Annotated in this window: 106 protein-coding genes and 1 tRNA gene (2 of these 107 cut by a window edge); 44 read left to right on the forward strand and 63 right to left on the reverse strand. The window is 62.8% G+C overall.

The window, feature by feature from the left end; translation table 11 throughout:
* The 7 genes from AC4PTT_RS05230 to AC4PTT_RS05260 all read left to right on the forward strand — a co-directional run.
* Nucleotides 1–842 carry the 3' portion of a branched-chain amino acid ABC transporter permease gene (locus AC4PTT_RS05230; RefSeq protein WP_113152971.1) on the forward strand. It extends 235 nt beyond the left edge of the window, so the window shows 842 of its 1,077 coding nt (coding positions 236–1,077); its start codon lies off the left edge, out of view; it ends in the stop codon at nt 840–842.
* Nucleotides 843–914: 72 nt separating this feature from the next.
* Nucleotides 915–2,234, forward strand: a complete 1,320-nt coding sequence (locus AC4PTT_RS05235) for an ABC transporter substrate-binding protein (protein ID WP_492162231.1) — start codon at nt 915–917, stop codon at nt 2,232–2,234.
* Between the two features lie 71 nt (nt 2,235–2,305).
* A complete protein-coding gene (locus tag AC4PTT_RS05240; RefSeq protein ID WP_206544209.1) occupies nt 2,306–3,145 on the forward strand; it encodes an ABC transporter ATP-binding protein in 840 nt (279 codons plus the stop codon).
* A 219-nt stretch (nt 3,146–3,364) separates the two neighbouring features.
* Nucleotides 3,365–3,592, forward strand: a complete 228-nt coding sequence (locus AC4PTT_RS05245; protein ID WP_113156012.1) for an aa3-type cytochrome c oxidase subunit IV — start codon at nt 3,365–3,367, stop codon at nt 3,590–3,592.
* Nucleotides 3,593–3,672: 80 nt separating this feature from the next.
* The gene (locus AC4PTT_RS05250) at nt 3,673–4,980 is read left to right on the forward strand and encodes a Re/Si-specific NAD(P)(+) transhydrogenase subunit alpha (RefSeq protein ID WP_492162232.1); all 1,308 of its coding nucleotides are present in this window, start codon (nt 3,673–3,675) and stop codon (nt 4,978–4,980) included.
* Nucleotides 4,980–5,405 carry a proton-translocating transhydrogenase family protein gene (locus AC4PTT_RS05255; protein WP_113152968.1) on the forward strand — a complete coding sequence of 142 codons (426 nt, stop codon included), beginning with the start codon at nt 4,980–4,982 and terminating at the stop codon, nt 5,403–5,405. The genes AC4PTT_RS05250 and AC4PTT_RS05255 overlap by 1 nt, the downstream gene beginning before the upstream one ends.
* A gap of 1 nt (nt 5,406) precedes the next feature.
* A complete protein-coding gene (locus AC4PTT_RS05260) occupies nt 5,407–6,804 on the forward strand; it encodes an NAD(P)(+) transhydrogenase (Re/Si-specific) subunit beta (RefSeq protein WP_113152967.1) in 1,398 nt (465 codons plus the stop codon).
* 157 nt (nt 6,805–6,961) lie between these two features.
* Here the strand turns inward: AC4PTT_RS05260 and AC4PTT_RS05265 are convergent, their stop codons facing one another.
* From AC4PTT_RS05265 to rpsU, 3 genes are all read right to left on the reverse strand, one after another.
* Nucleotides 6,962–7,447, reverse strand: coding sequence for a DUF992 domain-containing protein (locus AC4PTT_RS05265; RefSeq protein ID WP_113152966.1), 486 nt, complete (start codon nt 7,445–7,447; stop codon nt 6,962–6,964).
* Nucleotides 7,448–7,587: 140 nt separating this feature from the next.
* The gene (locus AC4PTT_RS05270; protein ID WP_162742200.1) at nt 7,588–8,418 is read right to left on the reverse strand and encodes a tetratricopeptide repeat protein; all 831 of its coding nucleotides are present in this window, start codon (nt 8,416–8,418) and stop codon (nt 7,588–7,590) included.
* Between the two features lie 236 nt (nt 8,419–8,654).
* Nucleotides 8,655–8,882 (reverse strand): 30S ribosomal protein S21, encoded by a 228-nt coding sequence (gene rpsU, locus AC4PTT_RS05275; RefSeq protein WP_007008828.1) that lies wholly within the window; start codon nt 8,880–8,882, stop codon nt 8,655–8,657.
* Nucleotides 8,883–9,131: 249 nt separating this feature from the next.
* On the opposite strand from rpsU, the gene AC4PTT_RS05280 reads away from it, so the two are divergent.
* The 6 genes from AC4PTT_RS05280 to AC4PTT_RS05305 all read left to right on the forward strand — a co-directional run bounded on the left by AC4PTT_RS05280 (nt 9,132) and on the right by AC4PTT_RS05305 (nt 15,905).
* Nucleotides 9,132–10,217 (forward strand): hypothetical protein, encoded by a 1,086-nt coding sequence (locus tag AC4PTT_RS05280; RefSeq protein ID WP_492162233.1) that lies wholly within the window; start codon nt 9,132–9,134, stop codon nt 10,215–10,217.
* A 146-nt stretch (nt 10,218–10,363) separates the two neighbouring features.
* Nucleotides 10,364–11,617, forward strand: a complete 1,254-nt coding sequence (locus AC4PTT_RS05285) for a sarcosine oxidase subunit beta (protein WP_492162234.1) — start codon at nt 10,364–10,366, stop codon at nt 11,615–11,617.
* Nucleotides 11,618–11,733: 116 nt separating this feature from the next.
* The gene (locus tag AC4PTT_RS05290) at nt 11,734–12,027 is read left to right on the forward strand and encodes a sarcosine oxidase subunit delta (protein ID WP_206553738.1); all 294 of its coding nucleotides are present in this window, start codon (nt 11,734–11,736) and stop codon (nt 12,025–12,027) included.
* Nucleotides 12,027–15,011, forward strand: coding sequence for a sarcosine oxidase subunit alpha (locus tag AC4PTT_RS05295; RefSeq protein ID WP_492162235.1), 2,985 nt, complete (start codon nt 12,027–12,029; stop codon nt 15,009–15,011). The genes AC4PTT_RS05290 and AC4PTT_RS05295 overlap by 1 nt, the downstream gene beginning before the upstream one ends.
* The gene (locus AC4PTT_RS05300; protein WP_206544204.1) at nt 15,004–15,546 is read left to right on the forward strand and encodes a sarcosine oxidase subunit gamma; all 543 of its coding nucleotides are present in this window, start codon (nt 15,004–15,006) and stop codon (nt 15,544–15,546) included. The genes AC4PTT_RS05295 and AC4PTT_RS05300 overlap by 8 nt, the downstream gene beginning before the upstream one ends.
* Before the next feature lie 62 nt (nt 15,547–15,608).
* Nucleotides 15,609–15,905, forward strand: coding sequence for a hypothetical protein (locus tag AC4PTT_RS05305; RefSeq protein ID WP_206544203.1), 297 nt, complete (start codon nt 15,609–15,611; stop codon nt 15,903–15,905).
* On the opposite strand, the gene AC4PTT_RS05310 is transcribed toward AC4PTT_RS05305, so the two are convergent.
* Both AC4PTT_RS05310 and AC4PTT_RS05315 read right to left on the reverse strand, forming a co-directional pair.
* Nucleotides 15,902–17,323, reverse strand: coding sequence for an MFS transporter (locus AC4PTT_RS05310; protein ID WP_492162236.1), 1,422 nt, complete (start codon nt 17,321–17,323; stop codon nt 15,902–15,904). The two genes, AC4PTT_RS05305 and AC4PTT_RS05310, sit on opposite strands and share 4 nt — an antisense overlap.
* Nucleotides 17,324–17,377: 54 nt before the next feature.
* Complete coding sequence (locus AC4PTT_RS05315) at nt 17,378–18,049, reverse strand: helix-turn-helix transcriptional regulator (RefSeq protein ID WP_492162237.1); 672 nt, start codon at nt 18,047–18,049, stop codon at nt 17,378–17,380.
* A gap of 140 nt (nt 18,050–18,189) precedes the next feature.
* Here AC4PTT_RS05315 and AC4PTT_RS05320 point away from each other — a divergent pair, with 140 nt between their 5' ends.
* Nucleotides 18,190–19,200, forward strand: a complete 1,011-nt coding sequence (locus AC4PTT_RS05320) for a DUF2156 domain-containing protein (protein WP_206547821.1) — start codon at nt 18,190–18,192, stop codon at nt 19,198–19,200.
* A gap of 279 nt (nt 19,201–19,479) precedes the next feature.
* On the forward strand, nt 19,480–21,486 hold the full coding sequence (locus tag AC4PTT_RS05325) for a BCCT family transporter (protein ID WP_206544199.1): 2,007 nt from the start codon (nt 19,480–19,482) through the stop codon (nt 21,484–21,486).
* Between the two features lie 142 nt (nt 21,487–21,628).
* On the opposite strand, the gene AC4PTT_RS05330 is transcribed toward AC4PTT_RS05325, so the two are convergent.
* From AC4PTT_RS05330 to kynU, 5 genes are all read right to left on the reverse strand, one after another.
* Nucleotides 21,629–22,336: a class I SAM-dependent methyltransferase gene (locus AC4PTT_RS05330; RefSeq protein ID WP_492162238.1), complete on the reverse strand. Its 708-nt coding sequence runs from the start codon at nt 22,334–22,336 to the stop codon at nt 21,629–21,631.
* A gap of 213 nt (nt 22,337–22,549) precedes the next feature.
* Nucleotides 22,550–23,032 carry a MaoC family dehydratase gene (locus AC4PTT_RS05335; protein WP_113152956.1) on the reverse strand — a complete coding sequence of 161 codons (483 nt, stop codon included), beginning with the start codon at nt 23,030–23,032 and terminating at the stop codon, nt 22,550–22,552.
* A gap of 129 nt (nt 23,033–23,161) precedes the next feature.
* Nucleotides 23,162–26,287: an efflux RND transporter permease subunit gene (locus AC4PTT_RS05340; protein WP_206994789.1), complete on the reverse strand. Its 3,126-nt coding sequence runs from the start codon at nt 26,285–26,287 to the stop codon at nt 23,162–23,164.
* Nucleotides 26,284–27,450, reverse strand: a complete 1,167-nt coding sequence (locus tag AC4PTT_RS05345) for an efflux RND transporter periplasmic adaptor subunit (RefSeq protein WP_492162239.1) — start codon at nt 27,448–27,450, stop codon at nt 26,284–26,286. Before AC4PTT_RS05345 ends, AC4PTT_RS05340 begins: the two co-directional genes overlap by 4 nt.
* A 168-nt stretch (nt 27,451–27,618) precedes the next feature.
* A complete protein-coding gene (kynU, locus tag AC4PTT_RS05350; protein WP_492162587.1) occupies nt 27,619–28,839 on the reverse strand; it encodes a kynureninase in 1,221 nt (406 codons plus the stop codon).
* Between the two features lie 107 nt (nt 28,840–28,946).
* Between kynU and AC4PTT_RS05355 the strand changes: the two genes are divergently transcribed.
* Complete coding sequence (locus AC4PTT_RS05355) at nt 28,947–29,669, forward strand: GntR family transcriptional regulator (RefSeq protein WP_222473988.1); 723 nt, start codon at nt 28,947–28,949, stop codon at nt 29,667–29,669.
* 121 nt (nt 29,670–29,790) lie between these two features.
* Here the strand turns inward: AC4PTT_RS05355 and AC4PTT_RS05360 are convergent.
* Nucleotides 29,791–29,865 (reverse strand) — tRNA-Val (locus tag AC4PTT_RS05360).
* A 118-nt stretch (nt 29,866–29,983) separates the two neighbouring features.
* Complete coding sequence (gene cpdR / locus AC4PTT_RS05365; RefSeq protein WP_007008549.1) at nt 29,984–30,346, reverse strand: cell cycle two-component system response regulator CpdR; 363 nt, start codon at nt 30,344–30,346, stop codon at nt 29,984–29,986.
* Between the two features lie 213 nt (nt 30,347–30,559).
* On the opposite strand from cpdR, the gene AC4PTT_RS05370 reads away from it, so the two are divergent.
* Nucleotides 30,560–31,450 (forward strand): N-formylglutamate amidohydrolase, encoded by an 891-nt coding sequence (locus AC4PTT_RS05370; protein ID WP_492162240.1) that lies wholly within the window; start codon nt 30,560–30,562, stop codon nt 31,448–31,450.
* 268 nt (nt 31,451–31,718) lie between these two features.
* Nucleotides 31,719–32,489 carry a histidinol-phosphatase gene (gene hisN / locus AC4PTT_RS05375; protein ID WP_492162241.1) on the forward strand — a complete coding sequence of 257 codons (771 nt, stop codon included), beginning with the start codon at nt 31,719–31,721 and terminating at the stop codon, nt 32,487–32,489.
* A 30-nt stretch (nt 32,490–32,519) separates the two neighbouring features.
* Here the strand turns inward: hisN and AC4PTT_RS05380 are convergent, their stop codons facing one another.
* Nucleotides 32,520–33,479: an alpha/beta hydrolase gene (locus AC4PTT_RS05380; protein ID WP_492162242.1), complete on the reverse strand. Its 960-nt coding sequence runs from the start codon at nt 33,477–33,479 to the stop codon at nt 32,520–32,522.
* A gap of 434 nt (nt 33,480–33,913) precedes the next feature.
* On the opposite strand from AC4PTT_RS05380, the gene AC4PTT_RS05385 reads away from it, so the two are divergent.
* Nucleotides 33,914–34,372: an Hsp20 family protein gene (locus tag AC4PTT_RS05385; protein ID WP_113152940.1), complete on the forward strand. Its 459-nt coding sequence runs from the start codon at nt 33,914–33,916 to the stop codon at nt 34,370–34,372.
* A gap of 92 nt (nt 34,373–34,464) precedes the next feature.
* Here the strand turns inward: AC4PTT_RS05385 and AC4PTT_RS05390 are convergent, their stop codons facing one another.
* The 5 genes from AC4PTT_RS05390 to AC4PTT_RS05410 all read right to left on the reverse strand — a co-directional run bounded on the left by AC4PTT_RS05390 (nt 34,465) and on the right by AC4PTT_RS05410 (nt 38,355).
* The gene (locus AC4PTT_RS05390) at nt 34,465–35,013 is read right to left on the reverse strand and encodes a DoxX family protein (RefSeq protein ID WP_283799909.1); all 549 of its coding nucleotides are present in this window, start codon (nt 35,011–35,013) and stop codon (nt 34,465–34,467) included.
* A 14-nt stretch (nt 35,014–35,027) separates the two neighbouring features.
* Nucleotides 35,028–35,852, reverse strand: a complete 825-nt coding sequence (locus tag AC4PTT_RS05395) for an HvfC/BufC family peptide modification chaperone (RefSeq protein WP_492162243.1) — start codon at nt 35,850–35,852, stop codon at nt 35,028–35,030.
* Nucleotides 35,836–36,780, reverse strand: a complete 945-nt coding sequence (gene bufB, locus AC4PTT_RS05400; RefSeq protein WP_492162244.1) for an MNIO family bufferin maturase — start codon at nt 36,778–36,780, stop codon at nt 35,836–35,838. Before bufB ends, AC4PTT_RS05395 begins: the two co-directional genes overlap by 17 nt.
* Before the next feature lie 48 nt (nt 36,781–36,828).
* Nucleotides 36,829–37,134, reverse strand: coding sequence for a BufA1 family periplasmic bufferin-type metallophore (locus tag AC4PTT_RS05405; protein ID WP_113152937.1), 306 nt, complete (start codon nt 37,132–37,134; stop codon nt 36,829–36,831).
* Between the two features lie 168 nt (nt 37,135–37,302).
* Nucleotides 37,303–38,355 (reverse strand): threonine aldolase family protein, encoded by a 1,053-nt coding sequence (locus AC4PTT_RS05410; protein ID WP_492162245.1) that lies wholly within the window; start codon nt 38,353–38,355, stop codon nt 37,303–37,305.
* A gap of 541 nt (nt 38,356–38,896) precedes the next feature.
* Between AC4PTT_RS05410 and gltB the strand changes: the two genes are divergently transcribed.
* The 3 genes from gltB to AC4PTT_RS05425 all read left to right on the forward strand — a co-directional run bounded on the left by gltB (nt 38,897) and on the right by AC4PTT_RS05425 (nt 45,822).
* A complete protein-coding gene (gene gltB / locus AC4PTT_RS05415; protein WP_113152935.1) occupies nt 38,897–43,630 on the forward strand; it encodes a glutamate synthase large subunit in 4,734 nt (1,577 codons plus the stop codon).
* 26 nt (nt 43,631–43,656) lie between these two features.
* Nucleotides 43,657–44,247 (forward strand): glutathione S-transferase family protein, encoded by a 591-nt coding sequence (locus AC4PTT_RS05420; protein ID WP_492162246.1) that lies wholly within the window; start codon nt 43,657–43,659, stop codon nt 44,245–44,247.
* A gap of 120 nt (nt 44,248–44,367) precedes the next feature.
* Nucleotides 44,368–45,822: a glutamate synthase subunit beta gene (locus AC4PTT_RS05425; RefSeq protein WP_492162247.1), complete on the forward strand. Its 1,455-nt coding sequence runs from the start codon at nt 44,368–44,370 to the stop codon at nt 45,820–45,822.
* Nucleotides 45,823–46,125: 303 nt separating this feature from the next.
* Here AC4PTT_RS05425 and AC4PTT_RS05430 read toward each other — a convergent pair whose 3' ends face one another.
* Both AC4PTT_RS05430 and AC4PTT_RS05435 read right to left on the reverse strand, forming a co-directional pair.
* Entirely contained in the window at nt 46,126–47,370 is a 1,245-nt protein-coding gene (locus AC4PTT_RS05430; protein ID WP_492162248.1) for an SGNH/GDSL hydrolase family protein, read from the reverse strand.
* A gap of 36 nt (nt 47,371–47,406) precedes the next feature.
* The gene (locus tag AC4PTT_RS05435) at nt 47,407–48,633 is read right to left on the reverse strand and encodes a lytic murein transglycosylase (protein WP_113152931.1); all 1,227 of its coding nucleotides are present in this window, start codon (nt 48,631–48,633) and stop codon (nt 47,407–47,409) included.
* A gap of 198 nt (nt 48,634–48,831) precedes the next feature.
* On the opposite strand from AC4PTT_RS05435, the gene galU reads away from it, so the two are divergent.
* Entirely contained in the window at nt 48,832–49,704 is an 873-nt protein-coding gene (galU, locus tag AC4PTT_RS05440) for a UTP--glucose-1-phosphate uridylyltransferase GalU (RefSeq protein WP_492162249.1), read from the forward strand.
* 111 nt (nt 49,705–49,815) lie between these two features.
* Here the strand turns inward: galU and AC4PTT_RS05445 are convergent, their stop codons facing one another.
* Entirely contained in the window at nt 49,816–51,423 is a 1,608-nt protein-coding gene (locus tag AC4PTT_RS05445; protein ID WP_492162250.1) for an outer membrane beta-barrel protein, read from the reverse strand.
* A gap of 194 nt (nt 51,424–51,617) precedes the next feature.
* Here AC4PTT_RS05445 and AC4PTT_RS05450 point away from each other — a divergent pair, with 194 nt between their 5' ends.
* Complete coding sequence (locus AC4PTT_RS05450) at nt 51,618–52,595, forward strand: KpsF/GutQ family sugar-phosphate isomerase (RefSeq protein WP_222474019.1); 978 nt, start codon at nt 51,618–51,620, stop codon at nt 52,593–52,595.
* 264 nt (nt 52,596–52,859) lie between these two features.
* Entirely contained in the window at nt 52,860–53,489 is a 630-nt protein-coding gene (locus tag AC4PTT_RS05455) for a LysE family translocator (protein WP_206547811.1), read from the forward strand.
* A 102-nt stretch (nt 53,490–53,591) separates the two neighbouring features.
* Here the strand turns inward: AC4PTT_RS05455 and AC4PTT_RS05460 are convergent, their stop codons facing one another.
* The 4 genes from AC4PTT_RS05460 to AC4PTT_RS05475 all read right to left on the reverse strand — a co-directional run bounded on the left by AC4PTT_RS05460 (nt 53,592) and on the right by AC4PTT_RS05475 (nt 58,660).
* A complete protein-coding gene (locus tag AC4PTT_RS05460) occupies nt 53,592–54,053 on the reverse strand; it encodes an NfeD family protein (protein ID WP_206544182.1) in 462 nt (153 codons plus the stop codon).
* A 4-nt stretch (nt 54,054–54,057) separates the two neighbouring features.
* Complete coding sequence (locus tag AC4PTT_RS05465) at nt 54,058–55,017, reverse strand: SPFH domain-containing protein (RefSeq protein ID WP_113152925.1); 960 nt, start codon at nt 55,015–55,017, stop codon at nt 54,058–54,060.
* Nucleotides 55,018–55,218: 201 nt separating this feature from the next.
* On the reverse strand, nt 55,219–56,283 hold the full coding sequence (gene hemH / locus AC4PTT_RS05470; RefSeq protein ID WP_492162251.1) for a ferrochelatase: 1,065 nt from the start codon (nt 56,281–56,283) through the stop codon (nt 55,219–55,221).
* A 127-nt stretch (nt 56,284–56,410) separates the two neighbouring features.
* Nucleotides 56,411–58,660, reverse strand: coding sequence for a 5'-nucleotidase C-terminal domain-containing protein (locus tag AC4PTT_RS05475; RefSeq protein WP_492162588.1), 2,250 nt, complete (start codon nt 58,658–58,660; stop codon nt 56,411–56,413).
* Nucleotides 58,661–58,877: 217 nt separating this feature from the next.
* On the opposite strand from AC4PTT_RS05475, the gene AC4PTT_RS05480 reads away from it, so the two are divergent.
* Complete coding sequence (locus AC4PTT_RS05480) at nt 58,878–59,387, forward strand: OsmC family protein (RefSeq protein WP_206547810.1); 510 nt, start codon at nt 58,878–58,880, stop codon at nt 59,385–59,387.
* Here the strand turns inward: AC4PTT_RS05480 and modC are convergent.
* The 5 genes from modC to AC4PTT_RS05505 form a co-directional block, all read right to left on the reverse strand.
* Nucleotides 59,362–60,483 carry a molybdenum ABC transporter ATP-binding protein gene (gene modC / locus AC4PTT_RS05485; RefSeq protein ID WP_297564389.1) on the reverse strand — a complete coding sequence of 374 codons (1,122 nt, stop codon included), beginning with the start codon at nt 60,481–60,483 and terminating at the stop codon, nt 59,362–59,364. The two genes, AC4PTT_RS05480 and modC, sit on opposite strands and share 26 nt — an antisense overlap.
* Nucleotides 60,480–61,163, reverse strand: a complete 684-nt coding sequence (gene modB / locus AC4PTT_RS05490) for a molybdate ABC transporter permease subunit (RefSeq protein WP_206547808.1) — start codon at nt 61,161–61,163, stop codon at nt 60,480–60,482. The genes modC and modB overlap by 4 nt, the downstream gene beginning before the upstream one ends.
* Before the next feature lie 9 nt (nt 61,164–61,172).
* Complete coding sequence (modA, locus tag AC4PTT_RS05495) at nt 61,173–61,910, reverse strand: molybdate ABC transporter substrate-binding protein (RefSeq protein ID WP_317088834.1); 738 nt, start codon at nt 61,908–61,910, stop codon at nt 61,173–61,175.
* A 597-nt stretch (nt 61,911–62,507) separates the two neighbouring features.
* Nucleotides 62,508–63,203 carry a tellurite resistance TerB family protein gene (locus AC4PTT_RS05500; RefSeq protein ID WP_297564973.1) on the reverse strand — a complete coding sequence of 232 codons (696 nt, stop codon included), beginning with the start codon at nt 63,201–63,203 and terminating at the stop codon, nt 62,508–62,510.
* 119 nt (nt 63,204–63,322) lie between these two features.
* Complete coding sequence (locus tag AC4PTT_RS05505) at nt 63,323–64,093, reverse strand: HD domain-containing protein (protein WP_492162252.1); 771 nt, start codon at nt 64,091–64,093, stop codon at nt 63,323–63,325.
* 74 nt (nt 64,094–64,167) lie between these two features.
* Between AC4PTT_RS05505 and AC4PTT_RS05510 the strand changes: the two genes are divergently transcribed.
* Together AC4PTT_RS05510 and AC4PTT_RS05515 are read left to right on the forward strand one after the other, a co-directional pair.
* The gene (locus AC4PTT_RS05510; RefSeq protein WP_297561759.1) at nt 64,168–64,752 is read left to right on the forward strand and encodes a TetR/AcrR family transcriptional regulator; all 585 of its coding nucleotides are present in this window, start codon (nt 64,168–64,170) and stop codon (nt 64,750–64,752) included.
* A gap of 26 nt (nt 64,753–64,778) precedes the next feature.
* Nucleotides 64,779–64,952, forward strand: a complete 174-nt coding sequence (locus tag AC4PTT_RS05515; RefSeq protein WP_224873633.1) for a hypothetical protein — start codon at nt 64,779–64,781, stop codon at nt 64,950–64,952.
* Nucleotides 64,953–65,045: 93 nt separating this feature from the next.
* On the opposite strand, the gene trhO is transcribed toward AC4PTT_RS05515, so the two are convergent.
* Complete coding sequence (gene trhO / locus AC4PTT_RS05520; RefSeq protein ID WP_206553715.1) at nt 65,046–65,996, reverse strand: oxygen-dependent tRNA uridine(34) hydroxylase TrhO; 951 nt, start codon at nt 65,994–65,996, stop codon at nt 65,046–65,048.
* Nucleotides 65,997–66,150: 154 nt separating this feature from the next.
* On the opposite strand from trhO, the gene AC4PTT_RS05525 reads away from it, so the two are divergent.
* Nucleotides 66,151–67,047 (forward strand): N-acetylmuramidase domain-containing protein, encoded by an 897-nt coding sequence (locus tag AC4PTT_RS05525; protein WP_492162253.1) that lies wholly within the window; start codon nt 66,151–66,153, stop codon nt 67,045–67,047.
* A gap of 131 nt (nt 67,048–67,178) precedes the next feature.
* Entirely contained in the window at nt 67,179–67,817 is a 639-nt protein-coding gene (locus AC4PTT_RS05530) for a 2-dehydro-3-deoxy-phosphogluconate aldolase (protein ID WP_206544334.1), read from the forward strand.
* A gap of 76 nt (nt 67,818–67,893) precedes the next feature.
* Here the strand turns inward: AC4PTT_RS05530 and mepK are convergent, their stop codons facing one another.
* Both mepK and AC4PTT_RS05540 read right to left on the reverse strand, forming a co-directional pair.
* Entirely contained in the window at nt 67,894–69,615 is a 1,722-nt protein-coding gene (gene mepK / locus AC4PTT_RS05535; protein ID WP_206544172.1) for a peptidoglycan L,D-endopeptidase MepK, read from the reverse strand.
* Between the two features lie 280 nt (nt 69,616–69,895).
* Nucleotides 69,896–71,410, reverse strand: a complete 1,515-nt coding sequence (locus tag AC4PTT_RS05540) for a sigma-54-dependent transcriptional regulator (RefSeq protein WP_492162254.1) — start codon at nt 71,408–71,410, stop codon at nt 69,896–69,898.
* 158 nt (nt 71,411–71,568) lie between these two features.
* Between AC4PTT_RS05540 and AC4PTT_RS05545 the strand changes: the two genes are divergently transcribed.
* The 12 genes from AC4PTT_RS05545 (at nt 71,569) to AC4PTT_RS05600 (ending at nt 83,944) form a co-directional block, all read left to right on the forward strand.
* The gene (locus AC4PTT_RS05545; RefSeq protein ID WP_492162255.1) at nt 71,569–73,428 is read left to right on the forward strand and encodes a M3 family oligoendopeptidase; all 1,860 of its coding nucleotides are present in this window, start codon (nt 71,569–71,571) and stop codon (nt 73,426–73,428) included.
* A 19-nt stretch (nt 73,429–73,447) separates the two neighbouring features.
* Nucleotides 73,448–74,602: an aminodeoxychorismate synthase component I gene (locus tag AC4PTT_RS05550; protein ID WP_492162256.1), complete on the forward strand. Its 1,155-nt coding sequence runs from the start codon at nt 73,448–73,450 to the stop codon at nt 74,600–74,602.
* 43 nt (nt 74,603–74,645) lie between these two features.
* The gene (locus AC4PTT_RS05555; protein ID WP_206544169.1) at nt 74,646–74,930 is read left to right on the forward strand and encodes a YciI family protein; all 285 of its coding nucleotides are present in this window, start codon (nt 74,646–74,648) and stop codon (nt 74,928–74,930) included.
* Nucleotides 74,931–75,024: 94 nt separating this feature from the next.
* Nucleotides 75,025–76,470, forward strand: a complete 1,446-nt coding sequence (locus tag AC4PTT_RS05560; RefSeq protein ID WP_492162257.1) for a homospermidine synthase — start codon at nt 75,025–75,027, stop codon at nt 76,468–76,470.
* A 143-nt stretch (nt 76,471–76,613) separates the two neighbouring features.
* Nucleotides 76,614–76,997 carry an Omp10 family outer membrane lipoprotein gene (locus AC4PTT_RS05565; protein WP_113152910.1) on the forward strand — a complete coding sequence of 128 codons (384 nt, stop codon included), beginning with the start codon at nt 76,614–76,616 and terminating at the stop codon, nt 76,995–76,997.
* 31 nt (nt 76,998–77,028) lie between these two features.
* Nucleotides 77,029–77,709, forward strand: coding sequence for a zinc metallopeptidase (locus tag AC4PTT_RS05570; protein WP_492162258.1), 681 nt, complete (start codon nt 77,029–77,031; stop codon nt 77,707–77,709).
* A 28-nt stretch (nt 77,710–77,737) separates the two neighbouring features.
* Entirely contained in the window at nt 77,738–78,991 is a 1,254-nt protein-coding gene (locus tag AC4PTT_RS05575; RefSeq protein WP_492162259.1) for a phenylacetate--CoA ligase family protein, read from the forward strand.
* 244 nt (nt 78,992–79,235) lie between these two features.
* Entirely contained in the window at nt 79,236–80,231 is a 996-nt protein-coding gene (locus AC4PTT_RS05580) for a DctP family TRAP transporter solute-binding subunit (RefSeq protein WP_492162260.1), read from the forward strand.
* A gap of 101 nt (nt 80,232–80,332) precedes the next feature.
* Nucleotides 80,333–81,028, forward strand: coding sequence for a TRAP transporter small permease (locus tag AC4PTT_RS05585; protein ID WP_492162261.1), 696 nt, complete (start codon nt 80,333–80,335; stop codon nt 81,026–81,028).
* A 5-nt stretch (nt 81,029–81,033) separates the two neighbouring features.
* Nucleotides 81,034–82,653: a TRAP transporter large permease gene (locus tag AC4PTT_RS05590; protein WP_206544164.1), complete on the forward strand. Its 1,620-nt coding sequence runs from the start codon at nt 81,034–81,036 to the stop codon at nt 82,651–82,653.
* 272 nt (nt 82,654–82,925) lie between these two features.
* Nucleotides 82,926–83,600 carry a GNAT family N-acetyltransferase gene (locus tag AC4PTT_RS05595; RefSeq protein WP_206994813.1) on the forward strand — a complete coding sequence of 225 codons (675 nt, stop codon included), beginning with the start codon at nt 82,926–82,928 and terminating at the stop codon, nt 83,598–83,600.
* A 140-nt stretch (nt 83,601–83,740) separates the two neighbouring features.
* The gene (locus AC4PTT_RS05600; RefSeq protein ID WP_113155996.1) at nt 83,741–83,944 is read left to right on the forward strand and encodes a hypothetical protein; all 204 of its coding nucleotides are present in this window, start codon (nt 83,741–83,743) and stop codon (nt 83,942–83,944) included.
* Between the two features lie 30 nt (nt 83,945–83,974).
* On the opposite strand, the gene AC4PTT_RS05605 is transcribed toward AC4PTT_RS05600, so the two are convergent.
* The 4 genes from AC4PTT_RS05605 to AC4PTT_RS05620 form a co-directional block, all read right to left on the reverse strand.
* Nucleotides 83,975–85,135: a nickel/cobalt transporter gene (locus AC4PTT_RS05605; RefSeq protein WP_492162262.1), complete on the reverse strand. Its 1,161-nt coding sequence runs from the start codon at nt 85,133–85,135 to the stop codon at nt 83,975–83,977.
* A 3-nt stretch (nt 85,136–85,138) separates the two neighbouring features.
* Complete coding sequence (locus AC4PTT_RS05610) at nt 85,139–85,783, reverse strand: DUF1007 family protein (protein WP_492162263.1); 645 nt, start codon at nt 85,781–85,783, stop codon at nt 85,139–85,141.
* 89 nt (nt 85,784–85,872) lie between these two features.
* On the reverse strand, nt 85,873–86,775 hold the full coding sequence (locus AC4PTT_RS05615; RefSeq protein ID WP_113152903.1) for a LysR family transcriptional regulator: 903 nt from the start codon (nt 86,773–86,775) through the stop codon (nt 85,873–85,875).
* Between the two features lie 11 nt (nt 86,776–86,786).
* Complete coding sequence (locus AC4PTT_RS05620) at nt 86,787–87,974, reverse strand: amidase (protein ID WP_492162264.1); 1,188 nt, start codon at nt 87,972–87,974, stop codon at nt 86,787–86,789.
* A gap of 543 nt (nt 87,975–88,517) precedes the next feature.
* On the opposite strand from AC4PTT_RS05620, the gene odc2 reads away from it, so the two are divergent.
* A complete protein-coding gene (gene odc2 / locus AC4PTT_RS05625) occupies nt 88,518–89,651 on the forward strand; it encodes an ornithine/lysine decarboxylase (RefSeq protein WP_113152901.1) in 1,134 nt (377 codons plus the stop codon).
* A gap of 121 nt (nt 89,652–89,772) precedes the next feature.
* Complete coding sequence (locus AC4PTT_RS05630) at nt 89,773–90,354, forward strand: GNAT family N-acetyltransferase (RefSeq protein WP_492162265.1); 582 nt, start codon at nt 89,773–89,775, stop codon at nt 90,352–90,354.
* A gap of 136 nt (nt 90,355–90,490) precedes the next feature.
* On the opposite strand, the gene AC4PTT_RS05635 is transcribed toward AC4PTT_RS05630, so the two are convergent.
* The 26 genes from AC4PTT_RS05635 to AC4PTT_RS05760 all read right to left on the reverse strand — a co-directional run.
* Nucleotides 90,491–90,772 (reverse strand): SCP2 sterol-binding domain-containing protein, encoded by a 282-nt coding sequence (locus tag AC4PTT_RS05635; RefSeq protein ID WP_113152899.1) that lies wholly within the window; start codon nt 90,770–90,772, stop codon nt 90,491–90,493.
* 125 nt (nt 90,773–90,897) lie between these two features.
* A complete protein-coding gene (locus tag AC4PTT_RS05640; protein ID WP_113152898.1) occupies nt 90,898–91,431 on the reverse strand; it encodes a MarR family winged helix-turn-helix transcriptional regulator in 534 nt (177 codons plus the stop codon).
* A gap of 455 nt (nt 91,432–91,886) precedes the next feature.
* On the reverse strand, nt 91,887–92,405 hold the full coding sequence (locus AC4PTT_RS05645; RefSeq protein ID WP_206544157.1) for a hypothetical protein: 519 nt from the start codon (nt 92,403–92,405) through the stop codon (nt 91,887–91,889).
* Nucleotides 92,402–92,815, reverse strand: a complete 414-nt coding sequence (locus AC4PTT_RS05650; RefSeq protein ID WP_204360837.1) for a hypothetical protein — start codon at nt 92,813–92,815, stop codon at nt 92,402–92,404. Before AC4PTT_RS05650 ends, AC4PTT_RS05645 begins: the two co-directional genes overlap by 4 nt.
* A gap of 22 nt (nt 92,816–92,837) precedes the next feature.
* Complete coding sequence (locus AC4PTT_RS05655; RefSeq protein ID WP_222473995.1) at nt 92,838–93,383, reverse strand: rod-binding protein; 546 nt, start codon at nt 93,381–93,383, stop codon at nt 92,838–92,840.
* Between the two features lie 60 nt (nt 93,384–93,443).
* Nucleotides 93,444–93,833, reverse strand: a complete 390-nt coding sequence (locus AC4PTT_RS05660; RefSeq protein WP_492162266.1) for a hypothetical protein — start codon at nt 93,831–93,833, stop codon at nt 93,444–93,446.
* A 2-nt stretch (nt 93,834–93,835) separates the two neighbouring features.
* The gene (fliR, locus tag AC4PTT_RS05665; RefSeq protein WP_113152894.1) at nt 93,836–94,582 is read right to left on the reverse strand and encodes a flagellar biosynthetic protein FliR; all 747 of its coding nucleotides are present in this window, start codon (nt 94,580–94,582) and stop codon (nt 93,836–93,838) included.
* 72 nt (nt 94,583–94,654) lie between these two features.
* On the reverse strand, nt 94,655–96,742 hold the full coding sequence (gene flhA, locus AC4PTT_RS05670) for a flagellar biosynthesis protein FlhA (RefSeq protein WP_113152893.1): 2,088 nt from the start codon (nt 96,740–96,742) through the stop codon (nt 94,655–94,657).
* A 114-nt stretch (nt 96,743–96,856) separates the two neighbouring features.
* On the reverse strand, nt 96,857–97,123 hold the full coding sequence (gene fliQ, locus AC4PTT_RS05675; RefSeq protein ID WP_007008607.1) for a flagellar biosynthesis protein FliQ: 267 nt from the start codon (nt 97,121–97,123) through the stop codon (nt 96,857–96,859).
* Between the two features lie 3 nt (nt 97,124–97,126).
* Complete coding sequence (flgD, locus tag AC4PTT_RS05680; RefSeq protein ID WP_206544156.1) at nt 97,127–97,531, reverse strand: flagellar hook assembly protein FlgD; 405 nt, start codon at nt 97,529–97,531, stop codon at nt 97,127–97,129.
* A 3-nt stretch (nt 97,532–97,534) separates the two neighbouring features.
* Nucleotides 97,535–97,972, reverse strand: coding sequence for a flagellar biosynthesis repressor FlbT (gene flbT / locus AC4PTT_RS05685; protein ID WP_113152891.1), 438 nt, complete (start codon nt 97,970–97,972; stop codon nt 97,535–97,537).
* Entirely contained in the window at nt 97,969–98,319 is a 351-nt protein-coding gene (flaF, locus tag AC4PTT_RS05690) for a flagellar biosynthesis regulator FlaF (RefSeq protein WP_113152890.1), read from the reverse strand. The genes flbT and flaF overlap by 4 nt, the downstream gene beginning before the upstream one ends.
* Before the next feature lie 32 nt (nt 98,320–98,351).
* Nucleotides 98,352–99,401, reverse strand: a complete 1,050-nt coding sequence (locus AC4PTT_RS05695; RefSeq protein WP_412032979.1) for a flagellar hook-associated family protein — start codon at nt 99,399–99,401, stop codon at nt 98,352–98,354.
* 11 nt (nt 99,402–99,412) lie between these two features.
* Nucleotides 99,413–100,873 (reverse strand): flagellar hook-associated protein FlgK, encoded by a 1,461-nt coding sequence (flgK, locus tag AC4PTT_RS05700; RefSeq protein WP_475082550.1) that lies wholly within the window; start codon nt 100,871–100,873, stop codon nt 99,413–99,415.
* A 37-nt stretch (nt 100,874–100,910) separates the two neighbouring features.
* On the reverse strand, nt 100,911–102,167 hold the full coding sequence (locus AC4PTT_RS05705; RefSeq protein WP_206544152.1) for a flagellar hook protein FlgE: 1,257 nt from the start codon (nt 102,165–102,167) through the stop codon (nt 100,911–100,913).
* A 99-nt stretch (nt 102,168–102,266) separates the two neighbouring features.
* The gene (locus AC4PTT_RS05710) at nt 102,267–102,941 is read right to left on the reverse strand and encodes a response regulator transcription factor (RefSeq protein ID WP_113152886.1); all 675 of its coding nucleotides are present in this window, start codon (nt 102,939–102,941) and stop codon (nt 102,267–102,269) included.
* Between the two features lie 139 nt (nt 102,942–103,080).
* A complete protein-coding gene (locus tag AC4PTT_RS05715) occupies nt 103,081–103,635 on the reverse strand; it encodes a transglycosylase SLT domain-containing protein (RefSeq protein ID WP_113152885.1) in 555 nt (184 codons plus the stop codon).
* Nucleotides 103,607–104,908 (reverse strand): flagellar hook-length control protein FliK, encoded by a 1,302-nt coding sequence (fliK, locus tag AC4PTT_RS05720; protein ID WP_492162267.1) that lies wholly within the window; start codon nt 104,906–104,908, stop codon nt 103,607–103,609. The genes AC4PTT_RS05715 and fliK overlap by 29 nt, the downstream gene beginning before the upstream one ends.
* Complete coding sequence (locus AC4PTT_RS05725) at nt 104,905–106,248, reverse strand: chemotaxis protein (protein ID WP_492162268.1); 1,344 nt, start codon at nt 106,246–106,248, stop codon at nt 104,905–104,907. Before AC4PTT_RS05725 ends, fliK begins: the two co-directional genes overlap by 4 nt.
* Nucleotides 106,245–107,579: a MotB family protein gene (locus tag AC4PTT_RS05730; RefSeq protein WP_492162269.1), complete on the reverse strand. Its 1,335-nt coding sequence runs from the start codon at nt 107,577–107,579 to the stop codon at nt 106,245–106,247. The genes AC4PTT_RS05725 and AC4PTT_RS05730 overlap by 4 nt, the downstream gene beginning before the upstream one ends.
* Nucleotides 107,576–108,232, reverse strand: coding sequence for a FliH/SctL family protein (locus AC4PTT_RS05735; protein WP_206544148.1), 657 nt, complete (start codon nt 108,230–108,232; stop codon nt 107,576–107,578). The genes AC4PTT_RS05730 and AC4PTT_RS05735 overlap by 4 nt, the downstream gene beginning before the upstream one ends.
* A complete protein-coding gene (gene fliF, locus AC4PTT_RS05740; protein WP_113152880.1) occupies nt 108,232–109,872 on the reverse strand; it encodes a flagellar basal-body MS-ring/collar protein FliF in 1,641 nt (546 codons plus the stop codon). Before fliF ends, AC4PTT_RS05735 begins: the two co-directional genes overlap by 1 nt.
* Nucleotides 109,873–109,991: 119 nt before the next feature.
* Nucleotides 109,992–110,861 carry a flagellin N-terminal helical domain-containing protein gene (locus tag AC4PTT_RS05745; RefSeq protein ID WP_113152879.1) on the reverse strand — a complete coding sequence of 290 codons (870 nt, stop codon included), beginning with the start codon at nt 110,859–110,861 and terminating at the stop codon, nt 109,992–109,994.
* Nucleotides 110,862–111,065: 204 nt separating this feature from the next.
* Entirely contained in the window at nt 111,066–111,935 is an 870-nt protein-coding gene (locus AC4PTT_RS05750; RefSeq protein ID WP_475082578.1) for a flagellin N-terminal helical domain-containing protein, read from the reverse strand.
* A gap of 238 nt (nt 111,936–112,173) precedes the next feature.
* The gene (gene fliP, locus AC4PTT_RS05755; RefSeq protein WP_113152877.1) at nt 112,174–112,911 is read right to left on the reverse strand and encodes a flagellar type III secretion system pore protein FliP; all 738 of its coding nucleotides are present in this window, start codon (nt 112,909–112,911) and stop codon (nt 112,174–112,176) included.
* A protein-coding gene (locus tag AC4PTT_RS05760; protein WP_492162270.1) for a flagellar basal body-associated FliL family protein crosses the window boundary here: on the reverse strand, nt 112,908–113,016 show its end. 392 nt of this gene lie beyond the right edge of the window; the window shows 109 of its 501 coding nt (coding positions 393–501); the start codon falls outside the window, past its right edge; it ends in the stop codon at nt 112,908–112,910. Before AC4PTT_RS05760 ends, fliP begins: the two co-directional genes overlap by 4 nt.

Consider the following 113,016-nt stretch of genomic DNA (forward strand, 5'->3'; position numbering starts at 1 on the left):
GCACCGGCGCATTCATGGGCGTGGGCGCCTATGCCTGCTACAAGCTCGTCTCAATCTTTCCGGAGATGAACATCGTCGTGGCGATCGCGCTGTCGGGCTTCTTCTCGGCGGCCATTGGCGTGCTGTTCGGCCTGCCATCGCTGCGCATCAAGGGCTTCTATCTGGCCATCGCCACGCTGGCGGCGCAGTTCTTCCTTGTCTGGCTGTTTCAGAAATGGGCCTGGCTCTACAATTACAATGCCTCCGGCGCGATCCAGGTGCCCAATATCGATCTGTTCGGCATCACGGTCGCGGGGCCGCGCGCCACGGCCATGGCGCAGTATTATTTCGTTCTGTGTGTGGTCTGTGCGATCACCTTCTTCGCCATCAACATCACGCGCGGCCGTATCGGGCGCATGTGGAAGGCGGTGCGCGACATGGACATCGCCGCCGAGCTCGTGGGCATCAACCTGATGCGCACCAAACTGATGGCCTTCTTCGTGTCGTCCTATGTGGTGGGCATTGCCGGGGCGCTGTTCGTGTTCCTGTGGCGCGGCGCGGCGGAAGCGAACCTGTTCGACATTCCGCTCTCGTTCCGTGTGCTGTTCATCGCCATCATTGGCGGGCTTGGCTCGATCCTCGGCAATTTCCTCGGCGCGATCCTGATCGTGGCGCTGCCGGTCATCATCAGCAGCGTGCCGGGGGCCTTCGGCATCCCGGTCGATTCCGCCATGGTCGAGCACCTGAACATCATGATCATCGGCGCGCTCATCATCGCCTTCCTGATCATCGAACCGCACGGTCTGGCGCGTTTCTGGGCCATGATCCGCGAAAAGTTCATTCTTTGGCCCTTCCCGCATTAGGCGGGCAGGGGGCATCAAACGGGGATTGTTCGCCCCTTCCTTTTGAAGAACGGAACAAGTGGAGGAGACAGTATGAAGAGAATGCTCAAAACTGCGATCCTGTCGTCGGCGCTCATGATGGGCGTTGACATTGCCGGGCCTGCCATGGCGCAGGACGATAGCATCTACATTCCGAACCTGGCCTACCGCACAGGCCCGTTTGCGGCCACCGGCACGCCGCTGATGAACGGTCAGCGCGATTACATCACCCTGCTCAACGAACGTGATGGCGGGCTGAACGGCGTCAAACTCGAATATGACGAGTGCGAGACCGGCTACAACACCGAAAAGGGCGTCGAATGCTACGAGAAGACCAAGGCGCGGGCCGTGGTCACGCAGCCCTGGTCCACGGGCATTACGCTTCAGGTTCTGCCGAAATCGAATGTCGACAAGATCCCGATTCTGGCTCCCGGCTATGGCTTCTCGCCGATGGCCGACGGCAAGGTGTTCCAGTGGGCCTACAATCCGCCATCGTCCTACTGGGATGGCGCGTCGATGATCCTGAAGAACATTTCCGACGGCAATCTCGACAGTCTCAAGGACAAGAAGATTGCCTTCCTGCACCTCGATCACCCCTTCGGCAAGGAGCCCATTCCGCTGCTTGAAGTGCTGGCCGAGAAGCATGGCTTCGAACTGGTGCCGATCCCGGTCGGTCTGACCGAGATGCAGAACCAGTCGGCGCAGTGGCTGCAGATCCGCCGTGAGCGTCCGGATTTCGTGGTCATGTGGGGCTGGGGCGCGATGAACGCCGGCGCCATCACCGAAGCCGTGAAGACGAAATATCCGATGGATCAGTTCGTCGGCGTCTGGTGGTCCGGCCATGATGGCGACCTGAAACTGGTTGGCGAACAGGGCAAGGGTTATCGCTCCATCTCGTGGAGTGTGCCGAATTCCGAAGCGCCGCTGATGGCCGACATCAAGAAACATGTCGTCGATGCCGGCAAGTCGCAGATCAACCAGTCCGAGGGTGAGTTCGACTCCGTGTTCTATCAGCGCGGTCTGATGATCTCCGTGATCCTGGTCGAAGGCATCAAGGCCGCTCAGGAAGAGTTCGACGTGCGCACGCCGAGCCCGGAGCAGCTGCGCTGGGGGCTGGAGAACATCAATCTGGATGAAGCCCGCCTGAAAGAGCTGGGCGCGGATGGCATGCTCGTGCCCTTCAGCACCTCCTGCTCCAACCACACGGGCCATGGCGGCGGCTGGATGCTGCAGTGGGACGGCGCAAAGTTCGTCAAGGCGTCCGACCTCCTGACGCCCGACCGCGCCGAGATCGAGCCGCTCGAGCTTGAAAGGGCCAAGGAGTATGCCGAGGCGAATGCGCCCTGGCCGGTCAATGAAGAGTGCAAGATGTAGCACCTTCTGCCGCCGCTCCCCTTCAATGCCCCGACGGGGAGCGGCGATCCGCTCAAACAGGACATGCAAGCATGACGACCACAGCGCCAGCATCACCGGCAGAAGCCGCAGAGCAGATCCTTGAAGTCAACAATATCGAGGTGATCTACGATCACGTCATTCTGGTTTTGAAGGGCGTTTCGCTCTCGGTGCCGCGCGGCGGCATCACGGCCCTTCTGGGGGCCAATGGCGCCGGCAAGACCACGACGCTGAAGGCGATCTCCAACCTGCTCCACGCAGAGCGTGGCGAGGTGACCAAGGGGTCCATCCTGTTCGGTGGCGATGAGGTGCAGAACCTCTCGCCCAATGATCTGGTGCGCCGGGGCTGCATTCAGGTCATGGAAGGGCGGCACTGTTTCGGCCATCTCTCGGTCGAGGACAATCTCCTGACCGGCGCTTTCACCCGTCGCGACGGGCAGGCCGCGATCCGCGAGGACCTCGAACTCGTCTACACTTATTTCCCGCGCCTCAGGGAGCGGCGCAACTCGCAGGCCGGTTACACATCGGGCGGCGAGCAACAGATGACGGCGATTGGCCGGGCGCTGATGTCGCGCCCGAAGATGATCCTGCTTGACGAACCCTCCATGGGGCTCGCGCCGCAGCTGGTCGAAGAGATTTTCGAGATCGTCAAACAGCTCAATGAAGAGCAGGGCGTGTCGTTCCTGCTGGCCGAGCAGAACACCAATGTGGCGCTGCGCTATGCAAAATACGGTTACATTCTGGAATCGGGACGCGTGGTGCTGGATGGCGAGGCCAAGGCCCTGCGCGAAAACGAAGACGTGAAGGAATTCTACCTTGGCGTCGGCGGCGAGGGACGGCGCTCCTTCCGCAATGTGAAGCACTACAAGCGGCGCAAGCGCTGGCTTTCCTGACGCCCGGGCTGGCTTTTCTCATCTGGCAGTGAGATTGCGCGCCTCCATTGCGGCGGTGTGCCGACGATTTGTTCCAAAAAGCGTACCGATTGGGCCAAAACGGTTCTCCCAAACCGTTTGAAAGCGCATCTGGCTGTTTATCGGGCAAACCTCCCATTGCCCTTGCGCCATCTTTTCGCTATCTCCCAAGACCAATTCTATTCCGATGGGGTTTTTGTGATGGCAGAGAATATGCCGGCCGGACCGGCCGAAACGGGCGCAGAAATGGACTACGCCGAGCACGAGAAGACCTACAATCTCTTCCTGGCCGTCATCAAATATTCAAGCCTGGTGATCGTCGCCATTCTGGTGGCCATGGCTTTTGGTTTCTTCACCCCTGCTGGCTTTTTCTCCAGCACCGTTCTCTTCATCCTCATCACTGCGCTGGGTGTCTGGCTGCTGCCCTGAAGCAGTCATCCGCTACAACAAACGGGGCTGCCGCCGCAGCTCCGTGACCGGGAGGACGGTCCAACCGAAAGGATATGACGGTGGGACAAAGCATATTTGTGCCTAAAGAAGTTGACGTTACGGAAGGTCGCGTTGCGGTCTCTCCCGAAACGGTCAAACGGCTTGCTGGACTGGGTTTCGACATTGTCGTCGAGAAGAACGCAGGCGAGCAGTCGCGTATTGTCGATAGTGAATTTGAAAAAGCCGGAGCGAAAATCGGCAAGGCATCCGATGCCTCGAAAGCCGATGTCGTTCTGAAGCTGCGGCGTCCGACGCCGGCCGAAGTCAAAACCTACAAAAAAGGCGCGCTGGTTCTCGCCAGCATGGACCCTTACGGCAATGAGGGCGACGTTGCGGCCATGGCTGCTGCGGGCGTCACCGCCTTTGCCATGGAGTTCATGCCACGCATCACGCGCGCCCAGTCCATGGACGTCCTGTCCTCGCAGGCCAACCTTGCCGGTTACCGCGCGGTGATCGACGCAGCCGCCGAGTATGATCGTGCGCTGCCGATGATGATGACCGCCGCCGGCACCGTTCCGGCTGCCAAGGTGTTCGTCATGGGTGCTGGTGTTGCCGGCCTTCAGGCCATCGCAACCGCGCGCCGTCTGGGCGCTGTCGTCACCGCCACCGACGTTCGTGCGGCTGCGGGCGAGCAGGTCCAGTCGCTCGGCGCGAAGTTCATCATGACCGAGGCGCTGAAGGATGCTTCCGGCGATGGCGGTTATGCCCGCGAGCTGACGGATGAAGAGAAGAAGGCCCAGGCCGAACTCGTCGCCGAACACATCGCCAAGCAGGACATCGTCATCACCACGGCGCTCATTCCGGGCCGGCCCGCGCCGCGCCTCGTCAGCACCGACATGGTCAAGTCCATGAAGCCGGGCTCCATCATCGTCGATCTGGCGGTCGAGCGTGGCGGCAATGTGGAAGGCGCGAAGGCGGGTGAGGTCGTCACCACCGCCAATGGCGTGAAGATCGTCGGCCACCTCAACGTGCCGGGCCGTGTGGCCGCTTCCGCCTCGCTGCTCTACGCGAAGAACCTCTACACCTTCCTTGAGACCATGGTCGACAAGGAGAAGAAGGAGCTCGCCGTCGACATGGAAGACGAGCTGGTGAAGGCCACCATGCTCACCCATGACGGCAAGGTGGTTCATCCCAATTTCGTCGACACCGTAAAGCCGGTGGCCAAGGCGGCCGCGCCCAGGAAGGCGCCGGCCCGCAAGCCCGCAGCCAAGGCTGCAGCAGGCGCGGCGACGAAGAAAACAGCGGCCCAGAAAACGGCAGCAAAGCCTGCTGGCGCGTCCAGCGCTGCCGACAAGCCTGCCGCAGCCAAATCGGGGGGAGAATCCTGATGGAACCAACCGCACTAGAAAAGGCGCTCGACCAGCTCGACAGCGCCGGGGCGAGCGTTCGCGCCGCCGTTGAAAGCATGCAGTCGGCCGAAGTCGCCGATGCAGCCAGCGCACTCGCGCATGCCGCATCCGGCGGGGCGATCGACCCGTTCGTCTTCCGCTTCGCGATCTTCGTGCTGGCGATTTTCGTCGGCTATTACGTTGTCTGGTCGGTGACGCCGGCGCTGCACACGCCGCTGATGTCGGTCACCAACGCGATCTCCTCGGTGATCGTGGTCGGCGCGCTGCTCGCCGTGGGCATCTCCGCTTCCGGGCTTGCCACGGGCTTTGGTTTCATCGCGCTCATCCTGGCGTCGGTGAACATCTTCGGTGGCTTCCTCGTGACCAGCCGCATGCTGGCCATGTACAAGAAGAAGGACAAGTGACGTGAGCGCCAATCTTGCCTCCTTCCTCTACCTCGTTTCCGGCATTCTCTTCATCCTCGCGCTGAGGGGCCTGTCGCATCCCACCACCAGCCGTCAGGGCAATGTCTACGGCATGGTCGGCATGGCCATCGCCATCGGCACCACGCTGCTCTACGCAACGCCCTCCTTCGGCGGGTTCGTGCTCATCGTGCTCGGCCTCGCCATCGGCGGCGGCATCGGCGCGGTGATTGCAAAGCGCATCGCCATGACCGCGATGCCGCAGCTCGTGGCCGCCTTCCACTCGCTGGTCGGTCTGGCCGCCGTGATGGTTGCCGCCGCGGCGCTCTATGCGCCGGAAAGCTTCGGCATCGGCACGCTGGGCGCGATCCACGCGCAGGCGCTGGTCGAGATGTCGCTGGGCGTTGCCATTGGCGCGATCACCTTCACCGGCTCCATCATCGCCTTCCTGAAGCTCGATGGCCGCATGTCCGGCAAGCCGATCCTCCTGCCCATGCGCCATGTGGTGAATGCAGGTCTGGCAATCGCGCTGGTCGTTCTGATCGTGCTGCTCGTCACCACGCAGAGCACCTCGATCTTCTGGCTGATCGTGATCGCCTCGCTCGTGCTCGGTGTGCTCATCATCATCCCGATCGGCGGCGCAGACATGCCGGTCGTCGTGTCCATGCTCAACTCCTATTCGGGTTGGGCCGCAGCCGGCATCGGCTTCACGCTCGGCAACCTCGCGCTCATCATCACCGGCGCGCTGGTTGGCTCTTCCGGCGCGATCCTGTCCTACATCATGTGCAAGGGCATGAACCGCTCCTTCATCTCGGTCATTCTCGGCGGCTTCGGCGGCGAGACGGCAGCGGCTGCAGACGATGGCATCGAGCGCACGGTCAAGCAGGGTTCGGCAGACGATGCCGCCTACCTGATGGCCAATGCGCAGAAGGTCATCATCGTGCCCGGTTACGGCATGGCCGTCGCCCAGGCGCAGCATGCGCTGCGTGAGCTGGCCGACAAGCTGAAGGAAGCCGGTGTCGAGGTGAAATACGCCATTCACCCGGTTGCAGGCCGCATGCCCGGTCACATGAACGTTCTGCTCGCAGAGGCCCAGGTGCCTTATGACGAGGTGTTCGAGCTCGAAGACATCAACTCCGAGTTCGCTCAGGCAGACGTTGCCTATGTCATCGGCGCGAACGACGTGACCAACCCGGCCGCGCGTGACGACAAGACCTCGCCGATCTACGGCATGCCGATCCTCGATGTGGACAAGGCGCGCACCTGTCTCTTCGTCAAGCGCTCGCTCGGCTCCGGCTATGCCGGCATCGACAACACGCTGTTCTACAAGGACGGCACGATGATGCTGCTGGGCGACGCCAAGAAGATGACCGAAGACATCGTCAAGGCGATGGATCACTAGAGCAATTCCAGGAAAAGTGGGAACCGGTTTCCCGCCCGGAAATGCGCAAAGACAATGAATGAGTGCAGTTCCAGGAAAAGTGGAAGCGCTCTGGACAAAAGAAAGCCCGGCTTGAAGCCGGGCTTTTTTTATTGGTGCCGGGTGGGGCCGGGAGGTCTCACTCGGCAGCAGAGGTCGAACGCAGCTGGAACTCGCTGACGCCAAGGGCGACGTTGAGCCCGGTCTTGCCCTCAAGGCTCACCGGCTGCAGCATCAGGCTCTCGCTTTCCTTGGTGACAAGGATGTTTGCACCCGCACCCAGGCCTGCTGCGATCTCCGCGCTCACGCCGGCATAGTCGCCCTCAAGCGCGCCCGGCGCATAGGCGTCCGCCGTCGGGGCCAGAACCAGCCACTGCATCTGCGTGGCGTCCTTCACGCCCACATCGATGCCGAACTTGTTCACCACGCCCACATAGGTCTCCGGCGGGCGCTCGTCGCCAGCGGGCTCGAAGGTGCAGGCCAGTTCCTGGGAAGAGGCGATCACAACCCCCGCGCCGCCTTCGATCACGCAGTCCAGAACGCCGACCTCGACGCGCTCCTGCGCAAAGGCAGGCGCTGCGGCTGCGGCGGTCAGGGCGGAAGCGAGAATGATTGCTTTTTTCATCACTGGAACTCCTTTTTCGTCCGGCCTCACAACCCGTCACGAAAGAGAAGGTTCCAGATTAAATTTGGTGACCATACGTCAACGGCCCGCGCGATGGCGGGCCGTTGAAAGAAGATCAGCAGTCTGCGAGTGGGTGAGAATCAGGCGCGGGTGCGCGCCAGACCATCGCGTGCGGGAATGTAGTCCGGATCGAGCTGAAGGGCGCGCGAATAGGACTTGGCAGCCTTCGCCCTGTCGCCGCGTTTCTCATAGACGAGCGCCTGGTTTGCCCAGCTCTCCGCCACGTCCTTGTCGAGGCGAATGGCCGTGTTGAAGTCGGAGAATGCGTTCTCGTCGTCGCCTTGGGCGAGGTAGGAGAGGCCGCGGCCATTGTAACCATAGGGCTGATCTGGCGCGAGCGAGATCGCCTTGGCGAAATCCTCGATGGCGAACGGATGCTGGCCCGTAGCCTGATAGAGAAGGCCGCGACGGTAATAGGCGCGCGGGTCCGTCGTATCGAGCTGGATCGCACGCTCCAGATCCGCCAGCGCATCCGTGCTGCGGCCGGCCAGGCGATAGATTTCCGCGCGGCCGATATAGGCGGTGTCGTAATTGGGATCGAGCGAGATCGCCTGATTATAGTCCGCCAGCGCCTGCTGGTCGTTGCCCATATAGCGGTGGATCAGCGCGCGATTGGCATAGGCGTTTGGCGAGCGCGGATTAAGCGAGATCGCCTTGTCGAAATCCTTCAGCGCCTCCTGATAGCGCCCTGCACGTCCGTAAGCCGCGCCACGCATATTGTAGGCTTCGGGCTCGTTGGGTGTGCGGTCGATGACCGAGCTGAGCGACCCGATGTTCTGCGCAGAACCCTGAGCCGTATCCACACGGCTGATGTCCGTCGCCGGATTGGAGCCGGACTGGCAGGCGGCCAGCGGTAACAGGGCCGCCAGTGCGAGGCCGGCAAGTCCATGGCTGAGGGGGCGGGAACGCATGCGGCTGGGCCTCATGTCAGGGGGGCTCATGTCACGAGGGCTCTGGGGGCTGGGCGAAGGCGCTGGGAAAAAAGTCATGGCTTTTAATGCCATAACCGAAGTGTCAAACCAAGCCATTGCCGTCCTCATGCAGAACTCCCATCCTCGTGCAGAGATATATGTAAGCAAAAACGCGGCGCGACCACAGGGTCGAACCGCGTTCGATACAGACAGAAATCGTCGAAAGATGGGCGCTGTTAGCGTGCGCCCGGACGACCGCCGACCAGACCTTCGCGCTGGGCGCGCTTGCGGGCCAGCTTGCGGGCGCGGCGAACGGCTTCAGCCTTTTCGCGGGCGCGCTTTTCCGACGGCTTTTCGTAATGCCCACGCATCTTCATCTCGCGGAAGATGCCTTCGCGCTGCATTTTCTTCTTCAGCGCGCGAAGCGCCTGATCAACATTGTTGTCGCGGACGAGTACCTGCACGTGGGTTTCCTGTCAGAACGTTGGTCTTCTAATTTTCAAAAGTGAATTCTGGTTTCCTCCGCCCATGGGCAGAGGTTTCCGCAGCCATATTCTGCCACGAATAGCGCTGGCTCATACCAGAACGGTATATTTCTGTCGAGCGCTTTCTTTCGCATTTTTTCCGGAAGCGCTCAACTGGCAGTTCCCGTTAACGTAGAGAAAAGGAAAGAGCACTACACAGGCGTGTCTTGTATATTGGAGTATATCGACATGTCGGAGAAGTATGGGCGGGCCGGCACTGGCTTAAAAACCAGCGTGATGAGGCTCGGTTTCGGCATGGCCGCTTTCGCATTGGTTGTTGGCTCGGCCGTCTATGGCGAACTCATCCATGGATATGGCCTGCTGCGCAAGGGGGATCCGGACTTCACGCCCTTCGGTCGCGCCCGGATTGGCATTTCCTTTCTGGCTGCACTTTTTCTTTTCATCGCGTTGAAGCCTGTCATGCGCACCCTGGAGGTCGTTCGGGGCGAGCGGGCGCAGGCGTTCTGGGGCATTGGTGTCGCTGGTGGGTTCCTTCTGGCGGTCGCCGCCGCCGTTCATTTCGTTCCCACCTCGTTGAATGATTTTGTGCGCGAGATGCAGCCGCTGGGCATGGCGACCGAGGTTCTGCTCATTGCGGCAGTCATCAGCTTCCTCGTTGCGGCCTGGCGGTCGCGCAGCGTGCGCGGCGCGCGCCTTCTCGGTGTCTTCCCGCCATGTCTCGTGCTGGCCGGCATGGCAGGCGTGGTGTTTCTCATTCTGATGGAGGAGATGTCCTGGGGGCAGCATTGGCTGGGCTGGGGTACGCCCGATCTCTTCAGCAAGAACATCCAGAACGAAACCAACATCCACAATTTCTACACCTACCAGTTCGAGGCCATCTATTACACGAGCGCGATCTTCTGCTTCGTGGTCCTGCCCTGGTGCTGGCCGCGTGGTGCGGGCGGTTTCTTCGGTCAGGTGGAGCCCTATATCCCGCCGCGCATCTCCGCGCTTTTCGGGCTGCCCGTGGCGTCACTGATGTTCGAATCCTGGAACATCGTGCCCTATCAGGTCTGGTTCTTCCTCGGGCTGCTGATCTGTCTCGATATCGTGCGCCAGCTCAAATCCTCCGAGCTGCGCCTTGCCGCCATCGCCCTTGCCGCCATCTATGTGTTCTCCAAGCTGGTGTTCATCATTCGCGGCGTCGACATGGTGGATGGATATGAGCTCTCCGAGGTGCGCGAGCTCTATATCTCGCTTCTTTTCCTGGCCTATGGCTGTCTGCTGGCGAAGCGTTTTCGCCGGCAGGCAGAGGGCCATTACCTGACCGCATGAGAACGGGTCTTCTTCGGCGCAAAATTTGACGCAAAACGGCAAGCGCCGTCGCAATCAGCGCAAGCCATTGCGCGGGATTTCGTTACTGCTAGGCTGTGTCTGAACGCGCCCGGCTGCGGCGCGCTGCCTGCATTGCGGAGAGGCCCATGCGCAAATATTCCGTCTTCGCCATCGCCCGCGAGGCCATGCGTGGCCACAAGGGCTGGCCGGAACAGTGGTCCTCTCCCGAGCCGAAGAAGAGTTACGACGTCATCATCGTTGGCGCCGGCGGCCATGGGCTCGGAACGGCCTATTATCTCGCAAAGGAGCACGGCATCACCAATGTCGCCGTGCTGGAAAAGGGCTGGCTCGGCGGCGGCAACACGGGCCGCAACACCACCATCATCCGCTCCAATTATCTCTATGACGAAAGCGCGGGCATCTACGATCATTCCGTGAAGCTCTGGGACGGGCTTTCGCAGGATCTGAACTACAACGTCATGTATTCGCCGCGCGGCGTGATGATGCTGGCGCACAATGTGCACGATGTGCAGGTGTTCAAACGCCATATCCACGCCAACCGGCTGAACGGCGTGGACAATGAGTGGCTGACGCCTGAAGAGGCGAAGGCCTATTGCCCGCCGCTCAATATTTCGCGCGAGGCGCGCTATCCGGTCATGGGGGCTGCGCTGCAGCGGCGCGGCGGCACGGCCCGCCATGATGCGGTTGCCTGGGGCTATGCGCGCGCTGCCGCCGCGCGCGGCGTCGACATCATCCAGAACTGCGAGGTCACCGGCATCAATCGCGGGCCAGACGGGGCCGTCACCGGCGTGGAGACCACGCGTGGAGCCATCGGCGCGAAGAAGGTGGGCGTCGTTGCCGCCGGTCATTCCTCGGTGCTGATGCAGATGGCGGGCGTTCAGGTGCCGCTGGAATCCTACCCGCTTCAGGCGCTTGTGTCGGAGCCGATCAAGCCGGTCTTCCCCTGCGTGGTCATGTCCAACACGGTCCACGCCTATATCTCCCAGTCCGACAAGGGCGAACTGGTCATCGGGGCGGGCACCGATCAATACACCTCCTACTCACAGACCGGCGGGCTGCACATCATCCAGCACACGCTCGACGCCATCTGCGAGATGTTCCCGATCTTCACCCGCATGAAGATGCTGCGGTCCTGGGGCGGCATTGTCGATGTCACGCCCGACCGCTCGCCCATTCTCGCAAAAACGCCGGTCAGCGGGCTCTATGTGAATTGCGGCTGGGGCACGGGTGGCTTCAAGGCGACGCCGGGCTCGGCGCATGTCTTTGCCCACACCGTCGCGCGCGACGAGCCGCATCCCGTCAACGCGCCCTTCACGCTGGAACGGTTCCGCAATGGCCGGCTCATCGATGAGGCGGCTGCTGCCGCCGTGGCGCACTAGCGCATCGGCCCGAAAATCGGAAACGATCTTCGGAAAGCACGATGCGCAGGTTCAACAGGACAGAGCGTCCTTTGTGCGTCCGAATGGACGTCCGGCGCTCTAAACAAGGGGATCACATGCTTCTCATTCACTGCCCCTATTGCCAGGAAGACCGGCCGGAACTGGAGTTCCGTCATGCCGGCGAGGCGCATATCGCCCGTCCAGAAAACATGGCCGAAATGTCTGACGAAGATTTCGAGCGGTTCTTCTTCATTCGCTCAAACCCCAAGGGCATCGTCTATGAACGCTGGCGGCACATCCATGGCTGCGCCCGGTTCTTCAACGCCGCGCGCGACACCGTATCGGACCGGTTCCTGACGACTTATAAGGCAGGCGAGCCTAAGCCCGGTATCGGCGGGGAGGGCAAGTGATGACCCAGCCTTTCCGCATCGCCACCGCTGGCCGGCTCGGCAAGGCCGATCCCGTTCGTTTCACCTTCGATGGCAAGTCCTTCGAGGGGCTGCATGGAGACACGCTTGCATCGGCCCTGCTTGCCAATGGCGTGCATCTTGTCGGCCGCTCCTTCAAATATCATCGCCCGCGCGGCATGGTCTCCGCCGGTGCGGAAGAACCCAATGCGCTGGTCGGCGTTCACCGTGATGCCGCGCGCAGGGCGCCCAATGTGCGGGCCACGGTTCAGGAAATCCATGAGGGGCTCAACGCGGTGTCACAGAACCGCTGGCCCTCGCTCTCCTTCGATGTCGGTGCGCTCAACGATCTGGCGTCGCCCTTCTTCTCCGCCGGGTTCTACTACAAGACCTTCATGTGGCCGAAGGCTGCCTGGGAGCGGGTGTATGAACCCTTCATCCGGCGCGCCGCCGGTCTTGGCGAAGCGCCCGGCCGGCCCGATCCGGATTGTTATGCAAACCGTTTCGCCCATTGCGACGTTCTTGTCATCGGCGGTGGGGCTGCCGGGCTTTCGGCAGCGCTTGCTGCCGCCAATGCCGGTGCGCGCGTCATTCTGGCCGACGAACAGGCGGAAACGGGCGGTGCTCTGCGCTATGAGACCGGCGCGATGATCGACGGCATGCCCGGCTGGAACTGGGCGCAGGCCGTGACGGCGGATCTCGCCGCGCGCGACAATGTCCGGCTTCTCACCCGCACCACGGGTTTCGGCTATTACGCGCAGAACATGGTGGGGCTCGTCGAGCGGCTGACCGATCATCTGGTCAGTCCGGCCACCGATCAGCCGCGCGAACGGCTCTGGCAGGTGCGGGCGAAGCGGGTCGTGCTCGCCACCGGTGCCATCGAGCGGCACATGGTGTTTCCCGACAATGACAGGCCGGGCATCATGCTGGCGTCCGCCGCCCGCACCTATCTGAACCATTTCGGCGTCACGGTGGGGCGCAATGTGGCGATCTACACGGCCGGGGACAGTGCCTGGCAGGCTGCTCTGGACCTGAAGCGTTCCGGCGTGAGCATTGCCGCCATCGTCGACTGCCGGCCCGATCCGCAGGGGCCGCATGTGGAAGAGGCCCGCCGGCTTGGCATCGAGTGCCTGACGGGGCACGCCGTCACCGGCACGGGCGGGCGGCTCAGGGTTTCATCCATAAAGGTACGACCGGTTTCCGGCGGCGCGGAGCGCACGATCACCTGCGATGCGCTTCTGACCTCGTCTGGCTGGACGCCGGCCGTCCACCTCTTCTCGCAGTCGCGCGGCAAGCTGGCCTTCGATGCGGAAACACAGCGTTTCCTGCCGGGCAATGCCGTGCAGGAACTGGTCTCGGTCGGCGCGTGTGCGGGCAGCATCGATCTTGGCGAAACCGTCGCCGAGGCCCTGAAGGCCGGGCATGAGGCCGCCGGTGGCGTGGCCCGCAAGCTGCCAAAACTTGCCGCCGACAGCACCGAGCGCTGGTCCGGCGGCATGCTGGGTGCGGGCGAGGGGGCCGGAGCCGAAAGCACGGCCAAGGCTTTTGTCGATTTCCAGAACGATGTGACCGCGAAGGACATCCGCCAGGCGGTGCGCGAGGGCATGCGCTCCATCGAGCACGTCAAGCGTTTCACCACCACCGGCATGGCGACCGATCAGGGCAAGACGTCCAACATGCACGGGCTCGCCATCGCCGCCGAGATGCTGGACCGGCCCATCCCCGAAGTGGGGCTCACCACGTTCCGCGCGCCCTACACGCCCGTCACTTTCGGTGCGCTTGTGGGGCACGGCAAGGGCCGTCTGTTCGAGCCGGTGCGGCGCACGCCCATGCATGACTGGGCGGAGGCGCACGGGGCCGTGTTCGAGGATGTCGGCCAGTGGAAGCGCGCATGGTATTTTCCGCAAGCCGGTGAAGACATGCATGCAGCGGTTGCCCGCGAGTGCCGCACGGTGCGCCAGAGTGCGGGCATTTTCGACGCCACCACGCTTGGCAAGATCGAGGTCGTCGGGCCGGATGCCGCGCGCTTCATGGAGCTGATGTACACCAACCCGTGGCAGAAGCTCGGCGTCGGGCGCTGCCGCTATGGCGTCATGCTGCGCGAGGACGGGTTCATCTATGATGACGGCGTGGTGGGGCGGCTCGCCGAAGACCGCTTCCACGTGACCACCACGACCGGCGGCGCGCCGCGCGTGCTCAACCACATGGAAGACTATCTCCAGACCGAGTTCCCGGATCTGAAGGTCTATCTGACCTCCACCTCGGAGCAATGGGCGGTGATCGCCGTTCAGGGGCCGAAAAGCCGCGACATCATCGCCCCGCTGGTGGAAGGCATCGACCTCTCCGACGATGCGATGCCGCATATGTCGGTGCGGGAGGGGATGATCTGCGGCGTTCCCACGAGGCTTTTCCGCATGTCGTTCACCGGCGAGCGCGGTTTCGAGATCAACGTCCCGGCCGACTATGGCCGCGCCGTGTGGGAGGCCGTCTGGGCGGAAGGCGAAAAGCACGGGGCCTGCGCCTACGGCACTGAAACCATGCATGTGCTGCGCGCCGAAAAAGGCTTCATCATTGTCGGGCAGGAGACCGATGGCACCGTAACGCCCCACGATGCGGGGCTTTCATGGGCCATTGGCAAGAAGAAGACGGATTTCGTCGGCATGCGCGGCCTTGCCCGGCCGGATCTTGTGGCTCCCGGCCGCAAGCAGCTCGTGGGCCTCAGGACGCGCGACCCGAAAACCGTTCTGGAAGAGGGCGCGCAGATCGTCGCCGATCCGGACGCCCCGGTTCCCGTGCCCATGCTCGGCCATGTCACCTCCTCCTACTGGTCGGAGAATTGCGGCCATTCCATCGCGCTGGCGCTGGTGGCAGGCGGACATGAACGCATGGGCGAAACCCTCTATGTGCCGATGCCCGATGGCGCGATCGCGGTGGAAGTCACCTCCACGGTTTTCTTTGACGAGCAGGGAGCGCGCACCAATGGCTGACACAATCGCCCGCACAGGCGCGCTCGAAGGGCGCTTTCTCAATGATGAAGGCATCACGCTGGTGCGTGCGGAGCCGGCCACGCGGCTTTTGCTTCGCGCACCCGAAACGGCGCTAAAGCCGCTATCGAAGGCGCTCGGGCTCGACCTGCCGCAGCGCCCCAAAGCGTCGGTTTCAGGCGGCAAACGCGCAGCGCTTTGGCTCGGTCCCGACGAATGGCTGGTGATCGATGAGAATGGCGGCGACCTGATGGAGGACTGCGCCTCTGTCAGCGCGTTTCACTCCGCCGTCGATGTCTCGCACCGCAACACGGCGGTGCTTGTCTCCGGCCCGCGTGTCGAGGCCGTGCTCAATGCCGGTTGCCCGCAGGATCTCTCGCTTGACGTCTTTCCCGTTGGCGCATGTTCACGCACGGTGTTCGGCAAGGCGGAGGTCATTCTGTGGCGCACGGAGAGGGACGCTTTCCGTGTGGAATGCTGGCGCTCCTTTTCCGACTATGTCTTCATGCTTCTGGAGGCAGCCTCGCGCGACCGGTAATCGCTGAAGGATTGGAACCGGACGGGCTGTCTCGTCATTGACCCTGAAAAGGGATGATCTCGATGCAGCCTGACCCCAAGAAGCCAAAACCTGAAACCGAAAGCGAACGCGCGGCCAGGGAAGAAGCCCTGGAAGAAGGGCTTGAGGATAGTTTCCCGGCAAGCGACCCGGTCTCCGTCACACGCACGACCCGCACCGGCGCACCTGCCGAATTCGCCACAAAGCCGGCGCGCAGAAAGCTGGATGACGAGGAACTGGAAGAGGAGCTGGAGGAAGGTCTCGAAGACACCTTCCCGGCCAGTGATCCCGTTTCCGTCACCTCGACCACCCATACGGGCCGTCCGAGGCGGGATGACTAATCTCCTGCCCCAACCTCGCGGGCGAGCCGCCAGGCAGCAGCAGCGCCAAGCACGGCCAGCGGCAGGAAGCTAATGAACACCCAGATGGCCACCGGCTGCATGGCTGCCGGCGTTTGCGCCTCTGCGAAGCCCGCCAAGTTGGCGATGATGCCCGAAAGGGCTGCCCCCAGCGCGAAGGCGATCTGCTGCGTGGTCGGCATGGCGGCCGATGCGCTGTCGCGCTCGTCTCCGGGCGCTGCCGCGACCACACGGCGGATCAGAAAGCCCCACATCATGCCGAAGCCCGCGCCCTGCGCGATCGACAGAAGCACGATGGCTGAGAGCGGTCCCTCCGCCATCAGCGGACCGAGCAGGGCAATCGCCAGCACGATCAGCAATGCGCCACCCTTGATGACCCGCACTTCGCCCTTTGCGCCCACGCCGGCAAACACCATCGCCATCGTGCTCCAGGCCACCGCTTCGGCTGCCATCACATAGCCCGCGCCCAGTGCCGACATGCCGTGAATGCGCTGCAGGAAGAATGGCCCGTAGACGGTGAAGGACATGATGGCCGTTCCGAGCGCCAGATTGGCGATGAAGCCGCAGCCAACCACCGTGCGCGGGTCGAAGGCGCGGGTGGGGAACATTTTGTCGGTCGCGCGGCTGCCGTCACGCTTCAGGAACAGATAGAAGAGCAGCGCGCCCGCCGTCACCAGCGGCAGCGAGATGCCGGGCGTCACATAAATGCCGGCGGTCGCGACCGCCAGTACGGCGAGTGACAGGAGCGCGAGCCGCACCACCGGAAAGCGCTGCGCCGCTTCCGAGGCCCCTTTGGTCGGGCGCATGAACAACGGCACCAGAACCGCCAGCAGAACCGCCTGTATCGCGAAGGTCCAGAAGCCCCAGCGCCACAGGCCCATATCGGCGAAGAAACCACCGATCATCGGCCCGCAAAAGGCGGATGCGCCCCATATGGCCGACATCAGGGCGATCAGCCGCGGCCACATCTCTTCCGGGAAAAGGCGCTGGGTCGCCACATAGGTGAGCGCCACCAGAAGACCGCCGCCCACGCCCTGGCCAAAACGGCCAAGCAGCATGGCTGGCATGTTCGGGGCGAGCGCGCTGATCACGCAGCCCACCGTGTAGATGAGCGCTGCGATCACGAAAGCGCGGCGCAGGCCCGCCGCCGAGGCGATGAGTGCGGCAGCCGCCGCCGAGATGATGGAGCCCAGCAGGTAGAGAGACAGTGTCCAGCTCACCAGCCGGTCGCCACCGATTTCCGCCACCGCAGCTGGCATCGCCGTCGCCACCAGAAGCGTGTCGGCGGCGTGTAGCCAGATGCCGAGACATAAGAGGGCGAACTGCCCCAGTTGGCCGGTTTGCGAGATGGCAGCCCAGCCGGAATTGCCGGGCTGTTGCCCGGTGTCTGTCGTGCTCATGATGTGCCTCGTCTGGTGCGCCGGGCCGAAAAGCGGCATCCGGCTTTCAAATGTTCAGTCGTCTGAACGGGCTTCTATGCGGTAGGCGCAGCGCCGCGCGCCCGCCAGAATGTGGTCCGTGCGCTCCACCCGCGTCTGCGGGCCGAGCACGGTTCTGAAAACGCTGAGTTCGGAGCGGCAGAAACCCTGGCAGGCCGTCGCCGCAGCGCAGATCGGGCAGTGGTTCTCGATCAGGAGAAAGGCCCCGTCTTCGAGCGCCTCCACCTCCGCCATATAGCCTTCGCGGGCGCGAATGCGGGCCAGTGCGGCCACCCGGTCCTTCAGGTCGTCCTGTGTCCCCAGCGCGCTCTCATAGGAATGCTGCATGGTCTGCTCGCGCTGGCCGATCAGGCGGTCGAGACCTTCCTCGCCAAACAGGCGACGGATCGAGCCGATCAACTCCAGCGTCAGGTCGGAATGGCTGTCGGGAAAGCGGCCATGGCCCTTTGCCGTCAGCCGCCACACGCGCTCCGGGCGGCCCGGTCCGCGCGCTTCCTCCTGAAACTGCACCAGCGCTGCATCCTCCAGCCGGGCGAGCTGTTTGCGCGCGGCAACCGGCGAGATTGCGAGATGATGTGCAAGACGCTGCGCGGTCATGGCCCCTTTGGTCTTCAGGGCAAAAAGAACGCGTTCATCCGCCGTTTCCGGGGCGGCTTCAGGCTGGGCGGGCAGGATCGAGGCAGTCATGGCGAGTCTCCAGTCGACAATTGAATAACCTAATGGTTTCTTTATTGTCAATTCCACCTTGTCACTTTCCGCGATGCGTGGCATCCATCGCCACGTGGGGGCGCAGAACTTGATTCTTCGCCGTGAACCAGATTACGCGCTTGTCCAGAACCAGTCTCCCGAGCGACGACGCTCACCTTTCCGATGAACAGCGCCATGCGCTTCTTCAGCGGCACGGAAATTTCGTGCTGGCCTATTCCGTCGCGCATCAGCCCGACATGCGTTATTTCGGCAGTGAGCATGGCGCCATCGCCTATCGCATGGTGGGCCGTACGGCCTATGTGCTGGCAGATCCGCTCGCCCCGCGCGCACTCTGGTCCGATCTGATTGATGCGTTTGTCGCCGTCCGGCCGGACGTCACCTTCTGGCAGATATCGCGCCCCATGGCGGAGCTGCTTTCCACCAAGGGCTTTTTCGTCAACGCGCTCGGCATCGAAAGCCTGATCGACCTCGATACATACAGTTTCACCGGTCCCAGCCGACGCAGTTTTCGCACCGCGACCAACCGCTTCGAGCGCATGGGGCATCGCGTTGCCGAAGTGCCCGTGGCCTCACTGGACCCGAAACGCGTTGAGGCCATTTCGCTCGGCTGGCGGCGCACCCGCACCACCAAGCGGCGCGAACTCTCTTTTCTCGTGCGACCGATCCAGCTTCGCGACGAACCGGATGTGCGAAAGTTCTTCATTCTCGACGAGAACGACCAGCCGGTCGCCTTCGCTTTCTTCGACCCGCTTTATGAAGATGGCAGGCTGATCGGCTATTTATCGGCCACCCGCCGCTGGCTGCCCGATACCGATCCGCTGGCGGCCTATTTCCTCGTTCGCCGTGCGGTGGAAACCTTTCAGGCCGAAGGCGTGCCGAAGCTCTATCTGGGCCTCATGCCGTTTCACAAGATCGAGGATCAGGAGTTCCAGAAGGACTGGCTCACGCGCCGCGCCTTCCGGTTCATCTACACAAACCCGATCGCCCAGAAACTGGTTTACCCGACCCAGTCGCTTGCCCGGCACAAGGAAAGCTATGGCGGCGAGGCGCGTGAAACCTGGTGTGCGCTAAACACGCCGCCATCCCTGCCGCGTCTGCTCAAGCTTGTTCGGGCGTGCGGGGTCGTTTGATCCCGCAAGGCCACGTGCGATCCTGAATGGTTCTGTTCTCTGGGTTTTTAGAGAAAAACACAGGATAATTGCCGTTCAGCAAAGTCATTTCGTGTCTTGTCGTGAGCCTGACGTGTCTATCATTGACAAGTTAGCCGGCGGCAAGCAGAAACGGGAGGCCTGCCGCCGGTGCTCGATTTCAGCTTTTTTTGCCTTGTACAGGCTGTCAGCTTCTGTCGGGAGCTTTTATCGCGAGCGCCATCTGCCAGTTTCACAAACGGGAGCGCAAAGTAATTCCCCATGTTTAGTCGTTTTGTCATCAACCCGCCGGTCTTTTTCGGCTCGGTGATTATTATCGCCGTGTTTCTCCTGATCGGCGTTATCTTCCCCGGCCGGGCCGGCGATGTTTTTTCCGCCCTGCAAAGCAATATCCTGTCCGCATTCGGCTGGCTGTACCTGCTTTCCGTCGGTATTTTCCTTGCTTCCGTTCTTCTGTTTTCCATCGGCCGTTTCGGCAGGCTGAAGCTGGGACCGGACGATTCCGAGCCTGACTTCAAATACCATTCCTGGGTTGCCATGCTCTTTGCCGCCGGCATGGGCATCGGCCTGATGTTCTATGCCGTGGGCGAGCCCATGACGCATTTCCTCGCACCGCCCACTGCGGAGCCGGGCAGCATCGCCGCCATGCGCGAATCCATGTCGGTCACCTTCTTCCACTGGGGCATTCACGCCTGGGCCATCTATGCGGTGGTCGGTCTGTCGCTCGCCTATTTCGGCTATCGCTACAACCTGCCGCTCACCATTCGTTCGGGCCTTTATCCGCTTCTGAAAGACCGCATCAATGGTCCCATTGGCCACGCGGTGGACATCTTCGCCATCGTCGGCACCATGTTCGGCATCGCCACGTCGCTCGGTCTTGGCGTGACGCAGATCAATGCCGGCCTCAACTATCTGGTCGGCGTTCCCATCGCCCCCTGGGTGCAGGTGCCGCTCATTGCGGTCATCACCGCGCTTGCCACCATTTCGGTCGTCACCGGCCTCGACAAGGGCGTGCGCATCCTCTCCGAGACCAACCTGATCGTCGCCGTTCTGTTGATGGTTTTTGTGCTGGTTGTCGGTCCGACATCGGCGCTGTTCCGCGATTTCGTGCAGAACATCGGTCTCTATCTCGACACGCTGGTGTTACGCACCTTCAACATCTACGCCTATGAGCCGACCCCGTGGATCGACGGCTGGACGCTGTTCTACTGGGCCTGGTGGATTTCCTGGTCGCCTTTCGTGGGCATGTTCATCGCGCGCATCTCGCGCGGCCGTACGGTGCGCCAGTTCGTGACGGCGGTTCTGTTCATCCCCGCCGGCTTCACCTTCTTCTGGATGACCGTGTTCGGCAACACCGCGATCTTCATCGACACCGGTGTTGCCGCCGGCGAGCTTGGCGCTGCGGTCGCGGCCGATGTTTCGGTCGGCCTGTTCCAGTTTTTCACCTACCTGCCGCTGACGGCGATCACTTCGACGCTGGCCGTCCTTCTGGTGGCGATCTTCTTCATCACCTCCTCGGACTCCGGTTCGCTGGTCATCGACACAATCGCCGCCGGTGGCGAAACCGAAACCACCACCCTGCAGCGCGTGTTCTGGTGCGGCATGGAAGGGCTGGTTGCGGCAAGCCTGCTTCTGGCCGGCGGTCTCGGCGCGTTGCAGTCTGCAACCGTCGCCAGTGCGCTGCCGTTCACCTTTGTCATGCTGGCGCTTGTCTGGGCGCTCTTCGTGGGCATGCGGGCAGACCTTGCCCAGCGTGAGGCGCATGCCGGAATACCGCAGGTTGCGCCAGCGCATCCGGCTTCGGGCATCACCTGGCAGCGCCGGCTGAGCCTGATGATGCATGCGCCCAGCGAGAAGGAAATTCACACCTTCATTCAGAGCAATGTGAAGCCCGCGCTGGAGCAGGTTGCCAAGGAACTGACGGATCGCGGTCGCGAGGCCTTTGTCGAGGATGGAGAGGCGGGCGCCATCGCTCTGACCTCACCGGCCGAAGACATGCGCGACTTCGTCTATGGCGTTGCGCCCGTTTCTCAGAAACTGCCTGCATTCTCGGCGTTCGAGGCTGCGCGCTCGGGCCTGCGCTATGAGGCGCGGACGCAGTTCTCCAGCGGCAGCAAGGGTTATGACATCATGGGCATGACGCGCGATCAGATCATCCACGATGTTCTGATCCAGTATGAGCGCTATCTCTTGCTCGTGCAGTCGCCGGCCTCGGAGCTGGTTTCGGCTGCGCCGGAGCATGATGTTCAGGCTCTGACGGAAGAATAGGGGACCGGGCCGGTGGCGCATGCGCTGCCGGCCCGCCTCATGACTGCGCGGTTCATCGCCGGTCTTTATTGCAGGTGGCGCTGTCGCCTGATCTCCCGCCGCTTCATTGCGTCAGGGGAGGCTCTTTATCAGTGATTGGCGGTTAGCCCGCCCGGATCGCCATGATCGATTTGTTGAGGAATGCGAGTTTCTCGAACAGGATCTCGCCATCGTCGAACAGACGCCGCATCTGGCGGGCCGAAATGAGCTTGTTGTGCTCGACCAGATCGCGCGCTTCCTCAAGGTCCGGTGTGCGCGGGAAAAAGCCCAGTTGAAAGCGCCTGACAAGGCCAACCTTCACACTGTTTGGCAGATACTGAAATCCCGGTGTCCGGAAGTGCGGCTCGAAGGGAAACCAGTAATTCGGCGTCTGCACGAAATAGCGCTTCGAAAGCCGCTTGGTGTTCTCGGCAAACTGGATCATCCGTTCCCAGCTTCCGACATGCTCGACCACGGAATTGGAATGCACCAGGTCGAAGCTCTCTCCCGCCAGGAGCTGCGGATCGGCAGCGTCACCGGCGAGTGAATCAAACAGTTCGGTGTTCTTGACGCGCTCGGCTTCGAGGTTGACGAGCGTAATTTTCAGATTTTGATGGTGTTTTTCAAGAAAATCGGATCCGATTTTCCAGTATTCCTCGGTTCCACCGAGGTCGAGAATGCGAATCTGATTTTTCTCTGAAAAAGCGTTCTCGATCAGCGTCCGTACATTCTGAAAGCGTTTTGCGCGAAAATTGAACTCGAGGCTTTTGGGATTGTCGTATGGAGTTTTCTTTGCTGGCTCATCAGTCAGAACTTTAAAATCTGTAGTCATGAAAATATTCTTTTCGCGCCCGTCGCTCTGCGTTTCAGGCCTTATGATTTGATATTTGCGAAAGATAAAGAATAATTCTCTTATTCTGTCTCTTTCTGCAAAAAAACAGGTCGCTGAACAGTTGATGATGCAGCGCGCTTATGTCGTGTGCGAAAGCCACCGACTGTTGCAAGTCGCATCAGCCAGTGTTCGCCTGCTTCCTGCTTTGCGAAACTAGTCCTCGCGCGAGCGGTCCGGCATGGCAAGCGTCAGCCAGTGCGCGGTGAGGGCGGGTTTGATCGAGTTCTCGATCTCCACCGTCACATCGTAATTGACCTCTGCAATGCCCGAGGGGCGCAGCTTGATGTTGGCGAGCACGAAGCGTGCGCGAATGCGTGCGCCGCTGCGGATAGGAGCCAGAAAGCGGATGCGCTCAAAGCCGAAATTCACGCCCATCGCCGAACCGTCGAGACGGGGCACGGCCTCGAAAACCATGGTCGAGAGCAGCGAGAGCGACAGGAAACCATGTGCGATGGTTCCGCCATAGGGCGTCTCGCGTGCGGCGCGCTCTGGATCGGTGTGAATGAACTGGTGATCGTCCGTCGCCGCAGCGAACTGGTCGATCATCTCCTGGGTGACAACACGCCAGTCGGACAGGCCGACTTCCTGTCCCACCAGTTTCTGCGCTTCTTCAATGCTGATTGTCCCGGTGGTCAACGGGGCACTCCGTGGCTGTTGAGCTGGTCAGGCGGGCGGGATGGATCCCGCCTGCGCGCCGCGAACAGATACAGTTTTGTTTTGCGATTGTCACCCGCCTGGCGCCGCGCGATTGCGCGGCGCGCCCATTCAGGTGGTTTTGTCCCCAAGTCGGGTCGCATGATCGAGCTCGCGCACCAGCCGCGCCTCCTCTTCCGCCTTGGGCGTGATGAACCGGCCGAGTAGCAGATAGGCGACCGGCGTGAGGAAGAGGGTGGAGACGGTGGCAAGGCCGAGACCACCCACCATCACCCAGCCGAGCGCGATGCGCGCTTCTGCGCCTGCACCGCTCGCCATCACCAGCGGCACCCCGCCCACGATCGTGCAGATCATGGTCATCGCCACGGGCCGCAGGCGGATGAGGGACGCCTGTTCGATGGCTTCGCGCACCCCGAGCCCGCGGTCACGAAGCTGATTGGCGAACTCCACGATGAGGATGCCGTTCTTGGCCATTATGCCGACCAGAAGCACAAGGCCGATCTGGCTGTAGACGTTGAGGCTCGTGCCCGTCAGCAGCATGGCGAACACCGCGCAGGCCAGTCCCAGCGGCACCGTCGCCATGATGATCAGCGCGCTGATGAAGCTCTCAAACTGCGCCGCCAGCACCAGAAGGATGATCACCAGCGCAAAGCCGAAGATGATCTGCATCGAATTGGCGGTTTCGCCAAGGGCCGCAGCCTCGCCAAGCGGGACAAGCCGCATGCCGGGTTCGAGCAGGGGCTCCGCGATCTCCTGCGCCCGCTGATAGGCTTCGCCCAGCGCAACACCCGGCGCAAGCGACGCGCTGACGCCCACGGCGCGCAGCTGGTTTTCGCGTGAGAGCGATGGCGGCACGGCCTGTTCTTCGAGCCGCGCGATCACCGAAAGCGGCACGAAACGCCCGTCACCGGCCTTCACATAGGTGTTTTCGAGGTCGGTCGGGTCATCGACCGGATTGGTGGTCGAGACGAGTTTCACGTCGACGCTGCGGTCGTTGATGAACACCGAGCCGATCCTGCGGCCGTCGAGCATGGCCTGGATCGTGTTGCCGAGGCCGTCAATGTCGATCCCCAGATCGAAGGCGCGGTCGCGGTCGATGGCGATGGAGAGCTGCGGCTGCGTGGAATCGCTGGAAAGCCGCGCCTGCCGGAAACTCGGATCTTCGCCCATGGCCTCCACGATGCTGGCGGCGGTGGCCGATAACTTTGTGAAATTGTTGCCCGCAACCGCGAAGCTCAGCCCGTTGCCCGCGCCACGAATACCAAGGCTGTTGGGCTGGAAGACAAAGGCGCGCACACCCGGCTCATTGCGGACCCGTTCGGAGATGTCGGCGACGATTTCCTGCTGGCTGCGGTCGCGCTCGTCCCACGGGGCAAGCCGCAGTACCAGAAAACCGCTATTGCCAGCACCCTGTCCGGCAATGGAGAAGGTGCTGACGATCTCGCCACTGTCGCGCAGCGGCTCGATCAGCGCTTCGATGCGGCGCAGGCGCTCTGCGAAATAATCGAGGCTCACACCCTGCGGTGCCGAGACCCGCATGAACGCCATGGAGCGGTCTTCGCTCGGCGTGATTTCGGATTTGATGAAGCCGAACGCGCCATAGGATGCGCCCGCAAACAGCACCGAAATGAGCAGGATGAGCGCCGGTGCATCGAGGCAGAAGCGAAGAAGTTTCCGATAGAGCGTCGTCATCGCGCCGCCCACCCTGGCGATGACGCCGGTGTCTTCGCGCGCTTCGCCCTCGGGATGCGCGATCAGCATGCGTGAGGCGAGCATCGGGCAAAGCGACAGCGCGACCAGCGAAGACAGGAACACCGCCATCGCCAGCACGAAGCCGAATTCCTTGAACAGGCCGCCGGCCTGTCCCGGCAGGAAGGAGATCGGCACGAACACCGCAATCAGCGTTGCCGTGGTCGCAAGCACGGCGAAAAACACCTCCTGCGTGCCCAGAACGGCGGCTGCCCGCGCGCCCATGCCCTCATTGCGGCGGCGCACGATGTTCTCCAGAACCACGATTGCGTCGTCCACCACAAGGCCGGTGGCGAGCACCAGCGCCAGAAGGGTGAGAATGTTGATGGAGAAGCCCGCCAGATAGATCGTCGCCAGCGTGCCGATCAGGGCCACCGGAATGGCAAGCCCCGGAATGAGCGTCGCGCGGAAGTCGCGCAGGAACAGGAAGATCACCAGAAGCACGACCGTCACGGCGATCACCAGCGCGATTTCCACCTCATGGATTGCGCCATTGATGAAGGTCGCATCATCGCTGGTCACCTCAATGTCCACCCCGTCGGGCAGAGTGGTGCTCAGCTGCTCCACTGCGGCACGCACGCCGGACGAGATTTCCAGCGTGTTCGACTGGGCCTGACGCACGATGCCGATGCCGATGCCCGTGCGGCCATTGGCGCGTAACTGGCTTTCGCCGATGTCGCCGCCCAGCGTCACGGTGGCCACGTCGCCGAGCCGCACATGGTCTTTCAGATAGATCGCTTCGAACTGCCCGGGCGTCGAAATGGCCGCCGTCGCCCGCACTGTCAGGTTCTGCGTCGTGTTGCTCAGAGAGCCCGCCGGCGTGTCGAACGCGACCGTGCCAAGCGCTCTGGAGACATCGGCCACCGTTAGCCCAAGGCTCGAAAGCCTCGTCTGGTTGATGTCGATGCGGAAAATCTCGGTGCGGTCGCCATAGACCTGCACATCGGCGACGCCGGGCACGGCGGACAAGACGTCCACCACCTCGTCTTCCACCAGCGTCGTCATGTCCTGGATAGGCATGGTGGTGGAGGTGAGTGCAATGCGCATCACCGCCTGCGCGTCATTGTCGGCCTTGATGATGCGTGGCGCATCGGCGTCGTCGGGCAGGCTGTTCTGGATGCGGCTCACCGCGTCGCGAAGGTCGGAGGCGGCGGTGTCGAGGTTGACGCTGTCGCTGAATTCCACCGTCACGCGGCTGCGTCCGTAATAGGAATCCGACGAGATGGCCTGCACGCCCGGCACGCGGGCGACAGCGCCTTCGATGATCGCGGTCACTTCGCGATCCATGGTCTCGGCGGCTGCGCCGGAAAAATTGGTCGAAACGGTGATCACCGGGCGGTCCACGTCCGGCAGTTCGCGCACCTCGATGCCGAACAGCGCCGCCAGACCCGCAACGGCGATCAGCGTGTTGAAGACGAAGGCCAGAACGGGTCGTCTTACGAAAAGGGCGGTAATGCCCGTCTGGGCGTTGTGGAGCGCTTCCCTCACGTCGCTGACCCTTCCGCGGTGGCAAGGCGCGATCCGGCGCTGGCCGGGTTGCCGGCCGTGTTCACCGGCGCGCCTTCACGCATGTTGTGAATGCCCTGCGTCACCACCAGATCGCCCTCGGCGAACTCGGCGTCGACCAGCACGCTGTCTGCGTTGCGCTGGATAATCCGCACCGGCTTCTGGCGCGCCTTCCCGCTCTCCACGATCCACACAAACGGCCCGTCCGCGCTCCACTGCACGGCCAGCGGATCGATTGCCGGATAGGTTTCGCCGGGGAAGCGCATGGTGATGGTGAAGGCCATGCCCGCGCGCAGCCGGTCGTCCGGGTTCTCGATGCGGCCTTCCACGCGCAGCGTACGGCTGTCGGGGTCGATGCGGTTGTCGAGCGCGCTGATTTCGCCCTCATGAACGGAAGAGCTGCGCGCGACCGAAGCTGCGGTCAGCGGCGCGCCGATCTCGATCAGGTCGGCATAGCGCTCGGGAATCCAGAAATCGACGAGGATCTGCGAGCGGTCGTCAATGGTCGCGATCTCGGTGCTGTTGGTCACGTAGCTGCCGGCGGAAATCGGCAGAATGCCGACCGTGCCGTCGATGGGGGCGGTGATGGAGCGGCGGTCGAGCGCCAGCTGCGCTTCCCGCTTGGCAAGCTCGGCATTGCGTAACGCAAGCTCTGCTTCGTTCTGTTGCACCACGCTCACCGTGTTCGAGGCGCGCAGCGCCATGATGCGCTCAAGCTTCGTCGTGGCGTCGTCGAGCGCGATGACGGCGCGGTCGAGCGCAATCTCTTCGGAATCCGAATCCAGCTTTGCGATCAAATCGCCGGCCTGAACCTCCGCGCCCGATGCGACGGCAAGCTCGGTCAGCGTGCCGGAGGTGAGCGGGTTCACCGAAACCGACCGCAGCGCGCGGCCGGTGCCGATGGCGTTCAGCCTGTCATTGATCGTGGCATAGGCCACCGGTGCGGTGACCACGGGACCGGGCGCGCCGCCACCCGGGCCGCGCTGCCCATTGCCTGAAGCGGCTCCACTCGCGGCCGCAGGCGCCTCTTCCATCAGTCCCGCACGGGCCAGAATGTTCTGCGCGCCGGGATAATACCAGAACCACGCCAGCGCGGCGGCAACGAGAATGAGGAGGCAGAGAACTGCCTGTTTCCAGAAAGACATGCACGCTCCGGCTGTTATCTTGTGGCGGTGGAGGTGGCATTCATCAGCCGGTATACCGGTCGCTTCAGGCCACTTGTCTTATGCCAGCTTCCGGGCGGCTTTTCATCTGTTCTAGTATTAAATTCTCGTAAGGCTAGGGCAGGGCACGCGGGCCGAAATGGCCGCGGTTCAGGTCACCTTGGCGCGTTTGCGATAGATTTCCTGATCCCACAGCCGCTCCCGCATGACCCGTTCCAGGATCTCCGCCGCCGTGACGATATTCGCATGGCTGAGATAGAGCGGCGTCATGCCGAAACGCAGAATGTCGGGCGCGCGGAAGTCGCCGATCACGCCATTGGCGATCAGCGCCTGCATCACCGCATAGCCTTCCGGATGGCGGAAGGAAACCTGGCTGCCGCGCTGGTCATGGTCGCGCGGGGTCGCCAGTTCCAGCTCCGGGCAGCGCTGCTCAACCTCGGCGATGAACCGGTCACAAAGCTGCTGCGACTTCTCGCGCACCAGCGCCATGTCGACGCCGTCGAAGGCGTCCAGCGCCCTGTCGAGCGATGACATGGAAAGGATTGGCGGCGTGCCGACCATCATGCGCGCAATGCCGTCTGCCGGCGTGTAGTTCTCGGTGAAGGCGAAGGGCGTCTGATGCCCCATCCAGCCCGAAAGCGCCGGGGCCACATGCGCCACGTGGCGCTCTGCAATGTAGAGGAAAGCGGGCGCGCCGGGGCCGCCATTCAGATATTTGTAGCCGCAGCCAATGGCAAAATCTGCGCCCGCTGCGTCCAGATGAACCGGAAAAGCACCGGCGCTGTGGCAAAGATCCCAGATCGCAAGCGCGCCCTTGTCGTGGATGTGCTTCGTCATGGCCGCCATGTCGTAGCGCCGGCCCGTGCGGTAATCCACCTCGGTCAAAAGCACCGCCGCCACGTTTTCGTCGACGGCTTCTTCCATATCGTCGGCGGTCGCCAGTTTCAGCTCGTAACCCTGGCCCAGAAGACGCGCGAGCCCGTCCGCAACATAGAGATCGGTCGGGAAATTGTTGCGGTCGGAAAGGATCACGCGGCGGTCAGGCCGCAGCGAAAGGGCTGCCGAAAGAACCTTGAACACGTTGATCGTCGTGGAATCGCCAACCGCGACACTGTCTTTCTTTGCGCCCACCAGCCGGGCGATCTTGCCCGCGACGCGCGCCGGCAGGTCGATCCAGCCGGCATCGTTCCAGCCGCGCACGAGCCGCTCGCCCCATTGCTGTTCCACCACGTCCTTCATGTGTGCGCTGAGGCCGGCCGGGAGAACGCCCAGGCTGTTGCCGTCCAGATAGATCACGCCTTCGGGCAGGGCAAAGCGCTCGCGAAACGCCTTCAGCGGGTCCAGCCGGTCGGCCTCATCGGCCCGCGCCATCGTCTGTGTGTCCTGATTGTCCGCCCGTGCATTCATTGGTCGCTATCCCACTGGATCGAATTATTATATATAATATGATTGATTATATGGGATTTCAGGTCAAGACAATGCTTCAGACCAAAACTCCGGAAGGCGAGGGCGGCGTTGCAGCGCTGAAGCGCGACATCGTGAGCGGCGTTCTCGCACCGGGGGAGCCGCTGCGCCTGATGGCGCTCTCGAAGCGCTATGGCGTTGGCTACACGCCGCTGCGCGAGGCGCTGTCGCGGTTCGAGGAGGCGGGGCTTGTGGTGCTGAGCCCCAACAGGGGTTACCGGGTGGCTCCCGTTTCGTTTGCGGAGCTGGAGGATCTTGAGCAGTCGCGTGCTTTGATCGAGGTGGCGCTTCTGGAAGACGCCATCGCCCATGGCGACCTTGCGTGGGAGGCTGCCATCGTTGCCGCGCATCATCGTCTTGCGCGCGCCTCGGCCGCGCTGGATGACGGCGCGCAGGCCTATTCGGAGTGGATGGAGGCGCATGACGCCTTTCACGCCGCGCTTCTTGCAGCTGCACGCTCTGTCTGGCTGAAATCGTTTCAGCGGCAGCTTTCCGAGCAATTGCGCCGCCACCACCACGCGCTTCTCTTTTCCCCCGCCGATGCGGGCGGGGAGGTCATCACCCATGACCCGGCAACGCGGGCGCTTCTTGAGGAGGCGCTTGCTCTTGAGGGTCACACCCGCCTGATGGATGCAGCACTTGCCCGCGATGTGGATCATGCCGCCACGCTGCTGCGCGCCCATGTGCAGTTCACGCTGGCCGTGCACCGCGCGGCTTCCGGCGGGGAGGGGGAGTGAGCGACTGAGCTGTCGCCGTTGCGGCGTCTGCGCAGTGGGTAGAATGGAAGTTGTTCGAGATATCTCGATGACCCGGGAGCGGTTCGAGATCATCATCTTTATTCAAGATGTTTGGGAAGGATGGTGGGCGTGACTGGGATTGAACCAGTGACCCCTACGATGTCAACGTAGTGCTCTCCCGCTGAGCTACACGCCCATCCGACGCCGCGCATAGATCACACAAATCAGGCCGGCGTCAATAGGTAGTTTGAGTGTTTTTACCGCAATGTGACGATCACTCTGCCGGCTCTCGCCGAACGCCTTGAAAACCGCGGTCAGGCGGCCTGTAAAAGTTTCTCCACCTCGTTCACGAGGTCACGCAGATGGAAGGGCTTGGAGAGAACTTTCGCGTCCTGCGGTGCGTTCGAATCGGGATTGAGCGCGACAGCCGCGAATCCCGTGATGAACATCACCTTCAGATCCGGATCGATCTCGGTGGCGCGGCGAGCCAGCTCGATGCCGTCCATCTCGGGCATCACGATGTCGGTCAACAGAAGGGAGAAGGGTTCTTCGCGCAGCCTGTCATAAGCGCCGGCGCCATTGTCGAAGTCGACGACCTCGTAACCAGCCCGCTCCAGCGCCTTCACCAGAAAGCGCCGCATATCATTGTCGTCTTCCGCCAGGAGAATCCGTGCCATTTTGCCGTCCAGATAGTGCGAGAGCGATTGACCCGCAAACGCTTGCCCAAAAATCGCTTGCCCACAATTCACTTGAATGAGACCAGCTATATGATTCCAGCGTGGTAAATATCAAGTGAAACCTGCTGATCCAGCTTGTGGACTGGCTGGACAGGCGTGCGCACGAATGGCAGATTTTATACCGAAATAGTATGCCGGAGGCGTGAAAATCGTATGACTGCCGCAGCGGATTTTGCGAAAATCCCCGCTTTCGAGGTGCGTTCTCCTGCGTTCCAGACTGCTCCCTTCGTTTTCAACTCGCCGCATAGCGGGCGACATTATCCCCAGCGCTTCCTCGACATGAGTCGTCTGGATGCGACCATGATCAGGCGCTCCGAAGACTGCTATGTGGATGAGCTCTTCTCCGGCGTGGTCGCCTGTGGCGCGCCGCTTCTCACCGCCAATTTTCCGCGCGCCTATCTGGATGTGAACCGCGAGCCGTGGGAACTCGACCCGCGCATGTTCTCCGAGCCGGTGCCGCCTTACGCCAATATCCGCTCGCCGCGTGTGGCCGGTGGGCTCGGCACCGTGCCCAAGCTGGTGGGCGAGGGGATGGACATCTATCAGGGTCGCCTGCCGCTGGCCGAGGCCGTGTCGCGCATCGAGACCATCTACGTGCCCTATCACGAGCGCCTGAAGCGCCTTTTGATCGACACGCACTGCATCTTCGGCCACGGCATTCTGATCGATTGCCACTCCATGCCGGCGGGTGTGCGTTCCGGCGATGGCGCGCTGCGGCCCGATTTCATCATCGGTGACCGCTTCGGCGTTTCCGCCGCTTCGGCGCTCACCGAATGCGTGATCGGTCTCCTGGCGGCGCGCGGCTATTGCGTGGTGCACAACAAGCCCTATGCCGGTGGTTTCATCACCGAGCATTACGGCCGCCCCGCACAGGGGCTTCACGCGCTGCAGATCGAAATCAACCGCAGCCTCTATATGGATGAGCGCACACTGGAGAAGAGGCCGGGCTTCAACGCGCTGATGGACGATCTCACCGGCTTCGTGCGTGAGCTGATGGCGATCGCCGGGCAGTATTTTACCGACTATCCGCTCGCCGCTGAGTGAAGTCGCGTTTTGCTGCGGTGCAGCAAATTTGCTCTGGACGGCGACAAAAAAAGACCGCATCGCCCTGGCGATACGGCCAAAAGTCTAGGGAGGAAACGCCCAATAAGGGCATCCGGCAGATCAACTGCCTGAACAAAGTCTATGTTGCGATGCACAATTGTCAAGCGTTAACCGTAACGCGCCCATTGCAAACCGCGCCAAACGCGGCAAAGATCGCCGCTCTTAACAGCCCTTTCAGGCAGCGAATCCGTAAATTCAGGAGAGTTCCATGACCGTGTCGCCGGCTTTGATGCGCCGCATTGCCGAGGCCGCCGCAGCCCAGACCCTGCCGCGCTTCCGTCAGCCGGTGTTGATCGACAACAAGCTCGAAAGCGGTTTCGATCCGGTCACGGAGGCTGACCGCGAGGCCGAGCGCGCCATTCGCGGGCTGATCAGCGAGGCGTTTCCCGATCACGGCATTCTGGGTGAGGAGTTCGGCCTTGAAGGCGAGGCGAGCGATCACCGCTGGATCATCGATCCCATCGACGGCACGCGCGCCTTCATTTCCGGCCTGCCGCTCTGGGGCACGCTGGTGGGGCTCACCGTATCGGGCCGCGCCGTTGCCGGCATGATGTCTCAGCCCTTCACCGGCGAGCTCTTCTATACGGTTGGCGATGGCGCGCATTACGAGGGGCCGGGCGGCGCCCGCCGTCTCAAGACGCGCGACACGACCGAGCTGTCCGACGCCACGCTGTGCACCACCACGCCGGCGCTGTTCGATCCGCTGCACCGCGCCGCCTATGACCGGGTGGAAAATTCGGTCTGCCTCGCCCGCTACGGCACCGATTGCTATGCCTACGCCATGCTGGCAGCCGGCCAGATCGATCTGGTCATCGAGACCGGTCTTCAGACTTACGACATCGCTGCGCTTGTCCCGATCATCGAGCAGGCGGGCGGCGTGATCACCAGCTGGGCCGGCGGCCGTCCCGAGGGCGGAGGCGACATCATCGCCGCCGCCACGCCCGAACTGCACAAGAAGGCGATGGCGCTTCTGCGCTAGAACATTGCGGCAGAGAGCCCGCTCTGGCGTTTAGAAATTGATGTCGCCGGTGCCTTCCACGAAGGCGAAGAAGGCGGCCATCACCTGTTCCCGGTAAAGGTCTGCCTCCTGCAGCAATTCGTGCCGCGCGCCATCAATGGTCAGGAGCGATGTGCTGCGTAACTGCCGGGAAAAGCGCTCGATTGCCGGGTTGGAGACCACGCGGTCCGCTCCGGCCGAAAGGATGAGCGAGGGAATGTGGATCCGCGCGGCAAAGGCCGGGTCGGTCACCCGTTCGATGGCCAGAAACATGGCGCGCGTCCAGGCGACCGTCGGCCCGTTGATGGCAAGGCCCGGCCATGCGCTGACCGTCGCCCGGTTGCGGGCAAAGCGCTGCGGGTCGGAACTCAGCGCCGCCGGCGAAAATTCAGGCATTTTCATCCGGTTGCGGCGGCCCGGCATATACATTCGGCCAAGTCCCAAAGCGTAGAGAAGCTGCGCGAAGTGCGACACCCAGCGTGTTGTTCTGGGCGAGACCGGAAGTCCCAGAAGCGGCGTGCAAAGCACCATGCGGCGCACCCGGTTGGCCATCATGGGTGCGGCCAGAAGCGCAATCAGAACGCCGGTGGAATGGGCGAGAATGTAGTAGGGGCCACGGCAGTCGGGCAGCACCACCTGTTCGAAGAACGCATCCAGGTCGCGCACATAATCGTCGAAGCTCTCAACATAGCCCCGATTGGCGTCCGGCAGCAGTCTCTGCGAGCGCCCCTGTCCGCGCCAGTCCAGTATCGCCGCGCCATAGCCGCGTTCGGTCAGGTCGTTCGCGGTCTCGAAATATTTCTCGATATACTCGTTGCGGCCGGGCAGGATCACCACCGTGCCGTGTTTCTCGGCTCCGCGTCCCGATGCGCGCGCAAAGCGGATCGAAACCCCGTCCTTCGTCTGGAACAGGTCCGCCTTCATCCCCTCGGGCGGGGGATTTTCCGGAACGACGATAAGCAGGTCATTCATGCAGGATCGTGGACCTCAAGAGCGGCTTTGAGGGGGGTGGAAGATGATATTCCTAAGAAGGAATAGAGCCGGGATGCGTGAATGGCAAGAAACAGAACGGTTGCGACTGAAACTGAAAGCCGGAAGTGGCCTGAACCACTTCCGGCATTCCGCACCGGCTGGAAGGGACGTTACATCCGGTACGTTCCGCAGGGCAGCGTCATAAGTCCGCCGCCGATCCATTGCGCTAACGGTAGCAGCGTGAAGCTGAACGGTATCCGAGCGGTCCGTTCATCCGCCGTTCATCTGAAATCGACGGGCTCTTGAACCCGATTTTTGGGGTTCCCATATATCTTCTGCGGCCGCCAGAACGGGGTCGCTGGCCAGCGGGAAACGCCCGAAGCGGGTTTCCGAAAATGGCCATAACGCAATGTTGCTCAACTGGAGAACAGACCATGCGTCACGTTGATTTTTCGCCTCTCTATCGTTCCACCGTCGGTTTCGACCGGCTCTTTGGCATGCTTGATACGCTGGCCCAGCCCGAAGGCAGCCAGACCTATCCGCCCTACAATATCGAGCGCACGGGCGATGATTCCTACCGCATCTCGATGGCTGTCGCCGGCTTTGGCGATGAGGACATCTCCATCGAGGCCCATCGCAATGTGCTCACCGTCAAGGGTGAGAAGAACGCCGAGCAGAAAAGCGAAGGCGAACTGCTTTATCGCGGCATCGCCGCACGCAGCTTCGAGCGCCGCTTCCAGCTCGCCGACCACGTCGAAGTGACGGGCGCCAACCTTGAAAACGGGCTCCTTCACATCGATCTCACGCGCAACATCCCCGAGGAGATGAAGCCGCGCCGTATTCCCATCGCTTCGGCGAAGGAAACGAAGGAGATCGAGGCCAGGACCCACTAAGGCTTCGGCCTGAGGGAATCCCCGATTTGCTAGAAGCAGACGGATAAGAGTTTGAATGATGGCGGCGCCCGTGTGGCGCCGCTTTTGTGTTTTCAGGCAGTGCTCGCGAATTTGCGGCCAAGAACGGCATCCAGCGAGATGCGTCCCGCACCCTTCACCACAAGATAAAGTAGCAGAAACACCCAGAGCGTGCGCTGGTCCCAGATCAGCCCGTCGGAGAAGCGGTCGAACCACGCGCCTGCGGTCTCCGCGCCCACCTTGTGTACGGCAATGTCCACATAGGACTGCACCAGCACGAAACCGATCATGCCGAGTGCGGCAATCCGGGTGAAAAGCCCGATCACGATCAGGAGCGGCAGGACAAACTCTGCATAGGTGCCGGCCCACACGATTGCGCCCCATGGGATGAAGGGCACGGCTGAAACATCGCCGCCCGCAGCCTCCACCGCCGGCAGCGCGATCTGGTAATAGGCCCCGTCTGCGACGCTGAAGAAGCCGAGCAGGCCTTCGCCCACCTTCGTGCGGGCCGAATTCAGGAAGTAGAAATAGAGAACGGCGAAGAAGGCAAAGCGCGCGGCAAGGCCCGGAAACCAGCCATCGAGCATCCGCTCAAGGGTGGAGAAAACGCGCGCATGAAGCATCTGGATTGCGTGGATCACGGGCTTTCATCCTTGTTCTGACTGTCAGTGCCTGCCTGGCATGTCTCGAATGCGCCGCTTTCGAGCATCAGGGCGATGGCGGCGGAAAGATCGAAGCCGGGATCGGCTTCAAGCGCCGCCCCGGCCGCCTGTTGCAGCGCTGCGCCATTGGCGAGCGCCTTCAGAAAGGCGAATTGGCCCCGGTCGAGCTCGCGCACCTGCACATCAAGTGCGGGCCGGGTCACCAGCGCTGCTTCGGCAATGCCCGCGTCGATGCGATCAGGCATTGGCCCCGTGCGGTGCGCCGTGAAGATCGTATGCACCGCATAGTCCGAGCCTATGAGATGCATGGCCGGGTGCGGCGTGAAACGGGCTGTTGCCAGCGCTTCCGGCGGCAGGGCAGCGAGATCGGCGGGCGCGAGCGGTGTGCGGTCGGCTGCGTGAAAAGCGTCGAGCCAGGCGCGTTCCAGCCGGGCCACGTCGGGCAGATATTTCAGATGCCGTATCGGCTCGAACCCGGCCAGAAAATCGCCGAACCCGTGCCCGTATTCGAAGACGAGGCGTGAGCGCGGTGGATGCACGCGCAGAAACTCCCGCGCGATCATGCGGAAATTCTCATCCCCCAGGATCATGGCGACCGCCGGAAAGATTTCTGAAAGCGCGGTCACGAGACTATGGGTGACATTGTTGCGATAGACGTTGAAGCGCTTGATCGCCGCCTTGCCGTGCGGGCCGCTCACGCCCTGCGGCGTGGCGCGATCCGGGTTGAACAGCACGGCGCCAAAGGCGTCGTCATAGGGCTGTGCAGGGTCCTGTCTCGTGGTTTCAGGAGTGGAGCGCATGGCGTTTCACTTCCGGCTTGAGGGTGCGATGACGGTCGAGAATGCGTTCAGCCGCCGCCGCCTCGGATTGCAGGATCGGCCAGTCGGGAATGTCCGCATCCCATTCGATCAGCGTGTCGATGGGGCCGCATGCGGCGATCACCGTTTCATAAAGGCTCCACACCGGGTCGGCGACCGGTCGGTCATGGCTGTCGATCAGCAGCGGCGCACCCTCGTCGTCTTCCTGTTCGTCATGGCCGGCAAGGTGGATTTCTCCCACATGCGCCAGCGGGAAATCGGCGAGATACTCCGTGGCGCTGAAGCCGTGATTGGTCGCAGAAACGAACACATTGTTGATGTCGAGCAGCAGGCCGCAGCCCGTGCGCTTCACGATTTCACGCAGGAAATCCGTTTCCCGCCATTCGGATTCGGAGAAAAGGACGTAGGTGGACGGGTTTTCCAAAAACATCGGCCTGCCGATGGCTTCCTGCACCTGATCGATGTGCTCGCACACCCGTGCAAGCGTCTCATCGGTGTAGGGCAGGGGCAGGAGGTCGTTGAAAAACACATCGTCATGGGTCGACCATGCCAGATGCTCCGACACTTTGAAGGGTTCGTAGCGCTCCACCAGCCCGGCAAAGCGTTGAAGATGTTCGGGGTCGAGCGGGTCGAGGCCGCCAATCGACATGCACACGCCGTGTAACGAGACGGGCAGCATGTTGCGGATTTGGGTCAGCGCGGCGTGCGGCGGGCCGCCCGCGCCCATATAGTTTTCTGCGTGTACTTCCACGAAACCCACTGACGCAGGGTTTTCAGCGATTGCGTCGAAATGCTGCGGCTTGAAACTCGCACCGGCCCGGCCAGCGGGGGCACCAGTGGGGGCATCAGCGGGGTGAAATGCCGGAAAGCGGCTCTGGATGGCGGAAAGGGGTTTTGCTTCGCGTGCCATGAGGTCGCCTCCCGGCATTTGGTGTCAGGTCAGATCATGCTGGCTGGATCAGGAGGGCATGTCGCGCTCAAGCGGCTCAAGCGAACCCATGCGCTCGCCGGGCAGTTCCATCGTGGCGCAGGTGCCTGCATCGACATATTTCCAGGCATTGCCCTGGTAATCGACCTTGGAGGTGCCGGCGCAGGTGGTGCCGGGCCCGGCCGCGCAATCGTTCTTGCCGGCCATGGACACGCCATAGCACTTTTCTTTTTCCTGGGCCTGGGCGGCCGTGGTGGTGGCCAGCGTGCCGACCGAAAGAGCGGCTGCGACCGTTCCGGCGATATAGGCGGCGGTGAGTGCGGTTTTGGTGGACATGAATGATCTCCTCTCGGGTCCTGTCGAAACCGGGGTTCCGTCCCGGCAGGACCCGTTTTTTCAGAGGGATCGTTCACTTGGAAATCAAGCGCGCGCGAGCCGGCATCACTTGCGTGTGAGGCTTTGTTTATCGCGAAGGTTGTTGTCGTGCCGCGCGCGCCGTGTTGCTCAGGCCTTCAATGCTTCCGCGCACTTCTGGATGTCGGCGGCCTCGGTGGCGAAGCTTGTGACGAAACGATAGAGCGTGTCGCCCGCCGTCATTTCGCCTGCGAAAGAGAGCGGCGGCTTCCACGGATAGAACTGCGCGCCAGCGGCCTGAAGCGCCTGGGCCTTCTCATCCTTCATGAGCGCAAACACTTCATTGGCCTGCGGCTGCCAGGCAAGGCGTGCCCCATCGGCATTGGAGATCGCGGTTGCGAGCTCTGCTGCCATCGCGTTGGCGTGGCGCGCATTCTTCAGCCAGAGATCGTCACGGAAATAGGCCTCGAACTGCGCCGCGATGAAACGCGACTTGGAGAAGAGCTGTGCGGCGCGCTTGCGCAGGAAATGCATCTGGCCAATCTTCGCCGGGTCAAACACGATGATCGCTTCCGCGCACCAGCAGCCATTCTTCGTGCCGCCGAAAGAGGCAATCTCCACGCCGCGCTTCCAGGTCATCTCGGCCGGCGTCGTGTCCAGAGACACGAGCGCATTGGCAAAGCGCGCGCCGTCCAGATGCAGCGGAATGCCCGCTTCGCGGCAGATGCCGGCGATCTCTTCGATCTGTTCGAGTGAATAGAGTGTGCCGATCTCGGTCGCCTGGGTGATCGAGGCGGCCATGGGCTGCCCGGCGTGCACGAACTGGGCCGGGTGTTCGCGGATCGCCGCGTCGAGCGCGTTCGGGTCCATGCGGCCAAGCTGACCCGCCACGCCCTTCAGGCGCGCACCGCCGGTCAGATATTCCGGTGCGCCACCCTCATCATCAATGGCGTGCGCTTCCGAATGGCAGAAGGCGACCCCGCCGGGTTTCGAGGCCCAGGTGAGCGACAGGCTGTTTGCCGCCGTTCCCGTTCCGACGAAAAACACCGCCACCTCGCGTTCGAAGATGTCGCTGAACATCTTCTCCACCCGTTTGTCCAGCTCGCTGGTTCCATAGGCCGGCGCAAAGCCGCCTGCATTGGCGACGAGCGCTTCGGCGATTTGCGGGTGGGCGCCGGCCCAGTTGTCGGAGGCGAAATTCATGCGGCAGATCTCTCTTTTGACCCCAAAATAAGCAGTGGCGGCGGGAGATTGCGCGCTTCGATGCTCCGGTTCAAGCCCTTCGGATGAGATGTTGCGGTGATTTTTGCGCCTGACAGGATATTCTGCGGCGGTTTATCAAAATGTCATCAATACTTGCAGTTTAGGTATTTTATTTCGTGTTTTGCGCAAAAAATTTGCATTTCCGTCTTGTCTGGTGTTGGTATTTCTGGCATTTCAGCGAATAAGACAGCAGTGCTGTCCTATTGTTGTGCAGTTCGGTTGCCAGCGTCTCAGCGTGGCTTTTGCGCTCGTGATAGTGTTGCGAACGACCGGTGCAACAAAGGCGGTCCGGCAATGACCGGAGCACAGGCAGGGATGCCCGCCCAAGAACAAGAACACGCGCCGGAGCATATCGGTAGCGTTGCTCCGGCTTCTAAATGGAAATGCCGTGCATACACCCCGGAAGGCCGCAAGGGCTTTCTGGCGACTGAACGACCGCCCAGGGAGGCTTGCCCCGGGCTCTAGAATGTGAGGATTTGCGATGACGGAAATGACGCCCTCTTTTTCGACCGGGTTCGGGCCGGCCAACGAGGCCGAAACGGCCGCCGTCAAACGCACCGTGAAGATGTCCGCGCCGGGCGTGCCCGCTGCGCAGGGGCTTTACGATCCCCGCAATGAGCGCGATGCCTGCGGCGTCGGCTTCGTCGCGCATATGAAGGGCAGTCGCTCGCATGATATCGTGCGCGATGGCCTGGCCATGCTCGAAAACCTGACCCATCGCGGCGCGGTGGGTGCTGATCCGCTGGTCGGCGATGGCGCGGGCATGCTGATGCAGATCCCCGACCGCCTCTATCGGGAGGAATGGGCGGAGCGCGGCGTCGAACTGCCGGAGCCCGGCCATTATGGCGTCGGTCACTTCTTCATGCCGCGCGATGCGGAGCTGCGCAAACAGATCTACGACATCATCGCCGATGTGGTGCGCTCGGAAGGCCAGGAGCTGATCGGCTTCCGTGATGTGCCGGTCGACAATGCCTGCCTGTCCAAGGCGCCCGACATTGCCGCTTCCGAGCCCGTCCACCGCCAGATCTTTGTCAGCCGCGGCGCGGGCATTCACGACGAGGAGGATTTCGAGCGTCGTCTCTATATTCTGCGCAAGGTGATTTCGGGCCGCGTGCGCGAGGAGCTTGAGGGCGGCATCAAAGGTTTCTACACCGTGTCGCTGTCGGCGCGCACCATTGTCTACAAGGGCATGTTCCTCGCCTATCAGCTCGGCGCTTATTACAGCGACCTGAAAGACCCGCGTTTTGAAACGGCGCTGGCGCTCGTTCACCAGCGCTTTTCGACCAACACGTTCCCCTCCTGGGAACTCGCGCACCCCTATCGCATGGTCGCCCACAACGGCGAGATCAACACGGTGCGTGGCAACGTTAACTGGATGGCCGCGCGTCAGGCCTCGGTGGATTCGGAGCTGTTCGGCAACGACATTTCCAAGCTCTGGCCCATTTCCTATGAGGGCCAGTCCGACACGGCCTGCTTCGACAATGCACTCGAATTCCTGTTCCAGGGCGGTTATTCGCTCGTTCATTCGATGATGATGCTGATCCCGGAAGCCTGGGCCGGCAACCGTCTGATGAGCGACGAGCGCAAGGCGTTCTACGAATACCACGCCGCGTTAATGGAGCCGTGGGATGGCCCGGCTGCCGTGGCCTTTACCGACGGCATTCAGATCGGCGCAACGCTTGACCGCAACGGCCTTCGCCCGGCCCGCTATGTGGTCACGGATGACGACCGCGTCATCATGGCTTCGGAAGCCGGCGCGCTCGTGGTTCCCGAAGACAAGATCGTCAGCAAGTGGCGCCTCCAGCCAGGCCGCATGCTTCTGATCGACATGAAAGAAGGCCGCATCATTTCCGACGAGGATGTGAAGGCGGCCATCGCCACCAGGCATCCTTTCAAGAAGTGGCTCGACAACACCCAGCTCATCCTCGAAGACCTGAAGCCGGTCGAACCGCGCGCGCTGCGCAAGGATGTGGCCCAGCTCGATCTTCAGCAGGCTTTCGGCTACACGCAGGAAGACACGAAGATGCTGATGGCGCCCATGGCCACGACCGGCCAGGAAGGCATCGGCTCCATGGGCACCGACACGCCGATCTCGGCCATGTCCGACAAGCCCAAGCTGCTCTACACCTATTTCAAGCAGAACTTTGCGCAGGTCACCAATCCGCCGATCGATCCGATCCGCGAAGAACTGGTGATGAGCCTCGTCTCCTTCATCGGCCCGCGCCCCAACATTTTCGATCTGGTCGGCTCTTCACGCCGCAAGCGGCTTGAGGTGCGCCAGCCCATCCTCACCAATGGCGATCTGGAGAAGATCCGCTCCATCGGCCACACCGAGGACCGGTTCGACACCAAGACCATAGACGTCACCTATGCGGCGGGCGAGGGTGCTGCCGGTATGCGCGGTGCGCTGGAGCGCGTGTGCGACCGCGCCGAGGCTGCGGTTGCCGGCGGCTACAACATCATCATCCTGTCCGACCGCCAGATCGGCCCGGACCGCATCGCCATCCCGATGCTTCTGGCAACGGCCGCCGTTCACCACCACCTGATCCGCAAGGGTCTGCGCACGGCGGTTGGCCTCGTGGTCGAATCCGGCGAGCCGCGCGAAGTGCACCACTTCTGCTGCCTGGCGGGCTACGGCGCGGAGGCGATCAACCCCTACCTCGCCTTCGACACGCTTCTGTCCATGCACAAGGCCGGCGATTTCCCGCCGGAGGTCGACACGCAGGAGGTGGTTCAGCGCTACATCAAGGCCATCGGCAAGGGCATCCTCAAGGTGATGTCCAAGATGGGCATCTCCACCTACCAGTCCTATTGCGGTGCGCAGATCTTTGACGCCGTGGGTCTGGAAAGCGACTTCATCGAGCACTTCTTCACCAACACCGCCACCACCATCGAAGGTGTCGGTCTGGACGAGATTTCCGCCGAGACGGTTGGCCGCCATGCCGCCGCCTTCGGCGCGGACCCGGTGCTGAAGAGCGCGCTGGAAGTGGGCGGTGAATACAATTTCCGCATGCGCGGCGAATCCCACATCTGGTCGCCCGACGCCGTCGCCTCCCTCCAGCATGCCGTGCGCGGCAAGTCCTGGGAGACCTATCGCGAATTTGCGAAAATGGTCGACGGGCAGGCAGCCGACGCCAAGTCCATTCGCGGCCTGTTCGCTGTCAGGAAGGCGAAGGATACAGGCCGCAAGCCGGTCTCGCTGGATGAGGTCGAGCCCGCAGCCGAAATCGTCAAGCGGTTCTCCACCGGCGCCATGTCCTTCGGCTCCATCAGCCGTGAGGCGCACACCACGCTGGCGCGCGCCATGAACGCGCTGGGCGGCAAGTCGAACACGGGCGAGGGCGGCGAGGAGCCTGATCGCTATCTGCCGATGCCCGACGGTTCGATGAACCCGGAGCGCTCCTCCATCAAGCAGATCGCCAGCGGCCGTTTCGGCGTCACCACCGAATATCTCGTCAATTCCGACATGATGCAGATCAAGGTGGCGCAGGGCGCAAAGCCGGGCGAGGGCGGTCAGCTTCCCGGCCACAAGGTCGACGCCACCATCGCCAAGGTGCGCCACTCCACGCCGGGCGTCGGCCTCATTTCGCCGCCGCCACACCACGACATCTATTCCATTGAGGATCTGGCGCAGCTCATCTTCGACCTGAAGAACGTCAATCCGGATGCGGATGTGTCCGTCAAGCTCGTCTCCGAGGTTGGCGTGGGCACGGTCGCCGCCGGCGTCGCCAAGGCGCGCGCCGACCACATCACCATTTCCGGCTATGATGGCGGCACCGGCGCTTCGCCGCTCACCTCCATCAAGCATGCGGGCAGCCCGTGGGAGATGGGCCTTGCCGAAACGCACCAGACCCTGGTGCTGAACGGTCTGCGCTCGCGCGTAGCGCTGCAGGTCGATGGCGGGCTGAAGACCGGTCGCGATGTCATCATCGGCGCGCTGCTGGGCGCCGACGAATATGGCTTCTCCACCGCACCGCTGATCGCCGCCGGCTGCATCATGATGCGCAAGTGCCACCTGAACACCTGCCCCGTTGGCGTCGCCACGCAGGACCCGGTGCTGCGCAAGCGCTTCAAGGGCACGCCCGAGCATGTGATCAACTACTTCTTCTACGTCGCGGAAGAGGTGCGCCAGTATCTCGCCGAGATGGGTTACACCAAGCTCGACGATATCGTCGGCCAGTCCGACCTTCTCGAAAAGGATGGCATGATCGCGCACTGGAAGGCGCGTGGCCTCGATTTCACGAAGATCTTCTACAAGCCCGATGCCCCGCGCGAGGCCATTCACTGGACCGAGCGTCAGGAGCATCCCATCGATGATGTGCTCGACCGCAAGCTCATCGAGGCGGCAAGGCCGGCCCTTGAAAACCGTGAGCCCGTGTCGCTCGACTTCCCGATCTGCAACACCGACCGGTCGGCCGGCGCGATGCTGTCGGGCGCGGTCGCCAAGCGCTACGGCCACAAGGGCCTGAAGGAAAACACCATCGACGTGCGCCTCACGGGCACGGCCGGTCAGTCCTTCGGCGCGTTTCTGGCGCGCGGCGTCTCGTTCAGGCTTGAGGGCGACGCCAATGATTATGTCGGCAAGGGCCTTTCCGGCGGCCGCATCGTCATCCGCCCGACGGACGATTCCCGCATTGTCGCGGAAGACTCCATCATTGTCGGCAACACGGTGCTTTACGGCGCAACCGAGGGTGAATGCTATTTTCGCGGCGTTGCGGGCGAGCGTTTTGCCGTGCGCAATTCGGGCGCGGTCGCCGTTGTCGAGGGCGTCGGCGATCATGGCTGCGAATACATGACGGGCGGCGTGGTGGTCGTGCTCGGTCAGACGGGCCGCAACTTCGCGGCCGGCATGTCCGGCGGCGTTGCCTATGTGCTGGATGAGGCGGGCGACTTCGCCGAGCGCTGCAACATGGCCATGGTCGAGCTGGAGCCGGTGCCGGAGGAGGACGACATCCTCGAAAAGCTGCACCACCATGGCGGCGACCTCATGCACAAGGGCCGTGTCGACGTTACCGGCGACATGACCCGGCATGATGAAGAGCGTCTGGCGCAGCTTATCTCCAACCATCTCCACTACACGGGCTCCGAGCGGGCGCGCGCCATTCTGGATCATTGGGCGGAATACCGTCCCAAATTCCGCAAGGTGATGCCGGTCGAGTACCGCCGTGCACTGGAAGAAATGGAGCGCATGAAGCTCGGTCTGGCGGCGGAATAGCCGTGGGTTCTGGAGATCTGTTGCCCATGGATGTTTTTGGTGACCGGAATTCGGGCAATTGCCTGAAGGTCAAATACACGGCGGACCATCTCGGTCTGCCCTATCGCTGGCATGAGCTCGACCTCATGGCTGGCGAGAGCCGCACGGACGCGTTTCTCGCCATGTCGCCCTTTGGGCAGGTGCCGGTCGTGCGGTTCGATGACGGGCGCACGCTTGGCCAGTCGGGCGCAATCATCCGCTATCTGGCGCGCGGTTCGGCGCTTTTGCCCGAAGACGCGTTTGCCCAGGCGGAAATCGATCAGTGGATGTTCTGGGAGCAGAACTTCCATGAGCCCAATGTGGCCGGTGCGCGCTTTCAGGTGTTCTACCGCAAGGAGCCGGTTGAAGCGCGCGATCCGTTAAAGGTCGAGCGGGGCGAGGCCGCGCTCGATTTGATGGACGAGACGCTGAAGACGCGCGACTTCTTTGTCGGTGACGGGCTCACCATCGCCGATATCGCGCTCCTCGGCTACACGCGGCTTGCCCCTCAGGGGGGCTTTGAACTCGACGGGCGCAGGGCGCTCACCCGCTGGATTGCACGGTGCGAGGATGTCCTCGGACTTCCGGCACTTCACTAGATCGCCATGCGTCCACCGGGGCGCACAATGGACGATCTGAATTATTGATGGGGCATCGGAACAACCGGAAAACGGTATCCGCTTTTCGGTTCGAAGCTCTAAAATAACGGGGTTTACTCGATGGGTAAGGTTACAGGTTTTCTCGAAATCGACCGTCAGGTGCACAAGTACCAGCCGGCGTCCGACCGTATTCGCCATTTCCGCGAATTCACGCTGCCCATGTCGGACAGGGAAGTCGAGAAACAGGCCGCGCGCTGCATGGATTGCGGCATTCCCTATTGCCACGGCCCGACAGGCTGCCCGGTCCACAACCAGATCCCTGACTGGAACGACCTCGTCTATAATGGTGACTGGGAGGAGGCGATCCGCAATCTGCACTCCACCAACAACTTCCCGGAGTGGACTGGCCGCATTTGCCCTGCACCCTGCGAGGAAGCCTGCACGCTCAATCTCGAAGATATTCCCGTCGCCATCAAGACGGTCGAGCAGGCCATTGCCGACAAGGCCTATGAGGCCGGTTTTGTGCGGCCCTATCCGGCCGACCACACGACCGGCAAGAAGGTCGCCATCATCGGCTCCGGCCCGGCCGGCATGGCTGCTGCCCAGCAGCTAGGGCGTGCCGGTCATCAGGTCCATGTCTATGAGCGCGAAAGCCGGCCCGGCGGCCTGATGCGCTACGGCATTCCCGATTTCAAGATCGAAAAACACTATATCGACCGCCGCATCGAGCAGATGCAGGGCGAAGGCGTGACCTTCCATTGCGGTGTCAATGTCGGCGTGGACAAGCCGGTGCAAGAGCTTCTGGCCGAGCACGACGCCGTTCTCTACTGCGGTGGCTCGGAGCGCCCGCGCCCGGCCGGTATCCCCGGCGGCGAATTCCACGGCGTTCATGACGCCATGCCCTATCTGGTTCAGCAGAACCGGCGTGTGGGCGGTGAGGACATTCAGTCCGTCGCATGGGCGGCGGAGCCCATCCTTGCCGGCGGCAAGCATGTGGTTGTCGTTGGTGGTGGTGACACCGCATCGGATTGCGTCGGCACGGCCTTCCGTCAGGGCGCGGTGCGCGTCACCCAGCTCGACATCCGCCCGCGTCCGCCGGAGAAGGAAGACAAGCTTGCCGTCTGGCCCTATTGGGCGACGAAGATGCGCACCTCCTCTTCACAGGCCGAAGGCGCCGATCGCGAATTCCAGGTGGCGACGCTTGAATTCGTTGGTGAGGATGGCGTTCTGACCGGTGTGAAATGCTGTCAGGTGGATGAGAAGCGCAAGCCCGTTCCGGGCACGGAATTCGTCATTCACGCAGATCTCGCCTTCATCGCCATCGGCTTTTCCGGCCCGCTGGAAACAGGCGTTCTGTCCGAGTTTGGCGACCGGCTGAAAACCGATATCGACCGCCGCAACTCTGTGAACGTCAATGCTGACGACCGTGAGTATCGCACCACCATCGACCGTCTGTTTGCAGCGGGCGATGCGCGGCGCGGTCAGTCTCTGGTGGTTTGGGCGATCCGCGAAGGGCGTCAGGCCGCCCACGCGATTGACACGTTCCTCATGGGCAGTTCGGTCCTGCCGCGCTAGGGCGCCGTGCGTCCATTCGGACGCACAAAGAACGCTTCCGGTGGATGACGGCCCCCTTCTCCCCGCGCGCGGGGAGAAGGTCCCGGCAGGGGGATGAGGGGCTGACGCGGCGCAAGAAAATCTCGCCATATTGTGGGGTTGGCAGAACCTGGCGCTCGCCCCTCATCCTCACCTTCTCCCCGCGCACGGGGAGAAGGGGGCCTCGAAGTCGGTGCCCCATCGCGTCATTCCACGCATCATGCGGGCGTCAGGTGATCCCGCCTGCCTGCAGTGATCTGCGAGCCCGAAGAGGTCTGGATGAAATCAGGGCGTCGCCGTGGCTTCTGGCTGCTGCGGCGTTTTCTTTTCTGCCACTGGTGCGACCGGACGTAACGAGAAATTGTCGGCGCGGCCGGGCTGACTTGATGTGGCGCTGTCGGCTTCCGCGTCGTCACTGCGCTCCTGTCGCCCGATTGGCTCCACCACGGCGCCCATCAGCTCCAGCCCGCCATCGAGCGCCGGGTCAGACAGCGAGATCGGCACCGTCCGGTCGACAGGCGTGGGCTCTTCGGGGAATAGCACCAGGTTTGGAAGGTTCTCGATCCCGACCTCGCCGATATCGGGCGAAATGGCTTCGCCGAGAAGCTTGTTCAGCGGTTTCTCCACGTAGAAGGCCACCTTGCGCTTGCCGGAACGCGTCAGGTTGATGCCGTCGCTGCCGCGCAGCCGCACCGGCTGCCCGTTCATGTCCGGCCCGGTAAAGATGAAGGCCCCGTTTTCATCCACGAAACCGTCCCAGATGTCGACGAATGTGCCGCCTATGCTCTCCACTGTGGTCTTGTAGATGTCGTTGAAGGCCAGCATGTCGGACGACATGGTCGATGATTTGAAGGCCGGTAAGCCGCTCCACACGAGTGGGATCTGCTTTTCTTCGATGGCCGCCGCGAAGGTCTTGACGCGGTCGGTGTATTCGGCGAGCCAGGGCTCCGAGCGCGGGGCCTCGCGCTGACCGTCGATGCGCAGTTGCTGCCGGTCGTTGGAGCCGATCATCACGATCACGACGGTCGGGGAAACCTCTTCCAGAATGCCCGAAATCTCGGCATTCCAGTCATAATAGTCGTCGCGCACAAAGCCGGACGAACCGTTGCTGCGATTGATCACGCGCACACCGGGAGACTCTGCATATGCGTCGCTCAGGCCCTCGGCGAGCCCTCCGGCCATGAAGTCGCCAACGACCAGCACCGTGCGTGCATTCTCAAGCTTCTCCACTTCCGGCGGCGGTGGAGGCGTCGTTGGCTGGCGGGGTGCGGCGCGTGTGGTCGAGCGGCTGGGGCTTCGCGTGGCCGGCTGGTTGCGGCGCTGGCTGGGTAGCCGCACCGCAGGGCGCTCGGGCTCGCGTTGGCGCGCCCGCCCGCCGAACAGGAAATCCAGAAGGCCGCGACTTCTCTCCTGGGCCCCGGCAGGCGAGGGCGTGGAGAGGATAACGGGCAGGGCGAGGCTTAACGAGATGATGGCAATGACGAAGCGTTTGCCGCCTTCTCGTCCTGCCTCTGCCCTGTCCGTTTTCATGTCCTGTTTCCCCTGTCTCCGGTCAATTGTATCCGGTCAGTTCCCGCGCAGGCGGCGGAGCACTTCCTTGCCCGGATGGCCGTCTTCCTGCATTCCGTTGCGGGACTGGAAGGCGCGGATCGCGGCGCGCGAGCCGGAGCCGATCTTGCCATCGATGGGGCCGTCATAATAGCCAAGCGCACCAAGGCGGCGCTGCAGCTCTTCCGTCTCGTTGTAGCTGAGACGTTCGAAGGGACGATTCCAGTCACGCACGAGGCCGCCATAGCCGGCGATTTCGTCGGCAAGAAGGCCCACGGCAAGCGCGTATTTGTCCGAATTGTTGTAGCGCTTGATGACTTGGAAATTCTTGGTCACGAGGAAGGCGGGGCCTGCGCGACCGTCCGGGACCTTCAGCTCGGCGCTGTCGTTCGGACGCGGGAAAGGCTTGCCATTGGCGCGCACGACGCCGATGGAAGCCCAGCGGGCAAGCGACATGTTGCCGCCCGGGAACTTGCGTCCGCCTGGCAGCGCAGCCGTTTCATAGCCCCAGGTTTCGCCGGTGCGCCAGCCATTGCGGCGCAGCAGGTTTGCTGCGGTGGCAAGGGCGTCCGGGATTGAGGTCCAGATGTCGCGGCGGCCATTGCCGTCCATGTCGACAGCATAGGCCTGATAGCTGGTGGGGATGAACTGCGTGTGGCCCATCGCGCCGGCCCAGGAGCCGGTCAGGTGGCCAACATCAATGTCGCCGCTCTGCAGGATCTTGAGCGCGGCGATGAGCTGCTGACGGGCAAATTTGGCGCGGCGCTTGTCGGCATAGGCGAGCGTGGCCAGCGAGCGTGGCACGCTGCGCATGACGCGTTCGTTCTTCAGCACTTCACCATAGTTCGATTCGATCGACCAGATGGCGAGCAGCACATAGCGGCTGACGCCGTACTGGCTTTCGATGCGGTCGAGCCAGGGTTTCCACTGGCGGGCGAGCTGCTGACCGCGCTGGATGGCGTCGGCCTGAACGCGGTTGTCGAAATATTCCCACGCCTCGGCGCGGAATTCGGGCTGGTAGCGGGCTTTCTCCAGCACCTCCGGATCGGGGGCGGTGATGCCGCGAAAGGCGCGGTCATAGGTGGCGCCGGAAACGCCGTTCTTGATCGCAACAGCACGAAACTGCTGGACCCAGCGCTGGAAGCCGGCATCGGCGCTGGCCGGCTGGAGGGTTACGGTAAATGCGAGCACGAAAGAAGCGATCAACGTCGCGACGAGGTTTCGTGGGGGCAAGCGGAACAACATCACGATCTCCGTTACAGGTAGTCCAGCCTTTCCATGGCAGGTCCCGGTTAGAAAAACGTTTACCATGCTGTTAATGTCCGTGATCGGGTTCTCCGGAACTTGTCACGATATACGCGCATTCATTCAGGAAACATCAATCCGACGTTGCTAAGGCAGCGCCAAACGCCTTCATTTCAACCTTTCGGGGATAGATTTCTGATGACGAAACTTCGCAAAGCGGTATTTCCTGTCGCTGGTCTGGGAACGCGTTTTCTTCCGGCCACCAAGGCAATCCCCAAGGAAATGCTGACTGTCGTCGATAAGCCCGTGATCCAGTATGTCGTCGATGAGGCCCGCGAAGCCGGCATTGAGCACTTCATTTTCGTGACCGGGCGCAACAAGGCGGTCATTGAAGATCACTTCGACATTCAGGTCGAATTGTACGACACACTGGAGCGGCGCGGCAAGAACGAGGTTCTCGACCGCCTGCACAGCATGCAGCCGCTGCCCGGCCAGACCAGCTTCACCCGTCAGCAGGAGCCGCTGGGCCTTGGCCACGCCGTCTGGTGTGCGCGTGAACTGGTAGGCAATGAGCCCTTCGCGCTTCTTCTGCCCGACATGATCATGCAGTCGCCCAGGGGCTGCCTGTCGCAGATGGTCGAACTCTTTGAAAAGACGGACGGAAACGTTGTCTCCGTCGAAGAGTGCGAGCCCTCGCAGACCCACAAATACGGCATCGTCGGTCGCGGCGATACGGTTGCCGGCGGGTTCGAAATCAACGCCATGGTGGAGAAGCCGAAGCCCGAGGATGCGCCGTCGAACTTCTACATCAATGGCCGTTACATCCTGCGGCCGGAGATCTTTGACCTTCTCGCCGAGCAGGAACGCGGCGCGGGTGGCGAGATCCAGTTGACCGACGCCATGCTGAAACTTCTGAAGAAGCAGCCCTTCCACGGTTTCCCCTTCACGGGCCGCACATTTGACTGCGGTTCGCCGGAAGGTTTCGTGGAAGCGAACCTCGCTTTCGCGCTGGAACGCCCCGATCTGCGCGAGCATGTGCTGCGCGTCGTGGAGGCCTCCGGCCGCGTCTGACGCAATTTTGAAAAACGCCGCCATTTTCTCCGAAATGGCGGCGTTTTGTCTTTTTTGCGGAAATTCCGCACCGAATTCCTAAAAAACTGATTTTCCAGGCCGCGCAGCGGTCTAGCGCTGCATGCGCACGCCCAGGAACACGCTGCTTGCGTCATACTCCCGGCTGGGAACGCTGCTGGTGCGTTTCTCGTAACGCGCCCGACCGGTGAGACCGAGTGTGCGGTTGAGCCACCAGGTCATGCCGGCTTCGCCGTTCATGGTCAGGTCGTGCCCGCCATTTTCATAGTCGCGCCAGGAAAGTCCGGCGGCGGCTTCGGCCGTCAGATTGGCGCGGATCTGGCGTTCCACCCGAAGGGTTCCCGAGTGAAGAATCGAGCCGCTGTCACCGGGATCGGTGGTGCCTTCAATCGTGGTCGAGGCGTCGAGGCGCACATCGGTGCCGCGCTGCGGCGACCAGTTGAGCGCGGCGGCAAGCGCAAGCCCTGAAACCGTGTTGAGGCGGTCGTCGTCGATGTCTTCTGCGACCCAGCCGATGGAGGCTTCGCCCGACAGTTTTTCCTCAATGTCGACCATGACGCCGGCGCGGGCGGCAAAGCGTGTGGCCGAACGCTCATAGCCGGCGCTGTCTTTCTCTTCATCGTAGAAGCGACGACCGATCTCGCCTTCGATGAAGGGGGCAAGGGCTGGCGAGATGGCATAGCCGGTGCGCAGGCGCAGCGTGGCCAGCGTCGAGTTGCGCTCTTTCTGCGAAAGCGTGCTGCCATCGATGAGCGTGGCGTCGCCATAATGCTCGCGCGTCAGGGAGCCGGTGGCGCTCAGCCGCAGCTTGCCGAGATCCTTGGAGAGCCCGAGGCTGCCGTCGATGATGTGCCGGATTGGCCGGTCTTCGACCCCGACGATGACGACGGGGGAGGAGGCGGATTCCGGGCTGACCGTGTAACCAAGGCTTGCAAGCGCCGTATAGTCGCCCGCCAGATCGAAACGCAGCGCGCCATCGATGCCGCCTTCGATGTCCGAGACCGCTTCGCCCGAAACGGATTTGCGGTAGATGCCGTAAGCGTCGATGGTGGCTGCGTGGCGCGACCAGTCGGACACGGCGTTGAGCCTGAGCGTGGTCTCCGAGATCGCCGCCTCGCCGCTGCCGGGGCTGGAATCGGCATTCGTGGTCCAGGTCACGCCCTGTTCGAGCGTGGGGGTGACGGTGAACGTGCCGACGCGCAGGCCGAGCGGTGCATAGGGATTTTCTTCCGAAGCCTGAAAATTGCTCTCGATGGCGCCGACGCGCGGGTTGAGGGCATCCGTGCTGTCAGCCCGGTCGACGCCGTCAGTCTCGTCCAGATCGCCTTCGGGAATGCCATTGGTGACGACACCGTCAAGCGGCGTCTGGCTGGCCTGCGCGGGAACGTTGCGCGCCTCGCGGGCGCGCTCGCGCGCGATGGCGGTCGATGGTGTGCGGCTGGAACGGCTGTTGCTGGTTTCGGCTGGCGCTTCCGCAGAAGCCGGATCGCCCGACGGGCTCGGCGTTACGGGTTCATAGCGCGGGGTGGGCAGGCCCGTTTCCGCACCAGCGCCACTCTGTATGGAAGAGGTGATGTCTGTTTCGGAAACGAGCCCGCGCAGACCACTGACTTCCTGCGCCGTAGCGACGCCGTAGACACATGCTGAAAGACTGAGACCCAGCGCAGTGGATCTGCGCCATATGCGCGTATTCCAACCCACTCTGAAACCGGGAGAAGACATTCAGATCCAGACTATAAAGACGCGCCACAATTGTACTTACCCAGCAGTAAATCATCGTGGTTAACAAAACCTTGTGTGCGGACGTCTACGACTGGGGCGGGCACAATGGACAAACTGAATGGACAGCGCGGCATCAAGGCGGTAATGGCAATGCCATGCTGAAAAACTCTTCCATGAACCTGGACCAGCAAAGCGTTATCGCTTCTGCTGTTCGCACGCTTGAAACCGAACGCGCCGGACTTAAAGAACTGGCGGAAGCCCTCGACAACGGGCTTGCCGAACCCTTTGCCGAAGCGGTGCGCACCGTTGCCGGGATCAGGGGCCGCTTGATCGTTACCGGCGTGGGCAAGAGCGGGCATATCGGTTCCAAGATTGCCGCAACCATGGCTTCCACGGGAACGCCGGCATTCTTCGTGCATCCCGCCGAAGCCAATCATGGCGATCTCGGCATGATCGGCAGCGACGATGTCATCCTTGCCATGTCGTGGTCGGGCGAGACGACCGAGCTGCATGGCATCATCGCCTATGCGCGTCGCTTTGCCATTCCGATCATCGCGATCACCGCCGGCAAGGCTTCGGCGCTGGCGAAGGAAGCAACGGTGGTGCTCGGTCTGCCCCGGGCTCCCGAAGCCTGCCCGCATGGGCTCGCTCCCACCACCTCGACCGTGCTGCAGCTGGTGATCGGTGATGCGCTGGCCGTGGCGCTTCTGGAGGCGCGCGGCTTTACGGCTGACCATTTCCGCACTTTCCATCCCGGCGGGCAGCTGGGCGCAAAGCTGACGCAGGTGCGCCAGATCATGCATTCGGGCGCGGAGCTTCCGCTGGCGAAAAGCGGTGCGCTGATGCGCGAGGCCATTCTGGAAATGACCCAGAAGGGCTTTGGCTGTGTCGGCATCACCGACGGCGATGGCGCACTGATCGGCATCATCACCGACGGCGATCTGCGCCGCCACATCGACAGCGAGCTTCTGGCGATGACGGTGGATCAGGTGATGACCCGCGATCCGAAGACGATTGGGCCGGAAACGCTGGCCGAAAGCGCGCTGCAGATCGTCAATTCCTCGTCGATTACCACGCTGATGGTGGTGGAGGGCGGCAAGCCCTGCGGCGTGGTGCATCTGCACGACCTGCTGCGGATTGGCGCTGCCTGAAGCTGACAGGCTGTAATTCAGGACCATGTGAAGTTGACAGGCGCCCCGTTTCAAACGGGGCGTTTTTCGTTTGGCTGCAGGGTTTGCAGGACGTATCGGTTCGCTCGCTTAGTGGCTGTGTGCCGCCAGCGGGGATGATGCCAAGGGGTACAATTCTGCAATTGGGGGCGAACCCATCGCGTGTCATATTGGCCGAATGAGACCGGCTTCGCTCAAGCGCCCACTGGTCGGCCCCAGTAGGCCTCACAATGTGAAGGAGTTCCGATGCTTGCAGAACACGTTCAGCATCTTCTGGTCGTCTTCGCCGCTTATCTCGTTGTGATTGCCAGCCCTGGCCCCAGCACCATGGCGATAATGGGCGTTGCCATGAAGCAGGGCCGCGAAAGTGCAGTCCTTCTGGCGCTCGGGGTGGTGACGGGAAGCATGTTCTGGGCCGTTTTGGCCGCGACCGGTGTTGCGACGGTGCTGACCGCCTATGCTGAAGCGGTCTTTTTCATCAAGGTCGCCGGTGGTCTCTATCTTCTTTTTCTGGCCTGGAAGTCCGCCAGGTCGGCACTGACGGCCAAGGCCGGACAGTTGAAACCAATGGCGCCGGCAAGGAAAGTGATGTTCTATCGCAGAGGGGTGCTTTTGCACCTGTCCAACCCCAAAGCCGTTCTTGGCTGGGTTGCGATCATGGCGCTTGGGCTGAGGCCGGATGCACCGTCATACACCCTGCTCACGATCATCGTGGGATGCGCCATTCTGGGCCTGACGGTGAATGTTGGCTACGCCCTGCTTTTCTCTACCGGCGTTCTGGGGCGGGCCTACCAGAAGTTCAGCAAGTGGATCGAAGGCGTGTTGGCTCTGGTTTTTGGCTATGCCGGTCTCAGGCTGCTCCTCTCCCGATCATGATGGCCGGAGCGCTGCCTGTTGTGAAACAGGCGGTGGCAGAGGCGTTCTTGATGGCAGATAAAAAAAGTCCCGGACGCCATAGGCTCCGGGGCTTTTTGTGATTCAGACTGCCTCGACGCGCAATGTGGAGCCGTCCACCGCTGCGATCTTCACGCGTGTGCCAGCCGGGAGGTCCGGGCCGGCGACACGCCATACCGTGTCATCGAGCCGGACGCGGCCAAAGCCGTTTTCGATGGCCTGTTCGAGCGTTGCCGTGCGGCCGACAAGCTGCTCGGTGCGGCGGTTGAGGAGCGGCTGATCCGTCTCCTCGTTTCTGCGCGAATCCATGAAACGCTTGCCGCCATAGGCCGAGAGCAGGGACAGCGCCAGGAAGACGAGAACCTGCACGTGCCAGGTCCACATCGCCGCATCCCATAACTGGAGCGACAGCGTTCCGGTCAGGATTGCGGCGATGCCGATCCACAGAAGGAAAACGCCGGGCGCCAGGATTTCCGCCGCCAGCAGCACAAAGCCAAGCAGCATCCAGTTCCAGGGGCCGAGTTCAGCGACGACATGCTCGATCATGAGGCTATTCCTGTGCGGGACCCGTACGCGGCGGGCGGGCTGAGGAAGCCCGGTTCTTCGGGGCGGGGGCCGTGTTTCCGTCGCTGAAGACTTCGCGGGCGATGGCGCCGATGCCGCCGAGAGAGCCGATCAGCGAGGAGGCTTCGAGCGGCATCAGAACGACCTTGTTGTTGTTGGACGAACCGATGGTCGCCAGCGCGTCGGTGTATTTCTGGGCCACGAAGTAGTTCACCGCATGCACGTCGCCGGCGGCGATGGCATCGGACACGACCTGCGTTGCCCGGGCTTCTGCCTCGGCGGCGCGCTCGCGGGCCTCGGCATCGCGGAAGGCTGCTTCCTTGCGGCCTTCGGCTTCGAGGATTTCGGCCTGCTTCAGACCTTCTGCCTCAAGGATCTGCGCGCGCTTGTTGCGCTCGGCCATCATCTGGCGGGCCATCGATTCCACCAGGTTGGCCGGCGGGTTGATGTCCTTGATCTCGACGCGGGTCATCTTGATGCCCCACGGGCTTGCGGCGTCATCGACAATGCGCAGAAGTTTTTCGTTGATCGCGTCGCGGTTGGACAGGAGCTCATCGAGATCCATCGAGCCCATGACGGAGCGGATGTTCGTCATGGTCAGGTTGAGGATGGCGTTTTCCAGTCCGGACACCTGATAGGCGGCCTCGGCGGCGGTGAGCACCTGATAGAAGGCGACGCCATCGACGGCGACGATGGCGTTGTCGCGGGTGATGACTTCCTGTGTGGGGACGTCGAGCACCTGCTCCATCATGTTCATCTTCGCGCCAACGCGGTCGATGAACGGGACAATGATGTTGAGGCCGGGGGTGAGGGTTTTCGTGTAGCGCCCGAACCGCTCCACCGTGAAGTTGAAGCCCTGCGGTACCGTCTTGATGCCTGCAAAAAGCAGCAGGACAACGAGGACCACCAGGACGGGGATGAGTATGTCAAAACCGGAGAAGGGCATTATCGGCTCCTGAAACCGCCCCGGAGGGGCTTGTATTGAATCGCGTGGCGCACTGTAAGGTTGTAACCCGCTTTGTGAAGACCTTAACCGCAGGCAAAACCATAACCCAACGGCTCAAATTGTCGGGCATGCATGCTCTGCGGGCGGAATACGCCGCGCATATGTTGCGCCAAATGTGACGCGTGGATGGCGAGGCCGGGTTTATACCCAGCCTGCCAGCTCGCGCCGCACCAGCGTTTCAATGACAGCCATGCCTTCTTCGGTGTCGTTGAGGCAGGGGATGTGCGTGAAGTTCGTGCCGCCGGCCTCATGGAAGATTTCTCCGGCCTCGCCGGCGATTTCTTCCAGCGTCTCCAGACAGTCGGACACGAAGCCGGGATTGAAGACGGCGATGGATTTTACGCCTTCCTTCGCGAGCTTCTCGACCGTCTTGTCGGTGTAGGGCTGGAGCCATTCTTCGGGGCCGAAGCGGGACTGAAAGCAGGTCATCAGCTTCTTCTCGTCCCAGCCGAGGCGCTCGCGCAGAAGGCGCGAGGTTTTCTGGCAATGGCAGTGATAGGGATCGCCGCGCTGGAAATAGCTCTGCGGGATGCCGTGATAGGAGGCGATGACGACTTCCGGCTCGAAGTCGAGGCTCGCCAGATGCGTTTCGATGGAGTGGGCCAGCGCTTCGATATAGACCGGCTCGTCCTGATAGGAGGGCACGGTGCGGATGGCCGGCTGAAAGCGCATCTTCATGAGCGCTTCGAAGAACTTGTCGTTCACCGTCGCCGTGGTGGTGGCGGAGTATTGCGGGTAGAGCGGGAACATGACGATGCGGTCGCAGCCGCGTTCCATCATGCTCTTCGTGACCGTCTCGATGGAGGGCTGGCCGTAGCGCATGGCCCAGTCGACGACGACATGCTCATGCTCCGACAGGGCCCCGGCGAGCTTTTCGCCCTGGGCGCGGGTGAAGGTGCGCAGGGGCGATTCGTTACGCTCGTGGTTCCAGATTTCCGCGTAGGCCGCGCCGGACTTCTTGGGCCGCGTGTTGAGCACGATGCCGTGAAGGATCGGATACCAGATGGCTCTTGGCCATTCGATGACGCGGCGATCCGACAGGAATTCCTTCAGATAGCGCCGCATGGGGGCGTAATCCGTGCCGTCAGGCGTGCCGAGATTGACGAGCAGAACGCCAACCTTGCCGATGCGCACCGGCGGGTGGTCTGCGGGCAGGGGGCCGACCGCCTTTGCGGCGGAACGGTCGATAGTGGTGGGGAGATTCATGCTTTGGCTCCGATCATGCAGGGGAAGCTAGCGAAGCCGGGCGGGTTTTCAATGCAGCGCGTGGCCGCAGGGGCGAAAAAATGAAAAAGCCCCGCCAATTGGCGGGGCTTTCAAGGGTTTCATGCGGTTAGTTGGCCGCAGGCAGGGTGATGACCATGCCCACTTTGAGCCGGCCGGGATCCATCTGCGGGTTTGCATCGGCAATGTCGCGCCATTTGGTGGCGTCGCCATACTGCGCGCGGGCGATCTCCCACAGCGTGTCGCCGCGGGCGATGGTGTAGGTGTTCTTGTCACCATCCATCATCTTTTCCGCGTCTTCCGCAGTCTCGCTCGCCATCTCCCCGGTGGCTTCGGCTGCGCTTTCGGCAACCTCTTCGACCTTGTCGGCTGCGCCTTCGGTTGCAGAAGCCGCATCATCGGCGGTCTTCTCCATGGCTTCGCCGGCTTCGTCCGCCATCTTCTTCGCGCCTTCGGTTGCGCTCTCGGCGGCTTCTGCGGCCTTGTCGGCTGCCGTTTTGGCCATGGAGGCTGCATCATCGGCCGCTTTCTCGACGGCGTTGCCTGCGTCTTCCGTGGCCTTTTCTGCGCCCTCGGTCATCTTCTTCATGGCAGCGTCGGCTTCACCGGCGGCCTTCTCCGCCATCTCCTTTGCGCCTGCGACAGCGCCTTCGACGGCTTCCTTTGCCTTCTCGGCAACGCCCTCAGCCATGGTCTTGGCGTCGTCGGCGGCCTTTTCCATCGTCTCGCCGGCCTTGTCCATCGTCGATGCGGCAACCCTGGTGATGCGGCCATCCAGAGACGGTTTGTAGGGGCTGTTGGCGGCCAGATAATCGGCGAGAACCTGCTCGAGGCCCGGACCGTAGTCATAGGCGTTCTGGGCGTTCAAGGCGAAGAGCTTGTAGCCGTCACCGCCATTGCGCGTGAAGTTGTTGGAGGCGACCGTGTAGGTGGCGTCCGGGTCGATTGCGGTCCAGCCGTCGCCATCCTTCACTTCGACGGACTGGATGCGGCCTTCGCCGGGGGCGACGGACGGGTCGAAGCTGAAGCGCAGGCCGGAGACTTGCGGGAAACGCCCGGCGCCGTCCTCGATCTGGCTCACGCCGCTTTCAAGCGAGGCAACGACATCTTCGCCCTTGATCTGGAAGGTGGCGAGCGTGTTCTGGAACGGCAGCACGCCCAGCACCTCGCCCATGGTGACTTCGCCGCCATCGATGGAGGCGCGCAGCCCGCCGCCATTGGTGATGGCGAACTGGACACCCTGATCGGCGGTGCGCGCGACCATGGCGTCGGTCACGAGATTGCCCATCTCGCACTCACCGGCGCGGCAGGTCTCGCGGCTGCCATCCACCGGGGCTGCCGTTTCGGCGACGATCTTGTTCTTCAGCTCCTCAATGGGGCCGCCCAGCTCCAGCACGCGGGCGACGACCGCCTCGTCCTTGTCGACGGAAGCATCGATCAGCTTGACGTCGCCGGTGGCGGCGGTGACCACGCCGTCATCGTTGAAGGTGAGCTTGAGTTCGCCGAGATATTTGGAATAGGAGCCGGCCTGCACGACGGGCACCTGATGGCCGTCGGGATTGTCGACCATGGTCGGGTAGGGGCCTTCGGCGCCCTCGATGGCGTTGGAAAGCAGCGTGTTGGAATGGCCGCCGACAACCACGTCGACGCCGGGGATCTTCGCGATGGCTTCGAGGTCGCGCGGGTAGCCCACATGGGTGAGCGCGATGACCTTGTTTGCGCCCTCGGCGGTGGCGGCTTCAACGGCTGCGGTGATGCCGGCCACATCCTCGATGATGGAGACGTTCTCGCCGGGCGAGGAAAGCTCGGCCGTGTCATTGGCGACCGCGCCGACGATGGCGATCTTATCGCCGCCCACATCGAGCAGGAGATATTCTTTCACCCGGTCGCCCAGTGCGGAAGCTTCCTTGGCCTTGACGTTGGAGCCGAGCACGGGGAACTCGACCTTGTCGAGGAAGGTCGCCAGACCGTCTTCGCCGTCGTCGAACTCATGGTTGCCGACGACCATGGCGTCGGTCTTCATGAGGTTCAGGAACTCGGCTTCGGCCGCGCCCTTGTAGGTGGTGTAGAAGAGCGATCCCTGGAAATTGTCGCCGGCGTTGAGCAGCAGGACGTTTTCACCGTCCAGCGCCTGACGCGCTTCGGCCACGGCGGTGACGAGCCGGGCAGCGCCACCGAAGCACTTGCCCTCGGCATCGTCTTCAGCCGAGCAGGTGGAATCGTATTTGTTGATTGGCTCGATGCGGCTGTGCCAGTCGTTCATATGGAGAATGTTGAGCGTGTAATCGGCAAACGCCGCGCCTGCGCTCAGGGCCAGTGCCGATGCGGTCAGCGAGGCAATGGCAAGACGCTTGGATATGGTAGTTCGCATAGTGACTTCTCCCGAATGGCAATTCGCGGTCTCTAGCGCCGCATTGTGACGTCCCGTTGAAGACGGACCCGGCGGCATGTTTCCACCGGCTTGAAGGTGATGCAAGTGAAACTTGGGTGGCAAACCGTAAGTTCGCGGGCGCGTGCTTATGGTGCTATTCTGGGGTTTGATGGCGAGCCCGGTGGGCTCGAAGGAGGTGTATGCCATGGACGCTGCAGAACTGCGCGCCATTCAGGCGCCGATCAAGGACCGCTATCGCGGTGAGCCGGGCGCAGCCCTCATCACGCTTCACGCCAGGGGCGCGCTCGACGATCAGAACATTGCCTGCAAGGTGGAGACCGGCCGTGCGATCGCCATTGCCGGACTGCATCCGGCGACGGGCGGAACGGGGCTGGAGCTGTGCTCCGGCGACATGCTTCTGGAGGCGCTGGTCGCCTGCGCGGGCGTGACGCTGAAGGCCGTGGCCACGGCGCTGGAGATACCGCTCCGGGCGGGCGTGGTTTCAGCCGAGGGCGATCTCGACTTTCGCGGCACGCTGGGCGTGGTGAAGGATACGCCGGTGGGTTTTGCGGAAATCCGGCTGTCCTTCGATCTCGACACGGATGCATCGCAGGAGCAGCTCGATCAGCTGTTGAAGCTCACCGAGCGCTACTGCGTGGTCTACCAGACGATTGCGAAAGGCCCTTCGCTCAGCGTGGCGATGACGCGGATGTGAGCCCGCCGCGTGGGCTTTCGATGCGCGCCATCTCGACGGAAACGGCCTTGAGCAGGGCGTGGACCCGGCTGCCCGGCTGAAGGCCGAGTGCATCCGCCGACTTCGCCGTGATGCGGGCCAGAAGCTGCTGCCCGCCAAAGCCGAGCGCAACGGTGGCGAACGCGCCGTCACGGCGAATCTCCTCGACAATTGCGGGAAGCTGGTTGCGGATCGACAGCCCGTCATGGGGCGCATTGGCGATGGCGACATCGCCCGCCCGCACGCGCAATCGCACCGTCATGCCGGGTGCAAACCCGTTTCCGGTCAGCTCGATGCGGTCGTCATCAAGCGCGATGACGGCGGTGTGGTAAGCGGGGTCAACATCCGTGATGCGGCCTTCAAGGATGACGCCGGCCTCGTCGGGATCGCCGCCGGCGGCAAGGCCGAGGCGGGCGAGGATGGCGGCGGCGGGGCCGCTGTCGGAAACGCGTCCGTTTTCGATCAGCACCACCGTGTCGGCCAGACGCGCGACCTCCGAAGTTTCGTGGCTCACATAGAGGATGGGAATGCCGGCCTCGGTGCGGATCGCTTCCAGATAGGGCAGGATCTCGTTGCGCCGCGCCTTGTCGAGCGAGGAGAGCGGCTCGTCCATGAGAAGCAGCGCGGGGTCGGCAAGCAGCGCCCGGCCAATGGCGACGCGCTGGCGCTCGCCGCCTGAAAGCGTGGCGGGTGCAGCGTCGAGCCGGTCTTCAAGGCCAAGCAGGGCCACCACTTCATCGAAGGCGCGGGATGCCGGACGGCGACCGGCCCAGCGGGCATAGGTGAGGTTTCTGCGCACCGAGAGATGCGGGAAGAGGCGGGCGTCCTGAAAGACGAAGCCGATGCCGCGCTTTTCCGGCGGGAGGTTCGTGCCGGTGGCCGAATCGAACAGCGTGCGCCCGCCAGCCACGATGCGTCCCGACTGCGGCCGTGCCGTGCCGGCGATCATCTTGAGCAGGGTCGATTTGCCCGCGCCGGATGGCCCGAACAGCGCGGTGACGCCTGCGCCGGCCTGAAAGGCGGTTTCGATCTCGAAGCTGCCGGCGCGGCCCCTGATGTCTACGTGTAGAGTGCTCATGCGCGTCCTCCGGCGGTGAGCCTGCGGGCCAGATATTCGGACGCGACGATGGCGGCGAGCGCCAGGGCGACGGCGATTGCGATCAGGCGAAGGGCGGCGGCATCGCCCGATGGCGATTGCAGCAGCGCATAGATGGCGAGCGACAGGGTCTGTGTTTCACCGGGAATGTTTGAGACGAAGGTGATCGTCGCCCCGAACTCGCCAAGCGCCTTGGCGAAGCCGAGAACGGCGCCTGCTATGACGCCCGGAAGGGCGAGCGGCAGGGTGACGGTGAAGAATACGGTGAGACGCGATGCGCCGAGCGTGCGCGCGGCCTCGCCAAAGCCCTGATCCATGGCTTCGAGCGACAGGCGGATGGGCCGCACGAGGAGCGGAAACGCCATGACGCCGGCGGCGAGCGCCGCGCCCGTCCAGCGGAAGGCGAAGCTGATGCCGAACAGGTTTTCAAAGAGCTGGCCAAGCGGCCCTTTGGAGCCGAACAGGATCAACAGGCCGTAGCCGGTGACGACCGGCGGCAGCACGAGCGGCAGGGTGACCAGCGCCTGAACGACGCCCTTTCCGGGGAACTGCTTGCGGGCCAGAAGCCAGGCGACCGCAAAGGCCGGAACGAGCGCGCAGAGGATGGCGGTAAACGCCACCCTCGCGGACAGGAGTATGATCGAAAGTTCGGTCTCGCCCATGTCGGCAGTCTATTCCGTAGCTTCGGAAAAACCGAGATCGGTGAAGATCGCGCGACCGGCCTCGCTTTTCAGGAAGGCGAGGAAGGCTTCGGCGCTTTCGGCTCCATCCTTCGTGGCGGCGGCGGGGTAGAGGATCGGCGCATGGCTGTCTGCCGGGAAGACATAGGCCCGCACCAGATCGCCGGCGGCTTTCTGGTCCGATCCGTAGACGATGGCCGCTTTGACCTCGCCACGGCTGGCGAGCTCCAGCGCCACGCGGACGTTTTCACCGAACACGGCGTTCTTCTCGACGTCTTTCCAGAGATCGAGGTTTTCGAGCGCCGTGCGGGCATATTTGCCGGCGGGCACATGGCTCGGATCGCCCATGGCGAAGCGCTCGTCAAGCAGGGCGTCGGGGCTCTCGACTGGCTCCGTGCCCTCAGCGGCTGCGATGACGAGATTGTTGCCGGCGATGATGGTCTCGCTGTCGGCGCGGACCAGATCGCGCTCGACCAGATACGCCATCCAGTCGGTGTTTGCGGAGATGTAGACATCCGCCGGCGCACCGGCCTCGATCTGGCGGGCGAGAACGGAGCTGGAGGCAAAGGAGACGACCACTTCGTCGCCACCGGCTGCCTGATATTCGCCTGCGGCGCGCTCAATGGCGTCCTTCATGCTGGCAGCGGCGAAGACGGTGAGTTTTTCGGCGGTGGCCGCCGTGGAAAGAGAAGCGAGGAGGGCGAGGCTCACAAGAGCACGTTTGAACATGGAACCACCATAGGTCATTGGCGCGGACGGGTGCCGCGCTCCGGTCAACGGGAATGCATGGTGGTCAGGTCTGGACATTCGCGCCCCGAATGCCGCCCGAACCTTGGGACAGAGGCAGCCATCACGCGCTGCCCGGTTTGGATATTAGGAGGGCGGTGACGGCGGGGTCAAGGGAGGATGGGCAAAGCTCTGGGGATGGGGGTGGTGTGGTGGCGCGCCTGGTGACGGGGTGTGTGTTTCGCGAATGCCGGTGCCCGCCCCTCATCCTCACCTTCTCCCCGCATGCGGGGAGAAGGGGGCCTCGACGCCGGGGCCGGGTCGTTTGGCGGTGTGCGGCCTTTGGGCTTTAGGCGGGGCCGTTGCGCAGCTTCCTTCTCCCCGTTTGCGGGGAGAAGGTCCCGGCAGGGGGATGAGGGGCGTGCGGGAATGTTTGTGGCTTTGTGCTGACTGGAACGCGGGGGCTGCGGCGATGCCGGTGCTTGCCCCTCATCCTCACCTTCTCCCCGCAGGCGGGGAGAAGGGGGCATTGACGTTGAGGTCGGCTTTTCGTCGGGGTGGCCATGACTGGAAGATCATGACCGGACAGTCGAGAAACGGTCAGGCCGTTGCTTCGGAGACGGTTGCCTCGATGTGGTCGACAAGCGGGTCGGGCAGGCGCAGGCGGCCGGCGAGCATGTCGAGATAGCCGCGCTCGGCGCGGGTCTTCGGTTCGATGGTGAGGCGCGAAGCCGTGTAGAGTTCGATCTTCTGGGCGTCGGTCTGTGCGGCCTCGACCAGCGCATCGAGATCGACCGGGCGCTCCAGCTCACGCATGAGGAAGGCTTCCTCTTCGCTGTCGATGCCGGAAAGCTTGAGCTTGTCGGCGATCTTGGCGCGCTCGCTTTCATCGATATGACCGTCGGCGCGGGCGGCGGCGATCATGGCGCGCACCAGCGCCAGCGCGAATTCGCCCTCGCCCTGCGGGGCCTGGGCGGGGTTGAAGCTGGTGTCTTCCGGCGGCGGCAGAAGCTCGCCTTCTTTCGCAGCCTCGGTAGGCTCCTTGCCGGACTGATAGTTCTGATAGGCCTTGTAGGCGATGCCGGCCACGGCGGCGATGCCGCCGAGCTTGAGCGCGCTGCCGGTGACGGAACGCCCCGTGCTGGTGCCCAGAAGGACAGCCGCGATGGCGCCGGTTGCAAGCGGATTGTCCTTGGCGAGCTGAACCGCCTGGCCCGCCTTGTCGCGCACGGTTCCCTGCGTTCCGGGCACCTGTGAGCCCAGAAGGTCGTTCAGCAGCTTCTTTGGATCAAACATCCGCATCTCCTCGTTTCGCGCCTGTCGCGCCGTAGCGTTGGCGAAAAGGTAGGAAGGCATTTGCGGCATTGCAATGTTGCAGGGCGCTGCAACCGGCATGGGACGACGAAAGTCCAATGTCATCCGAAGGGTTCGGCAGGAGCCTTGCCGCCTGACAGCCCGGTCATGATGGCGGGGCGGGTGCCCTTTCTGTGTTCGGCGGTTTCGAACCGGAGGGCTTCGATCACGCCGTCGCGCGGGAAACGCTCCAGGACCTTTGCGAGCGAGGCAGGTGCGATGCGGTGGCGGCCAGCGCCGAAAAGATCGCAGACCGCGCCGCGCGACACCAGATGCGCCTCCGCGCCATGGGCGCGGGCGGACACCCATCCGTTGAGATGGAGCGCGATGGCGTCACCGACCTTCCGGCCGATCTCGCCGCCATGTCCCTTCGTGCAGAGATGATCGCGCGCCCGCTCGCCGCCGCTGAGCGCAAAACAGCGCGTGCAGAGTGACGGCTCGTGGCGCTCGGTCAGGCCGATATCGTGCAGGATGGCGGCGGCGAAGAACAGGGCGGGATCGTGGTCGAGGCGCTCATGGGCCGCGATCAACGCGCCGAACAGATAGGTGCGCCAGCTATGGAAAAGCAGCGCATCGCGATGGGTCTCCGTGGCGAGCTGAAGCGCATCTTCGACCAGCGCGGTCTGCGGCGGCATCAGCGCGTCGAGCGAGACCGGAGCCGGGGTGAGGAGGCCGAGGCGGTGGCGCACCGTGTCGAGTGCCTGCTGCACCTGCACAAAGGCGAGATTGCCGATGAGGCGGATTTTTTCGCCGCCGCTCAGTGTTCCATCCGTTCCGTGGCCCCAGGCGAGTGTGCCCATGGCTGCATTTCCGGGATGTTTGGATTGGGTCATTGTGATGTGCCTTGATATTTGTACTGTTTCGCATAAAAATGCACGGAGATGAATTTTATGCAAGATGGTACAAAATGATTGCACGCCGAGGACGTCCGCCTGCCTATGACCGCGAAGCGGCGCTGATGGCCATTGCAGAAGCGTTTCGCCTGCGCGGCTATGCCGCTGCCTCGCTGGACGAGATCGCGCGGGCGGCGGGGATGAACCGGCCCAGCCTTTTCGCCGCGTTCGGCAACAAGAAGGCCATGTATCTGGCCGCCCTTGAAGATTACCGGCGGCGGATGGAACGGGCGGTCTCGCCGGCGCTGGAGCGCGAGGGGCCTCTGGGCGATGCGCTGACGGGGTTCTTCGACGCGGCGGTCGGCTTTTATGGCGAGGGTGCTGCGCCGGGCTGTCTGGTTCTGTGCACGGCGACGGCGGAAGCGCCGGCCGATGAGGAGATCGCAGCCGTGCTGGCGGACACGATCCGCGGGATCGAGGCGCAGCTTACGGCGCGGATTGCGCGGGAAGCGGCTGACGGTGAAGTGGCGGGGCTTGCGCAGCTGATGGTGTCGGTTCTGATCGGCATTGCCGTTCAGGCCCGTGCGGGTGTTGACGAGACGGCGCTGAAGCGCTTTGCGCGCGCCGGCGTGGCTGCGGCATTGCGTCAGGCCCTGTGATCGAGCTTTGACATTTCGCGCATCGGGTGGCGCTGTGGTTCGGCCTTGCCGATACGAGCCCGGTGCATTCGCCGGACTTCGGCGCGACGCTGGATGGCCGTTTCGTCAACAGCACGCTGCACCGGCTTGAAGGCGAGGGCAGCGCCATTCTGTGGAGCCATGCGGACGCGATACTCGAGGATCTGGCCGCAGCGGTCTAGAGCAATCCGCTTTTCCAGGAATCGCGAAAACGCTCTAAATCATTGGTTTTGCGCAATTCCAGGAAAACCGGTCCCGCTTTTCCTGGAATTGCTTTAGGCTTTGTGCTTCTCTGACGGTGCGCCGATGGGGAAGCTCTCGCCGCGTTTTTCGGCCAGTTCCACCTGGCGCTGGCGCTCGGCATAGCGGGCGCGGTCTGCTTCGCTGCGGGTTTCGGCGCAATGCGGGCAGGAAACGCCTTCCTGAAACAGCGGGGAGGCGCGCTCCTCAGGCGTCAGCGGATGCCGGCAGGCGCGGCAGAGCGTGGCGTCGCCCTCTTCGAGACCGTGGCGCACCGAGACGCGTTCGTCGAACACGAAGCACTCGCCTTCCCACAGGCTTTCTTCGGCCGGAACCTCTTCCAGATATTTCAGGATGCCGCCCTTGAGGTGATAGACATCATCGACGCCGATCAGCTTCATATAGGCGGTGGCCTTTTCGCAGCGTATGCCGCCGGTGCAGAACATCGCGACCTTGCGGCCCTTGAGGCGATTGAGGTTGCGCTCGGCCCAGGCGGGGAAGTCGCGGAAGGTTTCCGTTTCCGGATCCTCGGCGCGCGAGAACGTGCCGATGGCTGTTTCGTAGGCGTTGCGGGTGTCGACGACCAGCGTGTCGGGATCGGCGATCAGCGCGTTCCAGTCGGCAGGCTCCACATAGGCGCCGACCTGATTGACGGGATCGACCTCGGGCACGCCCATGGTGACGATCTCCTTCTTCAGCCGCACCTTCATGCGGTGGAAGGGCATTTCGGAGGCCGTGCTGTATTTGACCTCGATGCCCTTGAGGGCGGGGATCGTTTCCAGATGAGTGATCAGCGCGTCGATGGCTTCGGGCTTGCCGGCAACGGTGCCGTTGATGCCCTCGGCGGCCAGCAGAAGCGTGCCGCGAATGCCGTTCTTCTCGCAGAAGGCGGCAAGCTGCGGACGCAGCGCCTCATAATCCGGCAGGGCGGCGAAACGATAAAGAGCGGCGACGCGGAACGTCTGGTCTGGCGAGGATGAAATCATGCGCGGTCTCCTACGCTTCTCCTTTTCAGCTTGCAAGAAAAAGCCGCGTTTTCCTCGGTTTGACGGGGCGGATGCGGGTTTGCGCGGGTTTTCCTGAAGCGCGTTTTCTCCCCGGTTGCGGGGGCGGGTCGATAATTCCCGAAAACGGAGAGGGATGAGCGCGATGTTTTCGGACGCGGAGATCGGTGAAATCAGGATTGCGGCGCTGGCGGCGGGGCTGGAGCCAGCGCTGCTTCTGGCGGTGGCGCAGGTGGAAAGCGGCGGGCAGGTGTCGGCGATGGTGCGCGGCAGGGCGGAGCCGCCGATCCGGTTTGAGGGGCATTATTTCGACCGTCGGCTTTCCGGTGCGAAGCAGGCGGCGGCGCGGGCGGCGGGACTGGCTTCGCCCGAGGCGGGTGCGATTGCCAATCCACGCAGCCAGGCGGCGCGCTGGGCGCTTTTGAAGGAGGCGGCGCGCATCGACCGCAAGGCGGCGTATGAGTCGGTGTCGTGGGGCGTGGGGCAGGTGATGGGCGCGCACTGGAGTTGGCTCGGCTTTGCCGATGTGGAGGCGTTGGTGGCCGAGGCGCGTGACGGCCTTGCCGGGCAGATGCGTCTGATGCTGCGTTACATCGAAAAGGCCGGGCTGAAGGAGCCGCTTGCCGCGCATGACTGGGCGCGGTTCGCGCATGGCTATAACGGGCCGGGCTACCGGCGAAACCGCTATGACCGGAAGCTGGCGCAGGCCTATCGCCTCCATGCCGGGGAGCGTGTCGAAGGAAGGCCGGCTGCCGACGGTCTGCTGAAAATGGGTGCGCGGGGAGAGGCGGTGGAAAGCGTGCAGACCATGCTTTCGGCGCACGGCTATCCGGTGGAGGCGGATGGCGTTTTCGGGCGGCGCACCGAAGAGGCGCTGAAGCGGTTTCAGGCGGAGGCGGGTATCAGGGTGGATGGCATCGCGGGGCCGGTGACGCGTGCGGCGCTTCGTCGGAGCCTGCCGCTCACCGGGCTTTTCACGCGCGCAAAAGCGTTTGTTTTGCGCCTCTGGCGCGATTTGCCACGGGCGTTTTGAGCGTTGCGGCTTGCCAGTTTCGGAAGAAAAGTGTTCATGGGCGGCGAAATCGATGTATTGAACCGTTTTAAAAGTGCGGTTTCGCACAAAACGGACAGGCCTTGAGGAGAGGTGTGCACATGAACGCTGCCATGCAGAAGAAGAACGACGTATTGCTGGCGATCCTTGAAGGGCAGCCGGTCATTCCGGTTCTGAAGATCGACCGTCTGGCAGATGCCGTGCCGCTGGCCCGCGCGCTGGTGAAGGGCGGGCTTCCCGCCATCGAGATCACGCTGCGCACGCCGGACGCCATCGATGCGATCCGTCTCGTCTGCGAGGAAGTGCCGGAGGCGATTGTCGGTGCGGGCACGATCCTGACCTCGAAGGACTTCTCCTATGCAGTGGCGGCGGGCGCTCGGTTCATTGTGAGCCCCGGCATCACGCAGGAGCTGCTTGATGCGGCCTCCATGTCCGAGGTGCCTTTCCTGCCGGGCGCGGCGACGCCGAGCGAGGTGATGGCTGCGCGTGAGGAAGGCTACAGCCTGTTGAAGTTCTTCCCGGCCGAACAGGCAGGCGGTGCGCCCTTCCTGAAGGCGCTTTCGTCCCCGCTGGCTTCCATCCGCTTCTGCCCGACGGGCGGTGTGTCGCCGAAGAATGTGGGTGACTATCTTTCGCTGCCCAACGTGATCTGCGTGGGCGGCTCCTGGGTTGCGCCTGACAAGGCGATTGACGCAGGTGACTGGGACGCCATCGAAGCGCTGGCGCGTGAGGCAAGTGGCCTCAAGAACTGAATGCCTTTTCGCGAAAACCAACGCACAAAAAAAGCGGGGCCTGGCCCCGCTTTTTTTTATGTCTGTTTTCGGTTCGTCAGTTGGTGCGGAACCGGGCCATGGAGATGAAGTTCACGGCCTTGCCGGTGAAGCGCGTGGCGTCGGCGACGGTCACGTCCTGCTGGAACCCGGTCGTGTAGACGGTTTCAGGCGACCGGACGAACTCGCTGTCGAATGCCGGCGGCTGTGTCGGCTTTACGGCTTCGTTCAGCATGGAGTTGCGGCTGAGTGCGCGGATCGGCGCTTCGCCGGTTGCCGCAACGACGACGGGCTGTGCGCCCGGTGCGATGTCGTTGGGGCCGGGCTTGGCCGATTTGCGCGTGCTGCGCGAACGGATTTCCGGGCGCGGGGCAGCCTGCTGGTCCGCACGGGCCAGAAGCGCCTGACGCGGCGATGCGGAGACCGGCTGGCCACGTTCAGGCTGTGCCGGAGCCGCGGCAACCGTGACGGCAGCCTGCTCATCTACCTTGAGCGCAAAGTCGCTCTCAGGCGCGGTGACTGCTGCGGGCTGCGGGCGCGGCTGGGGCTGTGCGGCGAGGGTGAACTCGTCGGACGGCGCAAGAGCCTGAGCCGGACGGCTGGACGGCAGCGGCATGTAGGCGGCCGTGGTGATCGGTTCTTCTTCCTGCGCGGCATCGGCCAGCACGCCGGCAATGGCGTCGGAGGCCTGGGGTTCTGCAGCGGCGATCTGTGCAAGCGCTTCCTGCGTCGAGGTTTCAGGCGCGTATTCCGGACGCTGCGTGGGCGTCGGAATGTTAGCTGCGACCAGAACGGCAGTGCCTGCATCCTGCGGCGTTGCCTCCTCAATGGTCGGCGCTTCCTCAACCGGCTTTACCTCGAAGGGCAGGGGTTGCTGGCCAACTTCGGCGGCAGGGCGCGGTGCGGCGCGCGGCGTGGGAACGCTGCGCTGGGGCAGGGCGGCAAGGATCGTGCCCGGCGTTTCGGGCTGCGGCTCAGGTGCGGCTGCCGGGGCAGGCGCGCGGCGGGCTGCCGGCTGACGCGCAGCAACCGTTGTGGTTTCTGCGTTATCCTCTTCCTCGTCGGCGCCGCCGCCGAACAGCGTGGCGAGAAGACCGCGTCCACCGCCGCTATTGCTCTTGCTGCCGGTGTCGCGGGCGACCTGAATGGTGCTGCCCTTGCGCTTGCGCGCTTCATAGGAGGCGAGCGCCTGCTTGTAGCCGGGGAGCGGTTTGCCGTCGGTCGGCACGTGGATCGTGTTGCCGCTCGGGAACACGGCGAGAAGCTCCTTGCGGCTCATGCGCGGCCAGTGGCGCACGCCGCCGACATCGATATGGATGAAGGGCGAGCCGGAACGCGGGTAATAGCCGACGCCGCCGGCCTGAAACTTCAGGGCGGAATTGCGCAAGGTGGAGAGCTTCACGCCGGGAATGTAGAAGTCGATCGCCTTGCCGAGCATGTGCTGGCTCTTTTTCGCGACGCCGCTGGAGCGGCTGCGGAGCATGGCGTTGGTCTGCGGCGAACGATAGGCGGACACGACATGGATGTAATCGCGGGCACCGGCGGCGCGGTAGGTCTCCCAGAGCAGGTCGAGAACCTGCGGATCCATGTTGGTTGGTTCGTTGCGACGCCAGTCGCGCAGGAAACGGTTCACCTGCTTCAGGCCGCTCTGGATGTAGCGTCCGTTGCGCTTGTAGGTGATTTCCGCGCGCTCCTTGGTATGGATGAAGTAGAGCTTCAGCGTGCGCGTTTCAGCGTGCGCGGCAGGCGCTGCTGCCAAAAGCGCGCTGGCTGCGAGCATCAATCCGGCGAGGAACCTCACGCGTGCGAGTGAAGCCAAGCGCCATACAGGTGCGTGAACGTCGTTCTGTCTCAAGGTCCGTGGCCTTACAGGCTGGTGTTTGTCCCCCGAGCCTTTGGCCCGGAACTCTATCTTCCCACCTTACGAGTATTCGATTTAATGGTTAATTCCATCTTATTAAAGTAGGAATGCGCAAAGACGATGGCGATATCGTGGCGAAGCGTGACGACGCGCCGCAGGGTAAACGCCAGGTTAATGCGTGGACTGTGCTCTATTGGCCTCAGTCTTCATTCGGGCGTGTGCGCCCGGTCGGATCGATCCCGAGATCCTTGAGCTTGCGGTATAATGTCGAGCGACCAATGCCGAGACGGCGCGCTACTTCGCTCATCTGGCCGCCATAATGTTCGATGGCGAGCCGGATCATGTTGTTCTCGATCTCTTCCAGCGGACGGATCTCATTGTGACCGTCCAGCGCCTTGATGAAACCCTTCTGAACCCGCTCTGCCGGCGTTGCTGCTGTCCCGCCCGTTGTCCCTTGGCGGTGCTCGGGGGCCAGCGCTTCCTGTGCGGGTGAGGCGGTGACAGCCTCGAACTGCGCCTCATAGGGGTCGATCCCTTCCACCTGCGCACGGATCTGTGGGAAGTCGGCGACATCGAGGACGCCGGTCTCGCAAAGCACCACGGCGCGGAAGACCGCGTTTTCGAGCTGGCGGATATTGCCGGGCCAGTCATAGCGTTCCAGAAGCGCAAGGGCCGGGCGCGCAATGCCGGTGACGCGGCTTGCCGCACTGTCTGCAAAGCGGGCGATGAAGGCCTGCACGAGAAGCGGTATGTCTTCCTTGCGGTCGCGCAGCGGCGGAACCATGATCGGGAAGACGTTGAGGCGGTAGAAGAGGTCTTCGCGGAAGCGGCCCTCCTTCACGCGCTCGATAAGGTTCTGATTGGTGGCCGAGACGAGGCGGATGTCCACCTTGCGCGTGCCGCGTCCGCCGACCGGATCGATCTCGCCTTCCTGCACCGCGCGCAGAAGCTTGACTTGAACGTCGAGCGGCAGATCGCCGATCTCATCGAGAAACAGGGTGCCGGTGTCGGCCTCGGCAAATTTGCCGGCGCGCTTTTCGGTTGCGCCGGTGAACGCGCCCTTGTCGTGACCGAACAGGATGCTCTCCACCAGCGTGTCGGGGATCGCGCCACAATTGACGGTGACGAAAGGTTTGCGGCGGCGGGCGCTTGCTGCCTGAATGGCGCGGGCGATCAGCTCCTTGCCTACGCCGGATTCACCTTCGATGAGAACCGGGATGTCGCTCGCGGCGGCCTTCTCTCCCAGCTTCATGACGCGCGCCATGGAGGGGCTGTTGGTGACGAGGGCTTCGAAAGAGGCGGTTTCGGCGGGCTTCTGGCTCCTGCGCTGGCGCGTCTCCATCGCGCGGACCTTGAGCGCATTGCCGATGGCGGCGCCAAGGCGCGCAGGGGCAACGGGCTTGACGATGAAGTCGAACGCGCCGGCGCGCATGGCTTCGACAGCCGTGTCGATGCTGCCGCGCGATGTCTGGACGATGACGGGAATGTCTGTTCCGTCGCCATTGAGGTGTTCGAGCATTTCAAGCCCGCCCATCTCTGGCATCATGAGATCGAGAACGATGGTGCGCGGGGTCTGTTCGGTGCGCTCCAGAACGCCAAGCGCTTCGCGTCCGTTCTCGGCAAGCAGCGCCGTGTGCCCGAGTTTCTCCACCGCAGCCTGAAGGAGGCGGCGCTGGACCGGGTCATCATCGACTATGAGAACGGCTTCCGACATGTCGCATTTATGCAATGGCGTTAGAGTATCGAGCGCGCTTTCCGCGCACGGGCTGGATCAAAATGGCATAGGCTTCTAAACAAGGGTTCAAGAATCCCGGTGAACGAAACCTTTCGTCGTCGCGGAGAAATGACCGAATTCGGCAGAACGAGGATTACATGGCCAAGTACACTGGCAGGGTCGCGCGCCCTGCGGCAACGGATGCGGCAATTGTGGCTGACAGGGCCGCTTCGGAATTCGGCAAGCTGCCAGAATGGGATCTGACGGATCTTTATCCCGCAATCGAGTCGCCTGAGCTGAAGCGCGATCTGGACCGCGCAGCGGCAGAGGCTGCCGGTTTTGAGAGGGCCTGGAAGGGCAAGCTCGCCGACGAGGTGGCCAAGGGCGCGGAGAGCCGGCTGGGCGAGGCCGTGGAGGCCTATGAGGGGCTTGAGGAACTCATGGGGCGCATCGTGTCCTATGCGGGGCTTCTCTATGCAGGCGACACCTCCGACCCGAAGCGCGCAAAGCTTTATGGCGACGTGCAGGAGAAGCTGACCGATGCGAGCGCGCATCTGATCTTCTTCACGCTGGAGCTCAACAAGATTGACGATGCGGCCATTGAGGCAGCGCTTGAGGCGGATGCCCGGCTGGCTCATTACCGGCCCTGGGTGCTCGATATTCGCCGCGACAAGCCCTATGAGCTGGAAGACCGGATCGAGCAGCTTTTCCATGAAAAGTCGGTCACCGGGCGCGGTGCCTGGAACCGTCTCTTTGACGAGACGCTGACGGGGCTTCGCTTCACGGTCGATGGCGAGGAACTGGCGCTGGAGCAGACGCTCAACCTGTTGCAGGACGCCGATGGCGAGAAACGCCGCAGGGCAGCCGAAGCGCTGGCGGAGACGTTTGGCAAAAACCTGCGCACCTTCACGCTGATCACCAACACGCTCGCCAAGGACAAGGAAATCTCCGACCGCTGGCGCGGTTTCGAGGACATTGCCGACTCCCGCCACCTGGCAAACCGCGTTGAACGCCCGGTTGTCGACGCGCTGGCCGAAGCCGTGCGCACGGCCTATCCGAAACTGTCGCACCGCTATTACGCCATGAAGGCGAAATGGCTGGGCATGGAGGTTCTGAACCACTGGGACCGCAATGCGCCGCTGCCGGAAACCCCGCAGGCGGTGATCGGCTGGGAGGAAGCGCAGAAGACCGTGCTCGACGCCTATGCGGCGTTCGATCCGCGCATGGCGGAGATCGCCGGGCGCTTCTTCGACCGCAACTGGATCGATGCGCCGGTGCGTCCGGGCAAGTCGCCGGGGGCGTTTGCCCATCCGACCGTGCCTTCCGCGCATCCCTATCTGCTCCTGAACTATCTGGGCAAGCCGCGCGATGTGATGACGCTGGCGCATGAGATGGGCCATGGCATCCATCAGGTGCTGGCGGCAAAGCAGGGCGCGCTGATGGCGCCGACGACGCTGACGCTGGCCGAGACGGCCTCCGTGTTCGGCGAGATGCTGACCTTCCGTTCGCTGCTTGACCGGACCACCGAAAAGCGCGAGCGCAAGGCGATGCTGGCGCAGAAGGTGGAGGACATGCTGAACACGGTTGTCCGCCAGATCGCCTTCTACGAGTTCGAGCGCAAGGTGCACTCCAGGCGGCGCAGCGATGGCGAGCTGACCTCCGAGCAGATCGGCGAGCTGTGGCTTGAGGCACAGAACGAGTGCCTTGGCTCTTCGGTGAAGCTGCGCGAGGGATACGAGACCTTCTGGGCCTATGTCCCGCACTTCATCCATTCGCCTTTCTACGTCTATGCCTATGCGTTCGGCGATTGCCTGGTGAACTCGCTCTTTGCGGTCTACCAACAGGCGCCGGAGGGCTTTCAGGAGAAGTATTTCGCCATGCTCGAGGCAGGCGGCACGAAGCATCATTCCGAGCTTCTTGCGCCGTTCGGTCTTGATGCGAGCGATCCGGACTTCTGGAGTAAGGGGCTTTCGGTCATCGAGGGGCTGATCGACGAGCTCGAGACGCTCGACGGCTGAACCGGGCGCGTTCGACCCGATGCTGACGGACCTTCGGGGGCAGGCTCTTTTTCGAGACGACATGGCCGGGCGGGAGCTTTTCTTCTCCCGCCCGCGCGATGTTCTGATCGCATGGGACGGCCCGTCATTTGACGACATGCTCGCCCGCGCCGAGAAGGCGCGGCGCGACGGGTTCTGGCTTGCCGGATACATGGCCTACGAGGCCGGGTATCTGCTGGAGCCGAAGCTGAAACCCCTCCTGCCGGAAGGGCTGCAGCAAGCGGGGCGGCGGGGGCCGCTTTTGTGTTTCGGCGTGTTTGATGCGCCGGAAGAACGCGCGGTGCGGCCGGTGCTCGATGTGCGCGATGCCGCGCTTGGCGATGCGCAGCCGCTCTGGACCTTCGGGGATTACGCTCCGCGTTTTGAGCGACTGCATGCGCATCTGCGCGCAGGCGACTGCTATCAGGCGAACCTGACCTTTCCGGTCCATGCGCGCTGGGAGGGGGAACCGGCGGCGCTGTTCGATGCGCTCGGCGCGCGCCAGCCCGTGCGTTATGCGGCGCTTTTGGATCTTGGCTGGCCGGTCATCGTTTCGCGCTCGCCGGAACTGTTTTTTCAGGTTTCGCGCGATGGCTGGATCGAGACCATGCCGATGAAGGGAACCGCGCCGCGTGGCGAGACGCCGGACGAGGATGCGGCGCTGAAGGATTTTCTGCGCAACGATCCGAAGAACCAGGCCGAAAACCGGATGATCGTCGACCTGCTGCGCAACGACATTTCGCGCATCAGCGAGGTGGGCACGCTGGACGTGCCGGAGCTGTTCCATGTGGAGACCTATCAGACGGTGCACCAGATGGTGAGCCGGGTTCGGGCGCGGCTGACGCCGGGAACGGGGCTGCGCGAGATCTTTGCGGCGCTTTTTCCCTGCGGCTCGGTGACGGGCGCACCCAAGATACGCGCCATGGAAATCCTGCATGCGCTGGAGGCGGGGCCGCGCGGGGCCTATTGCGGCTCGGTCGGCTGGGTCGCGCCCGATGGCACGATGCGGTTCAACGTGGCGATCCGAACGGTTTCGCTCTTTGAAGACGGGTCTGCGATCTACAATGTGGGCGGCGGGGTCGTGTTCGATTCCACTGCCCGGGGTGAATATGAGGAAGCGCTCGTGAAGGCGCGCTTCGCGAAAATCGAGAATTAGAGCGGTTCCCGCTTTTCCTGGAATTGTTATTGGAGATCAGGGCATGTTCATTGTTTCGCTGCGCTATGTGGTTCCGGTCGAAGAGGTCGAGCCGCATATGGCCGGTCATATGGCGTGGCTGGACCGCTGCTATGCAGACGGCATTTTCATTGCCTCCGGGCGCAAGGTGCCGCGCACCGGCGGGGTGATCCTGGCGCGGGGCGAGCGCGCGGCGCTGGAAGCGTGTCTTGCGGAAGATCCCTTCGCGGTGCACGGGGTTGCCGAATTCGAGATCATCGAATGCGCCATCTCGCGCACGGTCGACAGGCTGGATGCTCTTAAGGAATAACAAAGCCTGTCTGAACCAGAACCGTTTTTGCTCTTTATTATGACAGGCTTATATGTTTTGGAAATTCAGACATTCTGTTTCGGAGAGGCGCGCAATGGCTGCTAACGACTGGCCCATCCATGGTGAAATCACCGGACCGATCGTGATGATCGGGTTCGGTTCTATCGGGCGCGGCACGCTGCCGCTGATCGAGCGCCATTTCAAATTCGACAAGACGCGCATGGTGGTGATCGACCCGGTCGATACCGACCGCAAGCTGCTGGACGACCGCGGCATCCGCTACGTGCAGGCGCATGTCACGGCAGACAATTACAGGGAGCTGCTCAAGCCGCTTCTGACCGAGGGCGAAGGGCAGGGCTTTTGCGTCAACCTCTCGGTGGACACGTCCTCGCTCGACCTGATGAAGCTCTGCCGCAAGCTCGGCGTGCTCTATGTCGACACGGTGGTCGAGCCGTGGCTTGGCTTCTATTTCGACGACAAGGCCGACAACGCCTCGCGCACCAATTATGCGCTGCGCGAGACGGTGCGGCGGGAAAAGACCAAAAACCCGGGCGGAACCACGGCGGTTTCCACCTGCGGGGCCAATCCGGGCATGGTCTCGTGGTTCGTGAAGCAGGGGCTTGTGAACCTTGCCGGCGATCTTGGACTGAAGTTCGAAGAGCCCGCTTTCGATGACCGCGAGGGCTGGGCGAAGCTGATGAAGAAATGCGGTGTGAAGGGCATTCACATCGCCGAGCGCGACACCCAGCGCGCGAAGAACCCGAAGCCCATGAATGTGTTCTGGAACACCTGGTCGGTGGAAGGTTTCGTGGCTGAAGGTCTGCAGCCGGCAGAGCTGGGCTGGGGCACGCATGAGAAATGGAAGCCGAAAAACGCACGCAAGCAGAAGAAGGGCAACAAGGCAGCCATCTTCCTGGAGCAGCCGGGCGCGAACACGCGCGTGCGCAGCTGGTGCCCGACGCCCGGCCCGCAATACGGTTTCCTCGTCACGCACAATGAATCGATCTCCATCGCGGATTTCTTCACTGTGCGCGACAAGAAGGGCAAGCTGGTCTACCGCCCGACCTGCAATTACGCCTATCACCCCTGCAACGACGCCGTGCTTTCATTACACGAGATGTTCGGTGCGGAAGGCAAGGCGCAGCCCGAGCAGCATGTGCTGGATGAGAACGAGCTGGTCGACGGCATGGACGAGCTGGGCGTGCTGCTCTACGGCCATGACAAGAACGCCTACTGGTTCGGCTCGCAGCTGACGCTGGAAGAGGCCCGCAGGCTCGCGCCCTACCAGAACGCGACGGGACTGCAGGTGACCTCCGCCGTGCTCGCAGGCATGGTGTGGGCGCTGGAGAACCCGGAAGCCGGCATCGTCGAGGCCGACGAGGTGGATTACCGCCGCTGTCTCGAAGTTCAGCTGCCTTATCTCGGGCCGGTGAAGGGCTACTACACCGACTGGACGCCGCTTGAGGGGAGGCCGGGCCTCTTCCCGGAGGATCTGGACGAATCCGACCCGTGGCAGTTCCGCAACATTCTCGTGCGCTGAACGCCAGGCGGCGCGCTGCGCTTGCAATGCCGGCAAAATCGGGCAATTGAAACGGGTATAGTTCGGTCCCCGCCGGGGGCCGGGCCTGATGAAAAGACGGTGCGCGACCGGCAGGGACCGGTTGGCGACAGGAGGCCAAGGCTATGAGAACACGTAATATTCTGACGCTTGGAGCGGTGGCGGCTGCACTGGCGGTGGCTGGTTGTCAGACCGACATGGGCAGCGGCGGCGGCCCGCGCATGGCGCGGCAGACCGGCGTCGAAGGGCAGTGGATGGGCACCGACGGCGTGGCCGTTTCGACCCTGCAGGGCGGACGCTTCAGCTCCCGCTCGATCCAGACCGGTGAAGTGCTGACCGAGGGGTCTTACTCGCACCGTGGCGGGCAGACCATCGAGCTTTCCTTCTATTCGCTGAAGAGCCAGCAGCAGACGGCAGCCACATGCCTTCTGGCCTCAAGCGACCGGATGAACTGCACGCTGGCCAACGGAACGAACTTCGTTCTCAACCGCGCTTCCGGCGTTTCCTGAACCTTGAAGGGGCGGGGACGAGCCGCGACACATGCTGTTTGCCGTCCTCGCCCTTCTTCTGCTTGCCGTGATCGTGTTGCCGCAATTCTGGGTGCGGCACACGCTGGCAAAGCACGGGCATGACCGACCGGACATTCCCGGAACCGGCGGGGAGCTTGCCCGCCATCTGCTCGACCGTTTCTCGCTGCCGGATGTCCCCGTCGAAACCAGTGACCGGGGCGACCATTACGACCCGCAGGCGCGGGCGGTCCGTCTTTCCGAAAATGTCTATTCCGGGCGTTCGCTGACGGCGGTGGCCGTTGCCGCGCATGAGGTTTCGCACGCCGTTCAGCACGCAAATGGCGAGCGTTCCTTCAGGGCGTGGCAGGGGCTGGCGCGCTTTGCCATGGTGACGGACAGGGCGGCGGGCATCTTCTTCATCGCTGCGCCTTTTCTCGCCATTCTGGCCCGCACGCCCATGGCGCTGGTGGCACTTCTCGCAGTTGGGGTGGGGCTTCTGTCGGTGCGCGTTCTGGTGACGCTCGCCACGCTGCCGGTCGAGCTGGACGCCAGTTTCGGTAAGGCGCTGCCGGTTCTGGAGAAGGGGGCCTATGTCTCCGAGACGGATATGCCGGCCGTGCGCTCGGTGCTGAAGGCAGCGGCGCTGACCTATCTGGCGGCGGCACTCATTACCTTGGTCGATCTTGCCCGCTGGGTGCGATTGTTGCGATAACATGGCCAAAACCCATGGGGGAGGAGCCATGTCACCGCATTTCGATGCGCTGGAAATCCGCGATCCGGCGGAGCGCGAGCATGATCTGTTTTCACGCCTGCCGCGCTTTCTGAGCGACGCTGTTGGCAAAGCTGATGGCCTTGCGGAATGGCTCTCCGGCCATGATCTCTCAAAAATCGTGGACCGACAGGCTCTTGCCGGCCTGCCGGTGCTGCGCAAGCCGGAGCTTCTGGAACGACAGAAGAAGAACCCGCCCTTTGGCGGGTTTGTCGACCCCGATGCGCTGGAGGGCGCGCGGGTGTTCATGTCGCCGGGGCCAATCTGGGAAATTCAGGGGGCCGGGGCCGATCCCTGGCAGGCGGCCCGCGCTTTCTTTGCAGCCGGTGTGCGGCCGGGCGCGCGCGTGCACAACGCCTTTGCCTATCACATGACGCCGGGCGGCTTCGTGCTCGACACGGGCGCGCGGGCGCTGGGCTGTGCGGTGTTTCCCGCCGGTACCGGCAACACCGACATGCAGGTGGAGGCGGCAGAGGCGTTTCGGCCCGACGTCTATGCGGGAACACCCGACTTTCTGCAGATCATGCTGGAGCGCGCGGACAGGGATGGCAGGGACCTCTCATCCATCCGCATCGGCCTTGTTTCCGGTGGTGCGCTGTTTCCCTCCATGCGGGAAGCCTATCGCGCGCGCGGCATTTCGGTGCTGCAATGCTATGCGACGGCGGAGTTCGGCGTGATCGCATATGAAACCTCCGGGCAGGACGGTGCGCCGCTGCCGGGCATGGTCTTGAACGAGAATCTGATCGTGGAGATCGTGCGGCCGGGCACTGACGATCCGGTGCCGGAAGGCGAGGTCGGGGAGGTGGTGGTCACATCGCTCAATCCTGCCTATCCGCTTGTGCGGCTGGGCACTGGCGATCTCTCCGCGATCATGCCGGGGGAAAGCCCCTGCGGGCGCACAAACATGCGCATCAGGGGCTGGATGGGGCGCGCCGACCAGCGCACCAAGGTCAAGGGCATGTTCATCGACCCGAAGCAGATCGCGGAGCTCATCCGCCGGCATGGCGCGGTTGAACGGGCGCGGCTGGTGGTGACGCGCGATGGCGCAAGCGATGCGATGGCCCTGCATGTGGAGGCGCATGCGGGCGCTGAGCCGGACGCAGCCGCCATTGAGGCGACGCTGCGCGAGGTGACCAAGGTTGGCGGACAGGTGCATCTGGCGGAGCCCGGAAGCCTGCCGCGCGACGGCAAGGTGATCGCCGACGAACGCGACTACTCAGACTAAAGCATAAGAGCGAAACCCATTGAGGGCTCCTCCTCTCGCTTGATTTCGGGGCACCCGTATCACAGGATACAATTATAGCGGTGCTCGGATGGCGTGTGCCTTTCGTGCAATGCCCAAGAACAAGGTAGCGCCCAAGAATAAGGTAGCGCCCCAGAACAAGAATGAAGCGGCTCACAAAGGCCGCATTGGATGACCCGTCGCGTATGACGCGCATGACGGGGCGTGCACAGTGGAGGAGACACTCATGCGATTTCTGATTGGCGCCGTGTCGGCGCTTGCCCTGACCGCTTTAGCCACGCAGGCCCAGGCCCAGTGTGACGATGGCGAAATGGTCATCAAGTTCAGCCATGTGGTTGCCGACAAGGGCCACCCCAAGGGCGATGCAGCGACGCTTCTTGCCGAGCGCGTGAATGAGGAGATGAACGGAACCGCCTGTATGGAAGTGTTCCCGAACTCGACGCTTTACGACGATGACAAGGTGATGGAAGCCCTGCTTCTGGGCGATGTGCAGCTCGCTGCCCCCTCGCTTGCGAAATTCGAGGCCTACACGCTGAAATACCGCCTGTTTGACCTTCCGTTCCTGTTCCCCACACTGGATGCGGTGAACAGCTTCATCGGCTCCGAGGAAGGGCACGGGCTTTTGAAGGTCATGGAAGACGAGGGCTATGAGGGCCTCGGTTTCTGGTCTTCGGGCCTCAAGCAGTTTTCGGCTGGCAAGCCGTTGCTGGAACCGAAGGATGCGGCGGGGCTGAAATTCCGCGTGCAGACCTCGGATGTGGCGGTCGCGATGATCGAGGCGATGGGCGCATCGGCGCAGAAGCTTGCCTTCAAGGAAGTCTATGGCGCGTTGCAGACGGGCGTTGTGGACGGCCAGGAAAACAGCTGGTGCAACATCTACACCCAAAAATTCTTCGAGGTGCAGGACGGCATCTCCCAGACCAACCACCAGCTCCTTGCCTATCTTCTCGTGACCTCGACCGAATGGCTTGAGAGTCTCGATCCGGCGGTGCGCGATCAGTTCGTGGCCATCGTGGAAGAGGTGACCACGACGGCGAACAACAATGTTGCCGAGCAGGAAGCGACCTGCCGCCAGAACATTCTGGATGCAGGCGGCACGATCCGCGAGCTCACGCCCGAGCAGCGCGCCGTATGGGTTGAGACCATGAAGCCGGTATGGACGCAGTTCGAAGGCGACATCGGCGCGGAGCTGATCGAGTCTGCTGCTTCCAGCGGCTCCTGATCCCATAACCAATCCCGGCGCGGCGTTTCCCCTCGCCGCGCCTTGCAGGGCCGTCCGCTTTCAGCGGGCGGTCTTGTGGCAGGTGTTTTCGGGAGGAAAACATGGCGCTCTTGTGGCCGGCGCTCGGACTCGTCGCCCTCGTGATTGTGCTGTTCGTACTGGAACGGCGTTATCCCGATGCGGTGGGGCGGTTTGAGGAAAACATTCTCGCCATTCTTCTGGCAGCCATCACATTCGTTTCGTTCACGCAGGTGATCGCGCGTTACGGCTTCAACAGTGGCTGGGGCGGTGCGCTGGAATTCACGCGCATCCTGTTTGCCTGGATGATCCTTTTCGGCATGAGCTATGGCGTGAAGAACGGCATCCATCTGGGGGTCGACGCCTTTATCCGCATGATGCCGTCGCGGCTCTTCAAGCTGGCGGCGATCTTCGGGGCGGTGTGTGTCTCCCTCTATGCCTTCATCCTGCTCTATGCGGGCTGGATGACGCTGGTCGGCGCGGATGTCTCCACCAACTGGCGGCAGACCGGGGCCATCGGCTACTGGAAATTCATGTTCGACCGGGGCACCGGCCTCGATGATCTGCGCTATCCCCTGTGGATGCAGGAGGCCTTTGGCCTGCAGGACCGTGTGCAGCGCTGGGTGGCCTATCTGATGCTGCCGGTCGGGCTTGCGCTGCTCGCTTTTCGTGCGCTGCAGGGCGTGGTGAGCATCGCCCGTGGCGAGCGCGATCTGATCATTGCCGGTCATGAGGCCGAGGATCTGGTCGCCGAAAACAAAGACGCGTTGAAGGAGTAGCGGCGATGGAACCAGCCATTCTGTTCATCCTCGTCCTGTTCCTTCTGTTCATGGGCGTTCCCGTGGCGGTGGCGCTCGGCCTTTCGTCGCTGATCATCATCGCGTTCTTTTCCAGCGATTCCATATCGTCGGTGGCGCTGCAGCTGTTCACCGCGTCGCAGAACTACACGCTGCTTGCCATTCCGTTCTTCATTCTGGCGTCCGCCTTCATGTCGACGGGCGGCGTGGCGCGGCGCATCATCCGTTTCGCCATCGCCTCGGTCGGGCATTTCCGTGGCGGCCTGGCCATGGCGTCGGTTCTTGCCTGCATGATGTTCGCGGCCCTTTCCGGCTCGTCGCCGGCAACGGTGGTGGCCATCGGCACCATCGCCATCGCCGGCATGCGGCAGGTCGGATACACCAAGGAATTTGCAGCCGGCATCATCGCTAATGCGGGCACGCTCGGCATTCTCATTCCGCCTTCCATCGTGATGGTCGTCTATTCGGCGGCGACGGATGTTTCGGTTGGTCGCATGTTCCTGGCCGGTGTGGTGCCGGGGCTGGTGGCGGGCCTGATGCTGATGATCGCCATCTATGTGATGGCGCGGGTGCGCAATTTGCCGGCGGAAGACTGGAAGGGCTTTGGCGAGATCATCGCGGGCGGCAAGGAAGCCGGCTGGGGCCTGTTCCTGATCATCATCATTCTGGGCGGCATTTATGGCGGCGTTTTCACGCCGACCGAGGCGGCGGCCGTTGCCGCTGTCTATTCCTTCCTTGTGGCGGTCTTTGTCTACCGTGACATGGGGCCGATGAAGGGCGAGCAATGGGTGCGCGATGAGGATGGCGTCAATGCGCGCATCGGGTTCTCCGCGACCGTCTATGCGCTGGCCTTCTTCTTCGTCTGGATGATCCTGACCTTCTTCCTCACGGCGGACTGGGAGGGCGTCACGCTTCAGGGGCGCACGCTGACGGGCATCGTGCTGTCGCTGGTGGCAATGGTCGCCTATGCGCTGTGGCGCGGCAAGCAGGCCGGTTCCCGGGGCCTTGCGGGGCTTCTGGTGGCCAGTCTGCCGATCTGGCGGCGCAATCTGGGGCTGATGGGGCGCAATTTCCTGCGCGCCTTCTTCAACGAGGAAACGCGCAAGGTGACGGTGGACGCCGCGCGCACGACGGTGATGCTGATGTTCATCATCGTCAACGCGCTGCTGTTTGCCCATGTGCTGACCGCCGAGCGCATTCCGCAGGCGATCACCGCCCTCATGGTCGATGCGGGCTTCACCTGGTTCACCTTCCTGATTGCCGTGAACCTGCTCCTGCTTCTGGGTGGCCAGTTCATGGAGCCGTCGGGTCTTCTCCTGATCGTTGCGCCGGTGGTGTTTCCCATCGCCATGGAGCTTGGGGTCGATCCGGTGCATCTCGGCATCATCATGGTGGTGAACATGGAGATCGGCATGATCACGCCGCCGATCGGGCTCAATCTGTTCGTGACGAGTGGCATCACCGGCATGAGTCTGATCCAGGTGGTGCGGGCGGCAGCGCCCTTCGTGCTGGTGCTGTTCGTCTTCCTGATCCTCGTCACCTATGTACCGTTTATGTCAACATGGTTGCCCTATAGCCTTATGGGGCCTGAGATTGTGACGCGATAATCGGGATTTGAGGGATTGCGTTAAGTAAACGTTAACGACTTCGCGCTTAGGATTCTGGATGTCGGATCGGCTTTCCTCCTCCCAAGCACGGTTCGAAGCGGGGCGGCCGACCAGTGGCCGCTCCGCCCGTTTTCCACCCTGATATTTCCCTTCCCGTGATGCTTCTGACGCCGCTTCTTTTTCTCTGGCGCAGCCTGCGTCTGGAGCTGGGTCTGTTTTGTGCAGGGCGGGCGTGCTTTTCAGGAGAAAAGGCGCATTTGGAGGAAACCGACATGCAGACCGATCTCTCCGGCTGGACAGCAAGGCCGCGTCCCGGGCGCGCCGCTCTGGAGGGGCGCACCGTGCGGCTGGAGGCGCTTGATCCGGCGCGCCATGGCGACGGGCTCTACGCGGTTTCGACCGTTCCCGACGCCGGTGAGCGGTTTCGCTGGCTGGGCGATTATCCGCCGCTGAGCCGTGAGGCGTTTCAGGAATGGCTGGAACAGGCGGCTGCCAGCGCCGATCCATTTTTCCATGTGGTGATCGATCAGGAGACGGGCGCGGTTGGCGGGCGGCAGGCGCTGATGCGCATCGATCCGGCCAATGGCGTGATCGAGGTGGGCAACATCTATTGGGGGCCGGGGATTTCGCGAACGGTGCGGGCGACCGAAGCGCTCTATCTGGTGGCGCGCCATGTGTTTGAGGATCTGGGCTACCGGCGTTTCGAGTGGAAGTGCAACAATGCCAACGAACCCTCGCGGCGGGCGGCTGAGCGCTTTGGCTTCACCCATGAGGGGCTGTTTCGGCAGCATATGGTTGTCAAGGGTGAGAACCGCGACACGGCGTGGTTTTCCATGCTCGACAGCGAGTGGCCGGCCCTAAAAAGTGCATTTGACGGATGGCTTGATCCGGCCAATTTCGATAAGGAAGGCCGACAGAGGAAGCGGCTGGAAGCGTTCCGGGACTGATCCGGGGCGGATTGATTGCAGGCGCTTTTGCTGTGGCAACGTGCAGGCGGGCGGGAATGCCCGGGGCTGCATCAATGATTGCGATGGTCCTTTGTGCGTCGGAATGGACGCGGGACGATCTGGAAGACGGACGGGATCACTTGTCGGAAAATCGCAAGGCGGCGATCGCGGCCGCGCTCATCCTCATCGGTTTTGGCGTCGTGGCGTATCTGATGCCACGCATCATGCTGGCCATTGGCGAGTATTCGCCCTGGGCGGCGGGCACTTTCGCGGCGCTGTTCGTACTCGCGTTTTTCGGCGTGTTCTGGCTTCGCGCGCGCGCCCAGAAGAAGAAGCGGGACTGACCCCGCTCCCTTTTCGACAGACAGGAAATCTCAGGCGGTGAGGCTCGCTGCCAGAAGCGTGAGCCCCAGGAGCATGACCATGGCTGCGCCGCCGATCTCGATCACATTGTGAACGCGATTGCTTGCGCGGTCGCTGCCCGATAGCGCGATTGCCCAGTTCTTGGCCGTGACCGCGAGTGTCGCGAGAATAGAAACGGTGATGGCCGTGCCGATGGACATGGCGATGACCGAGAGCATGCCGCCGAGCCACAGGCTGTTCAGGAATGCGAAGGTGAGCACGATGAGCGCGCCCGAGCAGGGGCGAATGCCGACTGCGGCAATGGCCGTGCTCGCGGTCTTCCAGTCGAACCGCTCGCCTGAAAGCAGGGCGGGATCGGGTGCGTGCGAATGGCCGCAGGAGGGGCAGACTTCGCCCGGACCATGAGCGTGCCCGTGGTCATGTTCATGATCATGCCCATGGTTATGAGCGTGCCCGTGGTCGTGGCCACAGTCATGGCTGTGTCCGTCATGTCCGTGGTCATGATCATGTGCGTGATCGTGATGATGCGCGTGGCCGCAGGTGGAATGATCGTGGTGCTCATGCGCGTGGTTGCCGGCATGGGCGGCAGACAGGCTGTGCATGGCCTGCGGCGCGGGCTCTGGCGCCGGGCTTCTGCGCATCATGCCCGAGAGCTTGCGCCACAGGAGCCATGCGCCGAACACGGCGATGAGGCCGAAACTGACGGTTTCCAGAAAGCGGGCGGCGTCTGTCATGGAGATGGAGGTGCCGCGCAGCGCGAGGAAGACGATGCTCATGAGGACAATGGCGGTGAGCCCCTGCAGGAGCGCGGAGGCGAAGGAGAGAACCACGCCGCGCCGAAGCGCCACTTCATTGGCCAGCATGTAGGACGAGATGACGGCTTTGCCGTGGCCGGGGCCGGCGGCGTGAAAGACGCCATAGGCAAATGACAGGCCGATCAGGATCCAGAGATTGCTGCCATCGTCCCGCATCGCTTTCAGCGCGCCGGTGAGCGTGCGGTAGAACGCCTGCTGCTGGGTGTTGATCCATTGCAGCGTGCCGGCGAAGGGGCCTGTCGGCGTAATTGCCGGCTCTGCCGCGCCGATGCCGAGCGAACTTTGCGCGAGGGCCGCGCCCGTGGCCAGAATGGTCAGCGCGGCGGCTGCGATGACAACACGGCGGGATGGAAGCATTGGTCAGCTGTCCTTGTTGCAGGCGATCTCCAGCCGGGTCGCAAAAATCTTGCTCATGTCGTTGCCCGTCGGATCTTCGAAGAAGGCCTCGGTCAGCGTCTGCTGGTTCTGGGCGAGCGCTTCATCGGGATCGGGACGGACGACGCTCTGCGTGCAACCGGCCGGCAGATTGTTGACGGTCATGTAGCTGTCTTCGATGAAGTCGATGGCTGTGTAGAAGGTGGGGTCGTAGACACCGAGCGAAATCTTGCCGTCGAGGGCGAGCGGCGCTTCGGGCTTCGATTCAAACAGGATGATGAGCTGGTTGTCGACGAAATCGGCAATGAGCCGGTCCGGCGCTTCCATCGCGACATCCTTGCCGTCCCTGGTGACGAGCTGGAAATAGTTGAAGTCGCCAAGCGAGGCGTGAACGACGCCTGCCACCTCGTCCAGCTCTTCCTGGCTGAGCGCGAGGTCCTGGTTCTTGTCGAACTCGACCAGCACGGTGCTGGAAAACAGATCATCGAAACGCCACACATGGTGCAGCGATGCGATGTTGCCCTGATCGTTGACATTCACGTCGAGACGCGCTTCGGCAAAGACGTGCGGATGCGCGAATACGGGAGCCGCGCAGGCGATGGCCAAAAGCGCGATGCCGGTTCTCAGCATGGTTTTTTTGCAAGTCGGCATTTGAAATGTCTGCTCCCGTCTCGTTTGTGCTGTGTTTTACACGAACCCGGCGGAAATTAGACCAATTGTTAGCGCGTGGGATAATTTTCCTTCAGCCAGCGCGCCAGATAGTCGACGAAAGCGCGCACCTTTGCCGGAAGGTATCGGCGATGCGGGTAGATGGCGTAGATGCCCGCGCCATTGGCGGCATTGTCCTGAAGCAGGGGCACGAGGCGGCCGGCCTCGACCTCGGGATCGGCGATGAAGTCCGGCAGGACGGCGAAACCCAGCCCGGAGATCGCGGCAGCGCGCGCGGTCATCGGGCTGTTGACCTCGATGCGCCCGGTGACGGGGATATTGACGATTTCGCCATCTTCGTCGCGGAAGGGCCAGTTCTGGCGATAGCGGCTGTTGGTGTCGACGATGCAGGGCAGGTGGGTCAGATCCTGCGGGCTCTTGGGCTCGCCATGGGTGGCGATCAGCTCCGGGGAAGCGCAGAGCACGACGCGGAAGGGGGCGAGGCGCTTTGCGATGAGCGAGGAATCGGAGAGCTTCGTGATCCGGATCGCAAGGTCGAAACCTTCTTCCACGAGATCGACGAACCGGTCATCCAGATTGATCTCCAGCGTGATGTCGGGATGCGCCTTGGCAAAATCGATCAGCGACTGGCCGACAGGCGCGTCGGCGAAGGTGCGCGGGGCGGAAAGGCGGACGCGGCCGCGCACGTCACCGGAGGAATCGCGCACGGATTCAGCCAGGTCTTCCACATCGCGCAGCAGCTCCACGGCGCGCGCGTAATAGGTGTGGCCGGCTTCCGTCAGCGACAATTGCCTTGTGGTCCGGTTCAGAAGCAGCGCGCCCAGTTCGTCTTCGAGCTCACGCACATATTTCGAGAGCAGGGCCTTCGACTTGCCGACCTTGCGGGCGGCTGCGGAGAAGCCTTCCGCTTCGACCACGTCGACAAAGGCGCGCATGCGGCTGAGGGTGTCCAAGGGCGTATCCTTCAGGTTCCGGAGAGAATGTCTGCGGCCATGCGAATGAGCTGCCGGTCGCTGCCGGCTGGCCCGAGAAGCGAGATGCCGAAGGGGGCATCATGCACGTGACCGAGGGGGAGGGTGATCTGGGGCCAGCCAAGCAGGCCGGCAATGGAGGTGAGGCTGAGCGCGAGGCCGCGGAAACGGTCCAGCTCCTCCTCGGTCGCACCTTTGAGCGGGGCGACCGTTGGCTGGGTGGGCATGACCAGCACCATGTCGTCTTCGAAGAGCGCTGCGAAATCCTGCTGGAAGCGGTGGCGTTCGGCACGGGCCCCGGCAACGGTTTCGGCGCTGATCCGGCTGCCGAATTCGAACCGGTCCTTCACGCCGGGCCCAAGCTGCGGTTTTTCCCTGCGGATGAAATCCCCATGGGACTGCCAGGCCTCGTAAGCCTGAATGGTGCGGAAGCAGGAGAAGAGCGCATCGACCGTTCCGGGAAGGGCGAGAAACGCCGCTTCGCGCTCGAAATGACGACCTGTTGCGTGGAGCATGCTTGTGTAGGCGTCGCGCTCCTGCTCGCCGAACAGAAGCGCTTCGAGTTCCGCGATCCGAACCGGCTTTGTCAGGCGTGTCCGGTGCGTGTCCTCACCGAGGAGGACATCGCCCACGCGGGCATAGAGCGAGGCGTCGCGCACAAACCAGCCGAACGTATCGAAGGAGGGGGCAAGCGGCATCGAACCCTCAAGCGAAATGCGCCCATGGGTGGTGCGCAGGCCGATCAGGCCGCAGTAGGAAGCGGGCGCGCGGATGGAGCCATTGGTGTCCGAACCGGCGGCGATGTCGGCAAGCCCGCCGGCCACGGCCGCAGCCGAGCCGGAAGAGGAGCCGCCGGTAAAGCGCTGCGTGGCGGCGCGATTGACCGGAGCCGGGAAGTGGGCGTTGAGCCCGATCATGGAGAAGGTGAGCTCGTCGGTCTGGGTCTTGCCGATGAACTGCGCGCCGGCGTCGAGCAGGCGCTGGATGGCGGGCGCGGTGCCCGTCGCTTCGGGAAAGGCTTTGGCGCGATCCGGATTGCCGCCGCCGGTCGGGTAGCCTTCCACGTCGAAGATGTCCTTGACGCCGAGTGTCAGCCCGTTGAGCGGGCCTTCGCCTGAGACTGGAAGGGGGAGGTTCGGGTAGTCGAGGAAAGCATTCAGCGTGTCGCGGGTCGTTGTCATTGTTTTTCCTCGCTGGGTCCTGCGGCAACAGGTTGGCATTCAGGAACTTTTTTTCAAGCACACAAAAAATTTCGTTGATTGTGACAGGCGTTGCCCCTATATCCGCGCTGCCCAAAGTCGCACGTGCCTGTGGGTGTCCGCCGGACCTCGAAAATGGCGAGGAAACCGGTACGGTACCTGGACCTAACCGCTCCAGTCGATCTTACGGCCAACCGATAGATCGAGGACATCTTGAAGCAACGACGGTGCGGGCCTTTCTGGTGTCTGCCGGCTGTCCAAAAGCCGGGGTTACTGAAGAGGCACACCTTCATTGCCGGCAGTGCGGTTGGGGTCTCCCATCCAAAGCTGAGGCAGACAAAGCGCATATTCGCCGCAAGGCGGGAATGCATCGATACGCGTTACGCATGACCTGGTTCCGGTGCTCTCCACCTGCCGGCCCCAGTGTGTGCACGCCGCGTCCTTTGTCCACCGCGGATGCCTGACGGCATTTGCAGTTTCGAAGCTTCGGTAATGCGGCCAGCAGGGCCGCAATTGGAGAGACTGATGGCCACTCAGCGCATTCTTGACTTCCTCGCCACCCGCCGTCCCGATGGTCCCTGCCTGGTCGTCGACCTCGACGTCGTGCATGACAATTACTGCGCCTTTGAAAAGGCGCTGCCCGATTCCAGGATCTATTACGCCGTGAAGGCCAATCCGGCCCCGGAGATCCTGCGCCTGCTCGCCCAGCTGGGCTCGAGCTTCGACACCGCTTCGGTGGCCGAAATCGAGATGGCGCTGAACGCCGGCGCGACGCCCGACCGCATCTCCTACGGCAACACGATCAAGAAGGAGCGCGACATTGCGCGCGCCTATGAGCTTGGCATTCGCCTGTTCGCGGTGGACTGCGAGGAAGAGGTGGACAAGATTGCGCGCGTCGCACCGGGCTCGCGCGTGTTCTGCCGCGTGCTGACGGACGGCGCTGGCGCTGAATGGCCGCTGTCGCGCAAGTTCGGCTGCGTGCCGGCCATGGCCGTGGACGTTCTGCGCCATGCCCGCACGCTTGGCCTCGACCCCTATGGCGTTTCCTTCCATGTCGGCTCGCAGCAGACCGATCTCGATGCATGGGACCGCGCGCTGGAAGACGCCCGTGGCGTGTTCGGCGCGCTGGCTGACGAAGGCATCGTGCTGCGCATGGTCAATATGGGCGGTGGCTTCCCGACCCGCTACCTGCGCGACGTTCCGGCCGCACAGGCCTATGGCCAGGCGATCTTCTCGGCGCTGCGCAAGCATTTCGGCAACCGCATTCCCGAGACCATCATCGAGCCGGGCCGCGGCATGGTCGGCAATGCCGGCGTCATCAAGTCGGAAGTCGTGCTGATCTCCAAGAAGGCGGACAACGACAATGTGCGCTGGGTCTATCTGGACATCGGCAAGTTCGGCGGTCTGGCCGAGACGATGGACGAGGCCATCCGCTACCCGCTGGTGACGCCGCATGACGGCGGTGAGACCGCACCCTGCGTTCTGGCCGGCCCGACCTGCGATTCCGCAGACGTGATGTATGAGAAGACGCCCTATCCGCTGCCGCTGTCGCTGACCATTGGCGATGAAGTGCTGATCGAAGGCACGGGCGCCTACACCACGACCTATGCTTCGGTGGCCTTCAACGGGTTTGAGCCGCTCCGATCCTACGTCATCTGACGCATCGGACATCCGGCCCGCGCAGGAACGCGCGGGCTTCTCATTCCACACTGCCTCCAGATCGCCCTGCGCCCATTCGGACGCGCAGGGCGATCTGTGCGATTGATAGAACATCGAGGACATGGCCATGACCCAGGCTGTTGTCGGTGGAGCGCTTGCGCCTGCCTTCTCCATTATTTGCGAAACAGCGCATGACGAGATCGAGCGCGAGGCGCTGCTCGACCGCGTCATGGGACCGAAACGCAGGCTGAAATCGTCCGAGGCGCTGCGCCGTGACCGGGTGCCGGCCGAGGGGCTGGCGTTTGTTGCGCGCGATGCGGATGGTTTCATGATCGGGTCGGTGCGTCTGTGGGACGTGCGTGCCGGCGAGGGCGGCCCTGCCGCGCTGTTGCTCGGGCCGCTTGCTGTCGAAACGGCGCTTGCCGGGCGCGGGGTGGGCGCGGCCCTGATGCGCCATGCGCTGGCCGAGGCCAGGCGGCTGGAGCACGCAGCCGTTCTGCTGGTGGGAGACGCCGCCTATTATGAGCGCTTCGGGTTTTCGGCCAGTTTGACGGGTGCGCTTGCCATGCCCGGACCCTATGAGGCTGAACGCTTTCAGGCGCTCGAGTTCAGGCCCGGCGTGCTTGCCGGTGCTTTCGGGACGCTTGAGGCGAGTGGCCGCCTGATCGCCGCGCGCGCCGGGGCGCATGGGCGGGTTGTCTAGGGTTCTGATCCTGGGGATAAGACCTGCGTGCCATTCCGAAATGAAAAAGGGCGGAGCGCTTTCCTGACAAAAGCGATCCGCCCTGATGCGTTATGGTTCCTGCAATGGTGCAGGAGACCTGCTGTTCAGCTGTCGTTTAGAGCACCTGGCTGAGCTGCATGGCGACGGACATGTCTCCGGCCACCTTGAGTTTTCCCTGCATGAAAGCGGCTGTCGGGTCGAGATCGCCCGCGATCATGGCCTCGAGGTCTTCCTTGGCGAGGCTGATGACACAATCGGCATCACCGTTCTCGGTGGAGACGCTGTTTCCGTCGATGACGATGACACCGTCATCGCCGCAATCGAATTTCACCGAGCTGCCAAAGCCCGAATCTGCGACACGTGCTTTCACCTTCTCGGCAATTGCGTCCATCCCCATGCGTATTCTCCCTGTAACCCGGATGCGCTTTCTTGTTTCGATGGCTTCACCCGCTCTGAGAGCGTGCGGCCTGACATGGCGACACTAGTCATTTGTTGACGTTTACGTCAACGTTTTTCTGGCGTTCATCGGCGCGGTAGCGGGGTTCTTTTCTTGGGAGCCAGCAGGCGGTCGAGCAGTGCTATGAGGGCGTTGCGGTTGTCCTCTCCGCCCAGTTTGTCGATGATCCGCTTCTCATGCTGTGCCCAGAGCTTCGAGATTTCGGTGATGAAATCCGCGCCCTTCTCGGTGAGGTGCAGAGAGTGGGAGCGGCGGTCTATGTCGCCCTTCCGGCGTTCGGCAAGGCCACGGTTTTCCAGACAGTCCATCAATGCGACGAAATTGGCGCGCTTGATGCCGAGCTGTTCTGCAACTTCGGTCTGCTTCTGGCCGGGGTTTGCGGCGATCAGGGAAAGCACCGCAAACTCGGTTGGACGCAACTTCACCGAAGCGAACGACTTCTGAAAATCCTGGAAGACTGCAAGCTGCGCACGCCGCAGCTTGTATCCGATGGCCGTTGCCAGGGGCGGTAAACACGTACCGTTGGTGTCGGTGTCAAAAGCTTCGATATATTCCTTATCCGTGGTCGGCGGCGAAATATCGACCGTGGTGTGCGTCATCGTCACTATAAATCTCCAAAATATACTCTTTCGGCCCGCGCGAAGGGCGGCAACGAAACAGCGCTCTGCACCCCGGACGAAAAATGACCGGGATAATCGCAGTAGCAAAAGACTGTTTGCATAGGTTCGCTGTATAAGGCAACGCCTTATATCTGCATTAAACAAATCGATTTTGGACAGGAATGAGGCGTTCGGAAACAAAAGTTCACGAATTGGGCTAATTTCGCAAATTATGGCTGTCTGAAGATAGCTTTTATTCTTTATAATATTTCAAGTTTTAAAATTATAATCTCTATTTTCGGCGCGCTGAGGTATGAAGCTTTTGGAGGCGGTCCATCGGCTTTGCCTGATCTCAGACAAGCAAAAGCCCTGAAAACCATGGCGATTTTCAGGGCCTGGGATCTTTGGCTAGCAGAAGGTGTTTCAGGAGCAGGACGACAGTGTCAGTCGTGTCCCTAGTGATCGGTTTTTGATGCGGGTGCGCTGCTCTCGGAATCCGGACCGAGCCGGCTCCGTGCTCCCTGATTGCGGATTTCCGCTTTCGACAGATAGTCGGCCTGCTCGATAAACACTTCATGGACGAGTTCGTCGCCGACCCGGGCATTGATGCTCTCGATCAGCCCGTCGCGAAAGGCGTTTACGTTAAAACCGTCTTCGCTTGCGTAATCGATGGTGGGGTTGGCGTAGAGATGGGAGTAGATCTCGTCCACCAGCATGGCGTCCATGGGAATGCTGAGCGCCTTGATCTTCTTGGAATCCACCGAATAGGACAGGCGCGCGAGGAAATAGCCATCCACCGCGCCGTTCTTCACGACCGGCACCGAGATCACGTCGGTGCTCACATAGTCGAGGCCGCCGAAGAAGGCGGGCGGTGGCTCGGCGCTGTTCTTGGCCTGTGAGAACTGGAACGAATAAAGCATCGTTCCCACCGTGACGGCGCAGATCCACAGGGCTGCAAGGACGAACTTGATCATGCGGGTGAGGCCTGCCCGAATTCGCGTTCGGAATAGGTGCCGTCGGTCTGGGCGCGTTCGATGGCTTCCTGCAGGAGGTCGGCCACATCGTTGACGGCGCTCATATGGGCGCGAATGGTCTCTTCATTGACGGCGAGCTTGTCGCGCAGGCGCTCCAGCGCATCGCGGTGTGCGTTGGCGAGGCCTGCTTCATTTGCGCCTTTCAGGGCGCGGGTTAGTTCGTAGAGATGGCGGCTCTTGCGCGCATTGGACGCCTTGATGTCGAAGCCGGGATTGTTGCGGATCGCGTCCGTCTCGGCGTCGATGGTTTCCTCGATGCGGCGCATGATTGCCAGAGCGCTCGCGCCTCCATGCTGGTTCATGGCCAGGGCGGCTTTCTCGGAATTGGCTGCGGAGGTCATATCATACATGGGTTCGTTCCGTTTCTGAGCTTCAGCTCTCTTTTTCGTCACGTGCGGCAGCGGCTGGGTTTACCCCGAGTGTCCTGGCTGCATGCCGTTCGATTTCCTCGACCATGGCGGTGGACATGAGAGCCCGCCTGCCTGCCTCTTCCTGCTCGGGTGTCTGCGAGACAGCGCCCACTGGAACCCGTTCTTCGTTTTCGACCGTGTAGTCGCGCAGCACATTGCGCGCGATGCCCAGCCCGCCCTGCTCGGCGAGGGACTCGCTAAGCTGTTGCGCGAGCATGGAGCGCCACATTTCGCCGGCCAGCCCCTCGCCGTAAACGGAGGAGGTCTCTTCCGGCAGGAGCGACTGCATGAAGTTCTGAAGCACCATGGCCTCGAACTTCTTCTCCACATCGGAAGGTGCGCTGGCGTCGGTTCTGGTTGCGCCGACGGGTCTTGCGTCGAACACTGCCTGGAAGCTGGCCGTCGCGCCCGACTTTGCCTGCAACCGCTCCTTCGCGGCGGCGGCTTTGGCCGGATCTGCGGCGCGCGCCACATTCAAAACAATGTCGCCGGGAGGCGATATCGCCAAGGCGTCCTCCATCGCTCGTGTCTGTAACCGGCATATTCCCAGATCAAGCTTGTGGGAGGCTTAAGCCTCGTTTGACCTGCGGCGCTCGATGAATTCGAGACATTCCTTGTCGGCGGCGCTGCGCTCTTCGAGGTCGGTGGCTTCGCGATAGGCGCGCGCCAGCGCGTTTCCGCGGGCATCCGCCTGCATGATGTTGCCGACCTCTTGTCGGGCGCGTGCGGCGCTGGCCTGCCTGCGCTCCATCGCACTGGCCACCCGGCGGTGATAGAGTTCCGGGAAGAGGTTGGTCATGTCCGTGCCGGTGTCGAGCGTGTCGGTGATGGCCTTTGCCTCTTCCTCGGCGGCAATCGCTTGCGCCAGATGGGTCGCGTGCTGGGCCTGATGGTAGTCCTTCAGGCGCTGCATCACGAGAACCAGTTTCTGGAGGCGTTTTTGTCGTGGCGTCGCCATGGCTAGCGCCCCTCGAAAATCGGGAAGAAGCCCTCGGCAAACAGGCCGAGCAGCGAGGGAATGGCGAAATAAAGCAGGATCAGGCCGCCCGCGATCACGAAGGGCAGGGAGATGAAGTAGATCGGGATCTGCGGCGTGAGCTTGTTGATGAAGCCGATGCCCAGATTGACCAGAATGGCGTAGGCGAGAAACGGGCTGCCAAGCCGGATCATCACGTAGAAGGCGTCGGAGAGCGTGTCGGTGATGTCGGTCAGGGCCGACTGCGGATCGAACAGGCTTTCGATCGGCGCGAGCTGATAGGACACGACGAGCGCGCGGATGATCTCGTGGTGGAAGTCCAGAACGAAAAGCAGCATCAGCGCCGACAGCGAGATGAGCGCGGTAAGCGGCGGCTGCGGTTCGGCTTCTTCGATTGCGGTGCCGCCGGCAGCCATGCCGAAACCGGCGAACATCGCCATGGATGTGCCGATGAATTGCAGCGACAGGACATAAAGCCGGGCGATGAGCCCGATCAGCGCGCCAATGGCGAGTTCCGAAGCGATGAGCAGGAAAAGTGGTCCGGGCTCACTCGACACATGCGGCGTGATGAGGTCCCACAGATGCGCGAGCATGGCAAGCGTGGCGGCAACGGCCACGAACAGCCGCACCTGCATGGGAACGCGCACGCTGGAAAGGCCCGGCATGAACAGGAAACAGCCGCCGATGCGGCAGAACGCCAGAAAGGCTGCAAGGAGCGGCGTTTCAAGCATCGCGTCAGCCCGTGGCAGGAATGACCCGGCGGTGGACGCCGGGTCTGCATGAAGGAAGGGGCGGACGTCGCATCAGGAGATGGAGCCCAGAACGCTGAGCTCGACGCCCTTGGCCATTTCCACATGGCTGAGCACCGGCAGGGTGGGGAACAGGCGCTCGGTGATCATGCGCACATAGGGACGGGCTTCCGGCGCGGTGACGAGAACGAAGCGCTCGCCGGCGTCCAGATGCTTGCGGATTGCCTTGCTCGCATCCTGGCCGAACTCTTCGAGCTGGCGCGGGTCGATGTCGAATTCGCGGATCTCGCCCTTGGCGTCGCGCTTGAGCGCCTGGTGGAAGGCCAGATCCCAGCGGCCGCCGAGCCGCAGCACCTTGAGCGTGTTGCCTTCCGTCAGATCGCCACAGATCTGCTGCGCCATGCGGATGCGCACATGCTCGACGATCTGCTCGGTGCGGCGGATATGGGGGGCGATTTCGGCAATGGCCTCGATGATGAGGTGCAGGTTGCGGATCGAGACGCGCTCGGCAAGGAGCAGTTTCAGCACTGCCTGCAGACCCGGATAGGTGATGTGCGAGGAGCAGATCTCGTCGGCAAGCTTCCGGTATTCCGGATCAAGCCGCTCGATCAGCGCCTTCATGTCCTTGTAGGAAAGAAGCTGCGGCAGGTTGTTGCGGATCACTTCGCTCAGATGGGTGAGTAACACCGACATGTTGTCGGCGAACGCATAGCGCTCGCGCTTCAGATCGTCGGCGAACATCTCCGGCACGGAGAAGGCGCGCATGCCGAAGGCGGGTTCCTTGACCTCTTCGCCGGGCATGTCCGGCATCCGGTTGTTGCCGACCAGCACGAGCAACTCGCCCACACGCATCTGATATTCGGTCACCACGGTGCCGTGGATCTTGATGCGGTAGCTCTTTGGCGGGATCGTATAATCATCCGTCAGGCGCACTTCGGGGACCACGAAGCCGTATTGCGCAGCGAATTTCTTGCGCATCTTGCCCATGCGGTAGGCGAGCTCCTGATGCGAGGCGAGAAGCCGCGTGGAGAGCTGCTTGCCGATGAGAAGTTCGATCTCCGCGGTCTTGAGCGAGGATTTGACGGAGTTGCGCTCTTCTTCTTCCTGCGAGAGCTGCTCCTGACGCTGGGCCTCGTCGGCGCTTTCCTGACGCTGACGCGCGCGGCGCGGCAGCGTGTAGCCGATGGCGGCCATGATGACGGCAAGCGTGATGAAGGGAAGGAACGGCAGGCCGGGCACCAGACCGAGAACGGTGAGCAGCATGGCGGCGACGAACAGCGCGCGGGGATAGGCGCTGAGCTGGCCGAACACGGCCTGATCGGCAGAGCCGCGCGTGCCGCCCTTGGAAACGAGCAGGCCGGCGGCGAGCGAAACGATCAGCGCCGGGATCTGCGAGACGAGACCGTCACCCACCGAAAGCTTGGTGAAGACATCGGCTGCCTCGCCGATGCTCATGTCGTGGCGCGCATAGCCGATGGCGATGCCGCCGACGATGTTGATGGCGGTAATGATGAGGCCGGCAATGGCGTCGCCGCGCACGAATTTGGATGCACCGTCCATGGCGCCGAAGAAGGAGCTTTCCTCTTCGAGTTCGGCGCGCCGGCGCTGGGCTTCCTTGTCGTCGATGGTGCCGGCGGAGAGGTCGGCGTCGATGGACATCTGCTTGCCGGGAATGGCGTCCAGCGTGAAGCGTGCGCCCACCTCTGCGATACGGGTCGAGCCTTTGGTGATGACGACGAAGTTCACCACGACAAGGATCATGAAGACGATGAGGCCGATCACGAAATCGCCGCTCATCACCATGCGCGAGAAGCCGCCGATGACATAGCCGGCGGCGTTTGCTCCCTCGTGGCCTTCCGACAGGATAACGCGGGTTGTCGCGATGTTGAGCGACAGGCGCAGCATGGTTGCGATGAGCAGGATCGTGGGGAAGGACGAGAAGTCCAGCGGCCGCTGGATCCACAGCGCCACCATGAGGATGAGAACCGAAAGAGCGATGGAAAACGCCAGGCCGACGTCGATCAGGAATGGCGGGATGGGCAGGAAGAGCACTGCCAGAATGATGACGACGCCGATTGCGAAGCCGATGTCGCGGCCGTGCTTTCGGGTCTCTGCGCCTGTGATTGCTTCGCTTAACGCCATGCCGGTCTTCCCACTCGATGGAAGGCGTTTGCACGCCTTTGCGTCGAAGCTAGCGTCTCAAGCTTGCGCGAAAGAGGAGCGTGGGAGGATTGCCGGCTGTAATTAAGGCTGGGTCTAGAACCCGCCCTCGATGCGCTGGAAGATGACGTTGCTGAAGCCGGAGATCTGCGAGGCGACGAAAGGTGCCGAAAACGCCACCGCAACGAGGATCGCAACGATCTTGGGCACGAAGGTGAGGGTGATTTCCTGCACCTGTGTCAGGGCCTGCACAAGCGCAATGCCGACGCCGACCACCATGGCGACGATGACCGCGGGGCTGGATGCCACCAGAACGGTCCAGATCGCATACTGGACGATATCGAGGGCGTCGGCTTCGTTCATGGCCTAGCGTATCACAACGCCGGGGCCGACGGGGATCTTGTCGCCGCTTTCCAGCACGGCCATCACGCCATCGCTGTAGAGGCGCACTTCGGCAACCGTTCCGGTGATCTCGCCATCGGCGGAGGTGACTTCGCGGCCGACCAAGCTGCCGGCCTGCGCCAGCGCCGAGGCCTGAAGGATCTGGTCAAGCTTGGCATTGGCCTGTACCGACTGCTCCACCTGCGAGAAACTGGCGAGCTGGGCCACGTAGTCGGTGGATTCCATCGGGCTCGTGGGATCCTGGTTTTTCATCTCGGCCACGAGAAGGCGCAGAAACGACTGGTAGTCGACGGTCTGCGGCGCGTTGGCCTGCCGGGCGGCGCCGGCCTTCTGGGCCTGCTGTGCGCCCGAAGTCGCTTCGACGTTCATGACTTACTCCCCTGCCATTGCAGCCAGCCTGTTGTCCCCGGTGGGCGCGGCAGGCTGTGCGATGATCTCGTCTTCGATTGGATAGAGCGCGCGGATTTCCTTCAGGGCGTCATAGACCTGCCCGTTGGAAACGAGTTCCTCGACATGCTTGAGGCCGGCGCGAATGCGTTCATTGGTGAAGCTGTCGAGCAGGCGCGGCAGAAGCTGATTGAAGAGCCGGCGCGCATCATCGGCGTTTTCCGGCGTGATCAGCATGATCTGCACCGTGAAATAGACCTGGCGCAGCGGCGTGCGCGCATCCTCTGCCTGCAGAACGTGGTTCTCGAGCAGGAACTGGACATTGTTCAGGAATTCGAGCGTCACCTTGCGGTCGGTCTTGATGACCGCGCCGTTGACGTAGATCTTCTCATTCGCCTTCAGGGATATTTTCAGTGTGCTCATTGCTGGATGCCGTCGCGAATGATCTGCGACACCTCTATGAGGCCGTCCAGGTTCTGGGAACGCCCCTGACGGACTTCTTCACCTTCGCGCAGAAGCCATAAGCCGATGGAGATGAGATTGGCTCTCAACTCATTGGGCAGTTCGTTGTCCGGGCTGCCGAGATCGTCGATGAAGGCGGTCCAGACGCGCATCATGAAGTGAATGGCCTCGACAGCCTCCTGCGAGTTCAGGCCCTTCTCGCGCGCCCTCTGAAGAAGCTCGATCGATCGGCTCAGAACCTGCTCCTCCCTGTCCCGGGCGTCGGCAAGCGAGTCTGTCTGAACTTCGCTGTAGGAAAACTGGTACATGTGCTTCCCGTTCGTTTGGTTCCGGCTGTCGGTTAACGCAGATAGTTGAGCAGGCTGAGCTGCTGCAGGCGGGCGGTCAGTGCATAGGATGCGTCAAGCTGCGCGCGCAGGTCGTTGACCCGTGTCGCGGCTTCATAAGGGTCGATGCCCTCGCTGTCCTTGATGAGTGTCTTGAAGAGATCCACCTGCGCGGAAACCCGCGCGCTGGCGTCTGACACGCGGTTCTCCACGACGCCGGCATGCGCCTGCGCATTGGCGATGTCGGCAATGGCCTCGCCGACCATGGTGAGCGATCTTTCGTAGAGAACGTTGCGGGCTTCTTCGCCAAGCGGTCCGTTGAGGAGGTCGGAGATGGTGGCGGCTGCCATGGCGAGCTTGCGGATGCCGTTCTCATTGGCTGTCAGCGAGGTCTCGGCCATCTCGTTCATGGCGATGCGGCTCGTGATCTTCTGGTTCGATGCGCTGGACCAGTTGGTTTCCCAGCCCGCGCCGGTGAACTGCGGCTCCACATAATTGGTGATGAAGTCGTCCATGTCGGCCGCGCTGATGGTGGCGGCTGCCGGATCGTCGCGGGTGAAGCCGAACTTGGCCATGAAGGCGGCGTCGAAGGTGGTCTTTGCCGGCGAGCCTGCATCGTGGAAATCGGTCAGCGGCTTCACATCGGTGTTGATGCCCGCGAACAGATATTCGCCGTTCAGATTGGTGTTGAGCACGCCGGTCAGCGTTTTGAGAACACGCTCCGCCTCGGCCTGCGAAACGGCGACCTGATCGATGTCGGATTTTGCTGCGGTCAGCGAGGCGAGCAGGCTCTGGCCCATGTCGCCGATCTGCGACATGGCGTTCTGCGTTGCCGAAAGCCGGTTGGCGGCGAGCGCGTTTGCGTCGATCAGGCCTTTCAGCCGGTCGATGTTGCGGTCCATGGAGAGATTGCGGCCGGCATGCGCGCCAAGGGCTATGCCCACATCGGAGTGACGGCCGGTCTGCGACTCCTTCAGGCTCTCGGCCAGCTCCGACTGCATGCGCATCGTCTGATAGCGCAGCGTCTGCGACATGGCGAGCGATGAGATGAAGGAGGTTTTCATGTGCTCTCTCTCTACCGGGTGGCCTGCATCAGGGTTTTGAGCATTTCGTCGATCACCGAGATGAGACGCGCGGACGCTTCATAGGCGTTTTCCAGGTCCAGCAGCAGCGCCATCTCGTTGTCGACATTGACGCCGGTTGCATTGGATAAGGCCGTCGCCGAGCGCACGGCGAGCGCCTGTTTGCCTTCAGCTCCGCTCGCCGCCTGCTTGCGGGTGGCTTCCAGCCAGCTCACGGAATCGAACGAGAAGGCCGTGACGCTGCGGGTCGTATCGAGCCCGGCCAGCGGGTCGAAGGTCATCGGCTCGTCAAGCCGCTGGGAATAGCTGAGGAGCAGATCCGAATAGGATGCAGCACCCGTGGTGTTGTGCAGATAGACCGCGCCATTCGCGCCGCCGTCGCGCAGGAGCGACGGGTCGCCGCCGGCATTCTTGTCGAAGGCGGCATTGACGCGGATTGCGCCCGCCAGGCCGTCGATCAGTGTGCCAGCCGGCGGAATGCCGGGGCCGCCTGCCCAGTTGAAGAGACCGGCCATGTCCGGCTGTATGCCGCTCGGATCGGTTTCGGCGAAGGCGGTGATGAGGCCGCGCGCGACTTCGTCGAGCTGGCGCTGCATCTGAAGGGCGGTCTGGTCGCGCAGCTGCAGGGCTGCCGCGATTGAGCCCTTGGCGTCGGTGTTGCCGCCGCTGCCCGGCACCAGCGGAACACCGTCCACATAGACCGCATTGCCGGTCGTGCCGGGGCCATAGGCCGTGTTCGGTGTGAAGGTGACGGGACGCGGGACCGTCTCGAACATCGTCGCGCCGTCTGCGGTGACGATGACCATGTCGTTGGCCGAACGCGTGGTGGTGGAAATCGCCACATATTCGGAGATTTTCTTCAGGAGCGCGTCGCGGCGGTCCAGCGCGTCGGAGATGTCGCGGCCCGCGCGGGTGCCGTTGACGATCTCGGTGTTGACCGTTTCGAACTCGCCCAGAAGGTAATTGAGGTCGTCGACCGCGGTGACGATGTCGCGGTCGGCGTCGGCGCGGAATGTCTGGACGCCATTGGCGCCGTCATTGAGCGAGCGCACGACCTGATGCGCGGCCTGTACCGCGCTTTCGGCGAGCGTGGCGTTGGAAGGCGTTGCCGCGTAGAGCTGCATCGCCTCCTGCAATTTGCTGATGGCGGTGGCCGGCGCATTGGCGTCGTCGACGCCATTGACCGTCAGGCGCATCGTGTCGAGCCCGCCGGACATGGCTTTCTGCCCCTGCCATGCGGAGATGGCAAAGAGGTTCTGCCGGAACAGGACCTCGTCGGCTGCCCGCCGGATCTGGGCGATGCGCGCGCCGGGGACCATGCTGGTCAACAGCGCGCTGCGATGTGCGTAATCGGGGTTGCTGGCTTCTGAAACGTTGCGTGAGACGACGGAAGTCCGGCGCGAGGTGTTGAAGAGCGCGGTCTGTGCGATGCTAAGTGCGGATGTCAGTGACATTTATATTCTTCCACTTCCCCGTTCCAGAAATCGACGCTTATCGCTTCAGGTTGACCAGCAGTTCCATCAGCTCCGAGCCGGTCTGGAACGACTTGGAGTTGGCGGTGTAGTTGCGCTGCGCCTCGATCATGTCGGTAAGCTCCTGGGCGATGTCGACATTGGAGCTTTCGACCGCGCCGGCGACGACCTTGCCGAGATTGCCCGAACCGGAGAAGCCGAGCTGTACGCCGCCCGAATCCGCGCTTTCGGAGAACACGTTGCCGGTGATCACGTTGAGCTGGTCGGGGCTCTGCACATTGGCGAGCGGGATGCGGTAGAGAGCGCGCATGGAGCCGTCGGCATACTGCGCGAAGATGGTGCCGTCCTCGGCGATCTCCACGCTGTCGATGGCGTAAGGCGCGCTGCCGTCGACTTCGCCGGTCACCGAGAAACCGGTGTCGAGCTGGGTCATGTCGGACAGGTCGATGGTCAACGCATCGCCGCCGGGCACCGTCAGCGAAATGTCTGTCGGGCTGCCGCCGGCCAGCTTGCCGTTTGTCGGATCGAAGGTGAGCGTTGTCGTTGCAAGCGGCGGATTGGCGTAGGGGAACGACGTGTTGGGCGCTGCATCCGCCCGGTCGTAGACCGTCATCTCCCAGGTGTCGGGGCCGGTCTTGGTCATGTAGACGTCGAGCAGCTGCTTGCCGCCGAGATTGTCATAGGCGACCAGCGAGCTCTTGTGGGTGTACTGCGCCGTCGCGGCGTTGGCGGAGGGGAGGTCGGCTGCAGCAACCGCAGTCGAGCTTGCCGGCAGGTTGGCTGCGAGCTTGCCGTTGCGCGAGGGCGTTGCGACGAGTTCCGACTGGGCGATGGTGACTGCTTCAAGGCCGGCATAGCCGTTTGCGGTGACTGCGGGCGTGCCGTTGGCGTAGCTGTAGCCCATCAGCTTGTAACCGGCGGCGTTGACCAGTTCGCCCTGGGCATTTGGAACGAAGGAGCCGGCGCGGGTCAGGAAGGGCTGTCCGTTGGTGCCCTGAACGACGAAGAAGCCGCCGCCCTCAATGGCGAGGTCGGTGCCCGACGTCGTGTACTGAAGTGGACCGGACTTGGAAATCTCGTAGCGGATCGACGTGGTGACGCCGCCCGAATTGTAGGACCCGCCGGACGATGGCAGGACGAGCGAGGAGAATTCAGCCTTCGCGCGCTTGTACCCATTGGTGCTGGAATTGGCGATGTTGTCGGCAACGGTGGACAACCGGTTGGATTGTGCCGCCATGCCGGAAACGCCGGTACGCATCATGCCGTAAAGGCCCATCGGAAGTCTCCTCGTAGTCTACGCCGATTGCAATCACGGTAGGGGATGTGACTTGCGTGAAACTGGTGGTGGCGCGTTTTGAGGAAGAAAACTGGCGGATTAACCGTCCGCCAGCCTGTAGCCGAGATAGCGCTTGGAATCGATGGGATCGAAGCCGAGCTTCTGGCGCAGTTTCTTGCGCAGCTTGCTGATGTGGCTTTCCACGACGTTCTCTTCGACGTCTTCGTCGAAAATGCCGTAGATGGCGTTGAATATCTGGGTCTTGGTCACGCGGCGCGTCGGGTTGCCGGCCAGATATTCCAGAATGCGACGCTCACGGCGCGGCAGGGGAAGAGGCTCGCCGGACACTTCCGGGTCGCGCCCGTCGAAATAGATCCGCATGGCGCCGATTTCGGTGAAGGTTGCCGTATCCTGCTGGGCGCGGCGGCGAATGGCCGTGATGCGCGCCAGGATTTCGCGGATGTGAACGGGCTTGCGCACGACATCATCGACGCCCCATTCGAACATGCGCAGCGTGTCATCAAGCGAATTGCGCTCGCTGAGCGCGATCAGCGGTGCTGCCGAACGTTCGCGGATGCGCTGGGCGCGGATGTCGCCTTCGTCGCACTGACCGAGAAGAAAAGCGCTGACGGCCTTCAACTCATCATCTGCAACGGTTTCGACCCATTCGCCGAATTCCTGCGGCGCGAAACCCGCGCTCGCCACCCCTTCTCGATTGAAAAGTGAGTGGTAACCTTCCGTCACCAGCTCACGCTCGTCTATCACCACAATCACCGGCCCGCCCTCCGAATCAACTAATGTGTCAAGTGGTAACTGGTCGGGCGAATCGCGCACAACTATGAATTCTCAGGAGTCAATAATGGGGAGTCCTGCGAGCGGTCCGGCTTCCGGTATCGCTGTTCAGTAGATTCAATTATGGGTTGCAGAAACTGCGTGCCTCTGGCGTCCACGCTCCGAAGCCGGTCGCGACCATGTTTGTGATGACGCGGCAGACATAGCGTTTCTGTGCCGGATCGTTATTCGGCCCGGCATGATAGCGGGCCACCGCCATTGACCAGGAACCGTGACGCTTCTTCAGCTGAACCAGAAAACGGGCGGCGTAATCGACATTCTGGCGGGGGTCGAGCATGGCGTTCAGATTCCTGAATTGATCGCCATGGTAGTGGTGGTTGATCTGCATGCAGCCCAGATCGATCAGCTTTCTGCCTTCCCTGCGCGCCTTCTCGAAGGTGCGGATCGCCTCACTGGTGCTGCGGGCGAACACGGCCTTGCCTTCAATGTTGAGTGCGTGGGGCTGGAGGCTGCCCTTCACGCCGGTCTCGGTGAGGCCGACGGCGTAAAGAATGCCAGGCGGAACATGGTAGCGTTCGGCGGCGCGCAGGATTTCGCTTTCGCAGGCATTGGTCGCGGCCTGAGCGCCTGCGGTGAGAGCTGCGAGGCTAAATATAAAGGCCGTTATTCGCCGCATCGCCGCCATCCTGCGTCTGCCGTCCCTCACGGCCCGATTGTTCGCGTGAGGAGCGTTCGCCATTGCCTCCGCGCGAAAGGTCGCCATCGTTTTGACCGTTCATCGACTGGAAACTGCCATCGCGCGTGTTGCCGCCGGTGGCAGTGTTGCTCTGGCCTCCGGGTGCGGATTGCTGGACGGTCACGCGGTCGATGTCATAGCCGAGCGAGCGCAGCGCCTTGACGATGCTCTCGCTATCGGTGCTGAGGCGATGGCGGGCTTCCGCGTTCTCCACCTGCAGGTCGACGGTCAGCTGATCGGCGACAATGCGCAGGCGCGCCGTGACAAGGCCAAGCTCTGCCGGCTGAAGCTGGATCTTCAGGGTCTGGACCATGCGGCCGGCTTCACCCTGCTGCGTGGTTTGCAGATGTGCGGCTTCGCCGGCTGCGGCGCGCTGGGTGGCTGCGGCCTGTTCGCTGCTCGCTGCCGGTGCAGGCGCGCGCTGGATCGAGACAACGCGGATTTCGGGCTGGGGCTGCTGCTGTTGCTGTTGCTGCGGGCCATCACGCAACAGCGTCTCGCCGCCGCCGCGCGTCTGGTTTTCGCCTCTGCCGGTCTGGACCGGCTGTTCTTCCGGCGTCCGGGAAACGGCCTTTTCGCCAAGTGCTGCATGGGCCTTTGCGGTTGCGCTGGCCGCTTCCGGCAGGGCGCGGGCGGGCTGGTTTAACGCGGATGCAGGAGCGTAGCGCTCGCGCGCACGGTCGCCTGCCTGTGGCGCGGGCTGCGAAGCGCCTGCCTGCGAAGCGCCTGCAGTCTGTGCTGCTGCTGCGGCATTTGCGGGCAGTTCGGGCTGCGCCGGGGTCGTTCCGCTTTTGCCGGCGGCGTTCGCCTGCTCCCCGGTGGTTTCTGTATCGGCATTCGCCGGGATGGCGGCATGGTCTGCTTTGGCTGGTGTGGCGGCTGCCGGCGGCGCGGCAGGCGTTTCGGTCGCCTGAGCCGGATTGGCCGGAAGGGCAGGGTCAGTAAGGGCAGGGTCGGCCGCACTGGCGTCGCCCTCTGCAGTCTCGGTTTCCTGCGTGTCCATCTGGTGGGGCAGGGTCCAGCGGATGGGACGCCATGCGCTGTCTTCGCCCTGCGTTTCCTCACCGGGCGCTGATTTGGTTTTCTTGGCCGCGCTTTCCTGCAGGGCTTCTTCAAACCCGGCTTCGTCAGCAGCGCCATTGGCGCGCTTGTTCGGTGCTGAATCGAGTGCCTGTGCGGCAGCGGGCAGTCCGCGACTGATGGCAGCGTTCATTGACCGGTTTCCTTCTCAAGCAGCGCGTCGATGTCATCGAGCTTGCTGCGCATTTCCAGCATGTAAGCGTCGGCGGCTTCGTTGATCGGGTCGCCCGGGAATGCGGCCTCCACAGGCTCCTGCGGCGCGCTCTCCGTTTCCGTCTCCACGAGGTCCGGGATCAGATCTGCATCGGGAATGATATCCGGCAGAAGCGGGTCGTTCTGCGGCCCCGGTTGTACGGCGACGGGCGCCGCGGCAGGTGTGACGACGGGCACGGCGGCAGGTGCTGGCGTGGGTGTCGGCTCTTCGGACACGGCCGAGGTGTGGCGGGGCTCATCGAGAACCGCCTTGGCGATGGTTTTGGCTGCGTCCAGCAATTCACGGTCGGGGGCCGAGAGGCGTTCTGCGTCCAGACCGTTCAGAGCGGCGAGCACCTCGTCCACATTGTCGGAGGTGACCGACGCCATGTTGGCATAGAGAACGGCGCGCGGATCGCTCTCACCCTCAGTCGTCTGGCTATAGGACATGGCCTTCATGGCGGCGAAGGAGAGAAGCCGGTCGTAGCCCTCGATGGCGCTCTTGCGGGCAAGACGCAGATAGACGATGCGCGCCTGCTCGTCGGACATCTGTGCGGTGACTTCATCGACCATGGTCGGGTCCACCGTGTCGTGCAGCTCCACAACGGCGGCCACGAAAGTGTCGACGAACTGGGTCGCGTAGGGCGAACGCAGATAGCGCCGGACATATTGTTCGGATGCGCGCGAGAGGCGTTCGGTATCGTTGAGCGCTGCGGCAAGCGGGATGCTGCGGCGCAGGGCAGCTTCCTCGATGAGCGTGCCGGGGCTTAACAGCCTCGCCTGATCCAGCATCTTCACGGCGAACAGGGGATTGTCCCGCGCCGTGACCGTTGCGCTGACAAGCGCGACCGACGGACCGACTTCCGGCGGCAGCGTTTTTGGATCGAGCGTCTGCAATGTGGCGCGGGCCGAGGCATAATCGCCAAGCGCGTAGTGCACGATGGCCTGACCGAGTTCGGCCTTCTTGCCCTCAAGCGTGAGCCTGGAGAAAAGCAGTTCGAGCGTCTTCGGATTGCCGCCGCTCAGACCGTAGATAAGCAGCGCCTGGAGGTTTCGCTCGTCTTCGAAATCTTCAGGCGTGGCGTTTCTCATGCGGCCGTCGATGATGCCCAGAAGCTTCTGCTGCATGGGGAGTGCTGCGTGATCGCCATCGGCGATGCGGTCCTGCACGCGCTGGAGCGAACGCACCATCTGATAGGGCTGCATGGCCGCTGCCTGGGCGCTGTTGTCGAGAAACATGCCCGCCACCAGGACAGCGGCCAGTTTCGCAATCACTCTCATTGCGGCACTTCCAGCAGGATTTCGATGCGGCGATTGGCGGCCGCATAGGGGTCTTCGGGCACTTTCAGCTTGCGGTCGGCAAAGCCGGCGACCTGTTCGATGCGCTGCTCGTCGAGACCGCCGCGAACCAGCATGTAATAGGCTGCCTGCGCGCGGGCGCTGGAAAGACGCCAGTTGTCGTAGGTCTCGCTGCGGAAGGGACGCCCATCCGTGTGGCCGCGCACGCTGACATTGCCCGACTGATCGGAGAGGGTCTGGCCGATCTTGTCCATGGCGAGCACGAGATCGCGTTGCGGCACGGCGGAGCCGACCGGGAACATGCCGTTTTCCAGATCGTCGGTGATGGAGACGAGCACACCTTCATCGGTGGCGACGACCGAGATGGAGCCTTCCAGAGGGCTGCCGGCAAACTGCTGTGCAAGCTGCTCGCGGATCTGGTCGGCGAGCTTCTGGCTGCGCTCGCCTGGCGTTTCCTCAGGGGCAGCGGTTTCAGCCTCTGCGGTCGCGTCTGCCTGTTGCGCGACGGGCGGCACGGCCTCGACCGGTTCGGCCTCTGCCTTTTCTTCCGGCTTGAGGGGCTGGACGTCTGGAACGGCCGTCAGGGCGATGGCGTTGCCGTCGCCCTCCTTCGGCGCTTCGCGGGCGACGGTTGGAGGCGCATTCTTGCCGTTGGTGGGAAGATCGACATCGCTGCCGGCTGCGTTTTCGCGCACATCGTCGGGATCGCCCTGAACGCCGATGCCGGGGCGGGCAACCTGCTGCGACCAGAAATCGGGCGCAAACGGGTCGCGGTAGGATTCACCACCCGACGCGCCCGATGACGGGCCAGCATTCTGCGCGCCGCCTTCGCCCTTGGTCGACACGTTCTGCATGGTGTCGGTGTTCGACGCGATCTCGGCCAGAACGGCATAGGGATCGGAGAAAAGGTTTTCGTCGGAGAGTTCGCGCGTGTCGGAGGTGCCGACGGCGCTTTCAAAGCTCATCGGGCCGGAGGTCTGGTCGTGATCCTGCGAGGGGGCGCCGGGCGCATCGACCTCGACATCCTCCGGTGCGGGATCAGCCGGATCGCCGTCCAGACTTTCCAGACCCTTGCTGTTGGTGCTCTGGTCGATCAGCTTGACGGGATTGAAATAGCTGGCAAGCGCGGTCTTGGTATCGTCATCCGTAGCGTTGATGAGCCACATGACCAGGAAGAAGCACATCATGGCGGTCATGAAATCCGCAAAAGCGATCTTCCATGCACCGCCATGATGGCCCTCGTCCTCGCCGCCGCCGCCACGGCGAACGATAATGATCTCGGATGCCCGATCCTCGTTCTCGGCCAAACTCATGAGATCAATCCTGCCAGTGTTTCCGACCACTCGGTGAGCCGCGTTTCAAACAGCTCTTCATCGATTGTGACGCTTATGTCGAAGCCCGGCGCTTCGGCGAAATCCACGTGGCTGGCCTTTTCGCCGAGCCCGGCTTTCAGCGCCTCCCAGAGGGCTGGCGAGCCGCTGACGCGAATGCGCAGGGCCTCACGATCATCGATGGCGCTGCGCACGACGCGCTCCAGCTCGGCGATCGAGCGTTTTTGCAGATCCTCGGTGAGAACCGAACCAAGCATGCGCGCGGTTGCCTGCGTGGCGAGCTCGACCACCTGATTCTCCAGAACGGTGAAGTGCTGGGTGATGGTCTGGCCGGCGGCCTCGCCAAGCTGGGCGCGCAGTGCGTCCATCTCGTCGGCATGGCGCTGGCGCTCCTGCTCCATGGCCTCGGCATGTTCACGCGAAAGACGCTCCGCCAGTGCAATCTGTGCGGCCGCGATGAGTTCGTCCGTCTGGGTCTGGAGCGGGCGGACGGGCTCTGCCGCTGCCACCGGCTGCTCGTCCGGCTGGGAGAGCGGGTTGAAACCGTGATCCGCCGCATGGTTGCCGGGAGAGGGCGGCGGCGTTGGCGCGCCGAAATCCGGCAGAACGTCGAACAGCGAGAGGGCGGGGGGCATCAGCTCGCCTCCGCCTCAACGCGCGCCCACTTGCGCAGGATGTGCGCGGTGCGCTCCTCATTGAGGTCGACCATGCGGGCCAGACGCTCCTGCGGTGCGGGACGGATTTTCAGGCGATGGGTGCCATATGTGTCGTCTTCCTCGAACTCGGTCTCGGAGTAGCCGCCATCGGTGAGGCGGGCCTGCTCTTCTTCCGGGTTGGGCAGCGAACGCTGCATCTCTTCATCGGCAGGCCCCTGCGCGATTGCCGGGCGCATCAGGTTTGCGCCGAGCGGCTTCAGGCCGAACCAGGTGACGAGGAAGGCGACCAGAATGAAGGCGGCTGCATTGATGAGCGTGCCGGTGTGCTGGCCGACGGCGTCGATGATGCCGGGTTCGGCGACCGGTACGCCATCCAGACCATCGATGAACTCGACGGAGGAAACGTTGATCACGTCGCCGCGCGTTTCGTTGAAGCCGGTGGCCGAAGCGACGACTTTCTGGATGTCGGCGATGCGCGCATTGATCTGGTCAGGGGTCGCGTTCGGCCCGAGAATGTCCATGATGCGCGCCTGATTGACCACGACGGCGATGGACATCTTGTCGACGCTGTAGCCGTTGCTGGTGGTGGCGATGCGCTTGGTGTTCAGCTCGTAATTGGTGGTTTCCTCGCGGCGCTCGCTCTCCTCGGACGATTTCGGTCCGGCACTTGCGGCGGCCTCGTCTTCGGGCAGGTTCTGGGCGACGGAGGTGGGCTGGATTGCTGTTTCGCGGTTGGCGCTGTCGCTGGAGCGCACCACCTGAACCGAGCGCTCGACGCGGGAATCGGGATCGAAGATGACTTCTTCGATCTGGCGCGCGTCCGTGTTGACGTCGGCCTTCACGCTGGCGCGGAAATTGTCCGGTCCGAGATACGGAGAGAGTGCGCGGCGGATGTTCTGTTCGATCTGGTTTTCCACGGTGCGTTCAACGCCGATAGAGCGCTGTGCGGTGCTGTTTGACAGATCGTCGCCGGAAGCGAGCAGCGTGCCGGTGGAATCGAGAATGGTTACCTTTTCCGCGTCGAGCCCCGGCACGGCAGCGGCCACCAGATAGCGGATCGAGGAGGCGGCGTTGGTGGCGTCGAGGCTGGAGGCGCGGATGACGACGGATGCGGAGGGCTGGCGTTCTTCGGTGCGGAACGTGCCGCGCTCCTGCATGACGATGTGGACGCGGGCGGCCTTGATGCCGGTCAGGGACTGGATGGTGCGGGCGATTTCGCCTTCAAGGGCCCGCACCCGCGTGACCTGCTGCATGAAGGTGGTCAGGCCAAGCGAGCCGACATTGTCAAAAAGTTCGTAACCGGCATTGGTGCTGCTCGGCAGGCCTTTTTCGGCGAGGAGCATGCGCGCCTGCGCGGTCTTGCCGGCGGGAACCAGAACAGCGGTTCCGTCCGAGACCACGTCGAAGCCGATACCGGCTTCGCCAAGCACCAGACCGATCTGGTTCACGTCGGACCGGTCGAGCCCGACATAGAGCGTTTCGTAGGCGGGTTTGTTGAGATAGGCCGCGCCCGCGACAACGACGGCCATGACCAGCGCCAGCATGCCGCCCAGAAGGGCGAGCCGGCGGGGGCCGAGGCTTTTCAGGTTAGCGACAACGGTCTGAATCTGCTCAGGCAACGCCCAATGCTCCCATACGAATTCTGATGGGAGAGTAGACGCCGAAGCTTGTGCGAAAATGAAATGGGGCCGTTTCGCGGCCCCATTGGAAAGAATACCGGGATGTGCGGTGCGGTGTCTTACTTGAACAGCGCGAGAATGCTCTGGGCGTTCTGGTTGGCGATCGACAGGGCCTGAATGCCGAGTTGCTGCTGAACCTGAAGGGCCTGCAGGCGCGTGGATTCCTCGTTCATGTCGGCATCGACAAGCTGTCCGACACCGCGCTCGATGGAATCCATCAGGTTGGAGACGAAGTCTTTCTGCAGGTCGAGACGGGTCTTCGCCGCGCCGAGATCGGCTGCGGCATTGGACATTCCCGACAGGGCGGTTTCGATATCGGTCAGGTAACCGTCAATGTCGGCGTCCGTGCCGTTGGCGACGATATCGATCACCATGATGTCGTCAGCCAGACCGCCGGGCAGACCGCCGGCAGCGAACAGCTTGACGCTGCCGATGTCGATCTTGATGGTGCCAACGGTGACAGCGCCTGCGGAGGAGCGGTTGTAGGCGGAAACCACTTCCATGTCGCCGGTGTCGTCGGTCGCCAGAATGTTGGTGCCGGCATAGCTTGCGCCCGTGGCGGCGCTCTTGATGTGGTCAAGCAGGATGCTGATTTCAGCCTGGATCTTGCCCTGGTTCTCGGCGCTTGCGCCGCGTGCGGTGACCAGCTTCGACTTGATGGCGTCGACGGCTTCCAGCACGTTGTTCATGGCGGTGTAAGAGGTGTCGACCTTGCCCGCGCCCAGACCGAGTGCGTCCTGCACGGCGGATAACGCCTTGTTGTCGGAGCGCATGGTCGTTGCAATCGACCAGTAGGCGGCGTTGTCGCTTGCCTCGGCGACGCGATAACCGGTGGAGATGCGGCCCTGAACCACGTCCATGGACTTGTTGGTCATTTTCAGGCTCTGCAATGCAACCATTGCAGATGTGTTGGTCATGATGCTGGCCACGTGATCACCCCTTTGTTCAGCCGCCCCCGATCAGCGCCATGCGATGACGCCGGGTATGGTTAACAATAGGTAGGCACACATGGTTAACAGGCTGTTAACGCAGGTTAACTGTTATGGAACAGGCCAATAAAAAACGGGCCGTTCTTGCGAACGGCCCGCGGGTCTTGTGAAAGATGCCGGTGCGTGAGCACCGGGATCAATCCATTAGCGGAACAGCGAAAGGATGTTCTGCGAGTTGGAGTTGGCGATCGACAGCGCCTGAATGCCCAGCTGCTGCTGAACCTGCAGGGCCGACAGACGGGCCGACTCTTCGTTCATGTCTGCATCGACCAGCTGGCCAACACCGCGCTCAATGGCGTCGGAGAGCTTGCCAACAAAGTCTTTCTGCAGATCGACGCGCGACTTGGCGGCACCGAGCTCGGCAGCCTGGTCGGCGAGGGCGGCAAGAGCCGTCTCGACGGTGCCAAGAGCCGTGTCGACTGCTGCGTCGGCAACCTGGCCGCCGGAAGCGTCGAACAGAGCTGCTGCAACAACGTTTGCTGCAGTACCGGCGGTGCCGGCTGCATCGAGCACCAGAACGTCGGCGCCCGTCAGCGTGACTTCGTCGATGGCGACGGTCGTGCCGGTGCGGTTGTAGGAAGCGACGATGTTAACATCGGCGTTGTCCTGGATGATGTTGGAGCCGGCATAGTTGGAGTTGCCGACGACCGACGTGATGTGCTCCTGGAGCGAATTGATTTCGCCCTGGATCTTCTGCTGGTCTTCCTGCGAAGCGCCGCGTGCCGTGACAAGCTTCTGCTTGATCTTGTCGACGGTGTCGATGACTTCGTTGATGCCCGTGTAAGCTGTGTCGACTTTACCGGCTCCGAGACCCAGAGCATCCTGAACGCTGGACAGGGCCTTGTTGTCGGACTTCATCGAAGTCGCGATCGACCAGTAAGCTGCGTTGTCGGCAGCTTCACCAACGCGCAGGCCCGTCGAAATGCGGGACTGGGTGGTGGCCATGTTCTTGGAGATGGTGTTGAGGGTCTGCAGCGCGGTCATTGCCGACGCATTGGTCATAAGACTAGACATGGGATAAACGCCCCTGAAATACAAAATAAACGAGGGACATACCGGGCTGACCGGTTTGACGGAGTGGCATCATGCCCTTGATCCCGTTGCAGGATCTGTCCGCCATGCACGAGCATTTATGGCGGCGATTTCCTACCAAAAGGATAACCGGGAAAGTTAATTTGGAAGAGTCTGGAAAATTTTTGTCGGCTTTTCAGGCAGGGCGGATCACGCCGCCCCGCATTGCCGGATCAAAGCCCTAAACAAATGACCGGACGAGGCTGCCCACGAGCAGGTTCCACCCGTCTATCAGGACGAAGAAAAGTATCTTGAACGGTAGCGATACGACGGTCGGTGGCAGCATCATCATGCCCATCGACATGGTGATGGTTGCGACGATCAGATCGATGACCAGGAATGGCAGCACGATCAGGAAGCCGATCTCGAAACCGCGCCGGATTTCAGAGATCATGAAGGCAGGCACCAGCACACGCAGATCGGCGCTTTCGACCGTGACGTCGATGTCGACATTGCCGCGTTCTGCGGCGAGGTCGGCAAAGAGGGCGAAATCCTTCTCGCGCACATTGTTGACCATGAAGCCACGGAACGGCTCCGTGATGCGCTGCACCGCGTCCTGTTCGCTGATCTCGTTGTTCATCAGGGGGCGGATGCCGTCCGCCCAGGCCCGGTCGAATGTGGGGGCCATCACGTAGAAGGTCATGAACAGCGAAAGGCTGATCAGGATCAGGTTGGCCGGTGTGGTCGGCAGGCCCATGCCGGCGCGCAGGATCGAGAAGGCGATCACGAAGCGGGTGAAGCTCGTGACCATGATCAGGATGCCGGGCGCGACGGAGAGAACCGTCAACAGGCCGAAAAGCTGGATGATCGTGCCGATGGTCGATCCGTCCGCGCCGGTCAGCGCGCCAAGATCGATGGACTGCGCCGCCGCTGCGGAGGGCGCAAGCACGGCGGCAAGGGTCAGGAATAAACGTTTCATTCGAACAACAGCGCCCTGAAGAGGATCTGCTTGACGGCGCCGTCGCTGCGAACTCTGGCGCGTTCTTCCAGATCGGAGCGCAGATGCTGGAAGCCGCTGGCCGTT

This window comes from Nitratireductor sp. WH36-1 (genome assembly GCF_058725515.1).

Excerpts from the sequence above, each read along its gene's own strand:
- AC4PTT_RS05465 (WP_113152925.1), bottom strand. The coding sequence starts at position 55,017 with ATGCCCTTCTCCGGTTTTGACATACTCATCCCCGTCCTGGTGGTCCTC.
- AC4PTT_RS05280 (WP_492162233.1), top strand. The coding sequence starts at position 9,132 with ATGTCGGAGAAGTATGGGCGGGCCGGCACTGGCTTAAAAACCAGCGTG.
- AC4PTT_RS05290 (WP_206553738.1), top strand. The coding sequence starts at position 11,734 with ATGCTTCTCATTCACTGCCCCTATTGCCAGGAAGACCGGCCGGAACTG.
- AC4PTT_RS05610 (WP_492162263.1), bottom strand. The coding sequence starts at position 85,783 with ATGCTGAGAACCGGCATCGCGCTTTTGGCCATCGCCTGCGCGGCTCCC.
- AC4PTT_RS05540 (WP_492162254.1), bottom strand. The coding sequence starts at position 71,410 with ATGTCGGAAGCCGTTCTCATAGTCGATGATGACCCGGTCCAGCGCCGC.
- AC4PTT_RS05630 (WP_492162265.1), top strand. The coding sequence starts at position 89,773 with ATGGCCATGACCCAGGCTGTTGTCGGTGGAGCGCTTGCGCCTGCCTTC.
- AC4PTT_RS05405 (WP_113152937.1), bottom strand. The coding sequence starts at position 37,134 with ATGTCCACCAAAACCGCACTCACCGCCGCCTATATCGCCGGAACGGTC.
- AC4PTT_RS05330 (WP_492162238.1), bottom strand. The coding sequence starts at position 22,336 with ATGACTACAGATTTTAAAGTTCTGACTGATGAGCCAGCAAAGAAAACT.
- AC4PTT_RS05545 (WP_492162255.1), top strand. The coding sequence starts at position 71,569 with ATGGCCAAGTACACTGGCAGGGTCGCGCGCCCTGCGGCAACGGATGCG.
- AC4PTT_RS05500 (WP_297564973.1), bottom strand. The coding sequence starts at position 63,203 with ATGTTTGATCCAAAGAAGCTGCTGAACGACCTTCTGGGCTCACAGGTG.
- modB (WP_206547808.1), bottom strand. The coding sequence starts at position 61,163 with ATGGGCGAGACCGAACTTTCGATCATACTCCTGTCCGCGAGGGTGGCG.
- AC4PTT_RS05245 (WP_113156012.1), top strand. The coding sequence starts at position 3,365 with ATGGCAGAGAATATGCCGGCCGGACCGGCCGAAACGGGCGCAGAAATG.
- AC4PTT_RS05270 (WP_162742200.1), bottom strand. The coding sequence starts at position 8,418 with ATGCGTTCCCGCCCCCTCAGCCATGGACTTGCCGGCCTCGCACTGGCG.
- AC4PTT_RS05510 (WP_297561759.1), top strand. The coding sequence starts at position 64,168 with ATGATTGCACGCCGAGGACGTCCGCCTGCCTATGACCGCGAAGCGGCG.
- AC4PTT_RS05325 (WP_206544199.1), top strand. The coding sequence starts at position 19,480 with ATGTTTAGTCGTTTTGTCATCAACCCGCCGGTCTTTTTCGGCTCGGTG.
- hisN (WP_492162241.1), top strand. The coding sequence starts at position 31,719 with ATGACCGTGTCGCCGGCTTTGATGCGCCGCATTGCCGAGGCCGCCGCA.
- AC4PTT_RS05590 (WP_206544164.1), top strand. The coding sequence starts at position 81,034 with ATGGAACCAGCCATTCTGTTCATCCTCGTCCTGTTCCTTCTGTTCATG.
- AC4PTT_RS05595 (WP_206994813.1), top strand. The coding sequence starts at position 82,926 with ATGCAGACCGATCTCTCCGGCTGGACAGCAAGGCCGCGTCCCGGGCGC.
- AC4PTT_RS05735 (WP_206544148.1), bottom strand. The coding sequence starts at position 108,232 with ATGCCCCCCGCCCTCTCGCTGTTCGACGTTCTGCCGGATTTCGGCGCG.
- AC4PTT_RS05370 (WP_492162240.1), top strand. The coding sequence starts at position 30,560 with ATGACTGCCGCAGCGGATTTTGCGAAAATCCCCGCTTTCGAGGTGCGT.
- AC4PTT_RS05450 (WP_222474019.1), top strand. The coding sequence starts at position 51,618 with ATGAACCTGGACCAGCAAAGCGTTATCGCTTCTGCTGTTCGCACGCTT.
- fliR (WP_113152894.1), bottom strand. The coding sequence starts at position 94,582 with ATGCTTGAAACGCCGCTCCTTGCAGCCTTTCTGGCGTTCTGCCGCATC.
- AC4PTT_RS05705 (WP_206544152.1), bottom strand. The coding sequence starts at position 102,167 with ATGGGCCTTTACGGCATGATGCGTACCGGCGTTTCCGGCATGGCGGCA.
- odc2 (WP_113152901.1), top strand. The coding sequence starts at position 88,518 with ATGGCCACTCAGCGCATTCTTGACTTCCTCGCCACCCGCCGTCCCGAT.
- AC4PTT_RS05750 (WP_475082578.1), bottom strand. The coding sequence starts at position 111,935 with ATGTCTAGTCTTATGACCAATGCGTCGGCAATGACCGCGCTGCAGACC.
- flgK (WP_475082550.1), bottom strand. The coding sequence starts at position 100,873 with ATGTCACTGACATCCGCACTTAGCATCGCACAGACCGCGCTCTTCAAC.
- AC4PTT_RS05455 (WP_206547811.1), top strand. The coding sequence starts at position 52,860 with ATGCTTGCAGAACACGTTCAGCATCTTCTGGTCGTCTTCGCCGCTTAT.
- mepK (WP_206544172.1), bottom strand. The coding sequence starts at position 69,615 with ATGCTCGCAGCCAGCGCGCTTTTGGCAGCAGCGCCTGCCGCGCACGCT.
- AC4PTT_RS05695 (WP_412032979.1), bottom strand. The coding sequence starts at position 99,401 with ATGAAAACCTCCTTCATCTCATCGCTCGCCATGTCGCAGACGCTGCGC.
- AC4PTT_RS05570 (WP_492162258.1), top strand. The coding sequence starts at position 77,029 with ATGCTGTTTGCCGTCCTCGCCCTTCTTCTGCTTGCCGTGATCGTGTTG.
- AC4PTT_RS05715 (WP_113152885.1), bottom strand. The coding sequence starts at position 103,635 with ATGCGGCGAATAACGGCCTTTATATTTAGCCTCGCAGCTCTCACCGCA.
- kynU (WP_492162587.1), bottom strand. The coding sequence starts at position 28,839 with ATGGCGCGGGCCGATGAGGCCGACCGGCTGGACCCGCTGAAGGCGTTT.
- AC4PTT_RS05585 (WP_492162261.1), top strand. The coding sequence starts at position 80,333 with ATGGCGCTCTTGTGGCCGGCGCTCGGACTCGTCGCCCTCGTGATTGTG.
- gltB (WP_113152935.1), top strand. The coding sequence starts at position 38,897 with ATGACGGAAATGACGCCCTCTTTTTCGACCGGGTTCGGGCCGGCCAAC.
- AC4PTT_RS05310 (WP_492162236.1), bottom strand. The coding sequence starts at position 17,323 with ATGAGCACGACAGACACCGGGCAACAGCCCGGCAATTCCGGCTGGGCT.
- fliQ (WP_007008607.1), bottom strand. The coding sequence starts at position 97,123 with ATGAACGAAGCCGACGCCCTCGATATCGTCCAGTATGCGATCTGGACC.
- AC4PTT_RS05235 (WP_492162231.1), top strand. The coding sequence starts at position 915 with ATGAAGAGAATGCTCAAAACTGCGATCCTGTCGTCGGCGCTCATGATG.
- AC4PTT_RS05395 (WP_492162243.1), bottom strand. The coding sequence starts at position 35,852 with ATGCGCTCCACTCCTGAAACCACGAGACAGGACCCTGCACAGCCCTAT.
- AC4PTT_RS05430 (WP_492162248.1), bottom strand. The coding sequence starts at position 47,370 with ATGAAAACGGACAGGGCAGAGGCAGGACGAGAAGGCGGCAAACGCTTC.
- trhO (WP_206553715.1), bottom strand. The coding sequence starts at position 65,996 with ATGATTTCATCCTCGCCAGACCAGACGTTCCGCGTCGCCGCTCTTTAT.
- AC4PTT_RS05265 (WP_113152966.1), bottom strand. The coding sequence starts at position 7,447 with ATGAAAAAAGCAATCATTCTCGCTTCCGCCCTGACCGCCGCAGCCGCA.
- AC4PTT_RS05460 (WP_206544182.1), bottom strand. The coding sequence starts at position 54,053 with ATGATCGAGCATGTCGTCGCTGAACTCGGCCCCTGGAACTGGATGCTG.
- AC4PTT_RS05725 (WP_492162268.1), bottom strand. The coding sequence starts at position 106,248 with ATGAGAGTGATTGCGAAACTGGCCGCTGTCCTGGTGGCGGGCATGTTT.
- fliP (WP_113152877.1), bottom strand. The coding sequence starts at position 112,911 with ATGAAACGTTTATTCCTGACCCTTGCCGCCGTGCTTGCGCCCTCCGCA.
- AC4PTT_RS05305 (WP_206544203.1), top strand. The coding sequence starts at position 15,609 with ATGCAGCCTGACCCCAAGAAGCCAAAACCTGAAACCGAAAGCGAACGC.
- AC4PTT_RS05560 (WP_492162257.1), top strand. The coding sequence starts at position 75,025 with ATGGCTGCTAACGACTGGCCCATCCATGGTGAAATCACCGGACCGATC.
- AC4PTT_RS05620 (WP_492162264.1), bottom strand. The coding sequence starts at position 87,974 with ATGACAACGACCCGCGACACGCTGAATGCTTTCCTCGACTACCCGAAC.
- AC4PTT_RS05390 (WP_283799909.1), bottom strand. The coding sequence starts at position 35,013 with ATGCTTCATGCGCGCGTTTTCTCCACCCTTGAGCGGATGCTCGATGGC.
- flbT (WP_113152891.1), bottom strand. The coding sequence starts at position 97,972 with ATGAGCACACTGAAAATATCCCTGAAGGCGAATGAGAAGATCTACGTC.
- hemH (WP_492162251.1), bottom strand. The coding sequence starts at position 56,283 with ATGAATCTCCCCACCACTATCGACCGTTCCGCCGCAAAGGCGGTCGGC.
- AC4PTT_RS05555 (WP_206544169.1), top strand. The coding sequence starts at position 74,646 with ATGTTCATTGTTTCGCTGCGCTATGTGGTTCCGGTCGAAGAGGTCGAG.
- AC4PTT_RS05550 (WP_492162256.1), top strand. The coding sequence starts at position 73,448 with ATGCTGACGGACCTTCGGGGGCAGGCTCTTTTTCGAGACGACATGGCC.
- AC4PTT_RS05660 (WP_492162266.1), bottom strand. The coding sequence starts at position 93,833 with ATGGCGACGCCACGACAAAAACGCCTCCAGAAACTGGTTCTCGTGATG.
- AC4PTT_RS05650 (WP_204360837.1), bottom strand. The coding sequence starts at position 92,815 with ATGTATGATATGACCTCCGCAGCCAATTCCGAGAAAGCCGCCCTGGCC.
- AC4PTT_RS05530 (WP_206544334.1), top strand. The coding sequence starts at position 67,179 with ATGCAGAAGAAGAACGACGTATTGCTGGCGATCCTTGAAGGGCAGCCG.
- galU (WP_492162249.1), top strand. The coding sequence starts at position 48,832 with ATGACGAAACTTCGCAAAGCGGTATTTCCTGTCGCTGGTCTGGGAACG.
- AC4PTT_RS05580 (WP_492162260.1), top strand. The coding sequence starts at position 79,236 with ATGCGATTTCTGATTGGCGCCGTGTCGGCGCTTGCCCTGACCGCTTTA.
- AC4PTT_RS05345 (WP_492162239.1), bottom strand. The coding sequence starts at position 27,450 with ATGTCTTTCTGGAAACAGGCAGTTCTCTGCCTCCTCATTCTCGTTGCC.
- bufB (WP_492162244.1), bottom strand. The coding sequence starts at position 36,780 with ATGGCACGCGAAGCAAAACCCCTTTCCGCCATCCAGAGCCGCTTTCCG.
- fliK (WP_492162267.1), bottom strand. The coding sequence starts at position 104,908 with ATGAACGCTGCCATCAGTCGCGGACTGCCCGCTGCCGCACAGGCACTC.
- AC4PTT_RS05315 (WP_492162237.1), bottom strand. The coding sequence starts at position 18,049 with ATGACTGCCTCGATCCTGCCCGCCCAGCCTGAAGCCGCCCCGGAAACG.
- AC4PTT_RS05730 (WP_492162269.1), bottom strand. The coding sequence starts at position 107,579 with ATGAGTTTGGCCGAGAACGAGGATCGGGCATCCGAGATCATTATCGTT.
- AC4PTT_RS05635 (WP_113152899.1), bottom strand. The coding sequence starts at position 90,772 with ATGGGGATGGACGCAATTGCCGAGAAGGTGAAAGCACGTGTCGCAGAT.
- AC4PTT_RS05605 (WP_492162262.1), bottom strand. The coding sequence starts at position 85,135 with ATGCTTCCATCCCGCCGTGTTGTCATCGCAGCCGCCGCGCTGACCATT.
- modA (WP_317088834.1), bottom strand. The coding sequence starts at position 61,910 with ATGTTCAAACGTGCTCTTGTGAGCCTCGCCCTCCTCGCTTCTCTTTCC.
- AC4PTT_RS05525 (WP_492162253.1), top strand. The coding sequence starts at position 66,151 with ATGAGCGCGATGTTTTCGGACGCGGAGATCGGTGAAATCAGGATTGCG.
- AC4PTT_RS05420 (WP_492162246.1), top strand. The coding sequence starts at position 43,657 with ATGGATGTTTTTGGTGACCGGAATTCGGGCAATTGCCTGAAGGTCAAA.
- modC (WP_297564389.1), bottom strand. The coding sequence starts at position 60,483 with ATGAGCACTCTACACGTAGACATCAGGGGCCGCGCCGGCAGCTTCGAG.
- AC4PTT_RS05410 (WP_492162245.1), bottom strand. The coding sequence starts at position 38,355 with ATGAATTTCGCCTCCGACAACTGGGCCGGCGCCCACCCGCAAATCGCC.
- AC4PTT_RS05300 (WP_206544204.1), top strand. The coding sequence starts at position 15,004 with ATGGCTGACACAATCGCCCGCACAGGCGCGCTCGAAGGGCGCTTTCTC.
- AC4PTT_RS05355 (WP_222473988.1), top strand. The coding sequence starts at position 28,947 with ATGCTTCAGACCAAAACTCCGGAAGGCGAGGGCGGCGTTGCAGCGCTG.
- AC4PTT_RS05240 (WP_206544209.1), top strand. The coding sequence starts at position 2,306 with ATGACGACCACAGCGCCAGCATCACCGGCAGAAGCCGCAGAGCAGATC.
- AC4PTT_RS05480 (WP_206547810.1), top strand. The coding sequence starts at position 58,878 with ATGGACGCTGCAGAACTGCGCGCCATTCAGGCGCCGATCAAGGACCGC.
- AC4PTT_RS05645 (WP_206544157.1), bottom strand. The coding sequence starts at position 92,405 with ATGATCAAGTTCGTCCTTGCAGCCCTGTGGATCTGCGCCGTCACGGTG.
- flgD (WP_206544156.1), bottom strand. The coding sequence starts at position 97,531 with ATGAACGTCGAAGCGACTTCGGGCGCACAGCAGGCCCAGAAGGCCGGC.
- AC4PTT_RS05575 (WP_492162259.1), top strand. The coding sequence starts at position 77,738 with ATGTCACCGCATTTCGATGCGCTGGAAATCCGCGATCCGGCGGAGCGC.
- AC4PTT_RS05380 (WP_492162242.1), bottom strand. The coding sequence starts at position 33,479 with ATGAATGACCTGCTTATCGTCGTTCCGGAAAATCCCCCGCCCGAGGGG.
- AC4PTT_RS05505 (WP_492162252.1), bottom strand. The coding sequence starts at position 64,093 with ATGACCCAATCCAAACATCCCGGAAATGCAGCCATGGGCACACTCGCC.
- AC4PTT_RS05255 (WP_113152968.1), top strand. The coding sequence starts at position 4,980 with ATGGAACCAACCGCACTAGAAAAGGCGCTCGACCAGCTCGACAGCGCC.
- AC4PTT_RS05385 (WP_113152940.1), top strand. The coding sequence starts at position 33,914 with ATGCGTCACGTTGATTTTTCGCCTCTCTATCGTTCCACCGTCGGTTTC.
- AC4PTT_RS05295 (WP_492162235.1), top strand. The coding sequence starts at position 12,027 with ATGACCCAGCCTTTCCGCATCGCCACCGCTGGCCGGCTCGGCAAGGCC.
- AC4PTT_RS05565 (WP_113152910.1), top strand. The coding sequence starts at position 76,614 with ATGAGAACACGTAATATTCTGACGCTTGGAGCGGTGGCGGCTGCACTG.
- flhA (WP_113152893.1), bottom strand. The coding sequence starts at position 96,742 with ATGGCGTTAAGCGAAGCAATCACAGGCGCAGAGACCCGAAAGCACGGC.
- flaF (WP_113152890.1), bottom strand. The coding sequence starts at position 98,319 with ATGTACCAGTTTTCCTACAGCGAAGTTCAGACAGACTCGCTTGCCGAC.
- cpdR (WP_007008549.1), bottom strand. The coding sequence starts at position 30,346 with ATGGCACGGATTCTCCTGGCGGAAGACGACAATGATATGCGGCGCTTT.
- AC4PTT_RS05640 (WP_113152898.1), bottom strand. The coding sequence starts at position 91,431 with ATGACGCACACCACGGTCGATATTTCGCCGCCGACCACGGATAAGGAA.
- AC4PTT_RS05285 (WP_492162234.1), top strand. The coding sequence starts at position 10,364 with ATGCGCAAATATTCCGTCTTCGCCATCGCCCGCGAGGCCATGCGTGGC.
- AC4PTT_RS05435 (WP_113152931.1), bottom strand. The coding sequence starts at position 48,633 with ATGTTGTTCCGCTTGCCCCCACGAAACCTCGTCGCGACGTTGATCGCT.
- AC4PTT_RS05425 (WP_492162247.1), top strand. The coding sequence starts at position 44,368 with ATGGGTAAGGTTACAGGTTTTCTCGAAATCGACCGTCAGGTGCACAAG.